This window comes from Streptomyces sp. NRRL F-2664 (assembly GCF_000719345.1).
Lineage (GTDB): Bacteria > Actinomycetota > Actinomycetes > Streptomycetales > Streptomycetaceae > Streptomyces.
Map to the genome: position 1 here is coordinate 1 of NZ_JOFX01000027.1, position 89,080 is coordinate 89,080.

Consider the following 89,080-nt stretch of genomic DNA (forward strand, 5'->3'; position numbering starts at 1 on the left):
CCCCCCTCCGCCCCGTCCCCGTACCGGCTCGCCCCGCCCACCGCACCGGCTGACCCCCGGGTCGTCCGATCGGCCGATGCGCATCGCCTCCGGCTCGGGAACCATCGGCCTGTGCGAGTGCCCGCGGCGCCGCCGGGCGGGGCGGATCCGGCCCCGCCGGCGTTCGAGGCACGGAGAGCTCGGGGTAGGGCCGGGGGCTAGTGGCCCGGGTGCGGGCGCCCGCACCGGCGCCGCCCGCGAGGCTGCCGCAGCCCACAATGGACGCACGCCCCCGACCGAGGAGCACCCCGTGACCACCGCACCGCCGCGCGACGTGACCACCGCACCGCCGCGCGACGACACCCGAACCCTCGCGACGGTCGCCCACACCGCCTTCTTCCTGCTCCTCGGCGCCTCCGTGGCCCGCTTCCTGCTCCGCCACCCCGGCGAACCCCGCACGCCGTGGGTCATCGCCCTCAGCATCACCCTGGCCCTGCTCTACGTACTGGGCCCCGTGCTCGGCCCCGCCCGCGGCCCCGCGCCCGGCGCCACGGCCGCCACCGCCCCCACCCCCCGCCGCCTCCTCTGGCTCGGCCTGGTCGTCACCACCTGGGTGGTCCTCGTCGTGCTCGCACCGAGCTTCGCCTGGTGCGCCGTACCCCTCTTCTTCACCGCCCTGCGCACCCTCCCCCCGCGCGCCGCCGTCGTCCTCGTGGCCCTCCTCACAGCCTTCGTCGTGACCGCCCAGCTCCAGCTGTCCCGGTCCTTCGATCCCAACCTGCTCCTGGCCCCGCCCGCCGTCGCCGCCCTCGCCACGGCCGTCTTCGTCCACATGGAACGGCAGGCCCGGGCCCAGCGCGCCCTGATCGACGACCTGATCCGCACCCGCCGGGAACTGGCCGCCACCGAGCGCCGCGAAGGCACCCTCGCCGAACGCCAGCGGCTCTCCATGGAGATCCACGACACCCTCGCCCAGAACCTCTCCAGCCAGCAGATGCTGCTCCAGGCCGCCGACCGCACCTGGGACACCGACCCCGCCACCGCCCGAGCGCACGTACGCACCGCCACCGGCATCGCCGCACACGGCCTCGCCGAGGCCCGGCGGCTCGTCCACGACCTGGCCCCCTCCGAGCTCGCCGACGGCGCCGGCCTCGCCGACGCCCTGCGCTCCCTCGACGCCGGCCCCGGCATCGAGGTCCGCTTCCACCTCGAAGGCACCCCCGCCCCGCTCCCCGACCGCGTCCAGTCGGCCCTCCTGCGCATAGCCCAGGGCGCCCTCGCCAACGTCCGGGAGCACTCCGGCGCCCGTACGGCGGCGCTCACCCTCAGCTTCCTCGGCGACCAGGTGGTCCTCGACGTCGCCGACGACGGGCACGGCTTCACCGCGCCCCGCACCGACGCCGACGGGCGCGGACACGGCCTGCCCGCGATGCGGGCCCGCGTCCGCCAGCTGGGCGGCACCCTGACCGTCGAATCCACGCCGGGTGAGGGCACCGTCCTCTCCGCGGCCGTCCCCCTGGAGCCCGCGCCATGACCACGATCCTGCTCTGCGACGACCACGTGGTGGTCCGTGCCGGCCTGCTGGCCCTCCTCGGCAGCGAGCCCGACATCGACGTCCTCGGCGAGGCGGGCAGCGGCGAGGAGGCGGTCGCGCTCGCCGCCAAGCTGCACCCCGACGTGGTCCTCATGGACCTCCAGCTCGGCGAGGGCATCGACGGAGTCGAAGCCACCCGCCGCATCACCGCCCTCCCCGAGCCCCCGCACGTCCTGGTCCTCACCACCTACGACACCGACGCGGACATCACCCGGGCCATCGGCGCCGGCGCCACCGGCTACCTCCTGAAGGCCGAACGCCCCGAAGAGCTCTTCGCCGCGATCCACTCGGCCGCCCAGGGCCGCACCACCCTCTCCGCGCCGGTCGCCAGCCGTGTGATGGCACACATGCGCGGCACCCGCCCCACCCTCACCGACCGCGAACTGGACATCCTCGGGCAGCTGGCCCGCGGCCTCGGCAACCGTGACATCGCCCGCGCCCTGTTCATCAGCGAGGCCACGGTCAAGACGCACCTGGGCCGCATCTACGACAAGCTCGGCGTCGACACCCGCGCGGGCGCCGTCTCCGTCGCGAAGGAACAACGCCTCCTGCCGTCCTGACCGCCCGACCCGCCGGAACCACCGGGCCGGCGGGACGCCGGAGCCGCAGGGGCCGCAGGGCCGCCACGGACACCGGAGTGGGGGCCGTCCGGGTCCCGTGACACCATCGGGTACGTGCTCGACATCGGCTACTCCCTCTCCCGGCGCTTCCCCGACCCCCCGCAGACCGACTACCGCTCCGCGGACGTCCACACGCTGCGCCACGACCTGTTCTGCGGAGACGTGTACCTCGCCGACACGAACTCCGACCGGGAAGTGTCCACAGCCTGGGGATGGGTGCCCGTACTGGACTTCGCCTGGGCCCTGTGCGACATCGTCGAGCAGCTCGACCAGGACCCGCGCGGCAGCCGATCCGCCAACCGCCAGTACGCGGAACTGGACTTCACCGAGTCCACGGACCGCATGCTCTTCGAACGCCGCTTCGGCTGGGTCGACGTCGAGGCCGACTGGATGCCAGCCGAGGAGGCCCCGCTGACCTTCAGCCACCGGCTGCTGCGCCGCGAGGCCCGCGACTTCCTGCACGACCTGATCGCCGACCTGATCGACATGCACGACGGCCTCGCCGACAACCCGGCCATCTGGACGCTCCAGGCCCGCTTCCCCCGCGTCCCGGCATAACCGCAACCGCCGCCGGCCGGCCGGCCCTGGGTCAGAGCCGCCGGCCGGACAGCACCTCCCGGAACACCTGCGCGGAGCGCGGGTTCTGCCCGCACTGCCACACGCCGTGCGGGCAGTAGTCGGTGATGCTGTGGTACAGCGGCTCGTGCTCGTCGAACCAGGCCAGCATGCCCCGCACGTACTCGGGATTGTCCCCGTGCCGGAACAGCCCCCACTCGGGGTACGAGACCCGCTTCCCGTGCGCCCGCGCGAAGTCGACCTGCTGCCGGAGCCCGTACGGCTGCGTGACCTGCTCCTCGAACGTGCGGCCCGGTTCCTGGTCGTAGGAGTCCATGCCGACGACGTCGACCACGTCGTCACCGGGATAGCAGCTGGTCCAGGCGATCGCATCACCCCCGCGGTTGGGGGCGTAGTCGAACCGGAACCGCTGCCCCTCCACCGACCGCATGGCGGCCACGATGCGCCGCCAGTACGTCTTCCAGTTCGCGGGGTCGGGCCGGCAACGGTGGGTGTAGTTGAAACCGTTCATCTCCCAGCCGAGCACGATCACCGTGTCCGGCACCCCGAGGTCGACCAGCCGCCGCGCCAGCCGCCGGAAGTGGTGGTCGTTCGCCCCCCGCGCGCCGGCGCGGATCAGCTCCGCCACCCGGCCGTCGGGGACACCGGCCTCGTTGCGCTCCTGCATGGGCACGTTCAGCACGAACAGCCGATCGGCCCGCTCCTTGCGCCATCGCGCCCAGCTGCGCAGGGATTCCGGGGCGCCCTCGATGTTCGCCCAGGTGTCACCCGGCAGATAGGTGTGCCCGGCACGCACCTCGGTACCGCCGAGCCAGCGCGAGAGCTCCGCCATCCGCTCGACGCCGGGCGAGCCGTAGTGCAGGTAGGCACCGACGGCCGTTCCTGCAGCCTCGGCCCCCGCGCCGCCCCCCGCCCCCGCCCGCGGCGGCCGTGCATCGCCGGCGAAGCCCCCCACGACGAGCAGGGCGACGGCGACCGCACCACCGCAGGCCCCCGCCAGCCCCCGGAACCGATAGGACATGACACCTCCACAGGCCCGTGCACCGGTGTGTCTGCCAGCGACGTTAGACACCCACCCCCCACCCCGCCCGCCGACCCCTCGGCCATTCGCCACACCCCTACCCCGCCGCCCCCTCCAGCCCCGCCGACCGCCCTTCCAGCCCCGCCGGCGCTCGAGGCGCGGGGTCCGGGGCGGAGCCCCGATCTTCCAGCCCCGCCGGCGCTTGAGGCGCAGGGTCCGGGGCGGAGCCCCCATCTTTCAGCCCCGCCGGCGCTTGAGGCGCCGGGTCCGGGGCGGAGCCCCCATCTTTCAGCCCCGCCGGCGCTCGAGGCGCCGGGTCCGGGGCGGAGCCCCCATCTTTCAGCCCCGCCGGCGCTTGAGGCGCGGGGTCCGGGGCGGAGCCCCGATCCTGAAGCCCAGCCCACCCGCAGGCGCCCCCGGCACGCGGGCCCGGAGGCGCAGCCCCGGCACCCCTCCGGCCCCGCCGGCCTCGGAGGCGCGGCCCCCCGCTACGGAACCACCCGCACGCCCAGCCGCGCGGCAAACACCGGAGCCAAGTCGAACAGCTGCGCCGGACCGATCACCGCCCCGGCCATCGCCTCCACCCCGCGCGCAATCTCCAGCACCGAGGCCTCCCGCAGGTCCACGTCCGCCATCCGCACCCCGGAGAAGTCCACCCCCCGCAGCGCGCAGTCCCGGAACTCCACCCGCTCCAGCACCGCGCCCCCGAAGTCCGGCTCGACGAGCACGCACCCCTCGAAGACCACATCCCTGAGCCGTGCCTTCCGCAGGTTCAGGTAGTCGATCTTGCCGCCGCGCACCACCACCCGCTCCAGCCCGGCCCCGTGCAACTGCACCCCGCCCAGCCGGGCGTCCACCAGCTCCACGTCCCGCAGCGACGCCCCCGACAGGTCCGTCCCCACCCCGCGGACCCCCTCCAGCACCGAATCCAGGATCCGCGCCTTCGCCAGCCCCGCCTCGTCCAGCGCGCAGCGCCGTACCGCACAGTCCATGAACCGGGCCCCGACCCCCTCCTGCCCCGCCAGGTCCAGATCCGCGAACTCCAACCCGTCGTAGTCGCCGTCCGCCTCCAGTTCCCGCCCCTCCCAGGCCGCCAGCTCCGGCAGCCGCACCTCCGGCCGCCGTGCCGCCTTCACCGACTGCTGTCGCTGCCCGTTCCGCACCATCCCCCCATCGTGACCGACCGCACTGACAACAGCCCGCGCACCCGGCCTCGACCGGAGCCGAGGTCGGAGCCCGGCCCCACCCCCTCAGCCTCCGTTCCCAGCCGCGCCCAGGGCCGCCAGCGCGCCGTCCGTCAGCCGGTACACCGACCACTCCTGCTGCGGGCGCGCGCCCAGGGCCTCGTAGAAGGCGATCGTCGGCGTGTTCCACTTCAGGACCGACCACTCCAGCCGCTCGTAGCCGCGCTCGACGCAGGTCCGCGCCAACTCCGCCAGCAGCGCCTTGCCGTAGCCGCCCCCGCGCACGCGCGGACGGACGTACAGGTCCTCCAGGTGGATCCCGTGCACCCCGCGCCACGTCGAGAACGACAGGAACCACACCGCGAAACCGACGACCTCCCCGTCCGCGGTCTCCGCAACGTGCGCGAAGACCGCCGGCCGCTCCCCGAACAGCGCCTCCCGCAGCTGCTCTTCGGTGGCCCGCGCCTCGTGCGGCACCTTCTCGTACTCCGCGAGCTCGCGGATCATCGCGCAGACGACAGGAACATCGGTGACTTCAGCCCTACGGATCATCCGCGCAGCCTAGAAGGTCCCTCGCGACCGCCGACTGCTCCTCGTCCAGCCGCTGTTCACTTGTGGGACGTGGAGGACCGTCCGGACCCGCCACCACCCGGCCCCCGCCGGCGTCCGAGGCGCGGGTCCGGGCAGAGCCCGGCACACCCATCGCAGCGCAACCACCCCCGAGCCGCCCGCAGGGGAACGGCAGCGCCCGGGCAACCTCCACCGGAGCAGAACCCCGCCGAGCCACCCGCAGGGCAAGAGGCAGGGAGCCACCCATCCGGCCCCCCGGCACGACACCCCGTCCCTGGCACCCCGCGGAGCCCGGGTGTAGCAACTCCCCATGACGATCAACGGCGGCATCTCCTTCTGGTACGCAACCGACCCCGGCCCCTCCGACACCCCCACCCCACCCCGCACGCCCCTCACCGCCTCCACCACCACGGACGTCGTCATCGTCGGCGGCGGCTACACCGGCCTGTGGACCGCCTACTACCTGAAGCAGGCCGCCCCCGACCTGCACGTCACCGTCCTGGAGCAGAAGTTCTGCGGCTACGGCGCCTCCGGCCGAAACGGCGGCTGGCTCTACAACGGCATCGCCGGCCGCGACCGCTACGCCGCCCTCCACGGCCGGCCGGCCGCCGTACGCCTCCAGCGGGCCATGAACGACACCGTCACCGAGGTCGTCGACGTCGCCGCCAAGGAGGGCATCGACGCCGACATCCACCGCGGCGGCGTCCTCGAAGTCGCCCGCACCCCCGCCCAGCTCGGCCGCCTCAAGGCCTTCCACGCCGCCGAGCTCGCCTTCGGCGAGAGCGACCGCCGGCTGTACGACGCCGCCGCCACCCGCGCCCGCATCGACATCGCCGACGCCGTCGGCTCCGGCTGGAGCCCGCACGGCGCCCGCATCCACCCCCTCAAGCTGGTCAGGGGCCTGGCCGCCGCCTGCGAACGCCTCGGCGTGGTGATCCACGAATCGACCCCCGTCACGGCGATCTCCCCGGGCAGGGCGGTCACCCCCTACGGCACCGTCCGCGCCCCGCACGTCCTGCGCTGCACGGAGGGCTTCACCGCCGCACTCAAGGGCCAGAAGCGGTCGTGGCTCCCCATGAACTCCTCGATGATCGCCACCGCCCCGCTGTCCGCCGACACCTGGGCACAGCTCGGCTGGTCGGGCCGGGAGGTCCTGGGCGACATGGCCCACGCGTACATGTACGCCCAGCGCACCGCCGACGACCGGATCGCGATCGGCGGAAGGGGGGTCCCGTACCGCTTCGGTTCGCGCACCGACAACGACGGCCGCACCCAGCCCGCCACGGTGGCCTCCCTCCGCGACCTCCTCTTCTCCTTCTTCCCGGCCCTCACCGGTACGGAGATCACCCACGCCTGGTCGGGCGTCCTCGGCGTCCCCCGCGACTGGTGCGCGACCGTCACCCTGGACCGCACCACGGGCATCGGCTGGGCGGGCGGCTACGTGGGCTCCGGCGTGGCGACGTCGAACCTCGCCGCCCGCACCCTGCGCGACCTCGTCCTCGGCGAGCCCACGGAGCTGACGGCCCTGCCGTGGGTGAACCACCGCGTCCGCCGCTGGGAGCCGGAGCCCTTCCGCTGGCTCGGCGTACAGGCCCTCTACGCCGCCTACCGCGAGGCGGACCGCCGCGAGGCCGCCTCCCACACCCCGACGACGGCCCCCCTGGCCCGCCTGGCCGACCGCATCTCGGGCCGCCACTGACCCGCCGACCACCCCGAAACGCCAAGAGGCCCCGGGCAGCGCCCGGGGCCTTTCGGCTGCTGGAGCCCCCTGTCGGATTCGAACCGACGACCTACGCATTACAAGTGCGTTGCTCTGGCCGGACTGAGCTAAGGAGGCACGACACGCCCGCCGTGTACTGCGAGCGAAGCCGCCATCACTCTACACAGCGCTCGAATCCCCGGGCCATCACATTCACCGGCCCCCCGGGGCCCCCGCCCCCGGGTACCCCGTCGCCGCCAGGGCTTTCGCGACGGCGGCGGGGGCGGTTCGCGGGTGCAGTGCCTCGACCACGTCGTCCGTGACGGGGCGCAGGGCGAAGACGTGCCGGATCGCGTCCAGGTCCAGTGGGCGCCCGTGGAAGCGCTCGGCGAAGTCGCGGTAGGCCTCCGGCGTGCCGGCGGCCAGGACGCGGAAGAGGTGGCCGGTGCCGTCGCCGTCGTACTCCGAGGGGTACTCCACCGGCCCGGCCCGCCAGGCGGTGTCGTGCGCCTCCCGCCAGAAGACGACCGTGGCCACCTGCACCCCGTCGTCGCAGAAGGCCGGCTCGTCGAGCAGCGGCCGGAACACCTCCGGGAGGGTGTCCACCAGGCCGGGCCACAGGGCCATGTCCTCGTTCGTGTAGGGGCTCATGGACGATTCGTGGTCGAAGCCGCGGCCGAAGACCCCGTCGGGGGTGAAGAGGATCGTGTACTCGTCGCCCGAGCCGTTGTGCATCAGCCCGGCCTCGGTCCCCGGACCCCATGCCGGGTCGTAGTCGAAGGAGCGTGTGCCCGGGCCGCCGATCAGGGCGTCGAGGGCTGCGAGGGCCCTGCAGCGGTCGCGCAGGACGGGGACGTCCGGCAGGACGGCGATCAGCTCGTGGACGGTGAGGGGGTGCTGTGCTGCGGTCATGAGGGCCATCGAAGCAGTCGGGTCCGACAGATCGCACAAAGTTCGACGTCACGGTCGGGCGGTGCTGACAGGACGCGGAACGGCAGGTAGCGTCGGGCGGAGTCCGCTTTCTGGACTAGACCTTCCACTCGGATCGTCCGGCACGTTCCTGCCGGTAGAAGGGATCATTCACCATGGCTTCTGTCACCTTCGACAAGGCGACCCGCCTGTACCCGGGCAGCGACAAGCCCGCCGTCGACCAGCTGGAGCTGGAGATCGAGGACGGCGAGTTCCTCGTCCTCGTCGGCCCGTCCGGCTGCGGCAAGTCCACCTCGCTGCGCATGCTCGCCGGCCTGGAGGACGTCAACGGCGGCGCCATCCGCATCGGTGACCGCGACGTGACGCACCTGCCGCCCAAGGACCGGGACATCGCGATGGTGTTCCAGAACTACGCGCTGTACCCGCACATGAGCGTCGCCGACAACATGGGCTTCGCGCTCAAGATCGCCGGCGAGGACAAGGCCACCATCCGCAAGAAGGTGGAGGACGCGGCGAAGATGCTCGACCTCACCCAGTACCTGGACCGCAAGCCGAAGGCACTGTCCGGCGGCCAGCGCCAGCGCGTCGCCATGGGGCGCGCGATCGTGCGCAAGCCGCAGGTGTTCCTGATGGACGAGCCGCTGTCGAACCTCGACGCCAAGCTCCGCGTGTCGACCCGTACGCAGATCGCGGCCCTCCAGCGTGACCTCGGCATCACCACCGTCTACGTCACCCACGACCAGGTCGAGGCGATGACCATGGGCGACCGCGTGGCCGTGCTCAAGGACGGTCTGCTCCAGCAGGTCGACACCCCCCGCAACATGTACGACCGGCCCGCGAACCTCTTCGTCGCCGGCTTCATCGGCTCCCCGGCCATGAACCTGGTCGAGGTCCCGCTCACCGACGGCGGTGTGAAGTTCGGCGACAGCGTCGTACCGGTGTCGCGCGCCGCGCTGTCGGCCGCCGCCGACGCGGGCGACCGCACCGTCACGGTCGGCGTCCGCCCGGAGCACTTCGACGTCGCCGAGACCGGCGGTCTGACCATCACCGTGAACGTCGTCGAGGAGCTCGGCGCCGACGGCTACGTCTACGGCTCCACCTCGGCCGCCGAGGGCTCGCAGGACCTCGTCGTGCGCGTGGGAGGCCGCCAGGTCCCGGAGAAGGGCTCCAGCCTGCACATCGTGCCGCGGGCCGACGAGATCCACGTCTTCTCGACCTCCTCCGGCCGGCGACTGTCCGACTAGTCGCACCGGACACGGAGTTCGCAGGGGCGTCCGCCAAGGGGCGCCCCTGCGCCGTCCGTTGCCGGAGGGCACCGCGCACGAACCCCGGCAGACCGGGCCATTCGGGCGAGACGTCAACCGGGAATTCGAAAAGCCACGTCGAACCATCCCCCGACAGGGTGACTAAATGTCGCCTAATCCTCACCGACCGCTACTCTCGCCCTCGTGACCCACACTGCCCGCCGAATCGGCCGTTCCCTCGCCCTGGTCCTGCCCGTCGTCCTGGTCCTGTCCGGGACCCTCGCGGTCACGATGGTCCCCTGGGCGGACACCTCCTCCTCCCAGCTCGTCACCGCCTCCGCCGAGGGCGTCTCGACGCCCGCGAAGCCGCGCGCCGCCCACGAGGTGCTGCGCACGCAGCTCGTCGGCGAGCTGCAGCAGGGCCAGGAGCCCGACGACGTCCTGACGCACCTCCAGCAGGAGGTGAACCGCCGGCCGTCGCTTGCCGAGCACTGCGTGGGCATCGCCCGGGCGCTCGGCCGCGCCGCCGTCGAGGCGTACGGCCCGACGAAGGCGCAGTCCTTCGCCCGCCCCGTCTGCGACACCTCCTACGCCTCGGGCGTCGCCTCCATGGGCTGACTCGCGTCCCCTCCCTACGCTGGCCGCCATGACCGTAGACCCCCGATCCGCCTCCTCCGCAGCCGCGTTCCCCCCCTCGCCCACCCAGGCAGTCGTCCTGGCGGGCGGCCAGGGGACGCGGCTGCGCCCGTACACCGACGACCGCCCCAAGCCGATGGTCGAGATCCCGGGCACCGGGATGCCGATCATCGGGCACCAGCTGGCCTGGCTGGCGGCCGAGGGCGTCACGGACGCCGTGGTCTCGTGCGGCCACCTCGCCGCGGTACTCCAGGAGTGGCTGGCCGAGGCCCCGTTGCCGCTCCGCGTGACCACGGTGGTCGAGGCGGAGCCGCTGGGACGCGGCGGCGCACTGAAGTACGCGGCGCGGCACCTTCCCGACCCCGACGGGGCCTGGTACGCGACGAACGGCGACGTCTGGACCCGCTTCTCGCTCCGCGAGATGGCCGCCTTCCACGCCGAGCGCGGCGCGGTCGCGACGCTCGCGCTGGCGCGGCCGCGCATCCCGTGGGGGGTGGTGGAGACCAACGAGTTCGGGCACGTACTGGACTTCATCGAGGCCCCGCCGTCGCCCTACCCGGTGAACGCCGGGGTGTACGTCTTCGGTCGCGAATTCGCCGCGCTGCTTCCGGACTTCGGGGACCACGAGCGCACCACCTTCCCGCGGCTGGCGCGGGAGCGGCGGCTGGCGGGCTTCCCGCTGCCGCAGGGCGCCTACTGGCGGGCGATCGACACCGCGAAGGACCTCACCGAGGCGGCGCGGGAGTTGGCGGCCCAGACGGGCTCCTGAGGCCGCGCAGGCCCCGGTCCCACGCGCGGGGAGCCCCCGACACGCCACGGCCCGCACCGCCGCACACAGCACCCCGCACCCCGCACGCAGGCGGCACGGAGCCGACCGGTGGCGCACAGCACGCCCCGTACGCAGCGCGGAGGCCCGGCACGCTCCACGCGTACCGGGCCTCCGCGCGCCGGCCCCTGGCGGAGGGCTCAGCCGATGAGCCCTCCGATCAGGCCGGGCTGCTTGGTCGCGGTGCCGCCGTCCCCGCGGGCGCCACTGCCCGACGAGGAGGACGGCGACTTCGGCGCCGTCGACTGACGGGGAGTGCTGCGCGGGGTCTGCTGCCTGCCGGTCGTGCCCCGGGTCGCGGTGGGCGACTCGGACCCGGTGCCCGCGGCGCCCCGGGAGGGCGCGCCCGACGCGGTCTTCCCGGCCTTGGCGGAGGACTCCGACGGCGAGGGCGCCGGCGCCGAGGACTGCCGGCTGGGCTGCTGCTGTACGGGCTGCTGCTTGGCCGGTGTCTGGGGCAGCGGACGGCCCGGCAGGTAGTTGCTGGGAGCCTGGCCGGGGCCGGGGACCGTGACCACGGTGGTGGATCGGACGGCACCGCCGAGGAGGGAGCCGACGAGCAGGGTGAGCCCGCACACGACGGTCGCCATGACGGCCCCGCGGCGCAGGACGCGCCGGCGCAGCCGCCAGATCTCGGAGCGCGGCCCGAGGGTGCGCCACGCCTCGCCGGCGAGGCGCCCGTCGAGGGAGTAGACGGGGGCGCCCGCGATGATCAGGGGGCTCCATGCGGCGAGGTAGATGATGTCGGGCGCGTCGTAGGCCGGGACGGTCTTCCAGCTCACCGTCATCAGCAGCGCGGCGGACAGCAGCGCCCCGAAGCAGGCGGCGAACCGCTGCCACAGGCCGAAGACCGTCAGCACGCCGACGATGACCTGGAGGAAGGCCACGCTGAGGCCGGCACCCACCGGGTGGGCGAGCGCGAAGTCGCGCAGCGGCTCGGCCAGCGCCCACGGGGTCAGGGTGTGCAGCCAGGTGACCATGGAGCCGCGCTCGCCGCCGTCGAAGTAGACGGGGTCGCACAGCTTGCCCATGCCGGCGTAGATGGAGATGAAGCCGAGGAAGACGCGCAGCGGGAGCAGCACGACGCCGAGGTTCATCCGGCGGCCGGGGTAGTAGGAGGCCTGTCCGCGGGTGTCGGCGGGGGCGCGCCGGGCCTCCGGCCCGGGGCCGGGCCCGGAGCCGGACGGCTGCTCGTACGGGAGGTCCCGTACGGCGGCCAGGGGGCGCGTCTCGGCGGGGTCCCCGTAGCTGCGCTGGCCGATGACGGTCGGCGTGGCGAGGGTGTCCTCGGCGAGGTCGTGGGCCAGGTCGACGCGCGGGATGACCTGGGTGGCGCCGCCGTCGTACTCGTCGTGGCCGCGCCCGGCCTCGCGCACGGCCTGGAGCAGTCCGCCCATGGCCGCGGCGGCGTCGCCACTGTCGGACTTGCCGCTCCAGACCACGGGGGCCCGGCGGCGGGTGGCCCCGGCGGCCGCCACCACGGCGCCGCCCAGGACGGGCGCGCGGCCGGGGGCCTTCGCGGGCTTGGAACGCGCGCTCGGGCTCGGTGCGAGCCGCACGCGGAAGCTGGCGTGGTTGACGATGACCTGTGCGGGGTCGCACGGCACCTTGACCATGCTCAGCGCGGGCTGGTCGTCGAACCCTGACGTTCTGGTGTCCACACTCATCTAACCGAGTGATCAGTGTTTAGGACACTGCCTTGACAGCAGGGATCTGTCCGAGACCCGTCAAGATCAAGCCACCCCGCCCGAAACGGGCGGGGTGACACGCTCACGGGTCACACGCCGTGAGCCAAGTGGATCAAGGCGGTCAGGTCCGGGGCTGCGCGGCGCGGCGGCGGGCCGCCTCGTACAGCACGACGCCCGCGGCGACACCGGCGTTGAGGGACTCGGCGCCGCCCGGCATCGGGATGCGCACGAGGTAGTCGCAGTTCTCGCCGACGAGGCGGCCGAGGCCCTTGCCCTCGGAGCCGACGACGATGACGACCGGGCCGCCGAGCGCCTCCAGGTCCTGGACCTCGTGGGTACCCTCGGCGGCGAGGCCGACGACCGCGATACCGGCCTTCTTGTACTCCTGCAGGGCGCGGGTGAGGTTGGTGACGCGGGAGACCGGGGTGCGGGCGGCGGTGCCGGCCGAGGTCTTCCACGCACCGGCGGTCATGCCGGCGGCGCGGCGCTCGGGGATGACCACGCCGTGGCCGCCGAAGGCGGAGACGGAGCGGACGATCGCGCCGAGGTTGCGCGGGTCGGTGACGCCGTCGAGGGCGACGATGAGCGGGTCCTCGCCGTTGTCGTAGGCGGCGTCGGTGATGTCCTCGGGGTGCGCGTACTCGTACGGCGGGACCTGCAGGACCAGGCCCTGGTGGTTGAGCCCGTTGGTCATGCGGTCGAGCTCGGGGCGCGGGGCCTCCATCAGGTTGATGTTGCCGCGCTCACCCGCGAGCTGGAGCGCCTCGCGGACGCGCTCGTCATTGTCGATGAACTGCTGCACGTACAGCGTGGTGGCCGGGACGCCGTCGCGCAGCGCCTCGAAGACCGGGTTGCGGCCGACGACCATCTCGCTGGTGCCCTTGGGGCCGCCGCGGCGGGGTGCCGGGCGGCGCTTGGCCGCCTGGCGGGCCACGGCGTTGGCGATGCGGTGGGCCTTGTGCTTCTTGCGGTCCTCGGCCTTGGGCGTGGGGCCCTTGCCCTCCAGGCCCTTGCGCCGCTGGCCACCGCTGCCGACCGTCGCGCCCTTCTTGTTGGACGTGCGGCGGTTCCTGCGCTGGCTGTTCCCGGCCATGACCTCTACCTGTTTTCGTTGGTGCTGCGATATGTACGTATGAAGAGTGTGCCGCCCGGGGGGCCGGGCGGCACAGTCGGACTGCTCCGGGTGCCGGGGGCTCAGCGTGCGCCGAGCGTCCAGCGCGGCCCCGTCGGGCTGTCCTCGATGACCAGCCCGGACTGCTGGAGCTGGTCGCGGATGGCGTCGGCGGTCGCCCAGTCCTTGCGGGCGCGGGCGGACTCGCGCTGGTCCAGGACGAGGCGTACGAGGGTGTCCACGGCGCCGTGGAGGTCCTCGCCGCGCTCGGACTCGCCGGCCCAGTGCGGGTCGAGCGGGTCCAGGCCGAGGACGCCCAGCATGGCCCGCACCTCCGACAGGCGGGCGATGGCCGCGTCCTTGTCGTCGGCGGCGAGCGCGCTGTTGCCCTGGCGGACGGTGGTGTGGACGATGGCGAGCGCCTGCGGGACGCCGAGGTCGTCGTCCATGGCCTCGGCGAAGGCGGGCGGGACCTCCTTCGCCGCCTCGACGGCACCGCCGGCCTTCTCCACCACGCGCCGGCAGAAGCCCTCGATGCGGGCGAAGGCCGACTCGGCCTCGCGCAGCGCCTCCTCGCTGTACTCGATCATCGACCGGTAGTGCGGGGTGCCGAGGTAGTAGCGCAGGACGATGGGACGCCACTGCTTGACCATCTCGGAGACGAGGACCGAGTTCCCGAGGGACTTCGACATCTTCTCGCCGGACATGGTGACCCAGGCGTTGTGGACCCAGTAGTTCGCGAACCGGTCGCCGAAGGCCCGGGCCTGGGCGATCTCGTTCTCGTGGTGCGGGAAGATCAGGTCGAGGCCGCCGCCGTGGATGTCGAAGGCCTCGCCGAGGTACTTGTGCGCCATGGCGGAGCATTCGAGGTGCCAGCCCGGACGGCCGCGGCCCCACGGGGTCTCCCAGGACGGCTCGCCCGGCTTGACGGACTTCCACATGGCGAAGTCGCGGGGGTCGCGCTTGCCCGTCTCGCCCTCGCCGGAGGGCTGCAGCAGGTTGTCGAGCTCCTGGTTGGACAGGCCGAGGTAGCCGGGGAAGGAGCGCACGTCGAAGTAGACGTTGCCGTCGGCCTCGTAGGCGTGGCCGCGCTCGATCAGGCCGCGCATCATCTCGATCATCTCGGGGACGTGGCCCGTGGCGCGCGGCTCGTAAGTGGGCCGCAGGCATCCGAGGGCGTCGTAGCCGGCGTTGAAGGCCTGCTCGTTGTCGTAGCCGATGGCCCACCAGGGGCGGCCCTGCTCGGCCGACTTCGCGATGATCTTGTCGTCGATGTCGGTGACGTTGCGGATGAAGGTGACGTCGTAGCCGCGGTACTCGAACCAGCGGCGCATCATGTCGAAGTTGAGGCCGGAGCGGATGTGCCCGATGTGCGGGGCCGCCTGCACGGTGGCGCCACAGAGGTAGATCGAGACACAGCCCGCAACGAGCGGGGTGAAGTCGCGGATCTGCCGGGCGTTGGTGTCGTACAGGCGAATAGTCACGGCATCCAGGGTAGTGCGCCTGTAGCAGTGCCCCGCGACCTTTGGGGCCGCGGGGCCGCTTTGTTGCCGAAGATGTGCCGTTGCGGCGGGGGTTCAGGCCCGGTTCGTCCGGTACACGAGGGCGGTGGCGATCGCGGCGAGGCCCTCGGCCCGGCCGGTCAGGCCCAGTCCGTCGGTGGTGGTGCCCGACACGGAGACGGGGGCGCCCGCGGCGGCCGCGAGCGCCTTCTGTGCCTCTTCGCGCCGCTTGCCGATCTTCGGACGTACGCCGATCACCTGGATGGCGATGTTGCCGATCTCGAAGCCCTCCGCGCGCACGATCCGGGCGGCCTCCGCGAGGAGGGTGGCCCCGGCGGCACCGGACCACTCGGGGCGCGAGGTGCCGAAGTGCGCGCCGAGGTCGCCGACTCCGGCGGCCGAGAAGAGGGCGTCGCAGGCGGCGTGCGCGGCGACGTCGCCGTCGGAGTGGCCGGCGAGGCCGTCCTCCCCCTCCCACAGCAGGCCCGCGCACCACAGCTCGCGGCCGGTCTCGAAGGCGTGGACGTCGGTGCCGATCCCGACGAGCGGGATCAGCGGTGCCTGCGGTGCGTCGGGACTAGTACCCATCGGTGGCCCTCCTGCGGGCGAGTACGGCCTCTGCGAGGACCAGGTCGAGCGGCCGGGTGACCTTGAAGGCCTCCTCGTGGCCGGGGATCACCACGACGGGGACGCCGAGGCGCTCCACCATCCCGGCGTCGTCCGTGGCGCCCTCGCCGGCGACGGCGACCGCGGCGTGCGCCTCCCGGAGCGTGGCGAGGTCGAAGCCCTGGGGGGTCTGCACGGCGCGCAGCCGGGCCCGCTCGGGCGTGGCGACGACCGTCTCGGGCTCGCCGGGCCTGCCGGGCTCGACCTCCTTGACGGTGTCCGCCGGCGGGAGCGCCGGGACGACGGCGCGGGCGCCGTCGCGCACGGCCTCGACGACGGCGTCCACGGTGTCGACCGGGACGAGCGGGCGGGCCGCGTCGTGGATCAGCACGGCGGTGACGTCCGGCGGCAGCGCGTCCAGGCCGGCCCGTACGGACTCCTGGCGGGTCTCGCCGCCGGGGACGACCAGGACCTCGGTCCGCTCGGGCAGCGCGTGCTCGCCCAGCAGGAGGCGCACCTCGGCGGCCTCGGCGGCCGGGGCGACGACCACCACGACGGACACCGCGCGGGAGCGGGCCATCGCGCGGACGGCGTGGACGAGCATGGGGGTGCCGCCGACGGTCCGCAGGGCCTTGGGCGCGCCGGGACCGAGGCGTACCCCGCGGCCGGCGGCCGGGATCACCGCGGCCGTGCGGCCGACGGGCGATTCATCAGACATTCAGTAGCTCCGAGCCAGGTTTCCGAGCCAGGTTTGTGACTTCGGCCGACATGGGTATGGCCTGAAGGGTGCCGGGTGCGACGCCCCTCGCCCCTTCCGTGACGACCGGACGAGCGGGCTGCCCGGATCCGGCACGCCAGTGGGAAGCAGCGTCAGAAGTACTTCAGAGTACGAGCGTGCGTACGACGGCTACGGCTGACGTTGTAGTCGTACGCGCGGGGCAAGAGGTGCGGATACAGACATGCCGCAGCGCCCGGCAACAGGTCTCTCCGGGAGGAGAAACCTTGTCATCGGGCACCGCGGCAAGCTGTGCACCGTGCACGGGGCCTCGCGTCAGGACGCGAGCACCTCGTCGAGGAGGGCCTCGGCCTTGTCCTCGTTCGTGTTCTCAGCGAGCGCGAGCTCGCTGACCAGGATCTGGCGCGCCTTCGCGAGCATGCGCTTCTCGCCCGCGGAGAGCCCGCGCTCGCGCTCACGACGCCACAGGTCGCGCACCACTTCGGCGACCTTGATGACATCGCCAGAAGCGAGCTTCTCCAGATTTGCCTTGTAGCGCCGGGACCAGTTCGTCGGCTCTTCTGCATACGGTGCACGAAGCACCTCGAAGACCCGGTCCAGCCCGTCCTGGCCGACTACGTCGCGAACGCCGACGAACTCCGCATTGTCCGCAGGCACACGAACCGTCAGGTCGCCCTGGGCGACCTTGAGCACCAAGTAGGTCTTGTCCACGCCTTTGATCTGGCGAGTCTCAATGGCCTCGATCAGCGCGGCCCCGTGATGGGGATAGACCACGGTGTCGCCAACCTTGAACGTCATGTGACAGGTACCCCTTCCGTGGCTATCCAGGGTAACACGAGAACTGACCGTTATGAATGGCGTTTTCGCAGGTCAGGGCACATCTCGGGGCTTGACAACAACGACACGAACGTGCTGCGGAGGGCTTCCGGAAGGGGGTATTCGCAGGTCGGGGGCGCTGCGCGGACCGGGCGAAAGGGCCACGCTACACCCGGCGCACACCCCCACCAGTGTGACGTACGTCCCGTTTTGCCGGGTTGAGAGTCGCGAAACCGAACTGCTCCGTTCGGCTGGCGAGCACGCGTGCGGGAGCAGGTTCCGGCCCAATCGGGAATTGATCACCGAGCGGCGTCCGGGGGAATCCGGAATTCGATCAACGGACGGCGGTCGCACGATATGCGAGCGCCCCATGATCGGCGAGGTGAACGGCACGGGGGCGCCGACCGTATTGCAGAGTCGCGGACCGCCCCCAGGGCGGCGGCAGCGCTGCGGAGGGTCGGGTGCGGGGGCGGGGCAGCGGCTCGGTAACCTAAGCGCGCTGACACACCCTTAGAGCGGCTTCACCTCGGCCGCTCCGGGGGAACCTCCCAGCGGTTGCTGGGGACCCGCCCTCCGTTTCCGTTCGTCCAAGGAGTTGCCGCCGCCGTGAGCCGCAGCCTTCGACGCGGCGCCCTCGCCGCCACCGCCGTCGTGTTCTCGATCGCCTCGCTGGCCGCATGCGGTGCGGGCAACGACGCGCAGTCCCTCCAGATCAAGCCGGACAACGCCGCCGTCACCAAGGGCGACATCCAGATCCAGAACGCTCTGGTGATCACCCAGGGCGAGAAGGACAAGAAGGGCCCGGCCGTCGTCACGGCGACCATCTTCAACAACGGCACCAAGGCGGAGACGCTTGACGGCATCACCCTTGCGGATGGCAAGGGCAAGGTCGTGCTGAAGCCGGCCGGCGGCGCCGGCAAGATCACCGTGCCGGCCGGCGGCTCCGTCGTCATCGGCGGCAAGGACAATGCCTCCGCCGTGATCGAGAACGGCTCCGAGGCCGCCAAGAACGGCGACCAGCAGGCGGTCGTCTTCCAGCTGAGCAGCACGGGCGGCGTCGAGCTGGGCGCCTTCGTCGTCCCGGCCACCGGCATGTACGCGGGCTTCGGCCCGTCCGGGGCCCCGGCCGCCAGCCCGTCCGGCAGCCCCGCCACGGGTGCCTCCCCGTCCGGCAGCCCCTCGGGCACGCCGTCCGGTTCCCCCTCGGGCGCGACCACCGTCGCGCCGTCCGGTTCCGCGGCGGGCACCGCGGGCGCTTCGCCGTCGGGCTCGGCCTCGCACGCCGCCGGTCACTGACCCCCGGAACGGCGCGACTGCGTACGCATACGGAAAGGGCCCCCGTCCGCACCGGCGGACGGGGGCCCTTCGCCGTGCCGTCGCACGACACGGGTCGTACCGGGAGCGCCCGGCGGGCGTTCTACGGCTCGAACTTGTAGCCCAGGCCGCGGACCGTGACCAGGTAGCGCGGCGCGCCCGGGTCGGGCTCGATCTTGGCCCGCAGGCGCTTGACGTGGACGTCGAGGGTCTTGGTGTCGCCGACGTAGTCCGCGCCCCACACCCGGTCGATCAGCTGCATGCGGGTCAGCACGCGGCCCGCGTTGCGCAGCAGCATCTCCAGCAGGTCGAACTCCTTCAGCGGGAGGTCCACCTTGCCGCCGGCGACGGTGACCACGTGGCGGTCGACGTCCATCCGTACGGGGCCCGCCTCCAGGGCCGCGGGGGTGACCTCCTCCGGCTCGCCGCGGCGGCGCAGGACCGCGCGGATGCGGGCGACCAGCTCCCGCGAGGAGAAGGGCTTGGTGACGTAGTCGTCCGCTCCTATCTCCAGCCCGACGACCTTGTCGATCTCGCTGTCCTTGGCGGTCACCATGATCACGGGAACGTTCGAGCGCCCGCGCAGCTGCCGGCAGACCTCGGTGCCGGGCAGACCGGGCAGCATCAGGTCGAGGAGGACGAGGTCGGCGCCGTTGCGCTCGAACTCGTCGAGCCCGTCGGGGCCGGTCGCCGCGACGGCGACCTCGAAGCCCTCCTTGCGGAGCATGTAGGACAGGGCGTCGCTGAAGGATTCCTCATCCTCGACGACGAGCACTCGGGTCACGGAAGGACCTCCGGGGCAGGGATGGCTGGAGCGGTTCTGGTTCAGGCTGGGGTCGGGTGGGTGCGGGGCGCCGGTGCCGAGGCGGCCGCTTCGGGGAGCCGCAGGGTGAAGGTGGAGCCCTGGCCCTCCGAGCTCCACACCGACACCTCCCCGCCGTGCGAAGCGGCCACGTGCTTCACGATCGCAAGGCCCAGGCCGGTGCCTCCCGTCGCGCGGGAGCGGGCCGGGTCCACGCGGTAGAAGCGCTCGAAGATGCGCTCGCGGTCCTTCTCCGGGATGCCGATGCCCTGGTCGGTCACGGCGATCTCGATCAGGTCTCCCCCGGGAGCCGTCACCCTGCGTCCGGCGATGCCGACGCGGGTGCGGGCGGGGCTGTAGTTGACGGCGTTCTCGACGAGGTTCCCGAGGGCGGCCGCCAGCTGCCCCCGGTTGCCCCACACCCGCAGGTCGGCGGTGCCGCCGGCGGCCATGGTGATCTGCTTGGAGGACGCGGTGTGGCGGCAGCGGTCGATGGCCTCGGCGACGAGGGTGTCCACGCGGACGGGCTCGGCGTCCTCCAGCGGGTCGTCGTTCTGCACCCGGGAGAGGTCGATGAGCTCCTGCACGAGGTTGATCAGCCGGGTCGACTCGATCTGCATGCGCCCGGCGAAGCGGCTGACCGCCTCGGGGTCGTCCGCGGCGTCCATGACGGCCTCGGACAGCAGGGAGATCGCCCCGACCGGGGTCTTCAGCTCGTGGGACACGTTGGCCACGAAGTCGCGGCGGACGGCCTCGATGCGGCGTGCCTCGGTGAGGTCCTCGACCAGGAGCAGCACCAGGCGGGAGCCGAGCGGGGCGACACGCGCCGAGACGGCGAGGGCCTCGCCCCGGCCGGTGCCGCGGCGCGGCAGGTCCAGCTCGACCTGGCGTATCTCCCCGTCGCGGCGGGTGTCGCGGGCCATGTGGAGCATGGGCTCGACGGCCAGCTTGCCGCCGCGGACGAGCCCGAGGGCGTAGGCGGCGGAGGAGGCCTTGACCACGGCGTCGCCCTCGTCGAGGACGACGGCGGAGGAGCGGAGCACGGACAGGACGGTGTCCACGCCGGGTGGCAGCACCGCGTTGATGTCGGGGCGCATGGAGCTCCGCGTGGGGCGGGCCAGGTCGCGCTCGCTCCAGCGGAACGCCAGCATCGCGATGACGCCGGTGCACAGACCGGCGATCGCTGCAGCTGCGGCGACCGCCGCGTTCACGTCCATGCATCCAGGTTAAGCAGGCACGACGACACTTCCACAGCCGTTCGGGTGGCACCTCGAACAGTCGTCGCCCAGAGTTCACCCTGGGGACGGGGTTGATTCACTTGTGGTGCCGGAGTCGGACGCGTTGGCGGCCCACCGTGTCACCGTGGGGCGCAGGCGACCCCCCGGCCCGCCCCGGGCAGCACCGCAGTCAGCAGTAGAAGGTCGAGAGAGGGACACGAGACATGCGCGACGCGTACCACGAGGAACTGGACTCGATCGGAGAGAGCCTGGTCGAGATGGCCCGGCTCGTCGGTTCCGCGATCGGGCGGGCCACGACGTCCATGCTCGATGCCGACCTCAAGCTCGCCGAGAGCGTCATCGCCGCCGACCAGAAGGTCGACGACCTCCAGCACGACCTGGAGGCGCGCGCCATCGCGCTGCTGGCCCGCCAGCAGCCGGTCGCCACCGACCTGCGGATCGTCGTGACGTCGCTGCGCATGAGCGCCGACCTGGAGCGCAGCGGCGACCTGGCCCAGCACGTGGCGAAGCTCGCCCGGCTGCGCTTCCCGGACCGTGCCGTGCCGCGGGACCTGCACGCCACGATCCTGGAGATGGGGCAGCTGGCGCAGCGCCTGATGGCGAAGGCGGCCGAGGTCATCATCACGAAGGACGTGGACCTGGCGCTCCAGCTGGAGCAGGACGACGACGAGATGGACCAGCTGCACCGCACACTGTTCCAGCACCTGATGGACGACCGCTGGAAGCACGGCATCGAGACGGCGGTGGACGTGACGCTGCTCGGCCGCTACTACGAGCGCTTCGCGGACCACGCGGTGTCGGTGGCCAAGCGCGTGGTCTACCTGGTGACGGGTGAGCACGCGGACGAGCTGCAGCATCCGACCCCGATCGAGGGCGCCTGACGCAGCCGGGCGGGCAGGCCGTACGGCGGGCAGGACGCCGTAGGGCGGGCCGTGGCGAGCTTCCGTGCGCCGTTGACGCGCCGGTGGAGCTGGGCATGAATGAGGGCGAGGCGGCCGTCGCACGAAGCCCCGTACGCCGCGGGGCACCGCCTCGCCGAGGAGGAACCATGCCCGATTCCCCCGTCCCCATCACCCCGGAGCAGGAGCAGCCGCAGAAGCCCGAGCCGCTGCGGCTTCCGCTGCTCGCGGCCTGCGGCTGCGGCTCCGGCTGCGGTTGCGGCTGCCAGTCCGGTGCCCCCTGCCAGTGCGGAGGCTGACCGGGTCCACCCGGCTCGGCACCGCACCCGGTACGACGAGAGGCCCCCTGCCCGCGGACAGCCCGCCGGCGGGGGGCCTTTGTCGGTCCCCGTCCCCCGGCGCCCCGGCGTCGGTGCGCCACGGCCGCTGCTCCTACCGCAGGAGCCAGTTCCGGGTCAGCTGCATGACCTCCGCGCGGCTGCGGCCGCCGTGGTCGGCGGCGATGAAGTGGGAGCCGATCCGCAGGGAGAAGGTGATCAGGGACCGGACCTCGACGTCGTCCTCGTCCTCGCAGAAGGCGCGGTACAGGGAGCGCAGGTACTCCATGCGCCGGCTGTCCGCACGGCGCAGCCGCTCGGCGACGGCCTCGTCGCGCCGGGCCCAGTCGCGGATCGCGAGGTCCGCGTCGACGCCGACCACGGGCCCCTCCTCGTACGAGGCGACGATCGTGAACAGCCGGTCCAGCCGGGCCCGGGCGTCTCCTCCGCCGCTCTCCACGAGTTCGATCACCGCCTCGCTGACCTCGCGTTCCCACGTGTCGAGCATCTCGGCGAGCAGCGCGGCCCGGCTGCCGAAGTAGCCGTAGAAGCCGCCTTTGCTGACGCCGAGCGCCTGCGCCAGGGACTCGACGCGCACGGCGTCCGGCCCCCCGGCGGCCAGGGCCCGCAGCCCCTCCTCGATCCATTTGCCGCGCGGGGTGCGGGTCGCGCCCATGGTGCGTCCTCCTCGTAGGGACCATTTCCGACCCCCTTATATACGGTGCCGTATAGAAGGGTACTAGCCTCGATCTATACGGCATCGTATAGATAGGGGCACGCCTCATGAGACTCCCCAGCACCGCTCACACCTCCCGTCCCTGGCGCATCCACGAGATCGCGCCGGACTTCCGGGTCGAAGACGTGTGGGCCCTACCGACGCCCGGCGGGCCGGACGACCTCGCGCGGCTGGTCCGTCAGTTCGCCAGGGGCTCCGGCGACCCCGTCCCCTCCCCCGTGGGGCGGGCTCTCTTCGCGATCCGCTGGAAGCTCGGGGCACTGCTCGGCTGGGACAAGCCCGCCGACGGCCTCCGCTCGCGGGTGCCGACCCTCCGTGACCGGCTGCCGGCGGACCTCCGCGACGGCGAGCGCGGGCCGGACCTCACCGCCGCCCCGTTCACGTCCGTCTACCAGACGCACGACGAGTGGGCGGCGGAGATGGCCAACAAGACCATGCACGGCGTGATGCACATCGGCTGGGTCCCGGACGGCAACGGCGGCCACCGCGGCCAGATGGCCGTCCTGGTCAAGCCGAACGGCCTGCTGGGCGCCGCCTACATGCTGGCCATCAAGCCCTTCCGGTACGCGGGCGTCTACCCGGCGCTGCTCCGCTCCATCGGCAACGAGTGGCGCGCGAACACCGCCCGATGACCTCCGCCGGCTACCGGTTGCCGTGATGGCCGAAGACGTCGACGACCAGTCGGCGCTGTCGCGGCCCCGGGACGCACGGAAAAGCCCCCGACCCGCAGCACATGTGCAGGTCGGGGGCTTGCTCGCGCTGTTCGTTACTTCTTGCCCTGGTTCTTGACGGCCTCGATGGCGGCCGCGGCGGCGGCCGGGTCCAGGTAGGTGCCGCCCGGGTTGAGGGGCTTGAAGTCGGCGTCCAGCTCGTAGACGAGCGGGATGCCGGTCGGGATGTTCAGGCCCGTGATGTCCTCGTCCGAGATGCTGTCCAGGTGCTTGACCAGGCCGCGCAGCGAGTTGCCGTGCGCGGCGACCAGGACCGTGCGGCCCGCCAGCAGGTCCGGGACGATGCCGTCGTACCAGTACGGCAGCATGCGCTCGACGACGTCCTTGAGGCACTCGGTGCGCGGACGCAGCTCGTTCGGGATCGACGCGTACCGCGCGTCCTCGGACTGCGAGAACTCCGTACCGTCCTCCAGCACCGGCGGCGGGGTGTCGTAGGAGCGGCGCCACAGCATGAACTGCTCCTCGCCGAACTCCGCGAGGGTCTGCGCCTTGTCCTTGCCCTGCAGCGCGCCGTAGTGGCGCTCGTTCAGGCGCCAGGAGCGGTGCACCGGGATCCAGTGGCGGTCCGCCGCCTCCAGGGCGAGCTGCGCGGTGCGGATGGCGCGCTTCTGGAGGGAGGTGTGCAGAACGTCGGGCAGCAGGCCGGCGTCCTTCAGCAGCTCACCGCCCCGGACCGCCTCCTTCTCGCCCTTCTCGGTGAGGTTGACGTCCACCCAGCCGGTGAACAGGTTCTTCGCGTTCCATTCGCTCTCGCCGTGGCGGAGGAGGATCAGCTTGTACGGTGCGTCGGCCATGCGTACGAGCCTAATGGACGCGCCAGGGTGTCGATTGACGGCTCGGGTCAATTGGGTGGCGCCCGGAGCCCCCACCCTCGTAACGTGCCCACCGGCATGGCGACGCTTACACCTCGGGGGGATTCCGTATGTCCGCTGCCAGTCTGAGACGGGCCGCCCGGGAGAGCGTCTCGGGGCTGCCCCCGGCGTTCTGGTGGCTGTGGACGAGCACGCTCGTGAACCGCCTCGGGGCCTTCGTCGCCACCTTCATGACCTTGTACCTGACGCTGGACCGGGGCTACTCCGCCTCCTTCGCGGGCCTCGTCGTCGCCCTCCACGGGCTGGGCGGCGTGGTGTCCTCGCTGGTCGCGGGTGTGATGACCGACCGGCTGGGGCGGCGCCCCACCCTGCTGGCCGCCCAGGCCTCGACCGCCTTGTCGGTGGCGCTGCTGGGCTTCATGCAGCACCCGGCGGCCATTGCGGCGGTGGCGCTGCTGGTCGGCACGACCTCGAACGCCTCCCGCCCGGCGGTCGCCGCGATGATGGCGGACATCGTCCGCCCCGAGGACCGCGTACGGGCCTTCGCGCTCAACTACTGGGCCATCAACCTCGGCTTCGCCGTGAGCGCCACCGCCGCGGGCCTGATCGCCGAGTACAGCTACCTGGCCGGATTCCTCGGCGAGGCGGCCCTCACGCTGGTGTGCGCGGTGCTGGTGTACGTCAAGCTGCCCGAGTCCCGGCCGGAGGGCGGCGGGCCGGGCGCATCGGGCACCGCGGGTGCCACTGCCGCGTCCGGTGCGGGGGCGGCGGTCGGGCTCGGGACCGTGCTGCGCGACGGGCGGTTCATGGGCGTGGTCGGACTGTCGTTCCTGATCTCGCTGATCTTCACGCAGGGGTCGGTCGGCCTGCCGGTCGCAATGGGCGCCGCCGGGTTCTCGCCCGGGGACTACGGGCTGGTCATCGCCGTGAACGGGCTGCTGATCGTGGTGCTGCAGATCCCCGTCACCCGTTTCATCGAACACCGCGACCCGCAGAAGCTGCTGGTCGTCTCGGCACTGCTGGCCGGTTACGGCTTCGCGCTGACGGCCTTCGCCGGGCCGGTGTGGGCGTACGCGCTGACGGTGTGCGTGTGGACGCTCGCCGAGATCGTGAACTCGCCGACACAGATGACCCTGGTCGTACGGCTCTCGCCGGTGCACGGGCGCGGGCGCTACCAGGGCGTCTACTCGATGTCCTGGGCGGTGGCCGCGCTGGTGGCGCCGCTGATGGCGGGCTTCGTGATCGACCGCTGGGGCGCCGGCTGGCTGTGGGCGGCCACGGGTGCGCTCGGCACGGTGGCGGCGGCCGGCTACTGGCTGCTCATGCGGGACCTTGCATCGGGAGACCGGGGTACGGGCCCGGGCGCAGCCGGCGGTGGGAACACCGACCGGAAGGCGGCGCGAGAGCCGGCCGCCCACGAGCCGTCGGCGACTCCCGAGCCGTCGGCAGGATGCGAGGCGTCGGCGACTCCCGAGCCGTCGGCAGCACGCGAGCCCGCGGTCACCGCCCCGGCGGGCAGGGCCCCCGCGGCCGCCGGGCCGCTCCCCTGCGCGGACCCGGTGGGATCGGTCTGAGCGCGCCGCTCTCGGCCGGCGGCCCTCCCCGCGCCGTCAGTCGGACGGGTCGGCAGGGTCCTGCGCCGGCCCGTCCTGGGGGCGCGTCAGGTGCTTGAAGGCGTCGAGGTTGAAGGTCGGCTCACCGCGCGAGACCCGCCACTCGTACTCGCGCCGGATCGAGCTCGCGAAACCCAGCTCCAGCAGGGTGTTGAAGGAGCCGTCCGCCGCCTCCAGCACCGTGCCGAGCAGCCGGTCCAGCTCCTCCGGAGTGACGACCGACAGCGGCAGGCGGGCGGTGAGGTAGATGTCGCCGAGGCGGTCCACCGCGTACGCCATCCCGTACAGCTTGAGATTGCGCTCCAGCAGCCAGCGGTGGACGCCCGCCTCGTTCTCGTCGGGGTGGCGGATCACGAAGGCGTTGACCGACAGCGAGTGCCGGCCGACCCGGATCGAGCAGGTGGTGCTCAGCTTGCGCGTGCCGGGAAGCTGGACGACGTAGGTGCCCGGCTGGGGGCTCTCCCAGCTCAGTTCCGCTCCGGCGAGCGCGCTCTCGATGATCTCGGCGGTGTCAGCCATGGTGGGAGCGTACGCGACGGCGGTGGTCGTGCATCGCCGCCGTGTACACGTCGGCCGTGCCGGCGGCCGCCGTGTCCCAGCCGAAGAACTGCGCGTGCCGCGCCGCCGCGGCGCCCATCCGGTCCGCGAGCCCGGGCTCGTCGACGAAGCGGCGCAGCTGCCGCGCGTAGTCCGCCGGGTCGTGGCCGGGTACGAGGATCCCCGTGACGCCGTCGTCGACGGCGACGGGCAGTCCGCCGACCTCGGCGGCCAGCACCGGGGTGCCCGCCGCCTGGGCTTCTATGGCGACGAGCCCGAAGGACTCGCTGTAGGACGGCATGACCAGCACGGACGCCGCCCGGAACCAGTCCGCGAGCCCGTCCTGCGCGACGGGCGGGTGGAAGTGCACGAGGTCGGCGATGCCGAGTTTCGCGGCGAGCTTCTGCAGGCCTTCCGGCTTGGCGAGGCCGCTGCCGCTGGGGCCGCCGACGACGGGCACGAAGAGGCGGCGGCGCAGCGAGGGGTCGCGGTCGACGAGGACGGCGACGGCACGCAGCAGGATGTCGGGGGCCTTCAGCGGCTGGATGCGCCCGGCGAAGAGGGGTATGACGGCGTCCTGCGGGAGGCCGAGGCGGGCGCGGGCGGCGGCCCGGCCGTCGCCGACGGTGAAGCGGTCGAGGTTCACGCCGGGGTGGACGACGGCCACCTTGGCGGGGTCGGCCTCGTAGTACCGCACGAGTTCGTCGGCCTCTTCGGCGGTGTTGGCGATGAGCCGGTCGGCGGCGGAGACGATCTGCGTCTCGCCTATGACGCGGGCCGCGGGCTCGGGGGTGTCCCCCTCGGCCAGGGCGGCGTTCTTGACCTTGGCCATGGTGTGCATGGCGTGGACGAGGGGCACGCCCCAGCGCTGGGCGGCGAGCCAGCCGACGTGCCCGGAGAGCCAGTAGTGGGAGTGGACGAGGTCGTAGTACCCCGGGCGGTGGCCGGCCCAGGCCTGCATCACGCCGTGGGTGAAGGCGCACAGCTGGGCCGGGAGCTCCTCCTTGGCGAGGCCTTCGTAGGGGCCGGCGTCCACGTGCCGCACCAGGACGCCGGGGGCCAGCTCGACGACGGGGGGCAGCCCGCCGGTGGTGGCCCGGGTGAAGACCTCGACCTCGATGTTGATCGCGGCCAGACGGCGGGCCAGTTCCACGATGTAGACGTTCATCCCCCCGGCGTCGCCGGTGCCGGGCTGGTGCAGGGGTGAGGTGTGCACGCTGAGCATGGCCACCCGGCGCGGCTTGCGGTGGTGGCCGACGGCCGGCAGGCGCAGCCGGGGCGGTTCGTGGCGGGTGGCGGCGCGGGCGGCGGCGAGGCGCCCGCTGAGGCTGCCGCCGAGGCGGGACACGTACTGGCTCAAGGAAGCGCTTCCTCTCGGCTCGGACGGTGCGCGCGCGACGCTCGGACGGCAGGACGGACGGACGGCATGGCTGCGAGGGCGCGTGGGGCGCCCTGCAAGGAGTGCAACCCGGATGGCCGTCCCCCGCATTCCGGGACGGCCGCTTTTCCTGCGCGTTCCTCGGGTTTCTTCGTGTTTCCCGGACGCCGCGCGGTCCGCGGGGGTGCGCCGGGCCCTTTTCACCGCGCGGGGGCACTCCGCTTACCCTCGCCCCATGGCCTCCCGCAGTACCCCGTCCCCGTCACCCGGCCGCGCCGCCGGCCGTCCTGTGGGTTCGGTGACGCGCGGGACGACGAATCCGAACCGGTTGCGCCGGATGGACCGCTGGATCGCCGCCTCCCACGGCGCCGCGCTGCGGCGGGCGGCGGAACCGGTGGCGGTGGACCTCGGGTACGGGGCCGCGCCCTGGACGGCGGTGGAACTGCTGGCGCGGCTGCGGGACGCGGCGCCGCGGGTGCGGGTGGTCGGTATCGAGATCGAGCCCGCGCGGGTCGCGGGGGCGAAGCCGTACGAGCGCGAGGGGCTCAGCTTCCGGCACGGCGGCTTCGAGGTCCCGCTGGAGGGCGGGGAGCGCCCGATGCTGATCCGCGCGGCGAACGTCCTGCGCCAGTACGACGAGGAGCAGGTCACGGAGGTGTGGGCGCGGCTGTGCGCGCGGCTGGCGCCGGGCGGGCTGCTGGTGGAGGGGACCTGCGACGAGATCGGGCGGCGGCACGTGTGGGTGGCGCTCGGTCCCGAGGGGCCGCGCACGGTGACGTTCGCGACGCGGCTGGGCTCGCTGGAGCGTCCCTCGGACCTGGCGGAGCGGCTGCCGAAGGCGCTGATCCACCGCAACGTGCCGGGTGAGCCGGTGTACGCGTTCCTGCGCGACTTCGACCGGGCGTGGGCGGCGGCGGCTCCGTACGCCTCGTACGGGGCGCGGCAGCGCTGGATCCGCACGGCGCGGGCGCTGTCCGCGCACTGGCCGCTGGCGGACGGGCCCGGGCGGTGGCGGCAGGGGGAACTGACGCTGCGCTGGGAGGCGTTGCGCCCGGTGGGGTGAGAGCGGACCGCGGGGGAACCGGCGATCGGGGCGGGCCGTTGATCCGTGAGGGGCAGGGCTCGGGGTCCGTTGGGGCAGACAAGATCGAAACGGCATCCACAAGGGTGTCGGATTTCGACGACTCGTGGCACCATCCCGGTGACGGTGCGAAGTTACTGATGAATAGTCAGATCTGATACGAGGTCTGACTCGGGTGCCTGGGGGGACCATGGGGTCGGTTGGGCGACGGCGAGGCACAGGCTCTCTCGTGCTGCTGTGCGCGATGGCGGTGCTGACGGCACCGGGCCTCGCGACGGGCACGGCGTATGCGGCTCCGGCAGCCCCGGCAGCGCCCGGGGCTCCGGCGGCGCCGCTGCCCGATCCGGGCGGCAAGTCCCTGGAGCAGGTCCGCAAGGACATCGACGAGCTCTACCGGCAGGCGGGCAGCGCGACGGACGCGTACAACCTCGCGGAGGCCGAGACCAAGGCCCAGTCGGAGAAGATCGTCGAAATCGCCAACCTGATCGTCGCCGGCAAGGAGCGGATCGCGACCCTGAAGAGCCGTGCCGGCGCCGCGGCCCGCGCGCAGTACCGCGCGGGCGGCCTGCCGCCGGGCGCCCGGCTGGCGTTGAGCGACGACCCGAACCAGTTCCTCGACGGGGCGGACCGGTTGCGGCAGGGCGAGAAGGCTGCCTCCAACCTCCTGTCCGAACTGGACCGTACCCAGACGGACTTGCAGCGCTACGCGGAGGAGGCGAGCGAGCGCTGGAAGAAGCTGGAGGAGAACCGGGTCAAGCAGGAGGAGTCCAAGAAGCAGATCGAGGCGAAGATCAAGGCCGCGGAGGAGCTGGAGAGCAAACTGGAGGCCGAGGAGAAGGCCCGGCTGATCCAGCTGGAGCAGGAAGCGCAGTACCGGGCGCAGACGGCGTGGCTGTCGTCGGGCGCGATGAAGGACGTCAACGGCAAGGCCACGGACGCCGGCAAGCGGGCCGTGCAGTTCGCGACGGCGCAGATAGGGAAGCCGTACAAGTGGGGCGCCGTCGGCCCGGACTCCTTCGACTGCTCCGGGCTGACCTCCCAGGCCTGGCGCGCTGCCGGGCGCGGCATCCCGCGCACGTCGCAGGAGCAGCTGCGGCTGCTGCCGAAGATCGCGCTGAAGGACATGCGGCCGGGCGACCTGATCATCTACTTCGACGACGCCAGCCACGTCGGCATGTACGTGGGTGACGGCGCGATGGTCCACGCCCCCCGCCCCGGCCGCGACGTGACCATGGCGGGCGCCGGCTCCATGCCGATCAAGGCAGTGGTCCGCCCGGACGCGTGACCCCATCCGGACGGCACGCGCAACCGTCCGTGCCGCCCGAAACGCTCCGGACGGGCCGCCGGTGACGGGCGCCCGGTGACGGACGGCGAGCGGCCGGTGGCAACCCCGGCGGTGTGGGGGACGTCTCGTGGGGCGGGACGGAACGCGGCGCGGCCGTGAGCTTCGTCATCCGGTGAGGCCGATTTTCCCCCGTGATGACGGCATATGACGGAGGCCCGCGCCAAGAACGGCATTCCGTTCGCGGGGCAGGGACCGCTAGGGTCTGCCGGACGAGCACCCTCGGGGGGAGGGAAGGAACCGGAAACGATGCCCGTACCCGTACCGCGGCAGAGGGAGACCTCCGCCACGGAGAGCGGTCAGGCCGTTCTGCACACCGCCGCACCGCCTGGCTCCACAGGTGCCGGCGTCACGCAGGCGACCCCTCAGACCACCGCCCTGACCCTCCTGGTCATCGAGGACGACCCCGCCGGCGGGCTCACCGTCCCGGAGATCCTCGACGCCGACGGCCACCGCATCCGGCTCCGTACCGCCCGCAACCTCACCGAGGCCGAGCGGCTCCTCACCCCCGACGTGGCCTGCATCCTGCTCGACCTGTCGCTGCCCCGCGCCGGCAGCCGCGTCCCGTCCGCCACCGCCACGGCCGCCCCGGCCGTGCCGACCGGCGCGCCCGGCACGGCCACCGCCACCGCCGATCCGCAGCTCGCCGTCCTGCACCAGGTGCTGCGCCTGGCCCCGCGCCACGCCGTCCTCGTCCTCACCGACGAGGACGACGCCGAGCGCGCGGCCGAGGCCGTCCGTGTCGGGGCCCAGGACTTCCTCTTCCGCGACGAGCTGGACGGACGGCTGCTGAGCCGCGCCATCCGCTACGCCGTGGAGAGAAAACGGGCCGACATAGCCCAGTACAAACTTGCAGAATCGAAACTGCGCGCCCAGGAGAACGCCCGCCTGGAGCGCGGCCTGCTCCCCACCCCGCTCCTCGACGGCTCCGATCTGCGCTTCGCCGCCCGCTACCGCCCCGGCCGCAGCCGGGCCCTCCTCGGCGGGGACTTCTACGACACCGTCCGCACGCCCGACGGCACCGTCCACGCCATGATCGGCGACGTCTGCGGCCACGGCCCCGACGAGGCCGCCCTCGGCGTCGAGCTGCGCATCGCCTGGCGCGCCCTGACCCTGGCGGGCCTCTGCGGGGACGACCTGCTGGCCACGCTCCAGGAAGTGCTGGAGGTGGAGCGCCCCTGCGAGGAGATCTTCGCGACGCTGTGCACCGTCGACATCGCCCCGGACGGCCGCCGCGCGGGCCTGTGCCTGGCCGGACATCCGGCCCCGCTGATCTCCCGGCCGGGCCGCCGTGCGCGGCTGCTCCCGTACGAGAACAGCGGCCCCGCCCTCGGCCTGCTGCCCCGGGCCCGCTGGCCGCGCCGGCAGGTCGAGCTCGGCGGCACCTGGAGCCTGATGCTCTACACCGACGGCCTCATCGAGGGGCGGATCGGCGAGGGCAGGGAACGCCTGGGCCAGGACGGCATGGTGGAGATGATCAACCGGCACCTGGACCTGGGTCTGAGCGGTGAGGGGCTGCTGGAGGCCTCCGTGACCGAGGCGCGCCGCCTCAACGGCGGCGAGCTCACCGACGACGTGGCCGTGGTCCTGCTCTCCCGTTCCGAGGGCTGATCCGCCCGAGACCGGGCGGACGCCTCACCGGCTACCGGCTACCGGCCGCCGTTGTAGGGGCCGTACGGGCCGTCGCTGCTGCTGCCACCGCTGCGGCGGCCGCCACCCGAGACCTGCTTGAGGGCCGGCCGGACGTCCACGAAGAACACGATGGTCGCCACCAGACCGGCGATCTGGAGGAACAGCAGCCCCAGGAAGGCGTCCACGAGCACGGTGATGCCGAGGATGACCAGCCAGAAGGTCTTGCTCTGCTTGTCGGCCGCCCGGTACGCGTCGTCCCGCGCCAGCAGCGCGAATCCGAAGGCCACCACGGCGAGCACCAGCATGGCGAGCCCGAGCAGCGGGATCACGCCTTGATCGAACCCGTCCATCAGCATCGCTCCGACCGCCTTCTTCTGCTCGCGCTTCGCACTTCGGGTGCCGCCTCACACCACGCTACCGGCACACGCCCCTGCATCCACCCCAACGGGCCGGGCCCCTGAAGGGTGCCCGGCCCGCCGTACGCCCATGCGGGCGGGGTGCTCAGCTCGCGTCGTCCGCGCTGACGGCGGCCTTCTTGGCCCCGCCGCCCCGGCGCGCGGCCGGCTTCTTCGCGGTGGACTGCTCGTCGGCCGAGGCCTCGGCCGACGGCTCGGCGGCCGCCTCCGGCTCGGACTTCGGCTCGGGCCGCGGCTCGACGACGACCGCGATGTCGACGATCTCCTCGGAGACCCCGCCGCGCCAGGCCCGCACGGCCTGCTCACCGTGCTCGGCGACCTTGTCGTAGGTCTCCTTCGCGCGCACCGCGTACTCGGCGGCCACGCCGACACCGCGCAGCGCCAGGTCCTGGGCGGTCTCCCCGATCTTCTTCGGGTCGATCGCGCCGAACACCTCGGCGACCTTGGCGGTCACGGCGTCCTGCACAACCTTCGGGTCCGTGTTCTTCACGGCCTCGATGCGCGCGGGGGCCTCGGCGCGCAGCTGCTCGATGAGCTCCGGAACCTTCTTCGCCTGCTGGACGGCGAGATCGGCGGTGCCGGCGGCGAAGTAGAGGGGAGTGGGGTCGGTGAGGGTCTTCTTCAGGTCATCGGCGATGGCCATGTGCTGGTCCTCCCGGATCAACTTCAGTCGGTCTTCGACGGCATCTCGTCGGAGGGGGCGTCAGGAACTGCGGGCGCGTCGAGGGCGTTCTCCTTGCGGAACGACTCGTAGATCTGGAGCAGCACCTGCTTCTGCCGCTCGTTGATGGACGGGTCGGCGAGTATGACGGCTCGCGTCTCCACCTCGTCGCGGTCCCGCTCGTCGAGGATCCCGGCCTGCACGTACAGCGTCTCCGCGGAGATCCGCAGCGCCTTGGCCAGCTGCTGGAGGATGTCCGCGCTCGGCTTGCGCAGCCCGCGCTCGATCTGGCTCAGGTACGGATTCGACACCCCCGCCGCGTCGGCGAGCTGCCGCAGCGAGAGCTGCGCCTGCCGCCGCTGCTCGCGGAGGTATTCGCCGAGATTCCCGACGTTGAGCGATGCCATGCCGCCGATCCTGCCGGACCCCGCTAACTTTTGCAAGCAGATGCTTGCAACATCTCCCGGTGCCGCAGGCCGCAGCGGGCGCCGCTGTCCCGCTCCGGCCCGTTCTGACCTGGGAAAACTGCCTGGACTCCGGGCGGTGACCGGCATATCTTCACCGGGCACGATCTTGGCGGGCCCCCGCACGACCGGTGGGGCCGTCCGCAGGTCATCCGTTTCCCCGGGGGGTCCACCGTCATGTCCTTCACCGCGCCCGGCTCACCGCCGCCTCCGCAGCCGCCGGCCGGTCCGCAGCCGTACCCGCAGGCCGGCCCGGCGCCGTACCGGGGCCCCCACCAGGCCCCCTACCCCGGCGGGCCCGTGTATGCGGCGCCGGTGCCCCATGACGTGCTGCGCTCCCCGAAGGGGCTCGCGACGGCGCTGACCTGGCTGCTCGGCGCCTCGGCCGCGGTGCACCTCTTCTCCGCCGGCGCCGGCGCCTACGAGCAGTCGTGGTTGCGGGGCTTCTCCGGGGACACCCACTTCGACGACCTCGAACTCGGCCTGTCCCCCGCGCTCACCGTCCTCGCCGGGCTGCTCCAGCTGCTCACGGTGCTGCCCACCGTCGTCGTGTTCATCATCTGGTTCCACCGCGTGCGCACCAACGGCGGCGTCTTCCGCCCCGACGCCTTCACCCTCGGCAAGGGCTGGGCCATCGGTGGCTGGTTCATCCCCGTGGCGCACTTCGTCCTGCCCTACCAGGTCGCCCGGCAGACCTGGCGGGCCAGCACCCAGCTCGGGCCCGACGGCTCCGACCGCCCGGCGCCCGCGGCGCTGCTGACGTCCTGGTGGGTGGTCTGGGTCCTCTCCACGATCGTGGGCCGCGTCTTCGGCCGGATCTACGCGGACGCCGACACGGTGGACGAGCTGCTCGCGGCGGGCAGGCTCGGGATCGCCTCGGACCTGGCCACCGCGGTCGCCGGGGTGCTCGCCGTCCTCTTCGTCCGCAGGCTGACGGCGATGCAGAACACGATGGCGGCCGAGGGCCCGTACGCGCGCGCCTGACGGCGGCGCCGCCGGGCGCCGCAACCGAGGGTCAGGCTGCCGCCGTGGCGATCACCACCGTCGCGTGCCGCTCCTCGCAGGTGACCGCGCGCACCGACAGGCCCGCCGAGGTCAGCGCCGACGCCGTCGACGGAGCCTGCCGGGCGCTCGTCTCGATCAGCAGCCGACCGCCCCGCGCCAGCCAGGCCGGAGCACCCGCCGCCACCCGGCGGTGGACGTCCAGGCCGTCCGCCCCACCGTCCAGCGAGACCAGCGGCTCGTGCCGGCGCGCCTCCGACGGCATGAGGGCGATCTCCTCCGTAGGCACGTACGGCGCGTTGACCACCAGTACGTCCACCCGGCCGCGCAGCCCGGCCGGCAGCGCCGCGTACAGATCGCCCTCCCACACCCGGCCGCCGTACGGGGCCACATTGCGCCGCGCGTACGCCAGCGCCGCCGGGTCGATGTCCGCGGCGTGCAGCTCCACACCGCCCGGCGACTGCGCCGCCACCGCCGCGCCCAGCGCGCCGACCCCGCAGCACAGGTCCAGCACCACCGCACCCGGCCGGGTCAGCGCCACCGCCTCCTGCACCAGGAACTCGGTGCGCCGGCGCGGCACGAAGGCCCCCGCACCCACATGCACGCGCAGTCCGCAGAACTCCGCCCAGCCCACGACGTGTTCGAGCGGTTCACCGCCCACCCGGCGGGCCAGCAGCTCCACCAGGTGCGCGTCGTCCCGGGCGGCGCCACGCAGCAGTTCCGCCTCCTCCTCCGCGAAGACGCATCCGGCCGCGCGCAGGGATTCCACCAGTGACGTCATCATGTCGGTCCTCGTCTCAGAAAACGTCCGGACACCACGGACGGCGCGCGGTGCGGAACACCGCGTCCGCCAGCGCCACCGCGCCCGGCCGCTCCTGCGTCAGCCGGCCCAGCGCGGCCAGCCGCACCGCGGACGCGTCACCCAGATACAGGGATCCCAGCGCGGACACGTCCAGGCGCAGGTCGGCCGGCTCCTGCGTGCGCTCGCACCCGCCCGCCCCCGCGTCCAGCCGGTAGCGCCCGCCCGCCGGACCCGCCTCGTCCGCGACCTCCAGGACGAGGACCCCCGGCACCTCGTACGTCCGCGCACCCAGCGCCCGTACGACGTCCAGCACCCGCACCCACAGGAAGTCCGCGGCGGTGACGACCCGTGCCGACCGCGGGTCGGGCAGCAGCTGCGGGAGGAGGTCGTCAGGTGCCCGGTGACCGGTGCGGACCTTCTGCACCCAGTCGATGGAGCACAGGAACTGCCACAGCGCCCGCTCCGCCTGCGGGGTGAGCGCCAGCAGGTCGTGGACCTGCACGGTGTTATGCGGCACCTTCGCGTCCGTCCAGTGGTCGTCGGCGGTGTAGACGGCCGCGCCGGCCACCTCGCCCTGCGCCGTCCGGTACACGGCGTGGAACTTGTCCTTGTAGGGCCGGTGCGACATCTCCTCCAGGCCGGTCACCACGTTCCACCAGCGCTCGTCCCGGTTCACCGCCCCCGGCACGGCCGCGCGCAGCGCCTCGTGCAGCCCGGGGCCGAGCCGCCGGAAGTCGGCCGCGTCCACCAGCTCGATCCGCCCGCCGTCCACGGGTGCCGACAGCCGCCGGTCCAGCCCGGTGCGCGGTACGTCGATCTCCCACTCCACGAGGGAGGTGGCGGGCCCGAAGCCGTACCGCCCGTAGATCGGGTACTCGGCGGCGATCAGCGTCGCCAGCACGTCGCCGCGCGCGGCGGCCGCGGTGAACTCGGCCTGCATCATGCGGGTCAGCAGACCCTGCCGCCGGTGCGTGGGCAGCACGACCACATTGGAGATCGCGGTGGCGGGGACGGCCGCGCCACCGGGCACGGTCAACTCCTGGGCGAAGGAGCGGAAGGCTCCCACACAGCGGCCGGTGTCGGCGTCGAACGCGCCCTGGGTGCGGGCGAGGTCGTTGTACTTGGCACGCTGGGCGACATCGGAGTCCGTCACCCGGGTCGCGGTCAGGAAGCCGGTGTGAACGGCGCGCAGCCAGTCGTGGAGCTCGGATTCGGCGATCGGCCGGACGTCAGCACTCATAGCGGCCCACGCTAATCGCCCGCGCGGCGCGGGTCGCCGCATTTTCTAGGCGAGCAGGTCGTCCACCTGCGCCTCCCCTTCCCGGTAGCGCCGGGTGATCTCCGCACTGCACTCGTCGACCGTGCGCTGGAGCTGCTGCCGGCGCCGGGAGACCTGCTGCTCGTAGCCCACCAACCGGGCCATCCCGTCGTGCAGTTCGCCGTCCGTGCGGGCCTGGAGGTCCGACAGCTCGACGTCGGCGAGCATCTCCGCCGCCAGGATCCGGTACTCCTCGCTGTGCGGGGTGCCGAGCGTGACGTGCCGCGCGGAGGCGCTGCGGCTGGAGGGGGCGTCGGTGAGGATCACCGAGAGCCGGTCCACCACCGGCGCCTCGGGGTCGGTCCGCCGGGCGAGTTCGGCGCGCAGGATGTCGATGCGGCCCTGCAGCAGCCTGCGCACGTAGCTCAGATCGGCCTCGTCGCGCTGGGCGTCGCGGCGCAGCGCCCGCAGCTCGGGCAGCCCGAGCCCGGTCGCGGCCGGCGCCGCCGCCGCGGGCCCCTGCTCCTGCGTCTCGGCCGTGCGCTGCGCGGGCGGTCGTACCGCGGCAGTCGCGACGGAAGAGGGTGATGCAGGTACGGAGGTACCAGAAGTATTCATGCGAACGAGTCCGTCCCCTCGACCGGTGCGGCGCACCCGCACCGCCTGCGTGCATCGTGCCACTCTCCGTGGCCCCGGTGCAGTCCCACTCCACCCGATCGGCCCCGGACGGGTGCACGGCTGGTACACAGGTGGTATGCGAGCTGTGGTGCAGAGGGTGGACGGCGCGAGCGTCGTCGTCGGTGGCGAGACCGTGGGCGAGATCGTCGGCGAGGGGCTGTGCGTGCTGGTGGGGGTGACCCACGACGACACGCCGGAGAAGGCGGCGCTGCTGGCGCGCAAGCTGTGGTCCGTGCGGATCCTGGAGGGCGAGAAGTCCTGCAGCGACAACGGCGCTCCGCTGCTGGTGATCTCCCAGTTCACGCTGTACGGCGACGCCCGCAAGGGGCGGCGCCCCACGTGGAACGCGGCGGCGCCCGGGCCGGTCGCCGAGCCGCTCGTGGACGAGGTCGTGGCACAGCTGCGCGCGCTCGGCGCGACGGTGGCGACGGGCCGGTTCGGGGCGGACATGCGGGTGTCGCTGACCAACCACGGCCCGTTCACCATCGTCGTCGACGTGTAGGCCCGGGCGTCAGGGGGCGACGACGACCTCCTGGGCGGCGGCCGTGCCGCCCACGAGCAGCGGCGCATCGACCGGGACGTTCCGCTTGACCAGGGCGAGGGCGATGGGGCCCAGTTCGTGGTGGCGGACGGCGGTGGTCACGAAGCCCAGCTGGCGTCCCTCCTCGCCGTCCGCGGCGAGCCGGACGGGGGCGCCGTGGGCCGGGAGGACGACCTCGGAGCCGTCCAGGTGCAGGAAGACCAGGCGGCGCGGGGGCTTGCCCAGGTTGTGTACGCGGGCGACCGTCTCCTGGCCGCGGTAGCAGCCCTTCTGCAGGTGCACGGCGGTGCCGATCCAGCCCAGCTCGTGCGGGATGGTGCGGTGGTCGGTCTCCAGGCCGACCCGGGGCCGGTGCCCCTCGACCCGCAGGGCCTCGTAGGCCAGGAGGCCGGCGGCCGGTCCGTGCGCGGCGGCGAAGGCCTCCAGCTCGGCGCGGGGCACGAAGACGTCCCGTCCGTACGCGGTCTCCCGTACGACGAGATCCTTCGCGATCTCGGCGATGGAGCCGGCCGGCAGGTGCACGACCGCGAACTCCTGGGTGCGGTCGGTGACTTCGACGCGGTAGAAGAACTTCATCGACTCCAGGTAGCCGATCAGGTCGCCCTGGGTGCCGGGCTCCACGTGCGCCCACGTCGTCTCGCCGTCGTCGACGAGGTAGAGCGCGTGCTCGATGTGGCCGTTCGCCGAAAGGATCAGCGCCTCGGTGGCCTGCCCGGCCGGCAGCTCGGTGACGTGCTGGGTGATCAGCAGGTGGAGCCAGCTGAGCCGCTCGGGCCCGGTGACGGAGACGACCCCCCGGTGCGAGAGGTCGACGAAGCCGCGGCCGTCCGCGAGCGCACGCTGTTCGCCGTACAGCTCGCCGTAGTGGGCGGCGACGCCCTCGTCGCGGCCTTCGGCCGGGACGGCGCCGGGAAGATGGAGCAAGGGGCTGCTGGTCATGCGACCAAGCCTACGACCCTGCTAGGGGGTGGCCGTACGCCGCTCGGCGGCGCACTTCTTGCACAGTCCGAAGATCGCGAAGTGCTTCATGTCGGTCTCGAAACCGAAGGTGGTACGGAGCTTCGCGGTGAAGTCGGCGGCGATGTCGACGTCCGCCTCGATGACGTCGGCGCAGTCGCGGCAGACCAGGTGGATGTGGTGGTGCCGGTCGGCCAGGTGGTAGGTGGGGGCCCCGTGCCCGAGGTGGGCGTGGGAGACCAGGCCGAGCTCCTCCAGGAGCTCCAGCGTCCGGTAGACGGTGGAGATGTTGACGCCGGAAGCCGTCTTGCGCACTTCCGCGAGGATCTCGTCCGGCGTGGCGTGCTCCAGCGCGTCCACGGCTTCCAGAACGAGCTGGCGCTGCGGCGTCAGCCGGTACCCGCGCCGGCGCAGGTCGGCCTTCCAGTCGGTGCCCGGGGTTCCTTCGGTGCTCACCACCCCGCCAGTGTATGTGTGCGAAGGGGACCGCGGTCGAGCCCGCGGTCCCCTTTCGTGCACGGCCTGGGGGAGGTTTCCGCTCAGCGGAAGAAGGCGATGCCGTCGTCCGGCATGTCCGGGAGGTTGCGCGCCATCTCGGCGACCTCCTCGGGGGTGACGACCTTCTTGAGCTGCGCCGACATGTACGCGCGGAGCTCGACGTCCGGGGTGGCCTTCTCGCCGACCCACATCAGGTCGCTCTTGACGTAGCCGTAGAGCCGCTTGCCGCCGCTGTAGGGGCCGGAGGCCGCAGTACGGGCGACCGCGTCGGTGACCAGGTCGATCTGGGGCTTGCCGTCGGCGAGCTCGCCGTACCAGACCTCGACGACGCCCTGGTCGCGGACCATGACGATCTCGACCTTGCGGTCCTCGTCGATGCGCCAGTAACCGGACTCGGATTCCAGCGGCCGCACCTTTTTGCCCTCGGCGTCGAGGACCCAGGTACGGGAGGTGTACTCCAGGAAGTCCCGGCCGTCGTGGCTGAAGACGACTTCCTGGCCGAAGTTGCACTTCTCCTCACCGGGGAAGTCGAAGACTCCCGCGCCCTCCCAGTTGCCGAGGAGGAAGGCGAGGGGGACGAGGCGCGGGTTCAGGTCGGACGGGATCTGGATCATGTGTGGCTGCTCAGGCGATCTGTGGGAGGGGTTCCGGGGCGGTCGGCCGAGCCGGTGCTCAGCGCTGACCCTGGTACAGCTTCTTGACGGCCAGGCCGGTGAAGGCCATGACGCCGACGCAGACCAGGACCAGCAGGGAGGTGAAGACTGCCTCAAGCACGGGGTGCTCCTCGGAATCGTTTCGGGGCTGTACGGGGCCGGTCCCCAAGCCTACTGGCCCGGGGACCGGCGCACGCTGCGAGGTGGGCCGTACGGCCCGCCCCGGCAGGGGGCCGCGGCGGTCAGCTCAGCAGCTGGCCCTGCAGCAGCACGGTCTGGTGGAAGGGAATGGGGGCCACTTCTCCCTTGCGGGACTGGACGACCATGCCGAGGACGTCACCCGCCTGGAGGCAGCCGACCTTGGTCTGCTCGTCGCCGAGGACGGGCGGGACCTCCTGGAACACGGTGACCTCGCGCTCACCGATCACGCCCGACCCGGGGAACCCCATCGGCAGGCTGCTCGCCTGCGTGTTCTTGGCCTTGTTCCAGACGTCGTCCAGGTCCAGGGCCGATACGCCCTCCAGCGGCGCGTTGAACGTGCATCCCCTGAAGGCGTCCACGAAGCCCGACGCGTGGAAGCGCAGCAAGTACACACGGGTGCGCGTGCCGTCCGCCATCGTCCAGCCGCGACCGATGATCTGCCGCAGCCCGTCCCATTCGAGCTGCTGCTTCAGCTCCTCGCGGGACTCGGGCGTGTACTCCTGCAGGAAGGCGTCGACCGGCACCGCCCAGTCCTTGTCCACCTTGAACGTGTCGTCGGTCCTCGCCCCCTCGGGGGCGGGCAGGAGCAGGCCCGAGAGCACCGCGTAGTGCGTCTCGTCCTTGTTGTCCGGACCCTGGGCCAAGGGGGCGCCGGCGGGCAGCGCGGGCTTGGAGAGCGCCGGGTACGTCCAGCGGCCGTCGCTCTCGGTGGACAGGCCGGGGAGGTCGGTGCGCTCGGGCCGGGTGATCCCGTAGGCCGTTCCCGCGGCGACGACGGCGAAGACGGCGACGCAGGCGGTCCACCGCAGGGCGGCGAACAGTCGGCGGCGGTCCTTGGGCGGTGCCTCCGGAGCCGACCGGGGGCCGGGCGCCGGCCCCTCCTCGAGCGCAGCCTCGGCGGCGGGGGTCACGTCGATGGCGTTCTGCTCGCTCACGCGGCCTCTCCGGGGGACTTGAGGCGGTCCAGCTGTTCCTTGAACAGGCCCGCTGCGTCATTGGGCAGGAAGTCGCCGGACCCGTACACCCGGAAGCTCACCAGCACGTCGCCCTGGACCGCCAGGCAGTCGAGGGCGTCGATCTTCTCGTCCTTCTGCCGGACGAGCGGGCTCAGCATGCACTTGGCGTCCGGGAAGCCGTCCACCTTGGGCGCCTTCCCGTCGCGGTCGACGAGCGAGACGATCTTCGCGGCGAATTCGCCGAACTGGGCGAGCTGCTGCGGATCCGCCTGCATGAGCTGTATCTCGACCACCGACGCACCGGCACCGTGACGCCGGGCGTAGCTACGCCCGGCCACCCCCTTGAGCTTCAAGCCGGCGAGGGCCTTGTCGCGCTCCGCGCGCTCTTCGCCTGAGAGGCCCGTGCGGTCCTCCTTGACGATCTGCAGCGCCCGCTCGCCCGGAATGAAGTAATTGTTGCCCTCCTCGTCGATGTCTGGGCCGAGCCAGTAGTCCTTGGGCAGCGGCAGCAGCTTCCCCTGGAGCTCGCTGCCGGGTACGGCTGGCACCTCGCCGGGATCAGCCACGGGCGCGTCCGCGGCCAGCCAGTAGCGGGTGGGCGAGGTCCGGTCGGCATCGCCGAGTGCAGCCGCGGCCCCCAATCCACCACCCGCGAGGACGGCGGCCCCCAGGGCGGCCACCACCAGCCGTGTGGTCCTGCGGCTCGCCTTGCGCGCGGGCGCGGCCTCTTGGACGGGCGGGGGCACGGAAGCGGTGGCCTCGGGGGCCACGTCCGCCGCCGGCTCCGGCGCGGGCCCCTCTGCGGGCGCGGCCGGCCCGGGTATGCCGTCCCCGACGGCGTCGGGCACGTTCTGCCGTTCGCTCACAGCCGCTCCATCTGTCGCTCGGCCAGCTCGGCGACGGCCTTCTCGTCGATCTTGCCGCGGTTGTTCGTGTACTTCAGGTGCATGACGATGTCGCCACGGCGGACGACGGCTGTGCCCGTGCGGAGAGGGTGGTAGCCGGGCTTCTTCTCGGCTTCGGAGTCGATCCACAGCCTGCCGAAGTCCGCAGGAACACCCGGCACCTCCCGGCCCTGGTTGCCCGCGTACTTCTGAGTGGGCATGTAGTGGTTGACACCCGACTGGAACCTCTCGGCTCCCTTGCGGTTCTGGAACTGGAGCAGGGTGATCTCGACGAAGTCACGGTCGTCCACGGACCAATGAACGGCGGCGATGCGCCTGATTCCGTCGGCAATGAGGCCGCCGACACCACCGGACGGGTCCTCGTAGTGGTCGATGGAGAACTCGTCCGGGGACTGCAGGCCGGAGAAGACGTCCTGTACACCGCCGGGGGCCGGCACCAGCTTCTTGGCCAGGTCCTCGTCCGCCTTGTGCCAGCGGTTGGCGTTGATCGAGCGCCGACTCGTCGCGTCGTTCACGGCGGCCGGCTTCGGCCCGTCCATCGTCTGCTGCGCCAGCGGCGGCAGCGGGGTGGGCTCGCGGTCGTACTGGACCGCGTAGCCGGTGGCCGTGCCGGCGAGGACGCCGAGCAGGGCCGCGCCCGCGATCAGGAGCGTCGTGCGGCGCGCGCGCCGCCCTCGCGGGACGGGACTGGCCGAAGTGTCCGGCTCCGGTGTGCTCTCCTCCTCTTTCCGCTGCTCAGGGATGGTCTGTTCGTGTTCCAACGGGGTCCCCCACACAAAACGCGGGCGCGGGCTGATTACCCGCGCGTACGCCAGACCCCCGGGGTGGTGGAGCAGTTGCACGGAACCTGATCACGTTCTTGTCTCGTGGCGCGCTCAGTCCTCGTGGCGCCGTTTTCCGTCCAGTTCGTCCCACCACTCGTCGGACTTCGGGTCGCCGGAGGGGTCGTCCCACCAGCGGTCGTCCGGTCCGCGCCGGTTCGCGATCACGGCTGCGACGGGCGGGATGACCATGGCGACCACGCACAGGGCCACGGCGGCCTCGACCGACCACAGGCGCACGAACGACCAGGCGGAGACGAAGAGGACGAGGCATCCGCCCATCATCAGGAAGTAGGCGCGTCGGCGCCGGGCGTACATGCTTCCAGCGTAGGACCGTGCGCGGACGGCGCGAAGGGCCGCACCCCGTTCCAGTGGCGTCCAACCCCCGGGGGTGCGGCCCTTCGGCCGTTCGATCAGGCGATCACCTGAGCGGTGCTCAGACCGCGATCGCCACGTCCGTCACACCGCCGGCCTCGGCGACCACGACGGCACGGTCCGCCTGGGCGCCCGGGACGAGCGCCCGCAGCGTCCAGGAGCCGGTGGCGGCGTAGAAGCGGAACTGGCCGGTGGCCGAGGTCGGGACCTCGGCGGTGAACTCGCCGGTCGAGTCCAGCAGCCGCACATAACCGCTGACGGGCTCGCCGTCCTTGGTCACCTGGCCCTGGATGGCGGTCTCACCGGGCTTGAGCGTCGCGAGGTCGGGCCCGCCGATCTGTGCTCCACACATGTTCTCTGTCCTGTCCTGGAGGGTGTCGTCCTACGAGGGCGTCGCGTGCCCGCGGGTTACTTGTTGGGGCCGAGCTCGATCGGCACGCCGACCAGCGAGCCGTACTCGGTCCACGAGCCGTCGTAGTTCTTGACGTTCTCCTGGCCCAGGAGCTCGTGCAGCACGAACCACGTGAGCGCGGAACGCTCACCGATGCGGCAGTAGGCGATGGTGTCCTTCGCCAGGTCGACCTGCTCGGCCTCGTAGAGGGCCTTGAGCTCGTCGTCCGACTTGAAGGTGCCGTCGTCGTTGGCGTTCTTCGACCACGGGATGTTGCGGGCGCTGGGCACGTGGCCGGGGCGCTGCGACTGCTCCTGCGGGAGGTGCGCCGGGGCGAGCAGCTTGCCCGAGAACTCGTCGGGGGAGCGGACGTCGACCAGATTCAGGGAGCCGATCGCGGCCACGACGTCGTCGCGGAAGGCGCGGATGGAGGTGTCCTGGGGCTTGGCCTTGTACTGGGTGGCCGGGCGGTTCGGGACGTCCTTGCCGTCGACGAGGTCGCGGGAGTCGAGCTCCCACTTCTTGCGGCCGCCGTCGAGGAGCCTGACGTCCTGGTGGCCGTAGAGCTTGAAGTACCAGTAGGCGTAGGAGGCGAACCAGTTGTTGTTGCCGCCGTAGAGGACGACGGTGTCGTCGTTGGAGATGCCCTTGGCGGAGAGGAGCTTCTCGAAGCCCTCCTGGTCCACGAAGTCGCGGCGCACCGGGTCCTGGAGGTCCGTCTTCCAGTCGATCCGGACGGCGTTGGGGATGTGGTTCTTGTCGTAGGCGGACGTGTCCTCGTCCACCTCGACGATGACGACGTCGGCGTCGTTCAGGTGGGCCTCGACCCAGTCGGCGTCTACGAGGACGTCGCTGCGGCTCATGGTGTTCTCCTCCGGGGCAGTGTGCGGCGGGGCGGTGCGGGGTGCGCTGTGCTGCGTGCCTGCGGGTGCGCCCGGCTCCTGCGCGGGGAGGCGTCAGGGTCGGGAGGCGGGTGCGGTCACGCGGGAAAGGCCTGTCGGGGCCGTCGTCCGGCTGATGGAGCGGATGCGCTCACACGTCACATGGATCGACAGAGCATGGCGGCGACGCGACACAGGTCTACTGCCCGTCGCTTCGTGAGGTCCGCCTGCTGATGCTTCATAGCCATGGATCGTAGGGACGAATCAGCCGCCCTGTCACCGGCGTGTCATATACCGAGACAGGATCGTCCGGATCGCGGGATGAGAAGAGGCCGCGAGGGCTCTCCGGAACCCTGGCGGCCTCGCCCTGCGGCTTACCTTCTGCGGATCGGACCGCGCCGTCTCACGATCCGGCCATCACCACGTTCGAGCCGCCCAGCGTGAGGTGCACACCGGCCTCGTCCGAGGTCAGGGCGGAGAGCTGGAGCCCCGCCGGGAGCCCGGTGCCGAGGTCGCGGTCGAAGTCGGTGCGCTTGCGCACCTGGCGCTCAAGACCGGGGATGCCCTCGCCCGGCACCTCCTCGGCGTGCACGCGGACGATCTTCCCGCCCTTGGAGTCCGGCGCGTCCACGAGGGTGATCGTCGAGATCACGCTGCGCGAGAGGGTCTTGCCGAGGATGTCCACGGACGCGGTGACCTTCACCTTGCCGGGCGCACCGCCGTAGGAGAGGGTCGCGCCGGTCTGCGAGGCCGCGGTCAGGTCGGCGTAGGTCAGCAGCGCGGTGCCCGTGGCCCGCTCGGCGGTGCCGCTGCTGTAGTCACCGTCCAGCCGCACACCGCGGAAGCTGGCGTCGAGCTCGGCGAGCCGCGTCCTGCGGCCGTCCGCCATGACCTCGACGCCCCGCAGCCGGAGGTCGACGCGGTCCAGATCGCGGCTGAGCGCCTGGGTGAGGAAGGGGAACCCGTGGATCTCCACCTCGGCGCTGCCGGCCAGTCCCTGGCGGGCCTGTATGCGCTCGGCCAGCCGGTTCTCGGCATAGCCGACCGCCCACCGGTCCACTCCGGCGAACAGGGTGGCCAGCACCACTCCTACGATCACAACGACACGCAGAACCCGCACGCGCCCTCCCCCTGGTAATCGGTACGTGCGTCCCAGTTGACCATGCTCCGCGTCGGACGGGTATCAGCCCACCACCCGCCCGACCAGGTACACGGCGGGAGCTGCGGCCGCGAGCGGCAGCGCGACACCGGCCGTCATGTGCACGAACTTCGACGGGTAGTCGTACGCGGCCACGCGCAGCCCGATCAGCGCGCACACCCCGGCGGCCAGGCCGAGCAGCGCCCCGCCCGCCCCGACGGAGGTGAGACCGCCGACCGCGACACCCGCACCGGCGGCCGAGGCCAGCGAGACGCCGACCGAGGCGGGGGTGGGGAGCGGCAGCGCGCGCACGAAGACGGCGACCGCGACGGCGACCGCGCCGACCGTGACGGCGGCCGTGTCGGCGGCCAGGTGGCCGGCGCAGATGATGGCGAGGGCGGCCGAGGCCACCGAGGCCATCAGCCCGTACATCCGCTCGTCGGCGTCCGCCCGGCTGCGCAGCTGGAGGACGAGGGTGAGCAGGACCCAGGCGCCGAGGGTGCCGACGATGGCGCCGGCGCCGTACGCGTCCTCCACCGCGAGCACGGCCGCGTCCGCGACGAGGGCTCCGGCGAAGGCGAGGGCGATGCCCTGCCGGGCCGGCCACATGCCGTTGAGCCGGAACCAGCCGGCCGCGGTGAGGCCCTGGAGGGCGATCAGCGGCACGAGCAGCGCGAACTGCCCGAGGGCCGCCGCCGCGGCGAGCAGCAGCCCGAGGGCGGCGGTCAGGAGGGCCGACTGCGGGCCCGGGTCGATGATCGGCGACCGGCCCTCGGCACGGGCCTGGGCCGGGTCCACGGCTCGCAGGGTGTTCCCGCCGAGGGTGGGCGGGGACCACTCGGCGCCCTCGGGCGCCCCGCCGGCGCCGCCCGTCCCGGCCGCGGTGGGCGCCGCCGGATCGGCGGCCGCCTGGGGCGGGAGGTAGGCGGTCTGCTCGGCGGCGGCCTCCCGGGACTCGCCCTGCTGCTCGGGGCCGGGGAACGGCGGGAGGTAGGCGGTCTGCTCGGCGGCGCCGCCCTGCTCCTGGCCCGGACCCGGGTACGGCGGCAGGTACGCCGTCTCGGCCGTCCCGGCCTCCGGCGTCCAGTTCTGCGCGGGGGCCACGGGCGCGGTCGGGCCCTGGGCCGCGGCGCCCGCCTCGTCGCGGAACCAGCCCTCCGGGGCCACGGCCTGCGGTTCGGGGGCCGCCTGGTAGGGCGGCAGGTACGCGGTCTGCTCCGCGGCGGCGCCCTGCTGCTGGTCGGAACCGGGGCCCGGGTACGGCGGCAGGTAGGCGGTCTCGGCGGCGGACGGGGACGCGGGCCCGCCCGCGCCCGGTCCACCCTGCGACCAGTCCCGGACCGGGGCGGGCGCGGGAGCGGGGGCCGGGACCTCGTCGCGGAACCAGCCCTCGGGAGCCGGGCTCTGCGGCACGGGGCCGGCGGGCTGCGCCCCCCAGGACGGTCCCCCGGCCGGAGCCTGGCCGTGGGCCTGGCCGTAACTCCGGCCGTGGGCCTCGCCGTGGGCCTGGTGGTAACTCTGGCCGTGGGTCTGGCCCTCGTACGACGGGTGGACCCCGGCGTGGCCGGACCCGGCCCCCGCGCCCGGCCCGCCGGCCGAGCCGTCGGGCCACGCCACCCCCGCACCACCGGCCGCAGCCCCGCCGGCCGCGGGCTCGTCACGGAACCAGCCCTCGGGCGCGGCCGGCTGTCCCGGCACCGCACCCAGCGGCGTGTGCACCGGCTGGTAACCGGTGTCCCAGGTGTCGGACTGCCAGGTCTGCGTCCCGTACGGGTCCGGCGACTGCGGCTCCGGCGCGGGCTCCGACTGCGCCCCGGGCTGCGCGTGCTGCTGCGCGTGCTGCTGCGACTGCTGCTGCGCGTACTGCCGGCGCTGCTGTTCCTCTGGCGTGCTCATCGGCTCCCGCTCACCCGCCCGCGAACGGCGGGAGCACCTCGACGGTGCCCCCCTCGGTCAGCTGGACGCCATCGTGCGGGCGCTTGCCCACAGGTTCGTCGTTCACGAGGAAGGAGCAGCGCAGCAGGACCCGGGTCAGCTCCCCGGGGTGGCGTTCCCGCACGCCGTCGAGCGCCTCGGCCAGGGTCCGCGCCGAGTACGGCTCCTCCGCCGTCCCGGCCGCGGCCTTGGCCGCCGCCCAGTAGCGGATGGTTCCGGTTGCCACTGCTGCTCCCATCGTCGGCTCTCTACCGTCGGCCTCCATGATGGCCCCTCGCGCCACCGCCCCCGGCGTGCCCCGACGCGCCGGGTGTGCGCCCGGCCGGCCCTCCCGGGCCGCGCCGCACCCTTCCGATCCGGTGAAACCGGTGCATAGGAGGGGCGTGAACGTGGCAGGAGGGTGGCAGGAACCACAGAAGAGGAAGCAGAAGAGCCTCGGTCCTGAAACGGCGGGTGGGCTATTCTGCTGGCGAGAGGATCCGGGCAATGTGGCCCCCGGGTCCTTTTGTGCTTTCAGAACGTTGAACGCATCGAGAACAGCGGTGTCCGAGCGGACCCCCGGGGCGCGGGGCCGCCAGGACACCGGGCGACACGTACGAAGCAGTACCGCGCACGTCCTCGACGGGACCGAGGAGGAACCGACGTGATGGACCAGCGATCCGTGCACCACCGTCCGGCCCGGGCAGGTGGTCGGTCATGAGCTCGCTCCTGCTGCTCACCAACGCACTGCAGCCGTCCACCGAAGTGCTCCCCGCACTCGGCCTGCTGCTGCACAACGTCCGGGTGGCGCCGGCCGAGGGCCCGGCCCTCGTGGACACCCCCGGCGCCGACGTCATCCTCGTCGACGGCCGCCGCGACCTGCCCCAGGTCCGGTCGCTGTGCCAGCTGCTGCGCTCCACCGGCCCCGGCTGCCCGCTGATCCTCGTCGTCACCGAGGGCGGCCTGGCGGCCGTCACCGCCGACTGGGGCATCGACGACGTGCTCCTGGACACGGCCGGTCCCGCCGAGGTCGAGGCCCGCCTGCGGCTGGCGACGGGCCGCCAGCAGCTCGGCTCGGACGACTCCCCCATGGAGATCCGCAACGGCGACCTGTCGGTGGACGAGGCCACGTACTCCGCCAAGCTCAAGGGGAGGGTGCTCGACCTCACCTTCAAGGAGTTCGAGCTGCTCAAGTACCTCGCGCAGCATCCGGGCCGGGTCTTCACCCGCGCCCAGCTGCTGCAGGAGGTGTGGGGCTACGACTACTTCGGCGGCACCCGCACGGTCGACGTGCACGTCCGGCGGCTCCGGGCGAAACTCGGCCCCGAGCACGAGTCGCTGATCGGTACGGTCCGCAACGTCGGCTACCGCTTCGTCACGCCGGAGAAGGTCGAGCGGGCGGCGGCGGAGGCCGCGGCCCAGGCGGCGGCCCAGGTGGCCGCGGAGGCGGCCGCGCAGGGGTCCGCACGGACGTCGGGGGCCACCACCCGGTCGGCCTAGGCGACCGGTGATCGTCCCGGTTTCAGGACGCCCTGCCCAGAGGTAGGTCACCCCGCGTAGACTGCCGCGCGTGGCCAAGGTGACGCGGGATGACGTAGCGCGACTTGCGGGTACTTCTACCGCCGTCGTGAGCTACGTCATCAACAACGGACCCCGGCCGGTCGCCCCGGCCACGCGCGAGCGTGTCCTCGCCGCGATCAAGGACCTGGGCTACCGCCCGGACCGGGTGGCCCAGGCGATGGCGTCGCGGCGCACCGACCTCATAGGCATGATCGTCCCCGACGCCCGCCAGCCGTTCTTCGCCGAGATGGCACACGCGGTCGAGCAGGCCGCCGCCGAGCGCGGAAAGATGGTCCTGGTCGGCAACTCCGACTACCGCACCGAGCGCGAGGTCCACTACCTGCGGGCCTTCCTCGGGATGCGGGTCTCGGGCCTGATCCTGGTCAGCCAGGGCATGAGCGAGCAGGCCGCCAGTGAGATCGAGGCCTGGGACGCCCGCGTGGTCCTGCTCCACGAGCGCCCGGAGGCCATCGACGACGTCGCGGTCGTCACGGACGACATCGGCGGCGCCCAGCTCGCCACCCGGCACCTGCTGGAGCACGGGCACGAGTACGTCGCCTGCATCGGCGGCATCGAGAACACCCCCTCGGTCGGCGACCCGGTGGCCGACCACGTCGAGGGCTGGCGGCGGGCCATGCTGGAGGCCGGCCGTTCGATCGAGGGCCGGCTGATCGAGGCCCCGTACAACCGCTACGACGCGTACACGGTCGCCCTGGAGGTCCTGGCCCGGCCCGACCGGCCGACGGCGGTCTTCTGCGCGACGGACGACCAGGCGATCGGTGTGCTGCGGGCCGCCCGCGAGCTGCGCATCGACGTGCCCGGGGAACTGGCCGTGGCGGGCTTCGACGACGTCAAGGAGGCGGCCCTCACGGACCCGCCGCTGACGACCATCGCCTCGGACCGCCCGGCGATGGCCCGCGCGGCAGTGGACCTCGTCCTGGACGACGGCCTGCGCGTGGCCGGCTCGCGGCGCGAGCGCCTCAAGCAGTTCCCGTCGGCGCTGGTGGTCCGGCGCTCCTGCGGCTGCCGCTGACGGTCCGGCCCGGCCGGCGCCACGCGGTTCTGTCGGGCTTCTCAGGCCGGGCTCAGGAAGCTCTCATCAACGGCGGGGACAGTCGTGTCATGACCGAGAGCTTCCGCCGCGAAGGCGAGTACCCGCAGGAGCACCGCCCCCAGCACACGCCGTTCGGCGAGGACTGGCAGCACGGACGCGACCGGCTCGCACACGAGGCCGGTGCCGGCACCGGAGCGGGGGCGGGGGCCTGTCCGCCGCCGCCCGCCCACCCGCCGGCCGCGCCCGGATGGCACGAGGCGCACCGGCCGCCGGTCCTCGTCGGCGAGACCGTCCCGGCGGCGGCCGGCGCAGGCGCCGACGCCTGCACCCCGCAGGGGCCGGCCCACGCCGCCCCCGCCCGGCGGGCGACGAGGCCCGCCACCCTGCTGACCGCCGTCGCACTCGTCGCGGCCCTGGTCGGCGGCGGCGCCGCGGCCGCCGTCCAGCAGCTGACGGACCGGGGCAGCGCCGGCGCCGGCGGCGGGGTCAGTGGCACTAACGTCTCCCAGTCCAGCACCGGCACCGTCTCCGGCATCGCCGAACAGGTCGGCCCCTCGGTCGTCCGCATCGACACCCGCACCGCGTCCGGCCAGGGCACCGGCTCCGGCATCGTGCTCACCGCGGACGGCGAGATCGCCACCAACAACCACGTCATCGACGGCGCCACCGGCATCCAGGTGACGCTGAGCGACGGCAGGACGTACTCCGCCAGGACCGTCGGCACCGACCCCGACAAGGACCTGGCCCTGATCAAGCTCCAGGGCGCGAGCGGGCTGAAGCCCGCGAAGCTCGGCGACTCCGGGAGCGTCAAGGTCGGCGACCAGGTCGTCGCCATCGGCTCCCCCGACGGCCTCACCGGCACGGTCACCAGCGGTATCGTCTCCGCCCTGAACCGCGAGGTGAAGGTACCCAAGGCGGACCAGGGCTCCCCGCAGGGCCGCCGGCAGGACGACGGGCGCTGGCCCTTCTCCTTCGGCGGCCGCCAGTTCAACGGGGACACCGGGTCGAACACCACCTCGTACAAGGCCGTCCAGACCGACGCCTCCCTCAACCCGGGCAATTCCGGCGGCGCCCTGGTCAACATGAACGGCGAGATCGTGGGCATGCCCTCCGCGATCTACTCCCCCTCCACCGGCGGCTCCGCCGCGGGCAGCGTCGGCCTCGGCTTCGCCATCCCGGTCGACACGATCAAGGCCGACCTCGACTCCCTCCGCAAGGGCGGCCCCGGCGGCCAGGGATCCGGCGACACCGGCACCTCCCCCGGCGACGCCTTCGCCGACGGCTTCGGCACGTCCTTCTAGCGGGGTCCGGTGCCGGGGGCCACGAGCCCGGCATGATCGGCGGGACACCCCCCTGGGCACGCACCGGCCGTGCGACGCTGGACGCGCCGCAAGCCGCACGCCGCAGGGCTTCAGCCGTCACTGACCGCACCCGACCACCACACCCGGGAGAACCCACCATGAACCCCGCCGAAGGCGAAGCGCGGATCCTCGTCGTCGACGACGAACCGGCCGTACGCGAGGCCCTGCGCCGCAGCCTCGCCTTCGAGGGGTACGCCGTGCAGACCGCCGTCGACGGCCTCGACGCCCTCGACAAGGCGGACTCGTACGCCCCCGACCTGATCGTGCTGGACATCCAGATGCCGCGGATGGACGGGCTCACGGCCGCCCGCCGGCTGCGCGCCTCCGGCAGCGTCACCCCGATCCTGATGCTCACCGCCCGCGACACCGTCGGCGACCGCGTCACCGGCCTGGACGCGGGCGCCGACGACTACCTCGTCAAGCCGTTCGAGCTCGACGAACTCTTCGCCCGCGTCCGCGCCCTGCTGCGCCGCAGTTCCTACGCAGCCCCGCGGGCCGACGCCGGGCCGCACGAGGACGCCCTGACCTTCGGCGACCTGCGCATGGACCTCGTGACGCGCGAGGTCACCCGGGCGGGCCGCCCGGTGGAGCTGACGCGTACCGAGTTCACGCTGCTGGAGATGTTCATGGCGCATCCGCGCCAGGTCCTCACCCGCGAACAGATCCTCAAGACCGTCTGGGGCTTCGACTTCGAACCCAGCTCCAACTCCCTGGACGTGTACGTGATGTACCTGCGCCGCAAGACCGAGGCGGGCGGCGAGCCGCGCCTGGTCCACACCGTGCGCGGGGTGGGCTACGTACTGCGCGCCGAGGGCGGGCCGGAGTGAGCCCGGTCGCCCGCTTCCGCGCGCTGCCGCTGCGCTCCCGGCTGGCGCTGCTGGTCACCACCGCCGTGGCGGTGGCCGTGGCCACCGTGGCCGGGGTGTCCTGGGTGGTCGTCCGGGCCCAGCTCGACAACCAGCTGAACCAGTCCCTGATGGCCACCAACCCGACCAGCCAGGTGCTGGACCGGCTGCGCAACGGCTGCCCGGCCCGCCCGCCGGCCCAGCCCCAGCAGGACATCGCCGAGAAGCTGAACGCGACCGTCCAGATCGTCACCGCGGACGGCGACCACTGCTGGGTGAGCGGCCAGACCGACCTGCCGGTCATCGCCCCGGACAAGGAGGTGGCGACGGGCCTCAGGAACAAGGCCCTGCACGACGCGACCACGGACAACGGCGTACGGATGCGCGTCTACACCTTCGCCGCCCGGACCACGCCCGGCGCGCCCATCTTCGCGGTCTCGGTGGCGCGCCCGCTCTCCGACATCGACAAGCCGCTGTCCACCCTGGCCTGGGTGCTGCTGCTCGTCTCCGCCCTCGGGATCGCCGGCGCCGGCGCGGCCGGCCTGTGGGTGGCCCGGGCCGGGCTGCGGCCCGTGGACGAGCTGACCGACGCCGTCGAGCACATCGCCCGCACCGAGGACCTGACCGTACGGATCCCGGACGACGGTGACGACGAGATCGCCCGCCTGTCGCGGTCGTTCAACGCGATGACGGCCGCCCTGTCCTCCTCCCAGGACCGGCAGGCGCAGCTGATCGCGGACGCCGGGCACGAGCTGCGGACCCCGCTCACCTCGCTGCGCACCAACATCGAGCTCCTCGCACGCAGCGAGGAGACCGGCCGGGCCATCCCGCCCGACGACCGGCGCGAGCTGCTGGCGTCGGTCAAGGCGCAGATGACGGAACTGGCTGCGCTCATCGGCGACCTGCAGGAGCTGTCCCGTCCGGACGCGGCGGCTCCGGGCCGGCTCGCGGTGGTCGCCCTGCACGAGATCGCCGCGACCGCGCTCTCCCGGGCCCGACTGCGCGGTCCGGAGCTGGCCTTCACCTCGGACCTGGAGCCCTGGTACGTCCGGGGCGAGGCGGCGGCGCTGGAGCGCGCGGTGGTCAACGTCCTGGACAACGCGGTGAAGTTCAGCCCGCCGGGCGGTTCGGTCGAGGTGACCCTGCGGGCGGGCGAGCTGACCGTACGGGACCACGGGCCGGGCATCCCGGCGGAGGACCTACCGCACGTCTTCGAGCGGTTCTGGCGGTCGGAGTCGGCCCGGGCCCTGCCCGGCAGCGGGCTGGGCCTGTCGATCGTGGCCCGGACGGCGGCACGCGCGGGCGGCAGCGCCGAGCTGCGGGCGGCGGCGGACGGCGGTGCGGGCACGGAGGCGGTGCTCCGCATCCCGGGGGCGCCGACGCCGCCGCCCTCCGATCCGTCAGTTGTGCCGGATCAGTGAGGCGACCAGGCCGGAGCGGGTGTTGGGGAAGTCCATGGGGACGATGCCGAGCCCGGTCCGGCCGGCCATCTCCCCTCCGTCGACGAAGGCGTGCACCTGGGGGTTGAGCCGGTCGGAGTTCCAGCGCGGCGGCATGTAGGCCGAGGTGCTGATGTAGTTGACGAAGAGCTTGCCGGGCTGCTGGACGGCCTTGCGGAAGTGGTTCTCGATCTTTCCGCGTTTGGCGAAGGGCTCTGCGTTCCAGTCGTCCTGGATGTCGAAGACGTTGCCGTCGCCGTAGCGCAGGCCCGGCAGGCCGCCGTTGTCGGCGAGCAGGACCACCTTCCCGCGGGCCTGGCCGAGCACGGGCAGGGTGTCGGCGATCCGGAACAGGGGGCGCCAGCCGCGGTGGTCGAGGTAGTCGTCGAAGACGGCGCGGAAGACGGCGTCGCTCTCCCCGGAGTACTCCTGCTTGACGCGCATCAGGACCGTCTCGGAGGGGTGCGCGGCGAGGAAGTTCCCGCAGGCGACGAGGACGTCCCCGAACATCAGGTCCTGGAAGAAGGACCCGTGGTGGATCGCGAAGGATCCGCCCGTGACCCGGCAGCGGACGTCGAGGAAGCGGATGCCGGAGTCGAGTTGCTGGGCGATCGAGGTGTTCTGGCAGGCGACGTAGAGCCCGCCCCGGGTCGCGCCGGAGTCGTGCGTGCCGGGGATGGTCATCCGCTGCAGGGGGGTGGAGTCGCCGAGCCCGGCCATCCAGTCCTGGGTCCCGAGGGCCGACGCCGAGGCGGGTGCCGTGCCCAGGCCGGCGGCCGCTCCCACAGCCAGCGCGCCCGCCAGGAACGCCCTGCGGCCCATACCGGTGACCGTCTCCGCGGTCCTGCCCGCCCTCGTGGCCCCGCCCGCCCTCGTGGCCCCGCCCGTTCTCGTGGCCCCACCCGTGCCCGTGCCCACGCCGCTGCCCATGCCCGCCCCTTCGCCGACCCGGTGATGGCCGGATTATGGCGTGTACACGTCACAGATACCACCCGTGGTGGCGGTCAGTCCTCCAGCAGACCGACCATCTCGCGCAGCCCGCGCAGCAGCTCCCGACCGTCGGGGGCCTGCTCGGGATCGGTCAGGGTCTGCACCATCACCCCGCTCAGCAGGGCGATGTGCATCGACCCGAGGGCCCGCACATCCTCCTCCGCGACCTCGCCCTCCGGCACCCCGCGCAGCGCGGCGGCGACCATCCGGCGGTTGCGGCGCTGACCCTCCGCCAGGATCGCGAGCAGCTCGGGCGAGGACTGCGCGTGCACGAAGGCCTCGACGGAGGCCAGCCACAGCCAGCGCGTCTCGCCGAAGTCGCGGATCTTGCGGTCCCAGGTGTCGGCGTACCGCTCACCCGCGGTGTCGCCCTGTCCGGCGAGCCGGCCGGAGCCCGCGGCCCACTCCTCCATCGCGGCGAACAGTGCCTGGTTGAGCAGGGCCTCGCGCGAGCCGAAGTGGTAGCCGATCGCCGCCATGCTGACGCCCGCGGCCGTGGCGATGTCCCGCACGGTCGTGCGCAGGTAGCCCTTCTCCTCCAGGCAGCGCCGGGCTCCGGCCAGCAGGTCCTCGCGATTTCCCATGCCGGGATCGTAGCCGCCGGGCCATTTTGGGCAACCGCCCTACACAACCGTATTGCGCACTCGCCCAAATCCTGGCAGGGTGCTGGCATCGGCGGATCGGGGGATCCGCGGAGCGACGCAACGGGAGGACCGCCATGCAGCGCCACGAGATGAAGACCGACGACCGCACCCTGTCCTACGTGGACTCCGGCGGCCCCGGTCGCCCGCTGCTGGCCCTGCACGGCGGCCTCTCCGAAGGCCTCGCCTTCGCCGGACTGGCCGCGCACCTCGGTGACGCCTGGCGGGTCGTCGCACCCGACCAGCGCGGCCACGGCAGCTCCGACCGGGCCCCGCACTACCGCCGCGAGGGCTACGTCCGCGACGCGGTCGCCCTCCTCGACCACCTCGGCCTCGACACCCCCGTGGCCCTCCTCGGCTACTCCCTCGGCGGCCTCAACGCCTACCACCTCGCCGCCGCCCACCCCGACCGGATCTGCGCACTCGTCGGCATCGACGCCACCGTCGAGATCCGGCCCGCCACCGAGGGCCCCCTCTTCGACTTCCTGCACGGGATGCGCTACACCGCCCCCACCCGCGAGGAACTCCTCGACGCCGCCGGGCCGGTGGGCGCCCGGTTCGTCGAGCAGGCCCTGCGCCCGCTCCCCTCCGGCGAGGGCTGGCGGCTGCCGTTCCACCCCCAGGACATGCTCGACTCCATCGAGGCCTGCCGGGGCGACCACTGGGACGCCTGGCTCGCGAGCACCTGCCCTGCCCTGCTGGTCCACGGGATCCACAGCCAGGCCCTGCGCCCGGACACCGCCGACGCGATGGTCGCCCGCCGCCCCAGGACCTCGTACACCCCCCTGGACGGCGACCACTTCGTGCCCTTCACGGACCCCCGGGGCGTCGACGAGGCCGTCGCGGCGTTCCTCGCGACGCTCTGAGGCGGCCGCCGCCCCGCCACGGGGGTGCGGGGCGAACGCCGGAGGGGGCGGCGGGCCGACCGGGCCCGCCGCCCCCTCCGGGCGTGCTGTGCGCGCGTACTACTTGATGACGGTGATCCGGTTCGCCGCCGGCGGGGCGATCGGCGCGGTCGCCGAGGAGTTCTTCGTCAGGTAGGCGTTGAAGCAGTCCAGGTCGGACGCACCGACCAGCTTGTTCTTGTGCTCCTTCAGTACGGTGAAGCCGTCACCGCCGCCCGCGAGGAACTCGTTCATCGCGACCCGGTAGGTCCCGGCGGGGTCGATCGCGACACCGTTGAGCTTCACCGAGTCCACGACGACGCGGTCCGCGCCCGCCTTCGTCATGTCGAGGGTGTAGGTGAAGCCCTTCGACACCTGCAGGATCTTCGGGCTCGCGCCGTTGACCGGCCCGGTGACCTGCTGCTGCAGCGCGGTGATCAGCTGCGCGCCGGTCAGGTCCACGACGTTCATCATGTTGGTGAACGGCTGGACCGTGAAGGACTCGCCGTACGTCACCACGCCGTCGCCCTCGGCCCCCGAGGCCTTGTAGGCCAGGTCCGAGCGGATGCCGCCCGGGTTCATCAGGGCCAGCTGCGCGCCGCCCTTGTCCGCGGGGGCGAGCGCCTCCAGCTGCGCGTCGGCGATCAGGTCACCGAGCGGCTTCTCGTACTCCGCCGAGCCGCGGCCCGGGATGTCCGCCGAGATGAAGCCCTGCGGGCGGTTGGCGATCGGGGCCGCCAGGGCGTTCCAGCGCTGGATCAGCTCGGTCATCTCCGGGGCCTTGGGCTGCTCCCGGCCCACGACCTTGTTGACCGGCTTGGGCGAGGCGATCGGCGTACGGACGATGTCCTTGGTCTGCCGGTCGTAGGTGAGCGTGGTGTCCGTGTACAGGCGGCCGATGGAGGCCGCCGAGGTCACCGCGCGCGGGTTGCCCGCAGGGTCGGGGATGTTGCAGGCGTAGGCCTGGTGCGTGTGGCCCGTGACCAGGGCGTCGACCTTCGCGTCGACGTTCTTGGCGATGTCCACGATCGCGCCCGAGATGCCGGCGCCGGCGCCCGGGACGTCGCAGTCGTAGTTGTAGGCGCCGCTCGCGGGCAGACCGCCCTCGTGGATCAGGGCGACGATCGACTTCACGCCCTGCTTGTTCAGCTCGGCGGCGTACTTGTTGATCGTCTCGATCTCGTCGCCGAACTTGAGGCCCTTGACGCCCTCGGCGGTCACGATGTCCGGAGTGCCCTCCAGGGTGACGCCGATGAAGCCGATCTTCACGTCGCCCTTCTTCCACACGTAGGTGGGCGACATCAGGGGGCGCTTGGTCTTCTCGTCGGTGACGTTCGCGGCGAGGTACTGGAAGGTGGAGCCCGTGAACTCCTTGCCGAACTCGTAGCAGCCCTCGACCGGGTGGCAGCCGCCGTACGCCATGCGGCGCAGCTCGGCCTTGCCCTCGTCGAACTCGTGGTTGCCGACGCTGGAGACGTTCAGACCCAGCTTGTTCAGCGCCTCGATGGTCGGCTCGTCGTGGAAGAGCCCGGACAGCATCGGGCTGCCGCCGATCATGTCGCCGGCCGCGGCGGTGACGGAGTACTCGTGGCCCTTGCGGGCCTCGCGCAGGGCGGTCGCGAGGTACTCGACCCCGCCCGCGGGTATGGCCTTCGTGGTGCCGTCGGCCTGACGTTCGGTCACGGTGCCGGAGGAGCCCTGCGGGGGCTCCAGGGTGCCGTGGAAGTCGTTGAACGACAGCATCTGGACGTCGACGGTCCGGCTCTTGGCCGCACCGCCACCACTCGCGGCACCGGCCGGCAGTGCGGCCGCGACCATCGCGCCGGCCCCGGCCGTGGCGGCGAGGGCGGCGAAGGTCAACCGGCGGTTTCGACGGTGCCGTTGTGGCGTCGCTGACATGTGGTCCCCTTTGTGGACAGCGGTACTGCTCGGGAGGTCGCCGAAGCCTAAGGTCAACGCGCGTAGCTCTACCAGGGGGTAACGGGTATCGCGTTGGTTACACGCGGAAGAAGGACCGACCACGCGCCCGCGCTCCGCTCGGCGGCCGCGACGGTCGTAGGCTCGTTCCATGACTGACGCAAGCGCGGCCCTGGAGCCGGGACGGCAGATTCAGACCCTCGACGAGCTGACGGGGGAACAGGCCGACGCGGTCCTCGACCTGATCGAGGACGCGGCGCGTACCGACGGCACCACCGCCGTGTCCGAACAGGGCAGGCTCCAGCTGCGCGGCGGGCCGCGCCCGGGGGTCCGGCACTTCCTGCTCACCGACGGCGGCCGGCTCGCCGCGTACGGGCAACTGGAGGACACCGACCCGGTGGAGGCCCCGGCCGCCGAACTCGTCGTCGACCCCGCCCTGCGCGGCCGCGGCCACGGCCGCGCCATGGGCATGGCCCTGCTGGCAGCCTCCGGCAAGCGGCTGCGGGTGTGGGCCCACGGCGGGAAGTCCGCCGCCCGGCACCTCGCCCAGGTGCTCGGCCTGACCCTCTTCCGCGAGCTGCGCCAGCTGCGCCGGCCGCTGGCCGAGGGTGCCCCGCTGCCGGACCCGGTGCTCCCGCCCGGCGTGACCGTACGGACCTTCCAGCCCGGCACCGACGACGCGGCGTGGCTCGCGGCGAACGCGGCCGCCTTCGCCCACCACCCCGAGCAGGGCTCGCTCACCCAGCGGGACCTCGACGACCGGATCGCACAGCCCTGGTTCGACCCCAAGGGCTTCTTCCTCGCCGAGCGCGACGGCGAGCTCGTCGGCTTCCACTGGACGAAGGTCCACGCGGCGGAGCAGCTCGGCGAGGTCTACGTGGTCGGCGTCCTCCCGAACGCCCAGGGCGGCGGCCTCGGCAAGGCCCTCACCGCGCTCGGCCTCCAGCACCTGGCGGCCCAGGGCCTGCCGACGGCCATGCTCTACGTCGACGCCGACAACCCCGCGGCCCTCGCCGTCTACGAGGGCCTCGGCTTCGCCACCCACGAGGTCGACCTGATGTACCGCACGGAGAGCTGACGTTTCCGGCCCCGCCGCCCCATCCGGCCCCGCCGCCTCTACCCGCCTCACCGGCGTTCGAGGCGCGGGGGCCCGGGGGCGGCGCCCCCGGCAACGGCGCCCCACCGGCACGCACGACGCCCGACCGGCACCGCACCCGCGCCCCCGGGTAGGACTCGTGCACCAGCCGGACCCGGGAAGCCATGCGCCATTAACCGGGCATTCAGAAGCGCTTGCGACTCTCCCCCAATGCAGCCCCGACTCCGACCGACGGCCGACACGTCCGACGCGCCTGTCCTGCCGCTTGCGCGGAAGAATGGAGTCATGAGCCACAAGCCCAGCGCCGGCCCCACCGAGGTCCCCGCCCAGCACCCGTCCCACACGTCCGCGTCCGCCCCCGAGAAGGCCGGCAGGACCAGCGGCAGGTCCGCCGCCAAGGACACCGGCAAGGACACCGGCAAAGCCGCCGGCCAGGGCAACGACAGCGATCGGCCCGCCGCCCAGGCGCCCGCCGCCGGGGCCCACGCCCGCATAGGCTCCATCGCCGCGTACCGCCCGCACGTCGACTTCGACCCCGACCTCGACGCCGACCTGGACGCCTACGACGACAAGGACACCGGCGAGCTGCCCCCGGACCGCTTCCTGGACCGGGAGCGCAGCTGGCTCGCCTTCAACGAGCGGGTGCTGGAGCTCGCCGAGGACCCGACGACCCCGCTGCTGGAGCGCGCCAACTTCCTGGCGATCTTCGCGAGCAACCTCGACGAGTTCTTCATGGTCCGCGTCGCCGGCCTCAAGCGCCGCATCGCGACCGGCGTCGCCACCCGTTCGGCCTCGGGCCTGCAGCCCCGCGAGGTGCTGGACCTCATCTGGACGCGCTCGCGCGAGCTCATGGCCCGCCACGCCGCCTGCTTCCAGCAGGACATCTGCCCGGCCCTGGCCGAGGAGGGCGTCCACCTGATCCGCTGGCCCGACCTCACCGAGAAGGAGCAGGCCCGCCTCTTCACGCTGTTCCGCAACCAGATCTTCCCGGTGCTGACCCCGCTCGCCGTGGACCCCGCGCACCCCTTCCCGTACATCTCCGGCCTCTCCCTCAACCTGGCCGTCGTCGTGCGCAACCCCGTCAGCGGCCACCGCCACTTCGCCCGGGTCAAGGTCCCGCCGATCCTCTCCCGCTTCCTGGAGGCCTCACCGCAGCGCTACGTCCCGCTGGAGGACGTCATCGCCGCGCACCTGGAGGAGCTGTTCCCCGGCATGGAGGTGCTCGCGCACCACATGTTCCGCGTGACCCGCAACGAGGACCTGGAGGTGGAGGAGGACGACGCCGAGAACCTGCTCCAGGCCCTGGAGAAGGAGCTCATGCGGCGCCGCTTCGGCCCGCCCGTGCGCCTGGAGGTCGAGGAGTCCATCGACCCCGGCGTCCTGGACCTCCTCGTGCAGGAACTGAACGTCAACGCCTCCGAGGTCTACCCGCTGCCCGGACCCCTCGACCTGACCGCCCTCTTCGGGATCGCCTCCCTGGACCGGCCCGAGCTCAAGTACCCCAAGTTCGTCGCCGGCACCCACCGGGACCTCGCCGAGGTCGAGTCCGCGCACGCACCCGACATCTTCGCCGCCCTGCGCGAGCGCGACGTCCTGCTGCACCACCCGTACGACTCCTTCTCCACCTCGGTGCAGGCCTTCCTGGAGCAGGCCGCCGCCGACCCGGACGTCCTCGCCATCAAGCAGACGCTCTACCGCACCTCCGGCGACTCCCCGATCGTGGACGCCCTGATCGACGCCGCCGAATCCGGCAAGCAGGTCCTCGTACTCGTCGAGATCAAGGCCCGCTTCGACGAGCAGGCCAACATCAAGTGGGCGCGCAAGCTGGAAGAGGCCGGCTGCCACGTCGTCTACGGCCTCGTCGGCCTCAAGACGCACTGCAAGCTGTCGCTCGTCGTCCGCCAGGAGGGCGACCAGCTGCGCCGCTACGCCCACGTCGGCACCGGCAACTACCACCCCAAGACCGCCCGGCTCTACGAGGACCTCGGCCTGCTCACCGCCGACCCGCAGGTCGGCGCGGACCTGTCCGACCTGTTCAACCGGCTCTCCGGCTACTCGCGCCGCGAGACCTACCGCCGCCTGATGGTCGCGCCCCGCTCGCTGCGCGACGGGCTGATCGCGCGGATCGACAAGGAGGCCGCACACCACCGGGCCGGCCGCCCCGCGTACGTGCGCCTGAAGATGAACTCGATCGTCGACGAGGCCCTCATCGACTCGCTGTACCGGGCCTCCCGGGCGGGAGTGCCGGTCGACATCTGGGTGCGCGGCATCTGCGCCGTCCGCCCCGGCGTCCCCGGCCTCTCCGACAACATCCGGGTCCGCTCGGTCCTCGGCCGCTTCCTCGAACACTCCCGGGTCTTCGCCTTCGGCAACGGCGGCGAACCCGAGGTGTGGATCGGCAGCGCCGACATGATGCACCGCAACCTCGACCGCCGCATCGAGGCACTGGTCAGGGTCGCCGACCCGGCCCACCGCGCGGCACTGGACCGGATGCTGGAGACCGGCATGTCCGACGCCACCTCCTCCTGGCACCTCGGCCCGGACGGCGAATGGACCCGGCACAGCACGGACGCGGACGGCCAGCCGCTGCGGCACGTACAGGAGACGCTCATAGACGCCCGGAGGCGCCGGCGTGGCTCAGCCAAACCATGACCCGACGGCGGAGGCGGGGGACGTGCTCGGCACGTACCTGCGCTCCCAGGCCACGGCCTTCCTGCGGGCCCTGCGCCGCTACAGCCCCGGCGCGGGGAGCGGGGCCGGCGCCGCCGAGAGCGCCGACGCGGCGCGCAGCCTGCGCGGGGCCGCGCGCCGTATCAGCGGATCACTGGCCACGTTCCGGGTGGTGACCGAGTCGTCCTGGGCCGACGGGCTGCGCACCGAGCTGGTCTGGCTGTCCTCGACCCTGGCCGACGAGCACGCGTACGCCGCCCGGCTGACCCGGCTCATGGACGCCCTGCACCGGCTGTCCGGGTCCCCCGAGCTGCCCGCGCAGCGCGGCTCGGCCGGCGCGCTGACGGTGGGCTCGGCGCGCGCCGGCGCACTGCTGGAGCGCCAGCTGACCCTCGCCCGTACCCGGGCCCACTCGGCCACCCTGCAGGCCCTCGGCTCGGCGCGCTTCCACGCGGTGGCGGACGCGGTGGCGGTGCTGGCCTCCGACGTCCCCCTCGACCCCGTCGCGGCCCGCGGCCGGTTGGGCGAGGTCCTCAGACCCCTCGCGGGCGTGGCCGAAACCCGACTGTCCGCCGCGGTCTCGGCGCTCCCGCCGATCGGCGCGAGCGAGGCGGCGCCGAGCCCCTACTGCGCGGACCACGACGGCCTCTGGCACGAGGTGCGCCGCCTCCTGCGGGTCCACCGCTACGCGCGGGAGGTGCTCGGTGAGGACGTGACCCGCCCGACGGCCGCGGGCGAGGCGCTGGACCGCCACCGCGACGCCGCCGAGGCCGCGGCCGCCTCGGCCACGGCCGCCCGCACCCCGCGCATCGCCCCGACCACGGCCTACGCCCTCGGCGTCCTGCACGCCGACCAGCGCCACGAGGTGGAGGCGGCACGCGCCGACTTCCACCAGCTGTGGCTCCCGGAGCCCGCGACCGCACCGCGGTAACGGCGCAATAACGGATGATGGCAAGTGAGTGCCGACCGTTCCCGAACGCACCGGGTCGTCCGCCACGGTTCACCGTCCGTTCACTCGGGCCGGTCGGCCGCTTCACCTGTTCAGCCTAATTTCGGTCGTGCACGGATACGGCGGCCCACGGACGGAGCAGTCGGCCCGCGCGACACACGCAGTTCTCCTCTTCGCACGCCGCCCGGTACGAACGGAAAGCGGCCGGCGGCTTCTGGAAGGAACACCCGAAAGTGAAGCTTCAGCGCAAGAACATGCTTCGTGCCTCCGCCCTCGGTGCGCTTGTCGTGTCCGGCGCCCTGGTCCTCACGGCGTGCGGCTCGGACGACAACACCAAGACCGGTGACGGCGCCACCAAGGCCGCCGCTCCGGCCGGCGACATCAAGTGCGACGGCGCCAAGGGCAAGCTGCTCGCCTCCGGCTCCTCCGCGCAGAAGAACGCGGTCGACCTGTGGGTGAAGAACTACATGGCCGCCTGCTCCGGCGTCGAGGTGAACTACAAGTCCTCCTCCTCCGGCGAGGGCATCGTCGCCTTCAACCAGGGCACCGTCGGCTTCGCCGGCTCCGACTCGGCGCTGAAGCCGGAGCAGGTCGAGGAGTCGAAGAAGATCTGCACCGGTGGCCAGGGCATCGACCTGCCCATGGTCGGCGGCCCGATCGCCCTCGGCTTCAACATCGCGGGCGTCGACAAGCTGAACCTCGACGCGCCCACGATCGCCAACATCTTCAACGACAAGATCAAGAAGTGGGACGACGAGGCGATCAAGAAGCTGAACCCCGGCGTCACGCTCCCCTCCACCGCGATCCAGCACTTCCACCGCTCCGAGGACTCGGGCACCACCGAGAACCTCGGCAAGTACCTCAAGGCCACCGCCGGTGACGCGTGGCCGTACGAGGCCGCGAAGAAGTGGCCGGCCCCCGGCGGCCTCGGCGCCTCCGGCTCCTCCGGTGTCGCGACCCAGGTCAAGCAGGTCGACGGTGCCATCGGCTACTTCGAGCTCTCCTACGCCAGCGCCCAGAACATCAAGACGGTCGACCTGAACACGGGCGCCGCCGCCCCGGTCAAGGCCACCGGCGAGAACGCCTCCAAGGCCATCGCCGCCGCCAAGATCGCCGGCACCGGCTCGGACCTCGCCCTCAAGCTCGACTACACCACCAAGGCCGAGGGCGCGTACCCGATCGTCCTGGTCACGTACGAGGTCGTCTGCGACAAGGGCAACAAGGCGGAGACCCTGCCGACCGTCAAGTCCTTCCTGAACTACACCGCGTCCGACGCGGGCCAGAAGATCCTCCTGGAGAACGGCTACGCGCCGATCCCGGCCGAGATCAACGCCAAGGTCCGCGAGGTCATCAACTCGCTGAGCTAGTCACGCCCTCCGCGGCCCGGTCCGCCCCCTCCCCCCGTCCGGGGGGAGGGCGGGCCGGTCCCGGAGGCCCTCCCCCTCCACCCGGGGGAATCCGGTGCACCGCCGCCAGGGGGCCTGCCCCCACACAGACCGGAAAGACCATGGCTTTCACCACACCCACGCAGATCGATACGGCTCCGCCCGTCTCCCCGAGCACGACGTCGTCCACCGGCCGCGCCGGCGACAAGATCTTCGCCGGGCTCTCCAAGGGCTCCGGCATCCTGCTCCTGGTGATCATGGCGTCGATCGCCGTCTTCCTCACCTACCGCGCCTCGATCGCCCTGTCGAAGAACGAGGGGAACTTCCTCACCACCTTCGACTGGAACGCGTCGGCCGACCCGCCCGTCTTCGGCATCGCCGTCCTGCTCTTCGGCACCATCGTCAGCTCGATCATCGCGATGGTCATCGCGGTCCCGATCGCCGTCGGCATCGCCCTGTTCATCTCGCACTACGCGCCGCGCAGGCTGGCCGCCCCCATCGCGTACGTGGTCGACCTGCTGGCCGCCGTGCCGTCGATCATCTACGGCATCTGGGGCGCCCTCTTCCTCGTGCCGCAGCTGGCCGGCCTGAACCTCTGGCTCGACGAGTACCTGGGCTGGACCTACGTCTTCGACAAGACCCAGGTCGGCGTCGCCCGCTCGCTGTTCACCGTCGGCATCCTGCTGGCCATCATGATCCTGCCGATCGTGACCAGCGTCAGCCGCGAGGTCTTCCTGCAGGTCCCGCGCATGAACGAGGAGGCCGCCCTGGCCCTCGGCGCGACCCGCTGGGAAGTCATCCGGATGTCCGTGCTGCCCTTCGGCCGCTCCGGCGTCATCTCCGCCTCGATGCTGGGCCTCGGCCGCGCGCTCGGCGAGACCATGGCCGTCGCGACCGTCCTGTCGCCGAGCTTCCTGATCTCCGGCCACCTCCTCGACCCGGGCGGCGGCACGTTCGCGCAGAACATCGCCGCCAAGTTCGACGAGGCCAACGAATTCGGCCGGGACGCGCTGATCGCCTCCGGTCTGGTCCTCTTCCTGCTCACCCTGCTGGTCAACGGTGCAGCTCGCCTGATCATCGCTCGCCGCAAGGACTTCTCGGGGGCGAACGCCTGATGAGCCACGCACTCCAGGACCACCGGCCCTCCAAGGCCCCCCGGTCCGCCGCACCCTCCAGCCTCACCCGAGGCGGCCTGCCCCGCTGGGCCCCGGCCGCCGTCGCGGTCCTCTCGATCGCCCTCGGCAGCGGCATCGGCCTCGTCTTCGACCTGCACAGCAAGGTCCAGTGGGGCCTGATCGCGGCCCTGCTGTTCGTCGCGATCACCTACACCGTCAGCACGGTCGTCGAGAACAGCCGCCAGGCCAAGGACCGCATCGCGACCTCCGTCGTCTGGGTCTGCTTCGTCCTCGCCGTCATCCCGCTGCTCTCGCTGATCTGGACCACGATCAGCCGCGGCGTGAAGGTCCTCACCGGTGACTTCCTGACCCACTCGATGAACGGCGTCACCAGCTTCGAGGAGGGCGGCGGCGTCTACCACGCCCTGCTCGGCACCATCGAGCAGATCGCCCTGGCCACCCTCATCGCCGCCCCGATCGGCCTGCTGACCGCCGTCTACCTGGTCGAGTACGGCAAGGGCACCCTCGCCAAGGCCGTGACCTTCTTCGTCGACGTCATGACCGGCATCCCGTCCATCGTCGCCGGCCTGTTCATCCTGACGACCTGGAACCTGGCACTCGGCTTCGGCCCCTCCGGCTTCGCCGGCGCGATGGCCCTGTCGATCCTGATGATGCCCGTCGTGGTCCGCTCCACCGAGGAGATGCTCAAGCTCGTCCCGAACGAGCTGCGCGAGGCCGCCCTGGCCCTCGGTGTCCCGAAGTGGCGCGTGATCATCAAGGTCGTCCTCCCCACCGCCATCGGCGGCATCGCCACCGGCCTGATGCTGGCCGTCGCCCGCATCGCCGGCGAGACCGCCCCGATCATGCTGCTGGTCTTCGGCACGCAGCTGATCAACGGCAACCCCTTCGAAGGCGCCCAGTCCTCGCTCCCGCTCTACATTTGGGAGCAGTACAAGGTCGGCAGTGACGCCTCCTACGACCGGGCATGGGCCGCAGCGCTGGTCCTGATCGCCTTCGTCATGATCCTCAATCTGGTGGCCCGCGGCATCGCCCGCTGGAAGGCCCCGAAGACCGGTCGCTGACGCGACTGTATGAAAGCGAAGTGACCCCCATGGCGAAGCGAATCGACGTCAGCGGACTGTCCGCCTTCTACGGCAGCCACAAGGCCATCGACGACATCTCGATGACCGTCGAGCCCCGCTCGGTGACGGCCTTCATCGGCCCCTCCGGCTGCGGCAAGTCCACCTTCCTGCGCACCCTCAACCGCATGCACGAGGTCACCCCCGGCGGCCGCGTCGAGGGCAAGGTCATGCTGGACGACGAGAACCTCTACGGTGCCGGCGTGGACCCCGTCGCGGTCCGCCGCACGGTCGGCATGGTCTTCCAGCGCCCGAACCCCTTCCCCACCATGTCGATCTTCGACAACGTGGCGGCGGGCCTGCGGCTGAACGGCAACTTCAAGAAGTCCGAGCTCGGCGACATCGTCGAACGCTCCCTGCAGGGTGCCAACCTCTGGAACGAGGTCAAGGACCGCCTGGGCAAGCCCGGCTCCGGCCTCTCCGGCGGCCAGCAGCAGCGTCTGTGCATCGCCCGCGCCATCGCGGTCGAGCCCCAGGTCCTGCTGATGGACGAGCCCTGCTCGGCCCTGGACCCGATCTCCACCCTGGCGATCGAGGACCTGATCGGCGAGCTCAAGGAGCGCTTCACGATCGTCATCGTGACGCACAACATGCAGCAGGCCGCCCGCGTCTCGGACCGCACCGCCTTCTTCAACCTCTCGGCGGTCGGCCAGCCCGGCAAGCTCATCGAGATCGACGACACGGACCGGATCTTCTCGAACCCGTCCGTGCAGGCGACCGAGGACTACATCTCGGGCCGCTTCGGCTAGGACGAGATGTGCGAGACGTCCGGCGGTGCTGCATGGCGGTGCCACCGCGGGACGGAAGAAAGAAAGAGGGCCGGCTCCCCCTGGGTGGGGGGAGCCGGCCCGCTTTCGTGTCCGGTCCGTACGGGGACTAGCCGAACGCCAGGTTCACGATCCAGAAGCTGATCGCGGCGACCAGTGCCGCGGCGGGCATGGTGATGAACCAGCCCAGGATGATGTTCTTCGCGACGCCCCAGCGCACCGCGTTGACACGCTTCGTCGCTCCCACGCCCATGATCGCCGAGGTGATCACGTGGGTGGTGGAGATCGGCGCGTGGAAGAGGTACGCCGAGCCGAACATGATGGAGGCGCCGGTGGTCTCCGCCGCGAAGCCCTGCGGCGGGTCCAGCTCGATGATCTTGCGGCCGAGGGTGCGCATGATGCGCCAGCCGCCCGCGTACGTGCCCAGCGACAGCATCACGGCGCAGGCGACCTTGACCCAGACCGGGATCGGGTCGTCGGCGGTCTGGACGTCGGCGATGACGAGCGCCATCACGACGATGCCCATCGTCTTCTGCGCGTCCTGCAGGCCGTGGCCGAGGGCCATGGCCGCCGCCGAGACGGTCTGCGCGATACGGAAGCCGTGCTTGGCCTTGTGCGGGTTGGCGCGGCGGAACATCCACAGGATGGCCACCATCACCAGGAAGCCGGCGACGAGGCCGACGATCGGCGAGGCGAACATCGGGATGACGACCTTGTCGACCACGCCCGACCAGATCACCTCCGTACCGCCGGCGAGGGCCGCGCCGACCATGCCGCCGAAGAGCGCGTGCGAGGAGGACGACGGCAGGCCGAAGTACCAGGTGATCAGGTTCCAGACGATCGCACCGACCAGCGCCGCGAAGAGGATCCACATGCCCGTGGAGCCGGTGGGCGTCTCGATCAGGCCGCTGCTGACCGTCTTGGCGACGCCGCTGCCCAGGAAGGCGCCGGCGAGGTTCATCACGGCCGCCATCGCGAGCGCCGCCCGCGGGGTCAGGGCCCGCGTCGAGACGGAGGTCGCGATCGCGTTCGCGGAGTCGTGAAAACCGTTCGTGTACGTGAAACCGAGCGCGACGCCGATGGTCACGACCAGAGCGAAGGTGTCCACGAGGTTCAGGACTCCTTGACCGCGATGGTCTCCACCGTGTTCGCGACGTGCTCGAACGCGTCGGCCGCCTCTTCGAGCACGTCGACGATCTGCTTGAGCTTCAGCACCTCGATGGCGTCGTACTTGCCGTTGAACAGGTGCGCGAGCAGCTTGCGGTGGATCTGGTCGGCCTGGTTCTCCAGGCGGTTGACCTCGATCCAGTACTCGGTGAGGTTGTCCATCGTCCGCAGGTGCGGCATCGCCTCGGCGGTCAGCTCCGCCGCCCGCGCCAGCACCTCGATCTGCTGCTCGACGCCCTTGGGCAGTTCTTCGACGTTGTAGAGGACGACCAGGTCGACGGCCTCCTCCATGAAGTCCATGATGTCGTCGAGCGACGACGCCAGGGAGTAGATGTCCTCGCGGTCGAACGGCGTGATGAAGGAGGAGTTCAGCTGGTGGAAGATCGCGTGGGTCGCGTCGTCCCCCGCGTGCTCCGCCGCCCGCATCCGTTCCGCGATCTCGGCCCGGGCGGAGGAATCCGCTCCGAGCAGTTCCATCAGGAGCTTGGAGCCCGTGACGATGTTGTCCGCGGATGCGGCGAACATGTCGTAGAAGCTCGTCTCCCTGGGGGTCAGACGAAATCGCACGTGAGGTCCTCGGGGTGCATTGGATTCGGTCAGGCTGATGCTAGGCGCATCCCCCGGTCACGGCTAACCGGCGGTTCCCCAGTGTCCTCCATCAGGCAGAGTGAGGAACACGGGCCCCCGGCCCCTCGGGGACGAGCCCGTTACCCTATACCCATGAGGGGTATACATCACCCCTCGTTCGTTCGACCACGGGAGGACGTATGACGACCATCGAGGCGGAGGGCGCCGGCGCCGCACCCGGCACGGCGGCCACCCCCGGCGCCTCCCCCGACGGCGGGGCCGTGCACGGCTACCACCACCAGAAGGACGAGCACCTCAAGCGGCTGCGCCGGATCGAGGGCCAGATCCGCGGCCTCCAGCGACTCGTCGACGAGGACGTCTACTGCATCGACATACTCACCCAGGTCTCGGCGAGCACGAAGGCGCTCCAGTCCTTCGCGCTCCAGCTGCTGGAGGAGCACCTGCGCCACTGCGTCGCCGACGCGGCCGTCAAGGGCGGCACCGAGATCGACGCCAAGGTCGAAGAGGCCACCAAGGCCATCGCGCGGCTCCTGCGCACCTGAGCCGCTCCCGGCCCCGCCCGCCGGCGGTGGGCGGGAGCCACCGCACTGCCGGGCCAGGGGGGGCGATGGGCCCCGGCCGTCGACCACGGCCTGCCGGACGCGGCCTGTCGGGCGCCGGGCTACCGGGCTACCTGCCCAGCAGGACCTCGTCGATGCGGTCCAGGCTCAACCGGTCCTCGGCGGCCGCGGACGCGGCGATGATCAGCTCACCGCACAGTTCGATCTCGGCGAGCGCCACGTGGTCCTGCACCGTCGTACCGCCTGCGGGAGTCACGCCTGTCACCTCAATCTGCCACCGGCCACCGGCCGTCATCGGTCATGCCGCATCACGTGCCGGCGCCCGGCTTCTCAGCGTAGGGAGGACGCCGCTCCCGCCGCATGACACGGATGGACCATTTCCGGATACCCGGCCATGGCCCGATCGCGCCGCTCCCGGCCCGCCCGCCCCACTAGTCGGCGATCTTTCCGGCGTAAATGTCCCCGCTCGCGGGCAATACGACGGTCACCGGCGTCCCGAACCCGTACAGCAGCGTGGTCGACGACACATCGATCACGCCATGGTTGACGTAGGTGAAGCGGTGCCTGACCTTCCGCAGGCGTCCCTCCTCGTCCAGGTAGGCGTCGAAGGGCACCGTGTCCTTGCTGAACCCTTTCGCCGCGGCCGCCAGTGCCCCGCGCAGCTCCGCCGGCGCGCTCTGCGCGGCCCGCGCGATGTCGGTGGTCCCCCGGTAGTGCCGCACCTTGGCGCCGGCCACCTCGGTCTCCCCGACGAACACCACCTCCTGCGCGACCCGCAGCAGCTCCGCCGCGATCAGCGGATCGGTCGCGCCACCGGTGACCAGGTTCCCGTCGGCGAGGGTCGTCGTGTCGACGCGCACCCACTTGTCGGCCGGTACGCCCGCGCCGCGGTTCTTCATGTAGAGCGCGCCGGGCACGAGGAGCTCGGTGATGGGCCGGTGCTCGTCCTCGCCCTTCACATCGGCCGGGAGCAGCACCAGGAGCTGCCCCATCCGCTTCTTGAAGTCGACGCCGCCCTCGCCGCGGATGGTGACCCGGGTGCCGCCGGTGGCCATCTCCATGGCCGTCCGGGCCCGGGCGCTGCCCGTGCGCGCCAGTGCGTCCGCTGCGCCGCGGACCACCACCGCTGCCTCCGCCGGGGACCGGCCGTCGCTCGCGTCCGCGCCGCCGGCGCACCCGCTCGCCGCCGTGACCGCCAGGGTGACTCCGGCGGCGAGCACCACCTCAGCCGCACGTCCGTGCAGCCGCCTGTGCCGGTGATCCACCATCGCCTGCCAACCCCCAACGCGTGGCCGCTGTTTGCCCGAGGTCCCCACCCGCTCCGGTTAACGAGGCCCGGGGTTTCCCGTCACGGGGGCGCGGCGTGCCCGCCCGCCGCCGGCCCCGGTACCGTGGAGAAGTGGAACCGCACCCCGACGCGACCCCGGCCCCCGCGCTCGACGCCGTACCGCTTCCGCGGCCGCCGCAGTCGCCGCCCCGGTCGCCGACCGCCCACCCCACGTCCACCGCCGAACGCGGTTCGTTCTGCCTGGCCGTCTGCGCCTGCGGCTGGAAGGGCCCGGCCCGCCGCTCCCGCGACCTGGCCCGCCAGGACGCCGCCGGGCACGAGAGCGCGGCCGGCGCCTGAGCCGGGCCAGGACGGGCGTCTCGCCCGTTCGGACGGCCCGGCTGGCCGGGGCGCTGCGCAGCGGATCCCCTTGCCTCATGCCAGGTTCCGCACGGCTCGCGGCCCTCCTCTGGGCCCTGCTCATCGCGTTCGCCCCGGCCGCAGCGGCCTGGGCCAGGCCCGTGGGCTCGGCGGACGGCCCGGCCGACGTGGCCCTGGCCATCGGGCTCACCGCCGCGGCAGCCCTGGCGACCGGCCTGTGGCTGCGCTCCCGCTACCGCCGCAAGCCCGACACCGACGCGGGCGACAAGTGACGCCCCGGTCCCGTCCCCGGGCGGTCGTGGTGTGCTTCGGGGTGGCCGCACTGTGCCTGCTGACGGCCGCGCTGCTCGCCGCGTGGGACGCGTACGGGACGGGCTGAGCCGCTGCGCGGAGCCGGACCGTCAGGCGGCGAGGTCGTTGTCCTGCGTACGCCGGCCCGCCGGCGGGGTCTGCGGCTGCGCGAGCCCGACGGGCAGCGGCCGCGTGGCGCCTCCGGCCCGTACGAGCCCGCCCAGGCGCGGGGAGGCGGCGACCGCCCGGACCAGCGGGTTCAGCAGGGCCAGCGCGAGCGGCGCGAGGACGAGGACCACGGCCGTGCCGAGGGCGAGGCCGCCGATCACGTCGGTCGGGTAGTGGACGCCCATGTAGACGCGGGAGAGCCCTTCGAGCAGGGCCAGCCCGATCCCCGCGACGCCGAGCCTGCGGTGGGCGACGAACAGGCCCACGCCCAGGGCCATCGCGACGGTGGTGTGCCCGCTGACGAAGGAGTACTCGGCGTTCCCCAGTCCCGCACCCCATCCGGGGTCGAGGACCTGGAGTCCCTCGTGCTGGTGGAACGGCCGCTGCCGGCCGACGAATGCGCGCAGCGGTACGTTGACGAGCAGGGCCAGTCCGGCGGCGAAGGGGGCCCACACCAGGGCGGTGACGGACTCGACGGCGGTGTTCTCGTCCTGCCGGCGGGCACCGCGCCAGCACCACAGGACCAGGAGCACCAGGGCGAGGAGGATCCCGTACTCACCGGCCAGGCTCACGGCGGTGTCCAGCCATGCCGGGGCGCGCCGGGCCGCTCCGTTGACCTCGTACAGCAGGCTGACATCCACGTTCGGCCCACCGGTTGTGAGTCCAGCCATGGTGACGCGGCCCCTTGCTCTTGCCGTGGTTCCCCTGCGGGCGCACCCGGGTGTGCGCCCCTTCGGCACCCACTTGATCAACCCCCGCGTTCATGGAACGCCCGTTCTGGCAACCGGGTTCCACTCTCCACCGAATGATCACGGCAACGTTATCGAAGAGTGACTGGTCGTCGCAGCTCAGGGCCTTTGCCTCACGGGGAGTTACGACGCGGGGCGGCCGGACGCCGACCGCTCCGGAAGGGCCTCCGCCCCGTCCCTGGTCACCCGGGTCGCCCCGAAGTAGTCGGGAGTATCGATCTTGTCGAAGCGGATGACCGCCCCCGTGAACGGGGCGTTGATCATGTATCCGCCGCCCACGTAGAGCCCGACGTGCCGGATCTCCCGAGAATTCGTCAGATCATCGGAGAAGAACACCAGGTCGCCGGGGAGGAGTTCGTCCCGCGAAGGGTGCGGACCGGCGTTGTACTGGTCGTTGGCCACGCGCGGCAGCTGGATCCCGACCGTCTCGTACGCGGCCTTGGTCAGCCCCGAGCAGTCGAACCGCCCGCCGTGGTCGGGCGTACCGTTGCCGCCCCACAGGTACGGCGTGCCGAGCTGCTTCTGCGCGAAGTAGATCGCCCCGGCCGCCTGTTGCGAGGGCGCCACCCGGCCCACGGGCCGCGCGAAGCTCTTCGCCAGCGTCGTGATCGCCTTCACGTAGCCCTGGGTCTCCTTGTACGGCGGAACTCCGCGGTACTGCAGCACTGCACCGGGTCCCGCGTTGTAGGCGGCCAGCATGTTCGTGACGGGGTCCCCTGGAACCTTGCTCACGTAGCGCGCCAGTTCGCAGTCATACGAAGCGGCCGAAGGAATGGCGTCGTTCGGGTCCCAGATGTCGCGGTCACCGTCACCGTCACCGTCGATCCCGTGCGTGGCCCAGGTCCCCGGGATGAACTGCGCGATGCCGCGCGCGTCGGCGGGACTGACGATGTGCGGGTCCCAGCCGCTCTCGGAGTACAGCTGGGCGGCGAGGATCGCCGGGCTCAGAGTGGGGCAGAGTACGCCCCACTTCTGCACCAGGGCCTGGTACTTGCCGGGCACCGCCCCCTTGGCGAGGCCGACGGGGCGGCCGCCGGCGGTCACGATGCCCGCAGCGGCGGAGTACGTGCCGACCACGAGGAGGGCGACGAAGCACAGACACGCCCCGATGCCGATCCCGCTGATCACCCAAAATCTGCGCACCCGTCAACCCTCCCCCATGGGCGGAACTTTCACTGGGATTCGTCGTTACGTGTCGGGTTCATCCCTTTTGCGGCCCACTGTCGAATCCGTCGCACGCGATGCTCTTGTGTTCCGTATCCGACACGGCATGCCGGAACACCACCGTCCACCCCCCGGGATCCTGGGAGAGCGGGGGCGCCTTGACCGTCTTGCCGTTCAGCTGCATCGAGAAGTCATCCGGGTACGTGACGTACTTCCAATCCACCTCGTCACCTTCGTACAGGTCCCGCGCCTTGGCAACGAAGCCCAGCTGCCGGTTGTCGGTCACGTCCGTGGACAGGCCGTTCTCGTCGACCTCGTGCTGCGGTTTCACGACGACGGCCACGTAGTACGGCGGCACGTCAGGGAGCGCGTTCTGGACCCGGTACCCGATCTGCACCTTCCCCGACTTCAGGTCCGGGTCGTCCGTGGTCCGGGGCAGGGCGGTCTGGAAGTCCAGGACGCCTCGCTCCTCCACGTCCCGGGTGCAGGTGCGGCGCACAGGGTTGTAGTCGTCCAGGTTGGGCTCGGTCTGTCTGATGTACGTCGGCGGGCCCGCCGGGGACTGCGCCGCGGATCCGCCGGGACTTCGCCCGCCGCCAGGTGTCTGCGCGGCGGGCGTCTGCGCGGCGGGTGTACGTCCACCGGCGCGGTCCTCCGCGCCTCCCTGACCGCCCTGGCTCCCCCACGGCAGCTTCCACACCGCCACACCGGCCACGACGACCAGCGCGGCCCCGGCGGCCACCCATACTCCGGCCCGCACCCGCTTCGGCAGCGGCGCCGCGACCGCGGCCTGCGTCGGCGTGTAGCCGTACACCAGGCCAGGCCCCTGCGTCCGCAGCTCGTGCACCGGGACGGCCTCGCCGAGGGCCCCCAGGCCCGCGTACACCGGGTCGTCCACCAGCGCGTCCCGCACCCCGCAACGGCGCAGGATCTCCGCCGGATCCGGCCGCTGCGCCGGGTCCTTCGCCACGCACGCCCCGATCAGCGCCGCCAGGCCCGGTTCCACCCCGGCCAGGTCGATGGGCTCGTGCACCGCCCGGTAGCTCACCGTCGCCGGGTCGCCCGTCCCGTACGGCGCGCGCCCGGTCGCCGCGTAGGCCATCGTCGCGCCCAGGGCGAAGACGTCCGCCCTGCCGTCGCCGGTCCCGCCGCCGACGAGCACCTCCGGCGCGGTGAACCCGGGCGTGCCCGGGGCCTGCCCGTCCTGGGTGAGCGCGGTGGCCCCGACCCCCTTGGCGATGCCGAAGTCGATCAGCTGCGGCCCCTGCGCGCCGAGGATGACGTTCTGCGGCTTCAGGTCCCGGTGCGTCACCCCGTACGCGTGCACGCTCGCCAGGCCCTCGGCCAGGGCCGCCAACAGCCGCAGGCAGGTGTCCGCCGGCAGGGCCCCGCGGGCCCCCACCGCCCGGGACAGCGTGGGTCCGGCCACGTATTCCGTGGCCAGCCAGTACGGCGGGGCCGCGAGCGAGGCGTCGATCAGGTTCGCCGTCCAGGCCGACCTGACCGCCCGCACCGTCTCGGCCTCCCGCCGGAACCTCGCCAGCGCCTCCGGATGCCCGGTGATCTCGTCCCGGATCACCTTGACCGCAACCAGCCGTCCGCCGGGCGAGCGCCCCAGGTACACCTGGCCCATGCCTCCGGCACCCAGCCTCGCCAGCAGCGTGTGTTCCCCGATGCGAGCCGGGTCGGTCCCCCTCAGTGCGTCCATCCGCACGAGGCTGCCATACCGACTCCGCGGCGCGGCAAGGGGGTTGGCGCCCTACGCCGTCCGGCGGGGAGCCACGTACAGGCTCTGCGCGCTCCGCCCGATCGGGCCCTTCTCGTCGTGCAGCATCGCGTCCGCCAGGCCGATGCCGGCCCCGTCCACACTCGTACGCGCCTGCACGCACGCCCACTCACCCACCGGGTGGCGGTGCAGGTGGACGGTCAGGTCGCTGTTGATGAAGACGTAGCGCCCGAAGTCCACCACCGCGCTGATGCCGTTGCCCGAGTCGGCGGCGATCAGCACCCGGTCGAGCGGGCGGGTCTCCTCGCCGGCGATCAACGGCACCTTCATCCGCATCCAGCAGGTGCCGGGGCCCGGCTCGACGAACGCGCCCTCGGTGAAGCGGGTCTCCATGGCCGAGTGGTAGCCGACGTCCCACGGCACGGGGAAGAACGGCGTCACCTCCACCTCACCCGGCGCCGGCAGCTGCGGCCCGCTCACCACGGCCGGTACGGACTCCTGCGCGACCCTGATCCGCAGGGCCCGCGCCAGCATCACGGGCGCGGCGCCCGCCGGGGCGATCGCCGCCTCGACCACCTCGGTGCTGCGGCCGGAGCGCAGCACGCTGGTGGTGACCTCCAGCTCGCCGATCGGCACCGGGCGCAGGATCTCGTACGTGATCCGGGCGATCCGCATGTCCGCGCGCGCGCCGGGCCGCTCCTCGACCGCCCGCCCCAGCAGCGCGGCCGGCGGACCCGCATGCTGCGATCCCGCGTCCCACGGCCCCCGCGTGTACTCGGTGGCGGTGAACCGCCCGACGTCACGTCGTTCGAAGAACCCCTCGGCAGTGCCCATGGCCAGCACGCTACCGACTGGTAACCGGAGCCACCAGCCCCGTGGACCCCCGCGGGGAGGTCAGCGGCCGGACGGTGGGGGCGGTTCAGCGGGCGAACCCCAACCCCACCCCCAGCCCCACCAGCACCGACCCGATGGCCCGGTGCAACAACCCCGCCTGCTGCCACAGCGGCGCAACGGGACCGACGACCTGCGTGAAGGTCGACACGACGAACAGCGTCGTCTTCGGGTTGAGCACATTGGTCAGGAACCCCGACCGCAGCGAGCCGCTGTCCGGACGGTGTCCACCGGATGCGCCTGACCGCGTCCGACCGGCGACAATGAGGGACGTGTCCCACAGCCTGCCCCTCCTGCAAGCCGACTGCGCGAACTGCTTCGCGCTCTGCTGCGTCGCCCTGCCGTTCGCCAAGTCCACCGACTTCGCCGTGAACAAGCCCGCCGGAACCCCCTGCAAGAACCTCCAGCAGGACTTCCGCTGCGGCATCCACACCCGCCTGCGCGACCAGGGCTTCCCGGGCTGCACCGTCTTCGACTGTTTCGGCGCGGGCCAGCAGGTCTCCCAGGTCACCTTCGGCGGCCGCGACTGGCGCACCCACCCCGAGTCCCGGGGCGCGATGTTCGACGTCTTCCCCGTGATGCGGCAGCTCCACGAGTTGCTCTTCTACGTGGACCAGGCCCTGGACCTCCCCGACGCGGCCCCCGTCCACGCCGAGCTGCGCCGCGTGCTCGCCGAGACGGAGGAGTGGACGCGCGCCGACGCCGGCGCCCTCGCGACCCTGGACGTCGCCGCCCTGCGCGGACGGATCAACACGCTGCTCCTGAAGTCCAGCGAACTGGTCCGCGCCAAGGTCCCGGGCCGCAAGAAGAACCACCGCGGCGCCGACCTCATGGGCGCCCGCCTCTGCGGGGCCGACCTGCGCGGGGCGAACCTGCGCGGCGCCTACCTGATCGCCGCCGACCTCACCCGCGCCGACCTCCGCACGGCCGACCTGATCGGCGCCGACCTCCGCGACGCGAACCTCGCCGGCGCGGACCTCCGCGGAGCCGTCTTCCTCACCCAGCCCCAACTCAACGCGGCCAAGGGCACCCGCGAAACCCGCATCCCGCCAACCCTGACCCGCCCCACCCACTGGCCCTGACCCCGCCGCCCCACCAGCCCCGCCACCTCACCCAGCCTCGCCGGCGTTTGAGGCGCGGGGCCCGGGGCGGAGCCCCGATCCTTCAGCCCCGCCGCCTCATCCAGCCCCGCCGGCGTTTGAGGCGCGGGGGCGCGGGGGCAGGGCCCCCGACCCGGCGCCGCGCCGGCATCACGGCTCACCCACCCGCCCCCGGAATCTCCTTCATCCGGTCAACGACGCTCCGCGTCAGCACGGCAGTGGTGTGCACCACGGTCCCCGGCTTGATCAGCCCACCCTCGCCCCCTTCCCCCTGCACCTGCACCACCCGCTCGCCGAGAAACTCCAGCGTCCTGGGATCGAAGATCCACTCCTCCCGCTGCCCGCTCGTCTCGTCGAGCCGCGCGACCGCGATCCCGTGCCGCCCCGCCGCGTCGACCGCGTCGTCCACGGTCACCACCCCCGGAATCTTCGCCGCGGCCTTGTAGAGCGCGGCCGCGAGCTCGACCGGCGGATAACTGCCGCGCAGCAGGTCGCCGATCGTGGTGAAGGCCTCCTGGTCGGGGCCGTTGCCCATGCCGCGCGTCTCCTCGTAGATCTTCTTCAGCAGCACGTCGGGATCGGTGGGCAGCGCGGCGAGGTAGTTGTGGCTCGGCGCGTTGAGGTACGGCGTCGGCGTCTCGCCCTTCTCGTTCTTCCCCTCCAGCGTCATGCCCTTCGGACCGGTGTTGCCGGGCTCGATCAGCCAGCCCTTCAGGCCGTCCGGGGAGTTCCACGTGTGCCGCATGTGCAGCTCCTGGCTGACCAGGCTGCTCTTGTCGTTCACGGTCTTCACGTAGGTCGTCGCCGTCTTGCTGCCGATGTAGATGAACTGGTCCGGACGCACCTTCACCCCCGGCCCCGCCGAGGCGGCCGCCAGGGAGATGCGGTCGAGGAGCTGCGCCGTGCCCCGGGCGTCGGCGCTGCCGATCCGGGTGGTCATCGCCGGCCCCGTGGCGATCGTGGAGCCGGCCCCGTCCGCGGCGCCCTGTTCCACATACGTCAGGAACCCCGCCGCGAGCACCCCGGCCAGGGCGAAGGCCCCGACGGGCACGAGGATCGCCCGCCGCAGGAAGGGGTTGCGCGGCCTCACCGCACGGGCGGGGACGGGGCGGGCGTGGGAATCGGCGGCGCGGAGGTCTTCGTGGATCTGGGCCATCAGTCGCTCCTTGTGGAACTGGTGGCGGCCCGCGGGAAGTTCCCGTTCGGCGAACGGCAGGGGGAGCGAGTTCTCCTCCCGGCCGGCCGGGCGGCGCCGGAAAAGGTCGGCGTTCATCAGATTCCCTCCTGTGCGGACCGGACCGCCTTCGTGCGGTCGTCATATGTCTGTCGGCCCCGGGCCCCGAGTTCCCGTCCGTTCTTCCTCAGTTCCGCGTCGGCGAGCTTGCGCAGCTTCGTACGGGCCCGGGACAGCCTGGAACGCACCGTTCCGACGGGAATGCCCAGGACGCGGGCCGCCTCGGCGTACTCCAGGCCCTCGCACAAGCACAGCAGGAGGACTTCGCGCTCGGGCCGGCGCAGCGCGCTCAGCTGCGTCAGCGTGGCAGCGATCTGCTGCCGGTCGTCCAGCCGCCCGGCCACCTCGTCGGCGTGGTCGGGCACGGCCGCGGCCGCGGCGGCCGCCGCGGCGGCCCCGGCAGCAGCCCGGAAGCGGCGGTTGCTGCGGCAGTGGTTCCGGGCGATGTTGGTGGTGATCCCCAGGAGCCAGGGCCGGAGGGAACCGCCCTCGGGATCGACGGTGCCGCGCAGCCGCCACGCCTCCAGGAAGGCCGCCGACATGACGTCCTCAGCGACGGCCCAGTCCCCGGTCATCCGGAAGGCATGGTTGTAGAGGGTGCGCGAGTAGCTGTCGAACAGCTCCGCATAGGCGTCCGGATCACCGGACCGCACCCGTGTTCGCATCTCTGTGGTCACTCCTGTCGGCTGTCCGGCACCCCCGACGGAGTTCCCGTGACCCGCGTCACACCACGCGGTCCCGCGACCACCCTACGAACCACCCGGCCGCCCTCCTCGGGAGGACCCACCGTCCCCACGGCGCGACAGGCCACCCCGAAGTCGAGACGCGCCCCTCCGCAGCGGCCCCGACACCCCAGCTGCGCCCCCTGGAGCCAACCTGAACCGCCCCGCCAGCCATGGACCCACCACCGGCCCGGCCCTCACTCCTACCTCCTCGCCCCACCCGCCCCCACCCGCGCCAGAAACCCCCGTACGGCGGCGTAGTACCCCTCTGGGTCCCCCGCCCGCACCGCGTGCCCCGCCGGGAGCTCGACCAACCGCACCCCCGCCCTGCGCACCGTCATCTCCCGTGCGTGCTCCGCCGACAGCACCCCGCTCCGGTCCCCCCGCACCAGCAGCGTCGGCGTCCCCACCCGTAGCCAGTCCGCCCAGTGGTCACCGTTCAACCCGCGCTGGGACTCGACCATGTCCTCCACCTCGAACGCGGCCCCCCACCCGTCCGGGTACTCCCGTACCGCCCCCTCCAGATACGGGGCCGAGCTCCCCACCCCCGCCAGGAACCCGGCGCGGGTCCCGGCCCGCCGCGGCCATGCCCGCGCGAACGACAGGTCGCCGTCGACCACCGCCCCGATGTCCTCGACCACCACCGCCCGCACGAGGTCCGGCCGCCGTGCGGCGAGCTGATAGGCGTTGACCCCGCCCAGCGCATGCCCCAGCACCACGGCCGGGCCCAGCCCCACGTGCTCCAGCAGCGCGGCCGCGTCCGCGACGTACCCCTCCCGCGTGTACTCCGCCGCCCGGTCGGAATCCCCCTGCCCCCGCTGGTCCAGGGCGATCACCCGCCACGCCGGACCCAGCTCACGCGCCAGCCGCTCGAAGTCCGCGCCCGACCCGAAGTGCCCGTGCAACGCCAGCAGCGGCGCCCCCGGCCCCCCGAAGTCCGTGTAGACAAGGCGCCGCCCGTCCCGCGCCACCATCACCCCCGGCAGCGGCCCCAGCTTGTCGATGACCCGCTGCCGCAGCAGCTGGTACTCCTCCCAGCGCCGCTTCAGCCGCCCGCCCGGCCGCTGCACCACCCGGCCAGGCGTGACCGTCTCACCCCGCCGGAACTGCTCCCGCGTCAGATCGACCCGGATGCCCCCCGGCAGCAGGTTCCACCAGTGGTAGCCCTCCTGCCGCCCCTCGTGGAACACCTCGCCCAGCACCAGGTCCCCACCCACGAGGTCCTGCACGACCAGGGCGGTGATGTCGCACTGCCCCCAGGCCGGATTCTCCGCGGTCCACGGCACCCGGCTGACGTCGGCAGGCTCGCTCGTCCCGGCGGACCAGCCCGCCCGGATGGCCGCCTCGAGATCCGCAAGAGTCCAGGGAGTCGTCATCCCCCCAGCCTGCCGCACCCCACTGACAACGCGGCGGCCTCAGGGACGGACGACGGCGACCCCGTCCCGCGTGCAGCGCGCCGTCACCGTGCACGAGGTCGCGCAGCCGGCCCAGGCACCCCGGGCGGCCCCGCCGAACCCGGCTGCGGCGTCGGCCGCGCACCGCCGCGCCGCACAGCACAGGCCGCGCCCCGCACACCGCACCCATCCTCGACCCCTCGCGTCGCCGCACCTGACGAGATGGAGCTTGACCCGCGATCCGTTACCCGTATGGATGACTGACGGAATGTCGGACTTATGTCAGCGAGTCGGCCCAACGACACGCGCCCCCACTGCTCCGAACGGCGGCCCCTCGCCCCGCACCCCGTACGCCGAGAGGACAGTCATTGCCCGGCGTCACCCCCCGTGATACACAGAGTGACCGCACGTTCTTGCGCCCGGACGGCAGCCCCGCCCCAGGTCAGAGCGCGGAAGCCCGATACGGGCCGCGAGATCGGGTAAAGAGAGCCGACAAGTCGACGACGGCGGCGGTTTCATCAGCGAAGATAGTGCGTGACCCCTGCCGTCGGGCAGCGGGCATCCGGAACTACCCTTACAGGGGCGGTGAGTTACATGATCCTGGCAGCCGAAAAGGGCGACATCACCACCATCATCGGCGGAATCGCCCCGAACTGGGGGCCGTTCGGCAGTCTCGGCAACGAAGCGAAGGTCATGATCGAGGTGGTCATGGCCGTCGCGATCCTCCTCTGCCTCGGCATCGCCATCTGGGGCGCGGCCAAGCAGCGCATCGGTGCGACGGCCCTGCGCGACACCTTCAGCGCGGAACAGGGCAAGGGCCTGATCGTGGCCGGCCTCACGGGCGTCTTCATCATCGGCTCCCTCGGCACGCTCTTCACGATCGTCTACGGAATGGCCGTCTGACCCGATCGACCACCGGTGGCCCCGACCTGATGAGGACTCACCACACCGCATCCACGCGGGAACCAGCGCTACCGTCGAACGACGCGGAGGGGGCGGAAACGGAATGAGCAACGACGACCAGTACGGCGGCGCCGGCTACGGCGAGGTCGGCGGCACGGGCCAGACCCGCACCCGCCTCCCCGAAGCCCCCGCCGACCCGTACGGCCCCGCCCGCCGCACCTCCCGCACCCCCCGCAGCCTGGTCACCGTGGTCGGCGTGGTGGTCCTCCTCATCGCCGCCATCGCCTTCGCCAACCAGGCCCCGGACACCCCCGACGCCAAATCCACCGACGACACCCCGTCCGCCACCTCCACCGCGGCCACCGGCACGAACCCGGTCACGGGCAAGCAGGGCGGCCTGCCCTCGGGCTTCGCCCAGGACCAGCAGGGCGCCCAATCGGCCGCCGCCAACTACGCGGTGGCCCTGGGCTCGGACGGGATGTTCAATCCGGCGCGGCGGCACTCGATCGTGGACGCCATGGCGGACGAGAGCAGCCGCACGAGACTCAAGGCCGCTTTCGACGCCGACTATTCCGCAGGGCTGCTCGCCCAGATCGGCCTCACCAAGGACGGGTTGGCACCGACCGGTTCCACCTTCGTCAACCGCACCGTCCCAGCCGGAGCCAAGGTCAAGAACTTCTCCGCGGGGGCCGCGTCGGTCGATGTGTGGTGCATCGGCATGTTCGGCCTGACGGGCGACAAATCCACGCGCCCCGTCACCAGCAGCTGGTTCACGATCTCGATGACCCTCAAGTGGAACGGCTCGGACTGGAAGGTGGTCGAAACCTCGCAGAAGGACGGCCCCACGCCGGTCACCGGTGACGTCCCCGTGTCCACCTCCGACGAGATCGGCAGTGCGGTCACCGAATTCGGAGGGTTCACCTATGCCCGGTAGCAACCGAACCGCGCTCCGACGGATCGGCGCGATCACCGCTGCCGTCCAGGCCGCGGTCGTTCTCTTCGCTGCACGGGCGACAGCCGCCCCTGATCCGACCCCCACGCCCTCGCCGAGCGCGAGCAAAGACCCCTGCTCGCTGATCGCCGGCCCCGCCAAGGAGTACTGCGAGCGCGGCGAAGGCGGCGGAGCCCCCCGCACCGGCCTCGCCCCCAGCGACCCGGCCGACGCCCTCAACCCCCTCGCCTCCCTCGCCAAGGGCTGCGCCGACGCCGCAGCCTGGATCGTCACCAAGCTCAGCGAAGCGGTCAAGGGCAGCGCCGACGTCGACTTCACCAACGCCACCTTCCTCAAGCAGTACGCCGTCGTCTTCGCCGCGTCCACGATCCTCACGCTCGTCCTCTGGCTCTTCGCCGTCGCCAAGCGAGCCGTCCGCGGCGTCCCCCTCACCACCGCCGTCTCCGAAGCCATCGGCTTCCTCTGGCTCACCGTCCTGGCCTCCGCCTTCACCCCCCTGATCCTCTACACCGTCGTCTCCGCCACCGACGGCGTCACCGAGGTCATCGCCTCCGCCACCGGCAGCCAGACCGACGTCTTCTTCGGCTCCTTCTCCGAAGCCCTCAAGAAGGGCGACGACATCGGCGGCGGCCCGATCATGCTGATCGTCGTCGCCCTCGTCACCGTCCTCGCCGCCGGCATCCTCTTCCTCGAACTCTTCATCCGGGCCGCCCTCCTCTACGTGGGCGCCCTCCTCGGCGTCGTCGTCTACTCCGGCCTCGTCGACCGCAACCTGTGGGGCCACGTCCGCCGCTGGGCCGGCATCATGATCGCCGTCATCCTCGTGAAGCCGGTCATCGTCATCGTCCTCGGCCTCGCCGGAGCCCTCACCGGCGAACAGGGCCCCAACGCCTTCTCCGCCGTCGTCACCGGCCTCTCCATCATCCTCCTGGCGATCTTCGCCTCCGCGATGATCTACCGCTTCGTCCCCGGCTTCGGCGACGAGATCGCCTCCGCCCGCGCGGGCCGCAGCAAGGCCACCGACGGAGCGCAGGCCGCCGCCGTCATCAGCTCCCCCGCCTCCCTCGTCTCCCAGGGCATCAAGACCCACAGCAGCCGCGGCGCCCACCGCGGAGGCGACGGCGGCGGCAGCACGCCCCGCCCCGCCAACCCCCTCTCCGGAGGCGTGGCCGCCCACAGCAGCCGCCCCGCCTCCGGCGGCGGGGCCGGCGGCGGATCCGTCGCCTCCGTCGCACCCCCGCCCCGCACGAGCTCGAGCACGAGGAACACAGGAGGTGACGGGCGTTGACGACCCAGTCCCACCAGCTGCACCCGGTCGCACCCCGCCGCACGTATCTCATCGGCCGCGCCCGGCCGAACGCGATCGTCGGCAAGAACCGCGAGACCGGCGAGATCGCCCTCATCATCACCGGGGCGTTCTTCGGCATGATGAGCGGACTGCTCGTCCCCCACCTCACCCTGCGCATCGTCACCCTCGTCGGCTTCCCGCTCCTCGCACTGGCCGCCGTCTACGTCCCGTACAAGGGCCGCACCTTCTACCGCTGGTTCGAGATCAGCCGCAGCTACAAGCGCACCCTGCGCCGCGGCACCACCTACCGCTCCGGCGCCATGGAAGCCGGTGTCCGCGCCGCCGACGGCCGCGAGGTCGAGGTCGGCCCGCCCCCCGGCATCGGCCGCATCAACTGGCTCGCCGCCCCCTTCGGCCCCGACGAGATCGCCGTACTCCTCCACGCCGACCGCCGCACCGTCACCGCCGCCATCGAGATCGAGGGCCCCGGCGTCGGCCTGCGCGACAGCGAGGACCAGGAAGCCCTCGTCGACCGCTTCGGCACCCTCCTCAAGCACGTGGCCAACGGCGACGGCTTCGTCACCCGCCTCCAGATGCTCGCCCGCACCCTCCCCGCCGACCCCGACGCCCACGCCAAGGACGTCGCCCAGCGCGGCGACACCCGGGCCCCCGTCTGGCTGCGCGACTCCTACGACCAGCTCCAGTCGATGGTGTCGACCTCCTCCGAGCAGCACCGCGCGTACCTCGTCGCCTGCATGCACTACACCCGCGACCTGGCCGCCGAGGCCGTCACCATCGCCCGCGCCTCCACCCCCCACAAGGGCCGCAAACTCGACCGCGACGCCGGCCTCGCCATCGTCATGGCCCGCGAACTCACCGACATCTGCGCCCGCCTCGCCGAAGCCGACATCCGCGTCCGCCAGCCCCTCGGCCAGGGCCGCCTCGCCTCCCTCGTCCACTCCATGTACGACCCGGACCACCCCATCGACCACATCCAGGCCATGACCAAGCGCAACGCCTGGCCCGCCGAACTCGACGCGGTCGAACCCACCTACCTCCAGGCCAAGACCCGCGAGTCCTCCACCCGCGCCCCCTGGTGCCACGCCACCGCCTGGGTCAAGGAATGGCCCATGACCCCCGTCGGCGTGAACTTCCTCGCCCCCCTCCTCGTCCACACCCCCGACGTCATCCGCACCGTCGCCGTCACCATGGACCTGGAGCCCACCGAGGTCGCCATCGAGCGCATGCTCACCGAGAAGACCAATGACGAGGCCGACGCCTCCCGCGCCGCCAAGATGAACCGCACCGTCGACCCCCGCGACATCGCCGCCCACGGCCGGCTCGACCAGAGGGGTGAAGATCTCGCCAGCGGCGCTGCCGGAGTCAACCTGGTCGGGTACATCACGGTGTCCTCGCGTTCACCGGAGGCCCTCGCCCGCGACAAGCGGACCATCCGCGCCTCGGCCGGCAAGTCCTACCTGAAGCTGGAATGGTGCGACCGCGAGCACCACCGCGCCTTCGTCAACACCTTGCCGTTCGCCACCGGCATCCGACGCTAGCTGGAGGGAAGACCCGCCCATGCGAGATCCCATGACAGCGCTGACGGACGCCTTCACCAGCTTCCTCTTCGGCAAAGTCGAAACGACGCGCCTGCCCGTACGCACCTCCACCGGGCAGGCGCAAGCCGTCTACCTCCCCACCGCCGCCCCCGGCCTCGGCGACTCCGGCGTCATCATCGGCCGCGAGGTCTACAGCGGCAAGGGCTACATCTACGACCCCTTCCAGCTGTACGGCCAGCAGCTCCCGGCCCCCCACTGGCTGGTCCTCGGCGAATCCGGCAACGGCAAGTCCGCCCTGGAGAAGACCTACGTCCTGCGCCAGCTCCGCTTCAAGGACCGCCAGGTCGTCGTCCTCGACGCCCAGGGCGAGGACGGCGTCGGCGAATGGAACCTCATCGCCCAGCAGCTGGGGATAACCCCCATCCGCCTGGACCCGATCGCCGCCAACGACTCCGGGATCCGCCTCAACCCCCTCGACCCGGCCATCACCACGACCGGCCAGCTCGCGCTGCTCCGCACCATCATCGAAGTCGCCATGGGCCACGGCCTCGACGAGCGCGCCGGCTTCGCCCTCAAGGTCGCCCACGCCTACGTCGTCGACACCATCCGGGACCGCCAGCCCGTCCTGACCGACATCGTGGAGCAACTGCGCCACCCCGAGGCCGAGTCCGCGCTCGCCATGAACGTCGACATAGACGATGTCCGGGCCTGGGGCCTCGACGTCGCGCTCGTCCTCGACCGCCTCGTCGACGGCGACCTGCGCGGCATGTTCGACGGCCCCACGACCGTCGGCATCGACCTCGACGCGCCCCTCATCGTCTTCGACCTCTCCCACATCGACCGCAACTCCATCGCCATGCCCATCCTGATGGCGATCGTCGGCGTGTGGCTGGAGCACACCTGGATCCGGCCCGACCGCAAGAAGCGCATCTTCCTCGTCGAGGAGGCCTGGCACATCATCAACAGCCCCTTCGTCGCCCAGCTGTTCCAGCGCCTCCTGAAGTTCGGCCGCCGCCTCGGCCTGTCCTTCGTCGCCGTCGTCCACCACCTCTCCGACGTCGTCGACGGCGCCGCAGCCCGCGAAGCCGCGGCCATCCTCAAGATGGCCTCGACCCGAACGATCTACGCCCAGAAGGCGGACGAGGCCAGAGCCACGGGCCGGGTCCTGGGCCTGCCCCGCTGGGCGGTGGAGATCATCCCGACCCTCACCCCCGGCATCGCCGTCTGGGACGTCAACGGCAACGTCCAGGTCGTCAAACACCTGATCACCGAAGCCGAACGCCCCCTGGTCTTCACCGACCGCGCCATGACCGAGTCCTCCTCCTCACCCCGCCTGCCCGCCGACCTCCTCGCCGCCGAACTCGAAGCGGAGGAACGCGCCCTGTCCATCGAACGCAGCCGCGGCAGCGGCAGCCCCGGATCCGCGACCACGGTGGCCTGACCATGCACGACGCACGACGCACGGAACCCGCCGCGCGCGGCGGCGGCATCCCGGACGGCCTGCTGGTCGCCCTCCTGGCCTTCCTCGTCGGCCTGGCCGTCCTCGTCTGGACGGCCACCGGCCTGGCCGCGCTCTTCGCCAAGGGCGCCTGGCCCGACACCGTCACCTTCACCCGCACCCCGACGGCCGTACGCGCCCTGATAGCGCAGCCCCAGGACATCCCGGCCGCCTGGCCCGACACCGACCCGGCGGCCCTCTCGGGCTGGGGCCTCGTCTGGGGCCTGTTCATCAGCCAGCTACTGATCCTCCTCGTCCTGACGATCTTCACCATCGGCGCAGTGGCCCGCACCAAGGCCCGCCGCACCCCACCCAAACACCCCTCCGCCCCTGCAACACCCCCGCTGCATCCAGCCCAGGCATCGGCAGGCTCGCCGGGGGCGCCGCACCCGTCGGCAGGCCCGGCAGCACCCGCGCTCCATCAAGCCTCGCCGGCGTACGAGGCGCCAGGGGGCAGCGCCCCGGCCCATCACCACGCCGCGCCCCACCCCACACCGACCGGCCCGGCCGCACCCACGCCGCCCATCCCGTCGGCAACCGAACCGCATCCACCCCAGCCGCTGCGAGGCCCGAACCCGGCAGCACCCGCGCTCCACCCAGCCCCACCGGCGTTCGAGGCGCGAGGGCCCGGGGGCAGCGCCCCCGGGCCCTCCACCCACGACGCCTACCGCTACGGCTTCGGCTACGCCCCCACCCCCGCGGCAGCCACCCCCACCCCCCACGGCATCACATACGCCGGCCCGACCGACCGCCTGCACGCCGCCACCAGCCGCCTCGCCGACACGGAGGGCGCCGCCCTCGTCATCACGTCCTCCCCCACCCTCTGGACGGAGACGAAGGACGCCCGCGCCAAACTCGGCCCGGTCCTCCTCTACGACCCCTCCCACCTGTGCGACACCCCGGCCCGCATGCACTGGAACCCCGCCGACGGCTGCGCCGAACGCGACACCGCCGCCGCCCGCGCGATCGCCCTGCTGGCCCCCGTACGCCCCCAGGCCCGCATGGACGAGGCCGTCGCCGACGCCGCTGAAACGCTCCTGCGAAGCTGGCTCCAGGCCGCCGCCCTGGACGGCCGCCCCTTCAAGCAACTCCACCGCTGGGCTCAGGGCCACAGCGCCCAGGACCCGGTACGCATCCTGCGCACCCACCCGAGAGCCACCGCGGGCTCGGCCGGCGAACTGGAAAGCGCCCTCACCGCGCACCCGCAGCGCCGCGAGCTGGCCCTGAACCTGACCGCCCGCGCCCTCTCCTGCCTGACCTCGATCCACATCCGCGAGGCCTGCAATCCGAACCGAACAGATGCCCTCACCTTGGCATCGTTCGTCACCGAAGGGGGAACCCTTTACCTGGTGGGTGAAGCACTGGAGGATCCCCGCACCCACCCGGGTGCGATGCCGTTGCTGACCGCACTCGCCTCTCACGTGGTCGAGCACGGCCGCCGCATGGCCGCACGGTCATCCCACGGTCGGCTCGACCCACCACTGTCCCTGGTGCTGGACGACGTGGCGGCCGTGGCCCCGATCCCCCAGCTCCCCGAGCTGCTGACCGGGGACACGCTCCCCGTCCTCGCCCTCTGCCGCAGCCGCGAACAAGCCCGCTCCCGCTGGCCCGCAGCCGGCCTCTAGGACGCGGGCCGCCGCAGTACGTACTCCAGCTCCCTAGCCTCCGGATGCCCCGGCATCGGGACGACGTGGCCCGTCGGCTCGAAACCGTACTTCCGGTAGAAGGCAGCAGCCCGCGCGTTGTCCTCGTGCACGAAGAGCCGTACGCGCTCCAGCGCCGGCTCCTCCAGTCCCCAGGCCCACTCGAGGGCGGCCGTGAACAGGGCCTCCGTCAGCCCCGTCCCCCGCTGCTCGGGCCGGACGAACACCCCGACCACGTGCCCCTGGGTCTGCTCGACGGGATGGTCGAAGAAGTCCACGGTGCCGCGCTCCTCGACGAGAACGGTCACCGAACCGTCCCACCGCCCGTCCGCCGCGGCCTCCGCGACGAACTGCCGAGCGGCCCGCCCGTGCGAGGCCCCCTGTGCCCGTCCCTGCCAGAACTCGTCGGGATGCCCTTCCGCCTCCTGCACGGTCTCCAGGAAGGCCACCGGGGCCGCCGGATCCTTGAGCCCGGCGATCCGCAGCTCCTTGACCTTCTCCCACTCGTCCGCCCGCACCGGCCGTATCACGTACTGCAGTTCATCCATGGGCGGTGATCCTAACCACGGATCACTCGCGCTCCACCATGATTTCCCCCGAAACGCAGAAAAGCCCCGCACCAGAAGGTGCGGGGCTTTCCCCCAATGATTGTTCGGCGGCGTCCTACTCTCCCACAGGGTCCCCCCTGCAGTACCATCGGCGCTGAAAGGCTTAGCTTCCGGGTTCGGAATGTAACCGGGC

At 72.4% G+C, this 89,080-nt stretch carries 88 protein-coding genes, 1 tRNA gene, 1 rRNA gene and 3 pseudogenes; 40 read left to right on the forward strand and 53 right to left on the reverse strand.

What is annotated here, in order from left to right; all coding sequences use genetic code 11:
- Positions 1-289 precede the first annotated feature (289 nt).
- The 3 genes from IF89_RS0122770 to IF89_RS0122780 all read left to right on the forward strand — a co-directional run bounded on the left by IF89_RS0122770 (position 290) and on the right by IF89_RS0122780 (position 2,751).
- Positions 290-1,513 carry a sensor histidine kinase gene (locus IF89_RS0122770; protein WP_051807464.1) on the forward strand — a complete coding sequence of 408 codons (1,224 nt, stop codon included), beginning with the start codon at positions 290-292 and terminating at the stop codon, positions 1,511-1,513.
- The gene (locus IF89_RS0122775) at positions 1,510-2,133 is read left to right on the forward strand and encodes a response regulator (protein WP_030771110.1); all 624 of its coding nucleotides are present in this window, start codon (positions 1,510-1,512) and stop codon (positions 2,131-2,133) included. The genes IF89_RS0122770 and IF89_RS0122775 overlap by 4 nt, the downstream gene beginning before the upstream one ends.
- A 114-nt stretch (positions 2,134-2,247) precedes the next feature.
- The gene (locus IF89_RS0122780; RefSeq protein WP_030771113.1) at positions 2,248-2,751 is read left to right on the forward strand and encodes a hypothetical protein; all 504 of its coding nucleotides are present in this window, start codon (positions 2,248-2,250) and stop codon (positions 2,749-2,751) included.
- A 46-nt stretch (positions 2,752-2,797) separates the two neighbouring features.
- Here the strand turns inward: IF89_RS0122780 and IF89_RS0122785 are convergent.
- From IF89_RS0122785 to IF89_RS0122795, 3 genes and pseudogenes are all read right to left on the reverse strand, one after another.
- Positions 2,798-3,790 (reverse strand): annotated as a pseudogene (locus IF89_RS0122785) (glycosyl hydrolase); the annotation flags it as partial.
- 488 nt (positions 3,791-4,278) lie between these two features.
- Complete coding sequence (locus IF89_RS0122790; protein WP_051807466.1) at positions 4,279-4,956, reverse strand: pentapeptide repeat-containing protein; 678 nt, start codon at positions 4,954-4,956, stop codon at positions 4,279-4,281.
- Between the two features lie 84 nt (positions 4,957-5,040).
- A complete protein-coding gene (locus tag IF89_RS0122795) occupies positions 5,041-5,526 on the reverse strand; it encodes a GNAT family N-acetyltransferase (RefSeq protein WP_030771119.1) in 486 nt (161 codons plus the stop codon).
- Between the two features lie 328 nt (positions 5,527-5,854).
- On the opposite strand from IF89_RS0122795, the gene IF89_RS0122800 reads away from it, so the two are divergent.
- Positions 5,855-7,243 carry an NAD(P)/FAD-dependent oxidoreductase gene (locus IF89_RS0122800; protein WP_030771120.1) on the forward strand — a complete coding sequence of 463 codons (1,389 nt, stop codon included), beginning with the start codon at positions 5,855-5,857 and terminating at the stop codon, positions 7,241-7,243.
- 60 nt (positions 7,244-7,303) lie between these two features.
- On the opposite strand, the gene IF89_RS0122805 is transcribed toward IF89_RS0122800, so the two are convergent.
- Positions 7,304-7,381: transfer RNA gene (locus IF89_RS0122805), tRNA-Thr, on the reverse strand.
- A 75-nt stretch (positions 7,382-7,456) separates the two neighbouring features.
- Positions 7,457-8,155: a hypothetical protein gene (locus IF89_RS0122810; RefSeq protein WP_043194289.1), complete on the reverse strand. Its 699-nt coding sequence runs from the start codon at positions 8,153-8,155 to the stop codon at positions 7,457-7,459.
- Positions 8,156-8,328: 173 nt separating this feature from the next.
- Here IF89_RS0122810 and IF89_RS0122815 point away from each other — a divergent pair, with 173 nt between their 5' ends.
- From IF89_RS0122815 to IF89_RS0122825, 3 genes are all read left to right on the forward strand, one after another.
- Positions 8,329-9,417 carry an ABC transporter ATP-binding protein gene (locus IF89_RS0122815; RefSeq protein ID WP_030771126.1) on the forward strand — a complete coding sequence of 363 codons (1,089 nt, stop codon included), beginning with the start codon at positions 8,329-8,331 and terminating at the stop codon, positions 9,415-9,417.
- A 204-nt stretch (positions 9,418-9,621) separates the two neighbouring features.
- A complete protein-coding gene (locus IF89_RS0122820) occupies positions 9,622-10,035 on the forward strand; it encodes a hypothetical protein (RefSeq protein WP_030771129.1) in 414 nt (137 codons plus the stop codon).
- A gap of 28 nt (positions 10,036-10,063) precedes the next feature.
- Complete coding sequence (locus IF89_RS0122825; protein WP_030771131.1) at positions 10,064-10,822, forward strand: nucleotidyltransferase family protein; 759 nt, start codon at positions 10,064-10,066, stop codon at positions 10,820-10,822.
- A 197-nt stretch (positions 10,823-11,019) separates the two neighbouring features.
- On the opposite strand, the gene IF89_RS0122830 is transcribed toward IF89_RS0122825, so the two are convergent.
- The 6 genes from IF89_RS0122830 to IF89_RS0122855 all read right to left on the reverse strand — a co-directional run bounded on the left by IF89_RS0122830 (position 11,020) and on the right by IF89_RS0122855 (position 17,320).
- Positions 11,020-12,546, reverse strand: a complete 1,527-nt coding sequence (locus IF89_RS0122830) for a DoxX family protein (protein WP_078628450.1) — start codon at positions 12,544-12,546, stop codon at positions 11,020-11,022.
- 142 nt (positions 12,547-12,688) lie between these two features.
- Positions 12,689-13,660, reverse strand: a complete 972-nt coding sequence (rlmB, locus tag IF89_RS0122835; protein ID WP_030771137.1) for a 23S rRNA (guanosine(2251)-2'-O)-methyltransferase RlmB — start codon at positions 13,658-13,660, stop codon at positions 12,689-12,691.
- A gap of 101 nt (positions 13,661-13,761) precedes the next feature.
- Positions 13,762-15,162 (reverse strand): cysteine--tRNA ligase, encoded by a 1,401-nt coding sequence (cysS, locus tag IF89_RS0122840; protein ID WP_030771142.1) that lies wholly within the window; start codon positions 15,160-15,162, stop codon positions 13,762-13,764.
- A 93-nt stretch (positions 15,163-15,255) separates the two neighbouring features.
- Positions 15,256-15,768 (reverse strand): 2-C-methyl-D-erythritol 2,4-cyclodiphosphate synthase, encoded by a 513-nt coding sequence (gene ispF / locus IF89_RS0122845; protein WP_030771143.1) that lies wholly within the window; start codon positions 15,766-15,768, stop codon positions 15,256-15,258.
- Positions 15,758-16,504: a 2-C-methyl-D-erythritol 4-phosphate cytidylyltransferase gene (gene ispD, locus IF89_RS0122850; protein WP_030771146.1), complete on the reverse strand. Its 747-nt coding sequence runs from the start codon at positions 16,502-16,504 to the stop codon at positions 15,758-15,760. The genes ispF and ispD overlap by 11 nt, the downstream gene beginning before the upstream one ends.
- 333 nt (positions 16,505-16,837) lie before the next feature.
- The gene (locus tag IF89_RS0122855) at positions 16,838-17,320 is read right to left on the reverse strand and encodes a CarD family transcriptional regulator (RefSeq protein ID WP_003953493.1); all 483 of its coding nucleotides are present in this window, start codon (positions 17,318-17,320) and stop codon (positions 16,838-16,840) included.
- Between the two features lie 624 nt (positions 17,321-17,944).
- Between IF89_RS0122855 and IF89_RS0122860 the strand changes: the two genes are divergently transcribed.
- Entirely contained in the window at positions 17,945-18,634 is a 690-nt protein-coding gene (locus tag IF89_RS0122860; RefSeq protein ID WP_030771151.1) for a hypothetical protein, read from the forward strand.
- A gap of 121 nt (positions 18,635-18,755) precedes the next feature.
- On the opposite strand, the gene IF89_RS0122865 is transcribed toward IF89_RS0122860, so the two are convergent.
- Entirely contained in the window at positions 18,756-19,436 is a 681-nt protein-coding gene (locus tag IF89_RS0122865) for a response regulator transcription factor (protein ID WP_015035162.1), read from the reverse strand.
- A gap of 77 nt (positions 19,437-19,513) precedes the next feature.
- Positions 19,514-20,671 (reverse strand): annotated as a pseudogene (locus tag IF89_RS0122870) (sensor histidine kinase); the annotation flags it as partial.
- A gap of 224 nt (positions 20,672-20,895) precedes the next feature.
- Here IF89_RS0122870 and phoU point away from each other — a divergent pair.
- Both phoU and IF89_RS47055 read left to right on the forward strand, forming a co-directional pair.
- Positions 20,896-21,573 (forward strand): phosphate signaling complex protein PhoU, encoded by a 678-nt coding sequence (gene phoU, locus IF89_RS0122875; protein WP_030771158.1) that lies wholly within the window; start codon positions 20,896-20,898, stop codon positions 21,571-21,573.
- Positions 21,574-21,740: 167 nt separating this feature from the next.
- On the forward strand, positions 21,741-21,890 hold the full coding sequence (locus tag IF89_RS47055; protein WP_199820545.1) for a hypothetical protein: 150 nt from the start codon (positions 21,741-21,743) through the stop codon (positions 21,888-21,890).
- Between the two features lie 133 nt (positions 21,891-22,023).
- On the opposite strand, the gene IF89_RS0122885 is transcribed toward IF89_RS47055, so the two are convergent.
- Positions 22,024-22,584 carry a TetR/AcrR family transcriptional regulator gene (locus tag IF89_RS0122885; RefSeq protein WP_030771161.1) on the reverse strand — a complete coding sequence of 187 codons (561 nt, stop codon included), beginning with the start codon at positions 22,582-22,584 and terminating at the stop codon, positions 22,024-22,026.
- Between the two features lie 107 nt (positions 22,585-22,691).
- Between IF89_RS0122885 and IF89_RS0122890 the strand changes: the two genes are divergently transcribed.
- Complete coding sequence (locus IF89_RS0122890; protein WP_030771164.1) at positions 22,692-23,276, forward strand: DUF2867 domain-containing protein; 585 nt, start codon at positions 22,692-22,694, stop codon at positions 23,274-23,276.
- A gap of 134 nt (positions 23,277-23,410) precedes the next feature.
- On the opposite strand, the gene IF89_RS0122895 is transcribed toward IF89_RS0122890, so the two are convergent.
- A complete protein-coding gene (locus IF89_RS0122895) occupies positions 23,411-24,169 on the reverse strand; it encodes a phosphoglyceromutase (protein ID WP_030771167.1) in 759 nt (252 codons plus the stop codon).
- Between the two features lie 128 nt (positions 24,170-24,297).
- Here IF89_RS0122895 and IF89_RS0122900 point away from each other — a divergent pair, with 128 nt between their 5' ends.
- Positions 24,298-25,761, forward strand: coding sequence for an MDR family MFS transporter (locus tag IF89_RS0122900; protein ID WP_078628451.1), 1,464 nt, complete (start codon positions 24,298-24,300; stop codon positions 25,759-25,761).
- 36 nt (positions 25,762-25,797) lie between these two features.
- Here the strand turns inward: IF89_RS0122900 and IF89_RS0122905 are convergent, their stop codons facing one another.
- Positions 25,798-26,319, reverse strand: coding sequence for a YbjN domain-containing protein (locus tag IF89_RS0122905; protein ID WP_030771176.1), 522 nt, complete (start codon positions 26,317-26,319; stop codon positions 25,798-25,800).
- Positions 26,312-27,697 carry a D-inositol-3-phosphate glycosyltransferase gene (gene mshA, locus IF89_RS0122910; RefSeq protein ID WP_030771179.1) on the reverse strand — a complete coding sequence of 462 codons (1,386 nt, stop codon included), beginning with the start codon at positions 27,695-27,697 and terminating at the stop codon, positions 26,312-26,314. The genes IF89_RS0122905 and mshA overlap by 8 nt, the downstream gene beginning before the upstream one ends.
- Before the next feature lie 253 nt (positions 27,698-27,950).
- On the opposite strand from mshA, the gene IF89_RS0122915 reads away from it, so the two are divergent.
- The 3 genes from IF89_RS0122915 to IF89_RS0122925 all read left to right on the forward strand — a co-directional run bounded on the left by IF89_RS0122915 (position 27,951) and on the right by IF89_RS0122925 (position 31,749).
- Entirely contained in the window at positions 27,951-28,778 is an 828-nt protein-coding gene (locus IF89_RS0122915) for a class I SAM-dependent methyltransferase (RefSeq protein WP_199820546.1), read from the forward strand.
- 262 nt (positions 28,779-29,040) lie between these two features.
- On the forward strand, positions 29,041-30,081 hold the full coding sequence (locus IF89_RS0122920; RefSeq protein WP_420706956.1) for an NlpC/P60 family protein: 1,041 nt from the start codon (positions 29,041-29,043) through the stop codon (positions 30,079-30,081).
- Between the two features lie 306 nt (positions 30,082-30,387).
- Positions 30,388-31,749, forward strand: coding sequence for a PP2C family protein-serine/threonine phosphatase (locus IF89_RS0122925; RefSeq protein WP_030771186.1), 1,362 nt, complete (start codon positions 30,388-30,390; stop codon positions 31,747-31,749).
- Between the two features lie 38 nt (positions 31,750-31,787).
- Here the strand turns inward: IF89_RS0122925 and IF89_RS0122930 are convergent, their stop codons facing one another.
- The 3 genes from IF89_RS0122930 to IF89_RS0122940 all read right to left on the reverse strand — a co-directional run bounded on the left by IF89_RS0122930 (position 31,788) and on the right by IF89_RS0122940 (position 33,254).
- The gene (locus IF89_RS0122930; protein ID WP_030771188.1) at positions 31,788-32,126 is read right to left on the reverse strand and encodes a DUF2516 family protein; all 339 of its coding nucleotides are present in this window, start codon (positions 32,124-32,126) and stop codon (positions 31,788-31,790) included.
- Between the two features lie 145 nt (positions 32,127-32,271).
- The gene (locus tag IF89_RS0122935) at positions 32,272-32,829 is read right to left on the reverse strand and encodes a hypothetical protein (RefSeq protein ID WP_030771191.1); all 558 of its coding nucleotides are present in this window, start codon (positions 32,827-32,829) and stop codon (positions 32,272-32,274) included.
- 23 nt (positions 32,830-32,852) lie between these two features.
- Complete coding sequence (locus IF89_RS0122940) at positions 32,853-33,254, reverse strand: helix-turn-helix domain-containing protein (RefSeq protein ID WP_030771193.1); 402 nt, start codon at positions 33,252-33,254, stop codon at positions 32,853-32,855.
- A 234-nt stretch (positions 33,255-33,488) separates the two neighbouring features.
- Here IF89_RS0122940 and IF89_RS0122945 point away from each other — a divergent pair, with 234 nt between their 5' ends.
- Positions 33,489-34,295, forward strand: a complete 807-nt coding sequence (locus IF89_RS0122945) for a DUF4328 domain-containing protein (protein WP_051807470.1) — start codon at positions 33,489-33,491, stop codon at positions 34,293-34,295.
- Between the two features lie 31 nt (positions 34,296-34,326).
- Here the strand turns inward: IF89_RS0122945 and IF89_RS0122950 are convergent, their stop codons facing one another.
- Genes IF89_RS0122950 through IF89_RS0122960 form a run of 3 tightly spaced genes read right to left on the reverse strand, consistent with a single transcriptional unit; the run spans position 34,327 to position 36,991 of the window.
- The gene (locus IF89_RS0122950; RefSeq protein ID WP_030771198.1) at positions 34,327-35,097 is read right to left on the reverse strand and encodes a putative protein N(5)-glutamine methyltransferase; all 771 of its coding nucleotides are present in this window, start codon (positions 35,095-35,097) and stop codon (positions 34,327-34,329) included.
- A gap of 13 nt (positions 35,098-35,110) precedes the next feature.
- Entirely contained in the window at positions 35,111-36,355 is a 1,245-nt protein-coding gene (locus IF89_RS0122955; protein ID WP_030771200.1) for a GNAT family N-acetyltransferase, read from the reverse strand.
- A 45-nt stretch (positions 36,356-36,400) separates the two neighbouring features.
- On the reverse strand, positions 36,401-36,991 hold the full coding sequence (locus tag IF89_RS0122960; RefSeq protein WP_030771202.1) for a hypothetical protein: 591 nt from the start codon (positions 36,989-36,991) through the stop codon (positions 36,401-36,403).
- A gap of 136 nt (positions 36,992-37,127) precedes the next feature.
- Here IF89_RS0122960 and dtd point away from each other — a divergent pair, with 136 nt between their 5' ends.
- Positions 37,128-37,553 carry a D-aminoacyl-tRNA deacylase gene (gene dtd, locus IF89_RS0122965; protein WP_030771205.1) on the forward strand — a complete coding sequence of 142 codons (426 nt, stop codon included), beginning with the start codon at positions 37,128-37,130 and terminating at the stop codon, positions 37,551-37,553.
- Positions 37,554-37,562: 9 nt separating this feature from the next.
- On the opposite strand, the gene IF89_RS0122970 is transcribed toward dtd, so the two are convergent.
- The 13 genes from IF89_RS0122970 to IF89_RS0123035 form a co-directional block, all read right to left on the reverse strand.
- Entirely contained in the window at positions 37,563-38,531 is a 969-nt protein-coding gene (locus IF89_RS0122970; RefSeq protein ID WP_030771208.1) for a YgfZ/GcvT domain-containing protein, read from the reverse strand.
- A gap of 21 nt (positions 38,532-38,552) precedes the next feature.
- Entirely contained in the window at positions 38,553-39,008 is a 456-nt protein-coding gene (locus tag IF89_RS0122975; protein WP_063831328.1) for a Fur family transcriptional regulator, read from the reverse strand.
- 80 nt (positions 39,009-39,088) lie between these two features.
- Positions 39,089-39,661, reverse strand: coding sequence for an FABP family protein (locus IF89_RS0122980; RefSeq protein ID WP_030771213.1), 573 nt, complete (start codon positions 39,659-39,661; stop codon positions 39,089-39,091).
- Positions 39,662-39,942: 281 nt separating this feature from the next.
- Complete coding sequence (locus tag IF89_RS0122990) at positions 39,943-40,836, reverse strand: hypothetical protein (RefSeq protein WP_030771215.1); 894 nt, start codon at positions 40,834-40,836, stop codon at positions 39,943-39,945.
- Positions 40,833-41,723, reverse strand: a complete 891-nt coding sequence (locus tag IF89_RS0122995) for a hypothetical protein (RefSeq protein ID WP_051807473.1) — start codon at positions 41,721-41,723, stop codon at positions 40,833-40,835. Before IF89_RS0122995 ends, IF89_RS0122990 begins: the two co-directional genes overlap by 4 nt.
- On the reverse strand, positions 41,720-42,523 hold the full coding sequence (locus tag IF89_RS0123000; protein ID WP_063831329.1) for a hypothetical protein: 804 nt from the start codon (positions 42,521-42,523) through the stop codon (positions 41,720-41,722). Before IF89_RS0123000 ends, IF89_RS0122995 begins: the two co-directional genes overlap by 4 nt.
- A gap of 114 nt (positions 42,524-42,637) precedes the next feature.
- Positions 42,638-42,901, reverse strand: a complete 264-nt coding sequence (locus IF89_RS0123005) for a DUF3099 domain-containing protein (protein WP_030771221.1) — start codon at positions 42,899-42,901, stop codon at positions 42,638-42,640.
- A gap of 118 nt (positions 42,902-43,019) precedes the next feature.
- Complete coding sequence (locus tag IF89_RS0123010) at positions 43,020-43,310, reverse strand: DUF1416 domain-containing protein (RefSeq protein ID WP_030030422.1); 291 nt, start codon at positions 43,308-43,310, stop codon at positions 43,020-43,022.
- Positions 43,311-43,366: 56 nt separating this feature from the next.
- Positions 43,367-44,212: a sulfurtransferase gene (locus tag IF89_RS0123015; RefSeq protein ID WP_030771224.1), complete on the reverse strand. Its 846-nt coding sequence runs from the start codon at positions 44,210-44,212 to the stop codon at positions 43,367-43,369.
- Between the two features lie 176 nt (positions 44,213-44,388).
- Positions 44,389-44,478 (reverse strand): Ms5788A family Cys-rich leader peptide, encoded by a 90-nt coding sequence (locus tag IF89_RS49645; RefSeq protein WP_350875872.1) that lies wholly within the window; start codon positions 44,476-44,478, stop codon positions 44,389-44,391.
- A 155-nt stretch (positions 44,479-44,633) separates the two neighbouring features.
- On the reverse strand, positions 44,634-45,350 hold the full coding sequence (locus tag IF89_RS0123020) for a DUF2993 domain-containing protein (RefSeq protein ID WP_030771227.1): 717 nt from the start codon (positions 45,348-45,350) through the stop codon (positions 44,634-44,636).
- Between the two features lie 63 nt (positions 45,351-45,413).
- Positions 45,414-46,637, reverse strand: coding sequence for a hypothetical protein (locus IF89_RS47060; protein WP_234327844.1), 1,224 nt, complete (start codon positions 46,635-46,637; stop codon positions 45,414-45,416).
- Between the two features lie 637 nt (positions 46,638-47,274).
- Positions 47,275-47,529 carry a MoaD/ThiS family protein gene (locus IF89_RS0123035; RefSeq protein WP_030771231.1) on the reverse strand — a complete coding sequence of 85 codons (255 nt, stop codon included), beginning with the start codon at positions 47,527-47,529 and terminating at the stop codon, positions 47,275-47,277.
- Between the two features lie 470 nt (positions 47,530-47,999).
- Here IF89_RS0123035 and IF89_RS0123040 point away from each other — a divergent pair, with 470 nt between their 5' ends.
- The 5 genes from IF89_RS0123040 (at position 48,000) to IF89_RS0123060 (ending at position 53,523) form a co-directional block, all read left to right on the forward strand.
- Positions 48,000-48,782: a response regulator transcription factor gene (locus IF89_RS0123040; protein WP_030771233.1), complete on the forward strand. Its 783-nt coding sequence runs from the start codon at positions 48,000-48,002 to the stop codon at positions 48,780-48,782.
- A gap of 70 nt (positions 48,783-48,852) precedes the next feature.
- On the forward strand, positions 48,853-49,875 hold the full coding sequence (locus IF89_RS0123045; protein ID WP_030771236.1) for a LacI family DNA-binding transcriptional regulator: 1,023 nt from the start codon (positions 48,853-48,855) through the stop codon (positions 49,873-49,875).
- 89 nt (positions 49,876-49,964) lie between these two features.
- Positions 49,965-51,197 carry a S1C family serine protease gene (locus IF89_RS0123050; protein WP_030771237.1) on the forward strand — a complete coding sequence of 411 codons (1,233 nt, stop codon included), beginning with the start codon at positions 49,965-49,967 and terminating at the stop codon, positions 51,195-51,197.
- A gap of 158 nt (positions 51,198-51,355) precedes the next feature.
- The gene (locus tag IF89_RS0123055) at positions 51,356-52,084 is read left to right on the forward strand and encodes a response regulator transcription factor (protein ID WP_030771240.1); all 729 of its coding nucleotides are present in this window, start codon (positions 51,356-51,358) and stop codon (positions 52,082-52,084) included.
- Positions 52,081-53,523, forward strand: coding sequence for a sensor histidine kinase (locus IF89_RS0123060; protein ID WP_030771243.1), 1,443 nt, complete (start codon positions 52,081-52,083; stop codon positions 53,521-53,523). Before IF89_RS0123055 ends, IF89_RS0123060 begins: the two co-directional genes overlap by 4 nt.
- On the opposite strand, the gene IF89_RS0123065 is transcribed toward IF89_RS0123060, so the two are convergent.
- A complete protein-coding gene (locus tag IF89_RS0123065; RefSeq protein ID WP_030771246.1) occupies positions 53,503-54,363 on the reverse strand; it encodes a phosphatidylinositol-specific phospholipase C in 861 nt (286 codons plus the stop codon). The genes IF89_RS0123060 and IF89_RS0123065 overlap by 21 nt on opposite strands.
- A gap of 182 nt (positions 54,364-54,545) precedes the next feature.
- Entirely contained in the window at positions 54,546-55,115 is a 570-nt protein-coding gene (locus tag IF89_RS0123070) for a TetR/AcrR family transcriptional regulator (protein ID WP_030771247.1), read from the reverse strand.
- Between the two features lie 134 nt (positions 55,116-55,249).
- On the opposite strand from IF89_RS0123070, the gene IF89_RS0123075 reads away from it, so the two are divergent.
- Entirely contained in the window at positions 55,250-56,038 is a 789-nt protein-coding gene (locus tag IF89_RS0123075) for an alpha/beta fold hydrolase (RefSeq protein WP_030771250.1), read from the forward strand.
- 99 nt (positions 56,039-56,137) lie between these two features.
- Here the strand turns inward: IF89_RS0123075 and IF89_RS0123080 are convergent, their stop codons facing one another.
- Positions 56,138-57,955: a bifunctional metallophosphatase/5'-nucleotidase gene (locus tag IF89_RS0123080; protein ID WP_030771254.1), complete on the reverse strand. Its 1,818-nt coding sequence runs from the start codon at positions 57,953-57,955 to the stop codon at positions 56,138-56,140.
- Between the two features lie 169 nt (positions 57,956-58,124).
- On the opposite strand from IF89_RS0123080, the gene mshD reads away from it, so the two are divergent.
- The 7 genes from mshD (at position 58,125) to pstB (ending at position 67,076) form a co-directional block, all read left to right on the forward strand.
- Positions 58,125-59,051 carry a mycothiol synthase gene (gene mshD, locus IF89_RS0123085; protein ID WP_030771258.1) on the forward strand — a complete coding sequence of 309 codons (927 nt, stop codon included), beginning with the start codon at positions 58,125-58,127 and terminating at the stop codon, positions 59,049-59,051.
- A gap of 303 nt (positions 59,052-59,354) precedes the next feature.
- Positions 59,355-61,721 carry an RNA degradosome polyphosphate kinase gene (locus IF89_RS0123090; protein ID WP_030771260.1) on the forward strand — a complete coding sequence of 789 codons (2,367 nt, stop codon included), beginning with the start codon at positions 59,355-59,357 and terminating at the stop codon, positions 61,719-61,721.
- The gene (locus tag IF89_RS0123095) at positions 61,702-62,670 is read left to right on the forward strand and encodes a CHAD domain-containing protein (protein WP_030771262.1); all 969 of its coding nucleotides are present in this window, start codon (positions 61,702-61,704) and stop codon (positions 62,668-62,670) included. The genes IF89_RS0123090 and IF89_RS0123095 overlap by 20 nt, the downstream gene beginning before the upstream one ends.
- Before the next feature lie 251 nt (positions 62,671-62,921).
- Positions 62,922-64,055: a phosphate ABC transporter substrate-binding protein PstS gene (pstS, locus tag IF89_RS0123100; RefSeq protein WP_030771265.1), complete on the forward strand. Its 1,134-nt coding sequence runs from the start codon at positions 62,922-62,924 to the stop codon at positions 64,053-64,055.
- A 140-nt stretch (positions 64,056-64,195) separates the two neighbouring features.
- Positions 64,196-65,188 (forward strand): phosphate ABC transporter permease subunit PstC, encoded by a 993-nt coding sequence (gene pstC / locus IF89_RS0123105; RefSeq protein ID WP_030771268.1) that lies wholly within the window; start codon positions 64,196-64,198, stop codon positions 65,186-65,188.
- On the forward strand, positions 65,188-66,270 hold the full coding sequence (gene pstA / locus IF89_RS0123110) for a phosphate ABC transporter permease PstA (RefSeq protein WP_030771271.1): 1,083 nt from the start codon (positions 65,188-65,190) through the stop codon (positions 66,268-66,270). The genes pstC and pstA overlap by 1 nt, the downstream gene beginning before the upstream one ends.
- Before the next feature lie 29 nt (positions 66,271-66,299).
- Positions 66,300-67,076, forward strand: coding sequence for a phosphate ABC transporter ATP-binding protein PstB (gene pstB / locus IF89_RS0123115; protein WP_030771274.1), 777 nt, complete (start codon positions 66,300-66,302; stop codon positions 67,074-67,076).
- Between the two features lie 127 nt (positions 67,077-67,203).
- Here pstB and IF89_RS0123120 read toward each other — a convergent pair whose 3' ends face one another.
- Both IF89_RS0123120 and IF89_RS0123125 read right to left on the reverse strand, forming a co-directional pair.
- Positions 67,204-68,202, reverse strand: coding sequence for an inorganic phosphate transporter (locus IF89_RS0123120; RefSeq protein WP_030771276.1), 999 nt, complete (start codon positions 68,200-68,202; stop codon positions 67,204-67,206).
- A gap of 5 nt (positions 68,203-68,207) precedes the next feature.
- Positions 68,208-68,828 carry a DUF47 domain-containing protein gene (locus IF89_RS0123125; RefSeq protein ID WP_028797706.1) on the reverse strand — a complete coding sequence of 207 codons (621 nt, stop codon included), beginning with the start codon at positions 68,826-68,828 and terminating at the stop codon, positions 68,208-68,210.
- Positions 68,829-69,028: 200 nt separating this feature from the next.
- Here IF89_RS0123125 and IF89_RS0123130 point away from each other — a divergent pair, with 200 nt between their 5' ends.
- Positions 69,029-69,391: a metal-sensitive transcriptional regulator gene (locus IF89_RS0123130; RefSeq protein ID WP_030771282.1), complete on the forward strand. Its 363-nt coding sequence runs from the start codon at positions 69,029-69,031 to the stop codon at positions 69,389-69,391.
- Positions 69,392-69,518: 127 nt separating this feature from the next.
- Here IF89_RS0123130 and IF89_RS40920 read toward each other — a convergent pair whose 3' ends face one another.
- On the reverse strand, positions 69,519-69,704 hold the full coding sequence (locus IF89_RS40920; RefSeq protein ID WP_051807475.1) for a hypothetical protein: 186 nt from the start codon (positions 69,702-69,704) through the stop codon (positions 69,519-69,521).
- 136 nt (positions 69,705-69,840) lie between these two features.
- Positions 69,841-70,677 carry a hypothetical protein gene (locus IF89_RS0123140; RefSeq protein ID WP_030771288.1) on the reverse strand — a complete coding sequence of 279 codons (837 nt, stop codon included), beginning with the start codon at positions 70,675-70,677 and terminating at the stop codon, positions 69,841-69,843.
- Positions 70,678-70,808: 131 nt separating this feature from the next.
- On the opposite strand from IF89_RS0123140, the gene IF89_RS0123145 reads away from it, so the two are divergent.
- Positions 70,809-71,036 carry a hypothetical protein gene (locus tag IF89_RS0123145; protein ID WP_043194287.1) on the forward strand — a complete coding sequence of 76 codons (228 nt, stop codon included), beginning with the start codon at positions 70,809-70,811 and terminating at the stop codon, positions 71,034-71,036.
- 77 nt (positions 71,037-71,113) lie between these two features.
- Positions 71,114-71,329, forward strand: a complete 216-nt coding sequence (locus IF89_RS0123150) for a hypothetical protein (RefSeq protein WP_030771292.1) — start codon at positions 71,114-71,116, stop codon at positions 71,327-71,329.
- Between the two features lie 129 nt (positions 71,330-71,458).
- Here IF89_RS0123150 and IF89_RS0123160 read toward each other — a convergent pair whose 3' ends face one another.
- The 5 genes and pseudogenes from IF89_RS0123160 to IF89_RS42300 all read right to left on the reverse strand — a co-directional run.
- Complete coding sequence (locus tag IF89_RS0123160; RefSeq protein ID WP_030771294.1) at positions 71,459-72,187, reverse strand: phosphatase PAP2 family protein; 729 nt, start codon at positions 72,185-72,187, stop codon at positions 71,459-71,461.
- Positions 72,188-72,388: 201 nt separating this feature from the next.
- A complete protein-coding gene (locus tag IF89_RS0123165) occupies positions 72,389-73,393 on the reverse strand; it encodes a bifunctional lytic transglycosylase/C40 family peptidase (RefSeq protein WP_107047339.1) in 1,005 nt (334 codons plus the stop codon).
- A gap of 73 nt (positions 73,394-73,466) precedes the next feature.
- Positions 73,467-75,137 carry a serine/threonine protein kinase gene (locus IF89_RS0123170; RefSeq protein WP_030771304.1) on the reverse strand — a complete coding sequence of 557 codons (1,671 nt, stop codon included), beginning with the start codon at positions 75,135-75,137 and terminating at the stop codon, positions 73,467-73,469.
- Between the two features lie 51 nt (positions 75,138-75,188).
- Positions 75,189-75,989 (reverse strand): thioesterase family protein, encoded by an 801-nt coding sequence (locus IF89_RS0123175; RefSeq protein ID WP_030771306.1) that lies wholly within the window; start codon positions 75,987-75,989, stop codon positions 75,189-75,191.
- Positions 75,990-76,074: 85 nt separating this feature from the next.
- A pseudogene (locus IF89_RS42300) lies at positions 76,075-76,257 on the reverse strand (LysE family translocator); the annotation flags it as partial.
- Positions 76,258-76,309: 52 nt separating this feature from the next.
- Here IF89_RS42300 and IF89_RS0123185 point away from each other — a divergent pair.
- Positions 76,310-77,128: a pentapeptide repeat-containing protein gene (locus tag IF89_RS0123185; RefSeq protein ID WP_030771308.1), complete on the forward strand. Its 819-nt coding sequence runs from the start codon at positions 76,310-76,312 to the stop codon at positions 77,126-77,128.
- Between the two features lie 175 nt (positions 77,129-77,303).
- Here the strand turns inward: IF89_RS0123185 and IF89_RS0123190 are convergent, their stop codons facing one another.
- The 3 genes from IF89_RS0123190 to IF89_RS0123200 all read right to left on the reverse strand — a co-directional run bounded on the left by IF89_RS0123190 (position 77,304) and on the right by IF89_RS0123200 (position 80,478).
- Complete coding sequence (locus tag IF89_RS0123190; RefSeq protein ID WP_030771311.1) at positions 77,304-78,419, reverse strand: CU044_5270 family protein; 1,116 nt, start codon at positions 78,417-78,419, stop codon at positions 77,304-77,306.
- Positions 78,419-79,045: an RNA polymerase sigma factor gene (locus IF89_RS0123195; protein ID WP_234327843.1), complete on the reverse strand. Its 627-nt coding sequence runs from the start codon at positions 79,043-79,045 to the stop codon at positions 78,419-78,421. Before IF89_RS0123195 ends, IF89_RS0123190 begins: the two co-directional genes overlap by 1 nt.
- A 260-nt stretch (positions 79,046-79,305) precedes the next feature.
- Positions 79,306-80,478: an alpha/beta fold hydrolase gene (locus IF89_RS0123200; protein WP_078628456.1), complete on the reverse strand. Its 1,173-nt coding sequence runs from the start codon at positions 80,476-80,478 to the stop codon at positions 79,306-79,308.
- Positions 80,479-81,090: 612 nt separating this feature from the next.
- Here IF89_RS0123200 and IF89_RS0123205 point away from each other — a divergent pair.
- From IF89_RS0123205 to IF89_RS0123230, 6 genes are all read left to right on the forward strand, one after another.
- Positions 81,091-81,399 (forward strand): hypothetical protein, encoded by a 309-nt coding sequence (locus tag IF89_RS0123205; protein WP_008742356.1) that lies wholly within the window; start codon positions 81,091-81,093, stop codon positions 81,397-81,399.
- A gap of 103 nt (positions 81,400-81,502) precedes the next feature.
- The gene (locus IF89_RS0123210; RefSeq protein WP_030771317.1) at positions 81,503-82,333 is read left to right on the forward strand and encodes a hypothetical protein; all 831 of its coding nucleotides are present in this window, start codon (positions 81,503-81,505) and stop codon (positions 82,331-82,333) included.
- Positions 82,323-83,639, forward strand: coding sequence for a hypothetical protein (locus IF89_RS0123215; RefSeq protein ID WP_030771320.1), 1,317 nt, complete (start codon positions 82,323-82,325; stop codon positions 83,637-83,639). Before IF89_RS0123210 ends, IF89_RS0123215 begins: the two co-directional genes overlap by 11 nt.
- A complete protein-coding gene (locus IF89_RS0123220) occupies positions 83,636-85,198 on the forward strand; it encodes an SCO6880 family protein (RefSeq protein ID WP_030771323.1) in 1,563 nt (520 codons plus the stop codon). Before IF89_RS0123215 ends, IF89_RS0123220 begins: the two co-directional genes overlap by 4 nt.
- A 19-nt stretch (positions 85,199-85,217) precedes the next feature.
- Positions 85,218-86,639 carry an ATP-binding protein gene (locus tag IF89_RS0123225; RefSeq protein WP_030771326.1) on the forward strand — a complete coding sequence of 474 codons (1,422 nt, stop codon included), beginning with the start codon at positions 85,218-85,220 and terminating at the stop codon, positions 86,637-86,639.
- Positions 86,640-86,641: 2 nt separating this feature from the next.
- Complete coding sequence (locus IF89_RS0123230) at positions 86,642-88,321, forward strand: type VI secretion protein (protein WP_030771330.1); 1,680 nt, start codon at positions 86,642-86,644, stop codon at positions 88,319-88,321.
- Here the strand turns inward: IF89_RS0123230 and IF89_RS0123235 are convergent.
- The gene (locus tag IF89_RS0123235; RefSeq protein ID WP_043194297.1) at positions 88,318-88,878 is read right to left on the reverse strand and encodes a GNAT family N-acetyltransferase; all 561 of its coding nucleotides are present in this window, start codon (positions 88,876-88,878) and stop codon (positions 88,318-88,320) included. The two genes, IF89_RS0123230 and IF89_RS0123235, sit on opposite strands and share 4 nt — an antisense overlap.
- A 111-nt stretch (positions 88,879-88,989) precedes the next feature.
- Positions 88,990-89,080: ribosomal RNA gene (rrf, locus tag IF89_RS40925) — 5S ribosomal RNA — on the reverse strand; the annotation flags it as partial.

Coding starts and splice junctions, on each gene's coding strand:
- IF89_RS0122775 (WP_030771110.1), top strand. CDS start 1,510: ATGACCACGATCCTGCTCTGCGACGACCACGTGGTGGTCCGTGCCGGC.
- IF89_RS0122790 (WP_051807466.1), bottom strand. CDS start 4,956: ATGGTGCGGAACGGGCAGCGACAGCAGTCGGTGAAGGCGGCACGGCGG.
- IF89_RS0122795 (WP_030771119.1), bottom strand. CDS start 5,526: ATGATCCGTAGGGCTGAAGTCACCGATGTTCCTGTCGTCTGCGCGATG.
- IF89_RS0122800 (WP_030771120.1), top strand. CDS start 5,855: ATGACGATCAACGGCGGCATCTCCTTCTGGTACGCAACCGACCCCGGC.
- IF89_RS0122810 (WP_043194289.1), bottom strand. CDS start 8,155: ATGACCGCAGCACAGCACCCCCTCACCGTCCACGAGCTGATCGCCGTC.
- IF89_RS0122815 (WP_030771126.1), top strand. CDS start 8,329: ATGGCTTCTGTCACCTTCGACAAGGCGACCCGCCTGTACCCGGGCAGC.
- IF89_RS0122825 (WP_030771131.1), top strand. CDS start 10,064: ATGACCGTAGACCCCCGATCCGCCTCCTCCGCAGCCGCGTTCCCCCCC.
- IF89_RS0122830 (WP_078628450.1), bottom strand. CDS start 12,546: ATGAGTGTGGACACCAGAACGTCAGGGTTCGACGACCAGCCCGCGCTG.
- rlmB (WP_030771137.1), bottom strand. CDS start 13,660: ATGGCCGGGAACAGCCAGCGCAGGAACCGCCGCACGTCCAACAAGAAG.
- ispF (WP_030771143.1), bottom strand. CDS start 15,768: ATGGGTACTAGTCCCGACGCACCGCAGGCACCGCTGATCCCGCTCGTC.
- ispD (WP_030771146.1), bottom strand. CDS start 16,504: ATGTCTGATGAATCGCCCGTCGGCCGCACGGCCGCGGTGATCCCGGCC.
- IF89_RS0122855 (WP_003953493.1), bottom strand. CDS start 17,320: ATGACGTTCAAGGTTGGCGACACCGTGGTCTATCCCCATCACGGGGCC.
- phoU (WP_030771158.1), top strand. CDS start 20,896: ATGCGCGACGCGTACCACGAGGAACTGGACTCGATCGGAGAGAGCCTG.
- IF89_RS47055 (WP_199820545.1), top strand. CDS start 21,741: ATGCCCGATTCCCCCGTCCCCATCACCCCGGAGCAGGAGCAGCCGCAG.
- IF89_RS0122885 (WP_030771161.1), bottom strand. CDS start 22,584: ATGGGCGCGACCCGCACCCCGCGCGGCAAATGGATCGAGGAGGGGCTG.
- IF89_RS0122890 (WP_030771164.1), top strand. CDS start 22,692: ATGAGACTCCCCAGCACCGCTCACACCTCCCGTCCCTGGCGCATCCAC.
- IF89_RS0122895 (WP_030771167.1), bottom strand. CDS start 24,169: ATGGCCGACGCACCGTACAAGCTGATCCTCCTCCGCCACGGCGAGAGC.
- IF89_RS0122900 (WP_078628451.1), top strand. CDS start 24,298: ATGTCCGCTGCCAGTCTGAGACGGGCCGCCCGGGAGAGCGTCTCGGGG.
- IF89_RS0122905 (WP_030771176.1), bottom strand. CDS start 26,319: ATGGCTGACACCGCCGAGATCATCGAGAGCGCGCTCGCCGGAGCGGAA.
- IF89_RS0122915 (WP_199820546.1), top strand. CDS start 27,951: ATGGCCTCCCGCAGTACCCCGTCCCCGTCACCCGGCCGCGCCGCCGGC.
- IF89_RS0122920 (WP_420706956.1), top strand. CDS start 29,041: ATGGCGGTGCTGACGGCACCGGGCCTCGCGACGGGCACGGCGTATGCG.
- IF89_RS0122925 (WP_030771186.1), top strand. CDS start 30,388: ATGCCCGTACCCGTACCGCGGCAGAGGGAGACCTCCGCCACGGAGAGC.
- IF89_RS0122930 (WP_030771188.1), bottom strand. CDS start 32,126: ATGCTGATGGACGGGTTCGATCAAGGCGTGATCCCGCTGCTCGGGCTC.
- IF89_RS0122935 (WP_030771191.1), bottom strand. CDS start 32,829: ATGGCCATCGCCGATGACCTGAAGAAGACCCTCACCGACCCCACTCCC.
- IF89_RS0122940 (WP_030771193.1), bottom strand. CDS start 33,254: ATGGCATCGCTCAACGTCGGGAATCTCGGCGAATACCTCCGCGAGCAG.
- IF89_RS0122945 (WP_051807470.1), top strand. CDS start 33,489: ATGTCCTTCACCGCGCCCGGCTCACCGCCGCCTCCGCAGCCGCCGGCC.
- IF89_RS0122950 (WP_030771198.1), bottom strand. CDS start 35,097: ATGATGACGTCACTGGTGGAATCCCTGCGCGCGGCCGGATGCGTCTTC.
- IF89_RS0122955 (WP_030771200.1), bottom strand. CDS start 36,355: ATGAGTGCTGACGTCCGGCCGATCGCCGAATCCGAGCTCCACGACTGG.
- IF89_RS0122960 (WP_030771202.1), bottom strand. CDS start 36,991: ATGAATACTTCTGGTACCTCCGTACCTGCATCACCCTCTTCCGTCGCG.
- dtd (WP_030771205.1), top strand. CDS start 37,128: ATGCGAGCTGTGGTGCAGAGGGTGGACGGCGCGAGCGTCGTCGTCGGT.
- IF89_RS0122970 (WP_030771208.1), bottom strand. CDS start 38,531: ATGACCAGCAGCCCCTTGCTCCATCTTCCCGGCGCCGTCCCGGCCGAA.
- IF89_RS0122980 (WP_030771213.1), bottom strand. CDS start 39,661: ATGATCCAGATCCCGTCCGACCTGAACCCGCGCCTCGTCCCCCTCGCC.
- IF89_RS0123005 (WP_030771221.1), bottom strand. CDS start 42,901: ATGTACGCCCGGCGCCGACGCGCCTACTTCCTGATGATGGGCGGATGC.
- IF89_RS0123010 (WP_030030422.1), bottom strand. CDS start 43,310: ATGTGTGGAGCACAGATCGGCGGGCCCGACCTCGCGACGCTCAAGCCC.
- IF89_RS0123015 (WP_030771224.1), bottom strand. CDS start 44,212: ATGAGCCGCAGCGACGTCCTCGTAGACGCCGACTGGGTCGAGGCCCAC.
- IF89_RS49645 (WP_350875872.1), bottom strand. CDS start 44,478: ATGGCTATGAAGCATCAGCAGGCGGACCTCACGAAGCGACGGGCAGTA.
- IF89_RS0123040 (WP_030771233.1), top strand. CDS start 48,000: ATGAGCTCGCTCCTGCTGCTCACCAACGCACTGCAGCCGTCCACCGAA.
- IF89_RS0123050 (WP_030771237.1), top strand. CDS start 49,965: ATGACCGAGAGCTTCCGCCGCGAAGGCGAGTACCCGCAGGAGCACCGC.
- IF89_RS0123055 (WP_030771240.1), top strand. CDS start 51,356: ATGAACCCCGCCGAAGGCGAAGCGCGGATCCTCGTCGTCGACGACGAA.
- IF89_RS0123065 (WP_030771246.1), bottom strand. CDS start 54,363: ATGGGCCGCAGGGCGTTCCTGGCGGGCGCGCTGGCTGTGGGAGCGGCC.
- IF89_RS0123070 (WP_030771247.1), bottom strand. CDS start 55,115: ATGGGAAATCGCGAGGACCTGCTGGCCGGAGCCCGGCGCTGCCTGGAG.
- IF89_RS0123075 (WP_030771250.1), top strand. CDS start 55,250: ATGCAGCGCCACGAGATGAAGACCGACGACCGCACCCTGTCCTACGTG.
- IF89_RS0123080 (WP_030771254.1), bottom strand. CDS start 57,955: ATGTCAGCGACGCCACAACGGCACCGTCGAAACCGCCGGTTGACCTTC.
- mshD (WP_030771258.1), top strand. CDS start 58,125: ATGACTGACGCAAGCGCGGCCCTGGAGCCGGGACGGCAGATTCAGACC.
- IF89_RS0123090 (WP_030771260.1), top strand. CDS start 59,355: ATGAGCCACAAGCCCAGCGCCGGCCCCACCGAGGTCCCCGCCCAGCAC.
- pstC (WP_030771268.1), top strand. CDS start 64,196: ATGGCTTTCACCACACCCACGCAGATCGATACGGCTCCGCCCGTCTCC.
- pstA (WP_030771271.1), top strand. CDS start 65,188: ATGAGCCACGCACTCCAGGACCACCGGCCCTCCAAGGCCCCCCGGTCC.
- pstB (WP_030771274.1), top strand. CDS start 66,300: ATGGCGAAGCGAATCGACGTCAGCGGACTGTCCGCCTTCTACGGCAGC.
- IF89_RS0123130 (WP_030771282.1), top strand. CDS start 69,029: ATGACGACCATCGAGGCGGAGGGCGCCGGCGCCGCACCCGGCACGGCG.
- IF89_RS40920 (WP_051807475.1), bottom strand. CDS start 69,704: ATGACGGCCGGTGGCCGGTGGCAGATTGAGGTGACAGGCGTGACTCCC.
- IF89_RS0123140 (WP_030771288.1), bottom strand. CDS start 70,677: ATGGTGGATCACCGGCACAGGCGGCTGCACGGACGTGCGGCTGAGGTG.
- IF89_RS0123150 (WP_030771292.1), top strand. CDS start 71,114: ATGCCAGGTTCCGCACGGCTCGCGGCCCTCCTCTGGGCCCTGCTCATC.
- IF89_RS0123160 (WP_030771294.1), bottom strand. CDS start 72,187: ATGGCTGGACTCACAACCGGTGGGCCGAACGTGGATGTCAGCCTGCTG.
- IF89_RS0123170 (WP_030771304.1), bottom strand. CDS start 75,137: ATGGACGCACTGAGGGGGACCGACCCGGCTCGCATCGGGGAACACACG.
- IF89_RS0123175 (WP_030771306.1), bottom strand. CDS start 75,989: ATGGGCACTGCCGAGGGGTTCTTCGAACGACGTGACGTCGGGCGGTTC.
- IF89_RS0123185 (WP_030771308.1), top strand. CDS start 76,310: ATGAGGGACGTGTCCCACAGCCTGCCCCTCCTGCAAGCCGACTGCGCG.
- IF89_RS0123190 (WP_030771311.1), bottom strand. CDS start 78,419: ATGAACGCCGACCTTTTCCGGCGCCGCCCGGCCGGCCGGGAGGAGAAC.
- IF89_RS0123195 (WP_234327843.1), bottom strand. CDS start 79,045: ATGCGAACACGGGTGCGGTCCGGTGATCCGGACGCCTATGCGGAGCTG.
- IF89_RS0123200 (WP_078628456.1), bottom strand. CDS start 80,478: ATGACGACTCCCTGGACTCTTGCGGATCTCGAGGCGGCCATCCGGGCG.
- IF89_RS0123205 (WP_008742356.1), top strand. CDS start 81,091: ATGATCCTGGCAGCCGAAAAGGGCGACATCACCACCATCATCGGCGGA.
- IF89_RS0123210 (WP_030771317.1), top strand. CDS start 81,503: ATGAGCAACGACGACCAGTACGGCGGCGCCGGCTACGGCGAGGTCGGC.
- IF89_RS0123215 (WP_030771320.1), top strand. CDS start 82,323: ATGCCCGGTAGCAACCGAACCGCGCTCCGACGGATCGGCGCGATCACC.
- IF89_RS0123225 (WP_030771326.1), top strand. CDS start 85,218: ATGCGAGATCCCATGACAGCGCTGACGGACGCCTTCACCAGCTTCCTC.
- IF89_RS0123230 (WP_030771330.1), top strand. CDS start 86,642: ATGCACGACGCACGACGCACGGAACCCGCCGCGCGCGGCGGCGGCATC.